General features: G+C 71.5%; 101 protein-coding genes (2 of these 101 only partly in view). 55 read left to right on the forward strand and 46 right to left on the reverse strand.

All coding sequences use genetic code 11. From position 1 onward, the window contains the following. The 6 genes from HOO61_RS24240 to HOO61_RS24970 form a co-directional block, all read left to right on the forward strand. Positions 1-2,261 carry the end of a ThuA domain-containing protein gene (locus tag HOO61_RS24240; protein ID WP_172260477.1) on the forward strand. The gene continues 4,348 nt to the left of window position 1, outside the view, so the window shows 2,261 of its 6,609 coding nt (coding positions 4,349-6,609); the start codon falls outside the window, past its left edge; the stop codon is at positions 2,259-2,261. 101 nt (positions 2,262-2,362) lie between these two features. Beyond that, positions 2,363-2,863, forward strand: coding sequence for a hypothetical protein (locus HOO61_RS16690; RefSeq protein WP_172260479.1), 501 nt, complete (start codon positions 2,363-2,365; stop codon positions 2,861-2,863). A gap of 73 nt (positions 2,864-2,936) precedes the next feature. After that, the gene (locus HOO61_RS16695) at positions 2,937-4,592 is read left to right on the forward strand and encodes an MFS transporter (protein WP_172260481.1); all 1,656 of its coding nucleotides are present in this window, start codon (positions 2,937-2,939) and stop codon (positions 4,590-4,592) included. 93 nt (positions 4,593-4,685) lie between these two features. Then, a complete protein-coding gene (locus tag HOO61_RS16700; protein ID WP_172260483.1) occupies positions 4,686-6,497 on the forward strand; it encodes a histidine kinase N-terminal 7TM domain-containing protein in 1,812 nt (603 codons plus the stop codon). A gap of 419 nt (positions 6,498-6,916) precedes the next feature. Beyond that, the gene (locus tag HOO61_RS16705) at positions 6,917-7,057 is read left to right on the forward strand and encodes a hypothetical protein (protein WP_172260485.1); all 141 of its coding nucleotides are present in this window, start codon (positions 6,917-6,919) and stop codon (positions 7,055-7,057) included. Next, positions 7,054-7,440, forward strand: a complete 387-nt coding sequence (locus tag HOO61_RS24970) for a universal stress protein (RefSeq protein WP_172260487.1) — start codon at positions 7,054-7,056, stop codon at positions 7,438-7,440. The genes HOO61_RS16705 and HOO61_RS24970 overlap by 4 nt, the downstream gene beginning before the upstream one ends. Here HOO61_RS24970 and HOO61_RS16715 read toward each other — a convergent pair. After that, positions 7,323-8,618, reverse strand: a complete 1,296-nt coding sequence (locus HOO61_RS16715) for a wax ester/triacylglycerol synthase family O-acyltransferase (protein ID WP_172260489.1) — start codon at positions 8,616-8,618, stop codon at positions 7,323-7,325. The genes HOO61_RS24970 and HOO61_RS16715 overlap by 118 nt on opposite strands. 121 nt (positions 8,619-8,739) lie before the next feature. Here HOO61_RS16715 and HOO61_RS16720 point away from each other — a divergent pair, with 121 nt between their 5' ends. Continuing rightward, positions 8,740-10,020 (forward strand): wax ester/triacylglycerol synthase family O-acyltransferase, encoded by a 1,281-nt coding sequence (locus HOO61_RS16720; RefSeq protein WP_172260491.1) that lies wholly within the window; start codon positions 8,740-8,742, stop codon positions 10,018-10,020. Here the strand turns inward: HOO61_RS16720 and HOO61_RS16725 are convergent. Then, positions 10,010-10,915, reverse strand: a complete 906-nt coding sequence (locus HOO61_RS16725; RefSeq protein WP_172260493.1) for a PAS domain-containing protein — start codon at positions 10,913-10,915, stop codon at positions 10,010-10,012. The genes HOO61_RS16720 and HOO61_RS16725 overlap by 11 nt on opposite strands. 204 nt (positions 10,916-11,119) lie before the next feature. Between HOO61_RS16725 and HOO61_RS16730 the strand changes: the two genes are divergently transcribed. After that, complete coding sequence (locus tag HOO61_RS16730; RefSeq protein ID WP_172260495.1) at positions 11,120-12,514, forward strand: DUF2252 domain-containing protein; 1,395 nt, start codon at positions 11,120-11,122, stop codon at positions 12,512-12,514. Positions 12,515-12,553: 39 nt separating this feature from the next. Here HOO61_RS16730 and HOO61_RS16735 read toward each other — a convergent pair whose 3' ends face one another. The 8 genes from HOO61_RS16735 to HOO61_RS16770 all read right to left on the reverse strand — a co-directional run bounded on the left by HOO61_RS16735 (position 12,554) and on the right by HOO61_RS16770 (position 21,997). Next, positions 12,554-12,817, reverse strand: a complete 264-nt coding sequence (locus HOO61_RS16735; RefSeq protein WP_172260497.1) for a GlsB/YeaQ/YmgE family stress response membrane protein — start codon at positions 12,815-12,817, stop codon at positions 12,554-12,556. Positions 12,818-12,855: 38 nt separating this feature from the next. Next, a complete protein-coding gene (locus HOO61_RS16740; protein WP_172260499.1) occupies positions 12,856-13,767 on the reverse strand; it encodes an HAD family hydrolase in 912 nt (303 codons plus the stop codon). Beyond that, positions 13,764-14,744, reverse strand: a complete 981-nt coding sequence (locus tag HOO61_RS16745; RefSeq protein WP_367650221.1) for a formylglycine-generating enzyme family protein — start codon at positions 14,742-14,744, stop codon at positions 13,764-13,766. The genes HOO61_RS16740 and HOO61_RS16745 overlap by 4 nt, the downstream gene beginning before the upstream one ends. Continuing rightward, positions 14,741-16,237 carry an arylsulfatase gene (locus tag HOO61_RS16750; protein WP_172260501.1) on the reverse strand — a complete coding sequence of 499 codons (1,497 nt, stop codon included), beginning with the start codon at positions 16,235-16,237 and terminating at the stop codon, positions 14,741-14,743. The genes HOO61_RS16745 and HOO61_RS16750 overlap by 4 nt, the downstream gene beginning before the upstream one ends. Positions 16,238-16,348: 111 nt before the next feature. Further along, positions 16,349-19,081 carry a LuxR family transcriptional regulator gene (locus HOO61_RS16755; protein ID WP_172260503.1) on the reverse strand — a complete coding sequence of 911 codons (2,733 nt, stop codon included), beginning with the start codon at positions 19,079-19,081 and terminating at the stop codon, positions 16,349-16,351. Between the two features lie 178 nt (positions 19,082-19,259). Continuing rightward, on the reverse strand, positions 19,260-19,463 hold the full coding sequence (locus HOO61_RS24595) for a DUF2892 domain-containing protein (RefSeq protein ID WP_172260505.1): 204 nt from the start codon (positions 19,461-19,463) through the stop codon (positions 19,260-19,262). 76 nt (positions 19,464-19,539) lie between these two features. After that, positions 19,540-19,740, reverse strand: coding sequence for a hypothetical protein (locus tag HOO61_RS16765; RefSeq protein ID WP_172260507.1), 201 nt, complete (start codon positions 19,738-19,740; stop codon positions 19,540-19,542). Positions 19,741-19,816: 76 nt separating this feature from the next. Beyond that, positions 19,817-21,997, reverse strand: a complete 2,181-nt coding sequence (locus tag HOO61_RS16770; RefSeq protein WP_172260509.1) for an MMPL family transporter — start codon at positions 21,995-21,997, stop codon at positions 19,817-19,819. A 337-nt stretch (positions 21,998-22,334) separates the two neighbouring features. Between HOO61_RS16770 and trxA the strand changes: the two genes are divergently transcribed. The 4 genes from trxA to HOO61_RS16790 are packed head-to-tail and all read left to right on the forward strand — an operon-like array spanning position 22,335 to position 24,713. Continuing rightward, complete coding sequence (trxA, locus tag HOO61_RS16775) at positions 22,335-22,694, forward strand: thioredoxin (protein ID WP_172260511.1); 360 nt, start codon at positions 22,335-22,337, stop codon at positions 22,692-22,694. Further along, on the forward strand, positions 22,694-23,095 hold the full coding sequence (locus tag HOO61_RS16780; protein ID WP_172260513.1) for a DUF302 domain-containing protein: 402 nt from the start codon (positions 22,694-22,696) through the stop codon (positions 23,093-23,095). The genes trxA and HOO61_RS16780 overlap by 1 nt, the downstream gene beginning before the upstream one ends. Beyond that, on the forward strand, positions 23,095-23,361 hold the full coding sequence (locus HOO61_RS16785; protein ID WP_172260515.1) for a metal-sensitive transcriptional regulator: 267 nt from the start codon (positions 23,095-23,097) through the stop codon (positions 23,359-23,361). Before HOO61_RS16780 ends, HOO61_RS16785 begins: the two co-directional genes overlap by 1 nt. Positions 23,362-23,408: 47 nt before the next feature. Continuing rightward, the gene (locus tag HOO61_RS16790; protein WP_172260517.1) at positions 23,409-24,713 is read left to right on the forward strand and encodes an MFS transporter; all 1,305 of its coding nucleotides are present in this window, start codon (positions 23,409-23,411) and stop codon (positions 24,711-24,713) included. Positions 24,714-24,884: 171 nt separating this feature from the next. Here the strand turns inward: HOO61_RS16790 and HOO61_RS16795 are convergent, their stop codons facing one another. The 3 genes from HOO61_RS16795 to HOO61_RS16805 form a co-directional block, all read right to left on the reverse strand. Then, positions 24,885-26,075, reverse strand: coding sequence for a LuxR C-terminal-related transcriptional regulator (locus HOO61_RS16795; RefSeq protein WP_172260519.1), 1,191 nt, complete (start codon positions 26,073-26,075; stop codon positions 24,885-24,887). Between the two features lie 79 nt (positions 26,076-26,154). Continuing rightward, positions 26,155-26,973 (reverse strand): hypothetical protein, encoded by an 819-nt coding sequence (locus HOO61_RS16800; protein ID WP_172260521.1) that lies wholly within the window; start codon positions 26,971-26,973, stop codon positions 26,155-26,157. A gap of 551 nt (positions 26,974-27,524) precedes the next feature. Beyond that, positions 27,525-28,127, reverse strand: coding sequence for a dihydrofolate reductase family protein (locus tag HOO61_RS16805; RefSeq protein ID WP_172260523.1), 603 nt, complete (start codon positions 28,125-28,127; stop codon positions 27,525-27,527). 143 nt (positions 28,128-28,270) lie between these two features. Here HOO61_RS16805 and HOO61_RS24975 point away from each other — a divergent pair, with 143 nt between their 5' ends. After that, the gene (locus HOO61_RS24975; RefSeq protein ID WP_172260525.1) at positions 28,271-29,089 is read left to right on the forward strand and encodes an AraC family transcriptional regulator; all 819 of its coding nucleotides are present in this window, start codon (positions 28,271-28,273) and stop codon (positions 29,087-29,089) included. A 372-nt stretch (positions 29,090-29,461) separates the two neighbouring features. Here HOO61_RS24975 and HOO61_RS16815 read toward each other — a convergent pair whose 3' ends face one another. Next, complete coding sequence (locus HOO61_RS16815) at positions 29,462-30,073, reverse strand: GNAT family N-acetyltransferase (RefSeq protein ID WP_216659040.1); 612 nt, start codon at positions 30,071-30,073, stop codon at positions 29,462-29,464. 171 nt (positions 30,074-30,244) lie between these two features. On the opposite strand from HOO61_RS16815, the gene HOO61_RS16820 reads away from it, so the two are divergent. The 4 genes from HOO61_RS16820 to HOO61_RS16835 are packed head-to-tail and all read left to right on the forward strand — an operon-like array spanning position 30,245 to position 33,723. Then, a complete protein-coding gene (locus HOO61_RS16820; RefSeq protein WP_172260529.1) occupies positions 30,245-31,111 on the forward strand; it encodes a hypothetical protein in 867 nt (288 codons plus the stop codon). Next, positions 31,108-31,869, forward strand: a complete 762-nt coding sequence (locus tag HOO61_RS16825; protein WP_172260531.1) for a 2-phosphosulfolactate phosphatase — start codon at positions 31,108-31,110, stop codon at positions 31,867-31,869. Before HOO61_RS16820 ends, HOO61_RS16825 begins: the two co-directional genes overlap by 4 nt. Positions 31,870-31,874: 5 nt before the next feature. Then, on the forward strand, positions 31,875-33,113 hold the full coding sequence (locus HOO61_RS16830; protein WP_172260533.1) for a sensor histidine kinase: 1,239 nt from the start codon (positions 31,875-31,877) through the stop codon (positions 33,111-33,113). Continuing rightward, positions 33,106-33,723 (forward strand): response regulator transcription factor, encoded by a 618-nt coding sequence (locus tag HOO61_RS16835; RefSeq protein ID WP_172260535.1) that lies wholly within the window; start codon positions 33,106-33,108, stop codon positions 33,721-33,723. Before HOO61_RS16830 ends, HOO61_RS16835 begins: the two co-directional genes overlap by 8 nt. A gap of 78 nt (positions 33,724-33,801) precedes the next feature. Here the strand turns inward: HOO61_RS16835 and HOO61_RS16840 are convergent, their stop codons facing one another. From HOO61_RS16840 to HOO61_RS16855, 4 genes are all read right to left on the reverse strand, one after another. Further along, complete coding sequence (locus tag HOO61_RS16840; protein ID WP_216659041.1) at positions 33,802-34,383, reverse strand: hypothetical protein; 582 nt, start codon at positions 34,381-34,383, stop codon at positions 33,802-33,804. Then, positions 34,380-34,838, reverse strand: coding sequence for a hypothetical protein (locus tag HOO61_RS16845; protein ID WP_216659042.1), 459 nt, complete (start codon positions 34,836-34,838; stop codon positions 34,380-34,382). Before HOO61_RS16845 ends, HOO61_RS16840 begins: the two co-directional genes overlap by 4 nt. A gap of 374 nt (positions 34,839-35,212) precedes the next feature. Next, complete coding sequence (locus HOO61_RS24980) at positions 35,213-35,611, reverse strand: NUDIX domain-containing protein (RefSeq protein WP_216659081.1); 399 nt, start codon at positions 35,609-35,611, stop codon at positions 35,213-35,215. Beyond that, complete coding sequence (locus HOO61_RS16855; protein ID WP_367650222.1) at positions 35,608-36,141, reverse strand: winged helix-turn-helix transcriptional regulator; 534 nt, start codon at positions 36,139-36,141, stop codon at positions 35,608-35,610. The genes HOO61_RS24980 and HOO61_RS16855 overlap by 4 nt, the downstream gene beginning before the upstream one ends. 59 nt (positions 36,142-36,200) lie before the next feature. Here HOO61_RS16855 and HOO61_RS16860 point away from each other — a divergent pair, with 59 nt between their 5' ends. Both HOO61_RS16860 and HOO61_RS16865 read left to right on the forward strand, forming a co-directional pair. Then, a complete protein-coding gene (locus tag HOO61_RS16860; protein WP_172260537.1) occupies positions 36,201-37,817 on the forward strand; it encodes an MFS transporter in 1,617 nt (538 codons plus the stop codon). 44 nt (positions 37,818-37,861) lie between these two features. After that, positions 37,862-38,560, forward strand: coding sequence for an alpha/beta fold hydrolase (locus HOO61_RS16865; protein WP_367650242.1), 699 nt, complete (start codon positions 37,862-37,864; stop codon positions 38,558-38,560). Here the strand turns inward: HOO61_RS16865 and HOO61_RS16870 are convergent. Genes HOO61_RS16870 through HOO61_RS16885 form a run of 4 tightly spaced genes read right to left on the reverse strand, consistent with a single transcriptional unit; the run spans position 38,546 to position 40,794 of the window. Next, a complete protein-coding gene (locus HOO61_RS16870; protein WP_172260541.1) occupies positions 38,546-39,220 on the reverse strand; it encodes a hypothetical protein in 675 nt (224 codons plus the stop codon). The genes HOO61_RS16865 and HOO61_RS16870 overlap by 15 nt on opposite strands. Beyond that, a complete protein-coding gene (locus HOO61_RS16875) occupies positions 39,213-39,659 on the reverse strand; it encodes a hypothetical protein (protein WP_172260543.1) in 447 nt (148 codons plus the stop codon). Before HOO61_RS16875 ends, HOO61_RS16870 begins: the two co-directional genes overlap by 8 nt. A gap of 32 nt (positions 39,660-39,691) precedes the next feature. Further along, on the reverse strand, positions 39,692-40,192 hold the full coding sequence (locus HOO61_RS16880; protein WP_172260545.1) for a hypothetical protein: 501 nt from the start codon (positions 40,190-40,192) through the stop codon (positions 39,692-39,694). Between the two features lie 2 nt (positions 40,193-40,194). Then, positions 40,195-40,794, reverse strand: coding sequence for a GNAT family N-acetyltransferase (locus HOO61_RS16885; RefSeq protein ID WP_172260547.1), 600 nt, complete (start codon positions 40,792-40,794; stop codon positions 40,195-40,197). Positions 40,795-40,921: 127 nt separating this feature from the next. Here HOO61_RS16885 and HOO61_RS16890 point away from each other — a divergent pair, with 127 nt between their 5' ends. Continuing rightward, positions 40,922-41,527 (forward strand): TetR/AcrR family transcriptional regulator, encoded by a 606-nt coding sequence (locus HOO61_RS16890; RefSeq protein ID WP_172260549.1) that lies wholly within the window; start codon positions 40,922-40,924, stop codon positions 41,525-41,527. Positions 41,528-41,585: 58 nt separating this feature from the next. Beyond that, the gene (locus tag HOO61_RS16895; RefSeq protein WP_172260551.1) at positions 41,586-42,482 is read left to right on the forward strand and encodes an RNA polymerase subunit sigma-70; all 897 of its coding nucleotides are present in this window, start codon (positions 41,586-41,588) and stop codon (positions 42,480-42,482) included. A gap of 97 nt (positions 42,483-42,579) precedes the next feature. Here HOO61_RS16895 and glnA read toward each other — a convergent pair whose 3' ends face one another. Next, complete coding sequence (gene glnA, locus HOO61_RS16900) at positions 42,580-44,010, reverse strand: type I glutamate--ammonia ligase (protein ID WP_172260553.1); 1,431 nt, start codon at positions 44,008-44,010, stop codon at positions 42,580-42,582. Between the two features lie 180 nt (positions 44,011-44,190). Here glnA and HOO61_RS16905 point away from each other — a divergent pair, with 180 nt between their 5' ends. Both HOO61_RS16905 and HOO61_RS16910 read left to right on the forward strand, forming a co-directional pair. Continuing rightward, entirely contained in the window at positions 44,191-44,574 is a 384-nt protein-coding gene (locus HOO61_RS16905) for an RDD family protein (protein WP_172260555.1), read from the forward strand. A 101-nt stretch (positions 44,575-44,675) separates the two neighbouring features. Beyond that, positions 44,676-46,073, forward strand: a complete 1,398-nt coding sequence (locus HOO61_RS16910) for a vanadium-dependent haloperoxidase (RefSeq protein WP_172260557.1) — start codon at positions 44,676-44,678, stop codon at positions 46,071-46,073. A gap of 22 nt (positions 46,074-46,095) precedes the next feature. Here HOO61_RS16910 and HOO61_RS16915 read toward each other — a convergent pair whose 3' ends face one another. The 3 genes from HOO61_RS16915 to HOO61_RS16925 are packed head-to-tail and all read right to left on the reverse strand — an operon-like array spanning position 46,096 to position 48,424. Further along, positions 46,096-46,803, reverse strand: coding sequence for a DUF4191 domain-containing protein (locus tag HOO61_RS16915; protein ID WP_172260559.1), 708 nt, complete (start codon positions 46,801-46,803; stop codon positions 46,096-46,098). Positions 46,804-46,862: 59 nt separating this feature from the next. Next, positions 46,863-47,804 (reverse strand): lipoyl synthase, encoded by a 942-nt coding sequence (lipA, locus tag HOO61_RS16920; RefSeq protein WP_172260561.1) that lies wholly within the window; start codon positions 47,802-47,804, stop codon positions 46,863-46,865. Between the two features lie 53 nt (positions 47,805-47,857). Beyond that, positions 47,858-48,424, reverse strand: a complete 567-nt coding sequence (locus tag HOO61_RS16925; RefSeq protein ID WP_172260563.1) for a DUF4188 domain-containing protein — start codon at positions 48,422-48,424, stop codon at positions 47,858-47,860. Positions 48,425-48,503: 79 nt separating this feature from the next. On the opposite strand from HOO61_RS16925, the gene HOO61_RS16930 reads away from it, so the two are divergent. Beyond that, positions 48,504-49,136 carry a MerR family transcriptional regulator gene (locus HOO61_RS16930; protein WP_172260565.1) on the forward strand — a complete coding sequence of 211 codons (633 nt, stop codon included), beginning with the start codon at positions 48,504-48,506 and terminating at the stop codon, positions 49,134-49,136. A 131-nt stretch (positions 49,137-49,267) separates the two neighbouring features. Here HOO61_RS16930 and lipB read toward each other — a convergent pair whose 3' ends face one another. Further along, complete coding sequence (gene lipB / locus HOO61_RS16935; RefSeq protein ID WP_172260567.1) at positions 49,268-50,026, reverse strand: lipoyl(octanoyl) transferase LipB; 759 nt, start codon at positions 50,024-50,026, stop codon at positions 49,268-49,270. A gap of 104 nt (positions 50,027-50,130) precedes the next feature. On the opposite strand from lipB, the gene HOO61_RS16940 reads away from it, so the two are divergent. Then, complete coding sequence (locus HOO61_RS16940; protein ID WP_172260569.1) at positions 50,131-50,721, forward strand: hypothetical protein; 591 nt, start codon at positions 50,131-50,133, stop codon at positions 50,719-50,721. On the opposite strand, the gene HOO61_RS16945 is transcribed toward HOO61_RS16940, so the two are convergent. The 4 genes from HOO61_RS16945 to lpdA form a co-directional block, all read right to left on the reverse strand. Continuing rightward, positions 50,667-51,557: a TIGR01777 family oxidoreductase gene (locus HOO61_RS16945; RefSeq protein WP_172260571.1), complete on the reverse strand. Its 891-nt coding sequence runs from the start codon at positions 51,555-51,557 to the stop codon at positions 50,667-50,669. The genes HOO61_RS16940 and HOO61_RS16945 overlap by 55 nt on opposite strands. 40 nt (positions 51,558-51,597) lie before the next feature. After that, entirely contained in the window at positions 51,598-55,107 is a 3,510-nt protein-coding gene (locus HOO61_RS16950) for an ATP-binding cassette domain-containing protein (RefSeq protein WP_367650223.1), read from the reverse strand. A gap of 381 nt (positions 55,108-55,488) precedes the next feature. Beyond that, on the reverse strand, positions 55,489-57,429 hold the full coding sequence (sucB, locus tag HOO61_RS16955) for a 2-oxoglutarate dehydrogenase, E2 component, dihydrolipoamide succinyltransferase (RefSeq protein WP_172260573.1): 1,941 nt from the start codon (positions 57,427-57,429) through the stop codon (positions 55,489-55,491). Positions 57,430-57,485: 56 nt separating this feature from the next. Beyond that, on the reverse strand, positions 57,486-58,862 hold the full coding sequence (lpdA, locus tag HOO61_RS16960; protein WP_367650224.1) for a dihydrolipoyl dehydrogenase: 1,377 nt from the start codon (positions 58,860-58,862) through the stop codon (positions 57,486-57,488). Positions 58,863-59,008: 146 nt separating this feature from the next. On the opposite strand from lpdA, the gene HOO61_RS16965 reads away from it, so the two are divergent. Next, positions 59,009-59,368, forward strand: a complete 360-nt coding sequence (locus HOO61_RS16965) for a hypothetical protein (protein ID WP_172260577.1) — start codon at positions 59,009-59,011, stop codon at positions 59,366-59,368. A gap of 30 nt (positions 59,369-59,398) precedes the next feature. On the opposite strand, the gene HOO61_RS16970 is transcribed toward HOO61_RS16965, so the two are convergent. Next, positions 59,399-60,925: a leucyl aminopeptidase gene (locus HOO61_RS16970; protein ID WP_172260579.1), complete on the reverse strand. Its 1,527-nt coding sequence runs from the start codon at positions 60,923-60,925 to the stop codon at positions 59,399-59,401. A 46-nt stretch (positions 60,926-60,971) separates the two neighbouring features. Between HOO61_RS16970 and gcvT the strand changes: the two genes are divergently transcribed. The 5 genes from gcvT (at position 60,972) to HOO61_RS16995 (ending at position 64,924) form a co-directional block, all read left to right on the forward strand. Then, positions 60,972-62,081 (forward strand): glycine cleavage system aminomethyltransferase GcvT, encoded by a 1,110-nt coding sequence (gene gcvT, locus HOO61_RS16975; RefSeq protein WP_172260581.1) that lies wholly within the window; start codon positions 60,972-60,974, stop codon positions 62,079-62,081. A 1-nt stretch (position 62,082) separates the two neighbouring features. Continuing rightward, positions 62,083-62,334 (forward strand): hypothetical protein, encoded by a 252-nt coding sequence (locus tag HOO61_RS16980; RefSeq protein WP_172260583.1) that lies wholly within the window; start codon positions 62,083-62,085, stop codon positions 62,332-62,334. Positions 62,335-62,400: 66 nt separating this feature from the next. Further along, positions 62,401-63,276, forward strand: a complete 876-nt coding sequence (locus HOO61_RS16985; RefSeq protein ID WP_172260585.1) for a hypothetical protein — start codon at positions 62,401-62,403, stop codon at positions 63,274-63,276. A gap of 32 nt (positions 63,277-63,308) precedes the next feature. Next, positions 63,309-64,100: a class I SAM-dependent methyltransferase gene (locus tag HOO61_RS16990; RefSeq protein WP_172260587.1), complete on the forward strand. Its 792-nt coding sequence runs from the start codon at positions 63,309-63,311 to the stop codon at positions 64,098-64,100. Positions 64,101-64,129: 29 nt separating this feature from the next. Then, entirely contained in the window at positions 64,130-64,924 is a 795-nt protein-coding gene (locus tag HOO61_RS16995) for a thymidylate synthase (RefSeq protein WP_172260589.1), read from the forward strand. A 12-nt stretch (positions 64,925-64,936) separates the two neighbouring features. On the opposite strand, the gene HOO61_RS24600 is transcribed toward HOO61_RS16995, so the two are convergent. Continuing rightward, positions 64,937-65,068 carry a hypothetical protein gene (locus tag HOO61_RS24600; protein ID WP_301539076.1) on the reverse strand — a complete coding sequence of 44 codons (132 nt, stop codon included), beginning with the start codon at positions 65,066-65,068 and terminating at the stop codon, positions 64,937-64,939. A 95-nt stretch (positions 65,069-65,163) separates the two neighbouring features. Here HOO61_RS24600 and HOO61_RS17000 point away from each other — a divergent pair, with 95 nt between their 5' ends. From HOO61_RS17000 to HOO61_RS17010, 3 genes are all read left to right on the forward strand, one after another. After that, positions 65,164-65,658, forward strand: a complete 495-nt coding sequence (locus HOO61_RS17000) for a dihydrofolate reductase (RefSeq protein WP_172260591.1) — start codon at positions 65,164-65,166, stop codon at positions 65,656-65,658. Further along, positions 65,655-66,002, forward strand: coding sequence for a GntR family transcriptional regulator (locus HOO61_RS17005; RefSeq protein WP_172260593.1), 348 nt, complete (start codon positions 65,655-65,657; stop codon positions 66,000-66,002). The genes HOO61_RS17000 and HOO61_RS17005 overlap by 4 nt, the downstream gene beginning before the upstream one ends. Before the next feature lie 382 nt (positions 66,003-66,384). Beyond that, on the forward strand, positions 66,385-66,795 hold the full coding sequence (locus tag HOO61_RS17010; protein WP_172260595.1) for an NUDIX domain-containing protein: 411 nt from the start codon (positions 66,385-66,387) through the stop codon (positions 66,793-66,795). A gap of 9 nt (positions 66,796-66,804) precedes the next feature. Here the strand turns inward: HOO61_RS17010 and HOO61_RS17015 are convergent, their stop codons facing one another. After that, positions 66,805-67,605 carry a nucleotidyltransferase domain-containing protein gene (locus tag HOO61_RS17015; RefSeq protein ID WP_172260597.1) on the reverse strand — a complete coding sequence of 267 codons (801 nt, stop codon included), beginning with the start codon at positions 67,603-67,605 and terminating at the stop codon, positions 66,805-66,807. Beyond that, on the reverse strand, positions 67,602-67,934 hold the full coding sequence (locus HOO61_RS17020; RefSeq protein WP_172260599.1) for a TfoX/Sxy family protein: 333 nt from the start codon (positions 67,932-67,934) through the stop codon (positions 67,602-67,604). Before HOO61_RS17020 ends, HOO61_RS17015 begins: the two co-directional genes overlap by 4 nt. Positions 67,935-68,018: 84 nt before the next feature. Here HOO61_RS17020 and dapA point away from each other — a divergent pair, with 84 nt between their 5' ends. The 3 genes from dapA (at position 68,019) to HOO61_RS17035 (ending at position 72,480) form a co-directional block, all read left to right on the forward strand. After that, positions 68,019-68,909: a 4-hydroxy-tetrahydrodipicolinate synthase gene (gene dapA, locus HOO61_RS17025; protein WP_172260600.1), complete on the forward strand. Its 891-nt coding sequence runs from the start codon at positions 68,019-68,021 to the stop codon at positions 68,907-68,909. Positions 68,910-68,939: 30 nt separating this feature from the next. After that, entirely contained in the window at positions 68,940-70,625 is a 1,686-nt protein-coding gene (locus tag HOO61_RS17030) for a ribonuclease J (RefSeq protein ID WP_172260602.1), read from the forward strand. Positions 70,626-70,698: 73 nt separating this feature from the next. Beyond that, positions 70,699-72,480, forward strand: coding sequence for a GAF domain-containing sensor histidine kinase (locus tag HOO61_RS17035; protein WP_172260604.1), 1,782 nt, complete (start codon positions 70,699-70,701; stop codon positions 72,478-72,480). On the opposite strand, the gene cydD is transcribed toward HOO61_RS17035, so the two are convergent. Genes cydD through HOO61_RS17050 form a run of 3 tightly spaced genes read right to left on the reverse strand, consistent with a single transcriptional unit; the run spans position 72,440 to position 78,289 of the window. Further along, positions 72,440-75,793: a thiol reductant ABC exporter subunit CydD gene (cydD, locus tag HOO61_RS17040; protein ID WP_172260606.1), complete on the reverse strand. Its 3,354-nt coding sequence runs from the start codon at positions 75,791-75,793 to the stop codon at positions 72,440-72,442. The two genes, HOO61_RS17035 and cydD, sit on opposite strands and share 41 nt — an antisense overlap. After that, on the reverse strand, positions 75,790-76,812 hold the full coding sequence (gene cydB, locus HOO61_RS17045; protein WP_172260608.1) for a cytochrome d ubiquinol oxidase subunit II: 1,023 nt from the start codon (positions 76,810-76,812) through the stop codon (positions 75,790-75,792). Before cydB ends, cydD begins: the two co-directional genes overlap by 4 nt. Positions 76,813-76,840: 28 nt before the next feature. Beyond that, a complete protein-coding gene (locus HOO61_RS17050; RefSeq protein WP_172260610.1) occupies positions 76,841-78,289 on the reverse strand; it encodes a cytochrome ubiquinol oxidase subunit I in 1,449 nt (482 codons plus the stop codon). Positions 78,290-78,380: 91 nt separating this feature from the next. On the opposite strand from HOO61_RS17050, the gene HOO61_RS17055 reads away from it, so the two are divergent. Beyond that, a complete protein-coding gene (locus tag HOO61_RS17055) occupies positions 78,381-78,773 on the forward strand; it encodes a BlaI/MecI/CopY family transcriptional regulator (RefSeq protein WP_172260612.1) in 393 nt (130 codons plus the stop codon). A gap of 11 nt (positions 78,774-78,784) precedes the next feature. After that, positions 78,785-79,648 carry a M56 family metallopeptidase gene (locus HOO61_RS17060; protein WP_172260614.1) on the forward strand — a complete coding sequence of 288 codons (864 nt, stop codon included), beginning with the start codon at positions 78,785-78,787 and terminating at the stop codon, positions 79,646-79,648. 87 nt (positions 79,649-79,735) lie between these two features. Here HOO61_RS17060 and HOO61_RS17065 read toward each other — a convergent pair whose 3' ends face one another. Further along, on the reverse strand, positions 79,736-82,987 hold the full coding sequence (locus tag HOO61_RS17065; RefSeq protein WP_172260616.1) for a M4 family metallopeptidase: 3,252 nt from the start codon (positions 82,985-82,987) through the stop codon (positions 79,736-79,738). 184 nt (positions 82,988-83,171) lie between these two features. On the opposite strand from HOO61_RS17065, the gene HOO61_RS17070 reads away from it, so the two are divergent. The 6 genes from HOO61_RS17070 (at position 83,172) to HOO61_RS17095 (ending at position 97,331) form a co-directional block, all read left to right on the forward strand. Continuing rightward, positions 83,172-85,817: a DNA translocase FtsK gene (locus HOO61_RS17070; RefSeq protein WP_172260618.1), complete on the forward strand. Its 2,646-nt coding sequence runs from the start codon at positions 83,172-83,174 to the stop codon at positions 85,815-85,817. Further along, on the forward strand, positions 85,817-87,505 hold the full coding sequence (locus HOO61_RS17075; RefSeq protein WP_172260620.1) for a helix-turn-helix domain-containing protein: 1,689 nt from the start codon (positions 85,817-85,819) through the stop codon (positions 87,503-87,505). Before HOO61_RS17070 ends, HOO61_RS17075 begins: the two co-directional genes overlap by 1 nt. A 213-nt stretch (positions 87,506-87,718) precedes the next feature. After that, the gene (rimO, locus tag HOO61_RS17080; protein ID WP_216659086.1) at positions 87,719-89,170 is read left to right on the forward strand and encodes a 30S ribosomal protein S12 methylthiotransferase RimO; all 1,452 of its coding nucleotides are present in this window, start codon (positions 87,719-87,721) and stop codon (positions 89,168-89,170) included. Further along, positions 89,167-89,790: a CDP-diacylglycerol--glycerol-3-phosphate 3-phosphatidyltransferase gene (pgsA, locus tag HOO61_RS17085; RefSeq protein ID WP_172260624.1), complete on the forward strand. Its 624-nt coding sequence runs from the start codon at positions 89,167-89,169 to the stop codon at positions 89,788-89,790. The genes rimO and pgsA overlap by 4 nt, the downstream gene beginning before the upstream one ends. A 140-nt stretch (positions 89,791-89,930) precedes the next feature. Beyond that, positions 89,931-94,841 carry an ExeM/NucH family extracellular endonuclease gene (locus HOO61_RS17090; RefSeq protein ID WP_172260626.1) on the forward strand — a complete coding sequence of 1,637 codons (4,911 nt, stop codon included), beginning with the start codon at positions 89,931-89,933 and terminating at the stop codon, positions 94,839-94,841. A gap of 153 nt (positions 94,842-94,994) precedes the next feature. After that, a complete protein-coding gene (locus HOO61_RS17095) occupies positions 94,995-97,331 on the forward strand; it encodes a bifunctional UDP-sugar hydrolase/5'-nucleotidase (RefSeq protein WP_172260628.1) in 2,337 nt (778 codons plus the stop codon). A 69-nt stretch (positions 97,332-97,400) separates the two neighbouring features. Here the strand turns inward: HOO61_RS17095 and HOO61_RS17100 are convergent, their stop codons facing one another. Continuing rightward, positions 97,401-99,167 carry a glycoside hydrolase family 15 protein gene (locus tag HOO61_RS17100; RefSeq protein ID WP_172260630.1) on the reverse strand — a complete coding sequence of 589 codons (1,767 nt, stop codon included), beginning with the start codon at positions 99,165-99,167 and terminating at the stop codon, positions 97,401-97,403. A gap of 18 nt (positions 99,168-99,185) precedes the next feature. Between HOO61_RS17100 and HOO61_RS17105 the strand changes: the two genes are divergently transcribed. Next, entirely contained in the window at positions 99,186-99,686 is a 501-nt protein-coding gene (locus HOO61_RS17105) for a CinA family protein (protein ID WP_172260632.1), read from the forward strand. Between the two features lie 83 nt (positions 99,687-99,769). Further along, positions 99,770-100,081 carry a helix-turn-helix domain-containing protein gene (locus HOO61_RS17110; protein ID WP_172260634.1) on the forward strand — a complete coding sequence of 104 codons (312 nt, stop codon included), beginning with the start codon at positions 99,770-99,772 and terminating at the stop codon, positions 100,079-100,081. A 33-nt stretch (positions 100,082-100,114) separates the two neighbouring features. On the opposite strand, the gene HOO61_RS17115 is transcribed toward HOO61_RS17110, so the two are convergent. After that, entirely contained in the window at positions 100,115-100,906 is a 792-nt protein-coding gene (locus HOO61_RS17115) for an Fpg/Nei family DNA glycosylase (RefSeq protein ID WP_172260636.1), read from the reverse strand. Beyond that, entirely contained in the window at positions 100,899-105,449 is a 4,551-nt protein-coding gene (locus HOO61_RS17120; protein ID WP_172260638.1) for an ATP-dependent helicase, read from the reverse strand. The genes HOO61_RS17115 and HOO61_RS17120 overlap by 8 nt, the downstream gene beginning before the upstream one ends. Before the next feature lie 150 nt (positions 105,450-105,599). Here HOO61_RS17120 and HOO61_RS17125 point away from each other — a divergent pair, with 150 nt between their 5' ends. From HOO61_RS17125 to HOO61_RS17135, 3 genes are all read left to right on the forward strand, one after another. Then, positions 105,600-105,836: a hypothetical protein gene (locus HOO61_RS17125; RefSeq protein WP_172260640.1), complete on the forward strand. Its 237-nt coding sequence runs from the start codon at positions 105,600-105,602 to the stop codon at positions 105,834-105,836. A gap of 129 nt (positions 105,837-105,965) precedes the next feature. Next, positions 105,966-107,489, forward strand: a complete 1,524-nt coding sequence (locus tag HOO61_RS17130; protein ID WP_172260642.1) for a M1 family metallopeptidase — start codon at positions 105,966-105,968, stop codon at positions 107,487-107,489. Positions 107,490-107,598: 109 nt separating this feature from the next. Beyond that, the gene (locus tag HOO61_RS17135) at positions 107,599-107,874 is read left to right on the forward strand and encodes a Fe-S cluster assembly protein HesB (RefSeq protein ID WP_172260644.1); all 276 of its coding nucleotides are present in this window, start codon (positions 107,599-107,601) and stop codon (positions 107,872-107,874) included. A gap of 87 nt (positions 107,875-107,961) precedes the next feature. On the opposite strand, the gene HOO61_RS17140 is transcribed toward HOO61_RS17135, so the two are convergent. Together HOO61_RS17140 and HOO61_RS17145 are read right to left on the reverse strand one after the other, a co-directional pair. After that, the gene (locus HOO61_RS17140) at positions 107,962-108,861 is read right to left on the reverse strand and encodes an NAD(P)-dependent oxidoreductase (RefSeq protein WP_172260646.1); all 900 of its coding nucleotides are present in this window, start codon (positions 108,859-108,861) and stop codon (positions 107,962-107,964) included. A 182-nt stretch (positions 108,862-109,043) separates the two neighbouring features. Next, on the reverse strand, positions 109,044-109,769 hold the full coding sequence (locus HOO61_RS17145) for an SDR family oxidoreductase (protein ID WP_172260648.1): 726 nt from the start codon (positions 109,767-109,769) through the stop codon (positions 109,044-109,046). Between the two features lie 103 nt (positions 109,770-109,872). Between HOO61_RS17145 and HOO61_RS17150 the strand changes: the two genes are divergently transcribed. Further along, positions 109,873-110,718: a LysR family transcriptional regulator gene (locus HOO61_RS17150; protein WP_172260650.1), complete on the forward strand. Its 846-nt coding sequence runs from the start codon at positions 109,873-109,875 to the stop codon at positions 110,716-110,718. A 9-nt stretch (positions 110,719-110,727) separates the two neighbouring features. Here the strand turns inward: HOO61_RS17150 and HOO61_RS17155 are convergent, their stop codons facing one another. Next, positions 110,728-112,032, reverse strand: coding sequence for an RNA polymerase sigma factor (locus HOO61_RS17155; protein WP_367650225.1), 1,305 nt, complete (start codon positions 112,030-112,032; stop codon positions 110,728-110,730). 23 nt (positions 112,033-112,055) lie between these two features. Next, positions 112,056-112,403, reverse strand: a complete 348-nt coding sequence (locus tag HOO61_RS17160; protein ID WP_253942524.1) for a YciI family protein — start codon at positions 112,401-112,403, stop codon at positions 112,056-112,058. Between the two features lie 197 nt (positions 112,404-112,600). On the opposite strand from HOO61_RS17160, the gene HOO61_RS17165 reads away from it, so the two are divergent. The 4 genes from HOO61_RS17165 to HOO61_RS24985 form a co-directional block, all read left to right on the forward strand. After that, positions 112,601-113,749, forward strand: coding sequence for a PQQ-dependent sugar dehydrogenase (locus HOO61_RS17165; RefSeq protein ID WP_172260654.1), 1,149 nt, complete (start codon positions 112,601-112,603; stop codon positions 113,747-113,749). A 102-nt stretch (positions 113,750-113,851) separates the two neighbouring features. After that, positions 113,852-114,301 carry a hypothetical protein gene (locus tag HOO61_RS17170; RefSeq protein WP_172260656.1) on the forward strand — a complete coding sequence of 150 codons (450 nt, stop codon included), beginning with the start codon at positions 113,852-113,854 and terminating at the stop codon, positions 114,299-114,301. Further along, positions 114,298-115,239, forward strand: a complete 942-nt coding sequence (locus HOO61_RS17175) for a hypothetical protein (protein ID WP_172260658.1) — start codon at positions 114,298-114,300, stop codon at positions 115,237-115,239. The genes HOO61_RS17170 and HOO61_RS17175 overlap by 4 nt, the downstream gene beginning before the upstream one ends. Further along, positions 115,236-115,343, forward strand: the start of a protein-coding gene (locus HOO61_RS24985; protein WP_172260660.1) for a hypothetical protein. It continues 1,338 nt past the right edge of the window; 108 of the gene's 1,446 nt are visible here — the first part of the coding sequence; its start codon is at positions 115,236-115,238; its stop codon lies off the right edge, out of view. The genes HOO61_RS17175 and HOO61_RS24985 overlap by 4 nt, the downstream gene beginning before the upstream one ends.

Consider the following 115,343-nt stretch of genomic DNA (forward strand, 5'->3'; position numbering starts at 1 on the left):
GTGACCTCTACCAGGACTCCGACCCGTCGGGCACGACGAACCTGATCCTGCAGTCGGCAGCCAACACGACCGACGACTACACCCTGGAGACGCGTGTGTCGACGACGTTCACCGACGGCTACGCCCAGGCGGGCCTGATCGTCTACGGCGACGACGACAACTACGTCAAGCTGGACCCGATCGCCGATACCGGCCAGGGCCGGATCAATCGGGTCGAGCTCCGCTCGGAACGCAACGGCGCGATCCTCGACCCGCAGCCCCAGATAGACGCCCCGGCCAACGTGTCGTCGTACCGGCTGCGGCTGACCAAGACCGGGGACTCGTACGTCGGCGAGGTCGCCTTCGACGGCGGTGACTGGCAATCGGTTGGCACCGTCACCCACCCGGACGCCGGGATGGACTTCGGCCTGTTCGCGATCGGCGTCCAGCAGCCCGACCGGACGGCGACGTTCGACTACTTCCGGGTCACCCCGGCGGCAGCCGCGAACAGGCCGCCGGTCGCCGACGACGACACCGCCATCGTCACCGCGGGCCGGGCGGTCGACATCGCGGTGCTGACCGGTGACACCGACCCCGACGGCGACGCCCTCACCGTCGAGTCCGTCACCCCACCCGGCGACGGCACGGCCGTGGTCAACGACGACAAGACGATCCGCTACACGCCCGACGCCGCGTTCGCCGGGACCGACACGTTCGGATACACGGTCACCGACGGCAACGGCGGCAGCGACACCGGCACCGTCACGGTGACGGTCACCGAGGACTGCGGCCTGGAGACGCCGGACGACACCTTCGAGGGCACCAGCCTCGACACCTGCCGGTGGAACGCGATCGTGGCGGACGACCCGACCAAGCGCCGGGTGGCCGACGGACGCCTCTTCCTCACCACCACGGCCGGCGAGATCTACCAGACCGGCACCGGCAAGTCGAACCTCGTCCTGCAGTCGGCCGACCACGCCGGTGAGGACTGGACGCTGGAGACCCACGCCGACGTGTCCACGCTCGACGGTGGCTACAGCCAGGCGGGCCTGATGGCCTACGCCGACGACGCGAACTACGTGAAGCTCGTGGTCATCTCCGACGACGGCAGGCAGGCGCCCAACCGGGTCGAGCTGCGCTCCGAGGTGGGCAACGTGATCGTCGGGGCCAACCCGCAACCCGAGCTCGCGATCCCCGACGGGACCGACCTCACCGACATGCGGTTCCGCCTCACCAGGACAGGCACGAGCTATGCCGGGGAGGCGTCCTTCGACGGCGGTGAGACGTGGGTCGACCTGCCTCGCGCGGTCGAGAACGAGATGGTCGCGCCCCGCTTCGGCGTCTTCGCCGCAGGGGTGATGCAGGAGGGTGACGAGGTCTCGTTCGACGCCTTCCTGGTCGACGGCGAGGACCCGGTCGACCCCGACCCGGTCAACGCCGCCCCCGTGGCGGTCGATGACACCGCGACCACCACGCGGGGCACGGCCGTCGACATCGCGGTGCTGGCGAACGACACGGACGCCGACGAGGGTGACGAGCTCGCGGTGTCGTCGGTGACCGAGCCGGCGCACGGCACTGCCGTCGCTCGGGCCGACGGCACCGTGACCTACACGCCGGACGCCGGTTACACGGGGACGGACACGTTCGACTACGTGGTGAGCGACGGCACCGACTCCGACACCGGCACGGTGACCGTCACGGTCACCAAGAAGGACGAAGAGCCGCCGGCACCGGGGACTCCCGACACCACCATCACGGGCGCGCCGCGTGACGGCACGCGGGCGAAGACGGCGACCATCAGGTTCGCCGCCAGCGGCCCGGGTGCCGGGGGAGCGACGTTCGAGTGCTCCCTCGACGGCTCGGCCTGGCAGGCGTGCACCTCGCCGACGACCTACCGCGACCTCGACCCCGGGCGCCACGAGGTGCGCGTCCGGGCGGTCGGTGCCGGCGGGGCCGACGCCACCCCGGCGACGGCGACCTGGACGATCGACCGCACCGGTCCCCGCGTGCGACAGCTCGGGCCGAAGGGCACGACCCGCGACCGCACGCCGACGCTCCGCGCGAAGATCCTCGACCGGTACTCGGAGGTGCGCGCCCGCGACCTGAAGCTGTTCGTCGGCGGGAAGCGGGTCCGGGGCGTGCGCTACGACGCCCGCAGCCAGCGGATGACCTGGACGCCGAAGCGCGCGCTCGCACCCGGCCGCTACGTCGTACGCCTCGTCACCGAGGACGCGCTCGGCAACCGGAACGTGGAGACGTGGAGGTTCACCATCCGTCGCTGAGGCACGCCGGGTCGCCGCACTTCACGAGCATCGGGTGAGGCGGCCCGGCTGGCAGGCGCCGTACGTTCGCCGCCTGCCAGCCATCCACCCAGGAGTTCGCCATGAACCAAGCCGTGCTCAGGACCCTGACCGAACCGGAGCTCGCGCTCGTGCGGGAGTCAGAACCGTCGGCGCTGCGTGACCTCTCCGAGGACGACCTCCTGGACCTGCACACTCGCGTGCGACGCGCGCGGTCCAAGCACCTGAAGGTCTACCGCAGGGGCGCCGCCGCCAGCGTCGGCCAGGCTGGCAGTCGCGGGAACGCCTCCGCGCGCAACCGGGCCGCCCGCGACAAGGCCGAGCTCTTCGAGTCGCTGCTGGCCAGGGTCAGCAGGCAGGTCGCGGTCGCGGCCCGGCGCTCGTCGGACGAGCTGCGTCGGGAGCGGCTCGCGGACGCGCGCGCGGACCGCTCCCCGGGTCCGGCTGCCGAGCCCGTGGCGCGGGTTCCCGCCGACCGACCGAGCACCAAGGCTCGGAAGGTGCGGACCACCGGGGGAGTGAAGAAGGACGCGTCCTCGCGCTCCATGGGCGCGCGCCGACAGGCCGCCCGCGACGCGCGCTGACACCCGCGGCGGGTGATGCGCAGCGGACCAGCGGAGGGGAGTCTCGCGACACCGGTCGTGAGGACGGAGGGCCATGGCAACGCAGACCGATGTCGCGACCAGGACGAGCTGGCTCCCGCTGGTCGCCCTGGCGCTGGCCCAGTTCGTGATGGTGCTCGACCAGTCGGCGATGAACGTGTCGATCAGCACCCTCGTGGACGACTTCGACACGACCGTGACCACGATCCAGGCCGTCATCACCCTGTACTGCCTGGTGATGGCGATGTTCATGCTCACCGGCGGCAAGATCGGCGACATCATCGGCAGGCGCCGCGCGTTCGTCGTCGGCCTGGTCGTCTACGCCTGCGGTTCGGCGCTGACCGCCCTCGCGCCCACGGTCCTCGTGCTGACGCTGGGGTGGTCGATCCTCGAGGGGCTCGGTGCCGCTCTCGTGCTGCCCGCCATGGTCGCCCTGATCGCCGGCAACTTCGAGGGACCGTGGCGCAAGGTGGCGTACGCCGTCATCGGCGGGGTCGCCGGAGCGGGAATCGCCGTGGGACCGATCCTGGGCGGGTGGGCGACGACGGAGTACTCGTGGCGGATCATCTTCGCCGGCGAGGTGGTCCTGGTCGCGTTGATCCTGGTGATGACCCCGAAGGTCGCGGACGCGGCACGGACCGGTCCGGCACCCAGGCTCGACACCGTCGGCACGGTCCTGTCCGCGACGGGATTGGGGCTGGTCGTCCTCGGAGTGCTGCAGTCCAGCGTGTGGGGGTGGATCAAGCCCAAGGAGGACTCGCCGGTGACGCCGTTCGGCTTCTCGCTCACGGTCTTCGTCGTCGGCGCCGGCCTGCTGCTGCTCTGGGGGTTCACGCAGTGGCTCGAGCGTCGGGAGCGCGGCGGACGTGACCCGCTGGTGCACCTGGCCCTGTTGAGGGTCGCTCCGCTGCGTGCCGGGCTGATCGGCCTGTTCAGCCAGAACCTCATCCTGATGGGAATCTTCTTCACGATCCCGCTCTACCTGCAGCTGGTCGTCGGCCTTGACGCCCTGGAGACCGGCATCCAGATGCTGCCGGTCTCCATCACGATGTTCATCGCCTCCGCGGCCGGCTCGCGACTCTCGGCCCGCTTGTCCATCCGGACGATCGTGCGGGCCGGCCTGGCGACCGCCGCGCTGGCGGCCGCCCTGCTGATGGCGACGATGGAGCCGGAGCTCGACAACCCGAGCTTCCTCTTCTCGATGGCGGTCCTCGGCGTCGGGATGGGTCTGATCGCCTCCCAGCTCGGCAACGTGGTCCAGTCGTCGGTGGACGCCTCGGGACGCGGAGAGGCCGGGGGGCTGCAGTTCACCGGCCAGCAGCTCGGCTCCTCGCTGGGCGTCGCCCTCCTCGGTGCGATCGTCCTGTCCGGCCTCACCACCAACTTCCTCGACAACGTCTCCGAGGACGATCGGATCAGCAGCGCGGTGTCCGACCAGGTCGGCGTCGCGGTGGGGTCCGGGATCGACTTCGTGTCCTCGGACCAGATCGGGGCCGCTGCCCAGCAGGCCGGGCTCGACGAGACGACCTCCGACGCCTTGGTCGACGACTACGAGTCCGCCCAGCTGCAGGCACTCAAGACCGGGCTGCTGGTGGCAGGCGCCCTGGCCCTGCTGTCCCTGGCCTTCACCCGGGACCTGCCACGCCGCCTGCCCGGAGAGGCGGACGACGACGCGGAGGATCCTGAGCCTCACCCAAGCGGGGCACGCTGAGCCGGAATGGCGGACACGGTCGGACCCGCCGGTTAGCGTGAGGGGTCGGCCACGCGGCGTCGCGTGGAGGAGCACGATCGCGGGAGGGGACCGGTGCTGACCCTTCTCGCCACGCTCATGGCAGGCGCCGGGCTCGTGCTCGCTGCGCTGGCGGCGTACGTCGCCTGGCGCCGGGGCACGGCGATGGGGTGGAGCCTGGCGGTGCTGCTCGTGGCCGTCGCCTGGTGGGGGACGGCCTACGCCGTGGAGCTCTCGGTCGACGAGGTGGCGCTCAAGAGCAGGTGGGGCGACCTCAAGTACGTCGGCATCGTCGCGCTCGCACCCGCCTGGCTCGTCTTCGTGCTGCAGTACACCGGCCGGGGCGAGCGGGTCACCCGCCGACTGGTGGCTCTGCTGGCCATCCCACCGCTCGTCGCGCTGACCATCCTGGCGGTCCCGGCCACGCACGACCTGGTGCGCTCCTACCCGTCCACGGCCCACACCGAGGAGCTGCCGATCGTCGAGTCGGGGCCGGCGTTCTGGGCGATCTTCGCCTACAACAACCTGCTGCTCGTCGGCGCGACCGTGCTGTTCGTCGCGAGCATGGTGAGGCTGGCCCGCACCTACAGCCGGATGGCGCTGGTGCTGCTGGCCTCGGCGCTGCTGCCGTGGGCGGCCAACATCCTGCACAACCTCGAGGTCGGCTGGTTTGCCCGGATCGACCTGACCCCCTTCGCCTTCATCATCACCGGCGGTCTGCTGGTGTGGGGCCTGTTCGAGGAGCGCCTGGTCGACCTCGCCCCGCTCGCCCGCAGCGCGGTGGTCGAGAGCATGGCCGACGCCGTGTTCGTCCTCGACGCGTTCGAGCGGATCGTCGACGTCAACCCCGCCGCGGTCGCCCTCTCGGACCGCTCGCGCGGCGAGCTGGTCGGCCGGCGGGTGCGCGACCTGCTCGACACCTCGGGGATCGCAGAGGTCGGTCCCGGCGGTCTCGTGCTGGCCGACCCCACCACCGGGGACCGGCGCACCTTCGACGTCAGCCAGCAGCCGCTCACCGACATCTCCGGGCGCACCGCGGGTGAGCTCGTCGTGCTGCGCGAGGTGACCGAGCGGGTGCGCGACCAGCAGCGTCTCCAGCAGGTCCTGGAGGACCGCTCGCGCGTCGCCGCCACCCTGCAGGCGAGCATGGTGCCGACGACGCTGCCCATGGTCCCGGGCTGCGACCTCGCCAGCCGCTACGTCCCTGCAGGAGACGGCGGCGAGATCGGCGGCGACTTCCTCGACGTCTTCCCCCTCGACGACGCGACGTGGGCCTTCGTGCTCGGCGACGTCAGCGGCAAGGGCGCCGAGGCGGCCGCGGTCAGCGCTGCGACGCGCTACACGTTGCGAGCCCTCGCCGTCCCCGGGCTCTCTCCCGCAGCGACGCTGCGCGAGGTCAACGCCGTGCTGCTGGCGCAGACGGCGTCCGAGCGCCACTGCACGCTCGTGCACGGGCACCTGCGACCGCCCCGCCCCTGCGACGCCCCCGACGCCCCGCTGCGCATCACCCTGTCCCTCGCCGGCCACCACTGTCCGCTCGTCCTGCGGGCGGACGGGGGAGTCGAGGAGGTCGGCACGCTCGGCACCGCGCTCGCGCTGTTCGACGACCCCGAGCTGCACGACGCAGAGGTCGAGCTCGCCCCCGGTGAGGTGCTCAGCGTCTTCACCGACGGTCTGGTCGAGGCGCGGCGCGACCGGGACCAGTTCGGCTCCGAGCGTGTCGCCGAGCTGCTGCACGCCCACCGCGACCTCCCCGCGGACGGGCTGGCGGGCACGGTGCTCGACGCCGTCCGCGCCTTCCACGGCGACGAGCTGGTCGACGACCTCGCGATGCTCGTGATCAGGTACGCCGGCCCGGACGAGGTCGTCGCGACCGGCACACCCTGACCCTGCCGCAGGTCCCGGGTCGAGCCGGGACGTTGTGCCCTCCCGCTGGGTCGCCCGTGCTCACTAGCGTCGAGTCGACCTTCCCCTCATCTCGGAGGAGCGCCCGTGACCCGTCCACCTGCACCGCCCCCGACCGCCGCCGCCCGCGCCTGGCGGTGGCCTCGTCGTACCACCGTCCGCGTCGCTCACGCGATCGCGGTCTCCGGTGCCCCGGGTCGCCCGACACGTCGCGCAGCCGCGACGGACAGGTCAGGTCGCCCGATGGGACGGACCTGACCCGATGGGCCAGCGCGAGGAGACGGTGCCTGGCGCGAGGGAGGCCGCGGTCGGCGCTCGCGTGGTGGTGGGCGTGGACGGGACCAGGGCGAGCGTGCACGCGGTGCGCTACGCCGCCGCGGTGCTCCTCGCCCCTCGTCTCGGTGCCCGGGACCTGGGGCTCGGAGCACACGACGGGTGTCGTGCTGGCGGCGGTCAAGCACCACAGGGACTCCGAGCGCCTGCTCGCGGAGGCCTTCGCACTCACCCGTGAGCGCGGCGCCCGGCTGGGTCCCTCCGCATGAGGGAGGAGCGTGCCCTCCACGACCTGGAGGCGCTGGTCGGGTCGTGGCGGGAGGAGTTCCCCGACGTCGATGTCGAGGTGCGCAGCCTGCAGGGGCAGGCGGCCCACTCCTTGGTGCGCGCCACCGAGCACGCTGACGAGATCGTGATCCTGCGGCGCACCCACGGCGTACCGAACGCCACGCACCTGGGCTCGACGGGGCGCATGGTGCTGCTCCACTCCCACTGCCCGGTCCGGGTCGTGACGGCCGACCGCGTCTCGCACCTTCACCGCCGGAGCGCGACGAGCTCCGTGAGCTCGGCCTGCAGTCCGTCGACCAGCGCGTGCGGGTCGGGGACGGCGGAGGTGTCGACCTTGAACCCGACGTGGATCCTCCCCGCGTAGCCCACGATGGAGGTCGACAGGCTCTGGTCCGCCGACATCGGCGCCCACGCCCACATCCGCGTGACGGGCAGGCCCGCCACGTGCAGCGGCTGGTCCGGGCCGCGCACGCTGGTGGTGACACCTGTGGCCTTCCGGGCGAAGAAGTCCGTGGCGTGGACCCGCAGGCGCGGGTGCAGCACGCCCATCACCTCCAGCAGGCCGTAGGTCAGCCACGCCTCCGGTGAGTTCTTGATGGCGCGCATCCGCGCCGCTGTCTCGTCCAGTCGGCCGAGGGCGCTGTCGACCCCGACGGGCAGGTCCAGCAGCACCAGGGCGAACTGGTTGCCCAGGTCGTCGGGCCGCAACGCGGCCGAGCCCCGCAGGTCCACCGGCACCATCGTCGGCAGGTCGTCGACCATGGGATCGGTGCCGTGGGCGAGCAGCCACCGGCGCAGCGAGCCCGCCAGTGCCGACATGACGACGTCGGTGACCGTCGTCCCGGTCGCGCGACGCAGCTCCCGCAGGTCGGCCGCGTCGATCGACGGGGCCCACACGGCGCGCTTGCCGTGGTGCGGCGGCACCGAGAGCGGTGAGGAGGGACGGCGCGCGAGGAGCAGGTGCTGGGCGACGACCGGGGCCGTGACGAGACGGGTGGTCCCGGGGAGGGCACGGACCGCCCGCGACGCGACGTCCAGGGGGCCGGGACGGTCGCCCGCCTCCGGGGTGAGCTCCTCGTCGGCCAGCGAGAGGACGACCCGCAACAAGGCGGTGCCGTCGGCCAGCGCGTGGTGGAGCCGGGTGTAGATCGCCGTGCCTCCGTCGTACCCCTGCACGAGGTGCACCTCCCACGGCGGGTGCTGCCGGTCGAGGGCGCGGGAGAGGCAGGACGCGACGTGATCCTCCAGTGCGGAGTCGTCACCCGGCGCCGGCAGCCGGACCTCCCGGACGTGGCGCTCGAGGTCGAAGCCCGGGTCGTCCTCCCACCACTGCCCCGGCCACGGCAACCAGGCGTGCCGCGCGCGTTGGCGGAACCGCGGGAACCGGTCGAGCATGCGCTCGCGCAGGAGCCTGACGTACGTGTCGCGGTCGAGCTCGCCGTCGACCACCATCAACCCCTCGACCACCATCAGGTTGTCCGGCTGGTCCATCGCCAGCCACACGTCGTCGACGGGTCGCACGGGGCGCCGTGCACCGGTCATGTCGTCATGCTCCCGGCCCCGGTTCAGGAGCAGCAGGGTCGGAGGTCATGCCCGATCGGGACCGTTGGCCGCGGTTCGACGCCGCGGCGTCGACCAGACTGGTCAGCAGGAGGAGGTTCCGATGGAGCGCCTGAGCCCGTTGTCCTACGCCTTCCTCGCCGCGGAGGACGTCGATCCGACCTCCTGCCTGGTCATCGGCTCCCTGGCCGTGCTCGACGGACCGGTCCCGCGCGTCGACGAGCTCCGCGCGGTGGTCGCGTCGCGGCTGCCGACGGTGCCGCGCTACGAGCAGCGGGTCGTGCCCAGCCGGTTCGGGCTCCGCGCTCCCTCGTGGCAGACCGCCCCGGACCTGGACCTCCGCCGGCACGTCACCGTGCGCCGGGTCCCGGCGCCCGGGGGGCGGGCGGAGGTCGCGGCGCTGATGGCGGAGGCGATGGCGGAGCGGATGGATCGCGATCGACCGCTCTGGGACGTCACCCTGTGCAAGGGGATCGCCGGCGGGCGCTGGGGGCTGCTCTCGCGGGTGCACCACGCCCTTGCCGACGGCGTGTCCGGCACCGGTCTCTACCGCGTCGTGTTCGACTCCGAGGCCCCTGTGGCCGAGCCGCCGCCGACCCCGCCCGGGACCGCACCCGGCGTCACCGGGCGCAGCCTCGTGGCCGCGGCCCGCGGCGCCCTCCAGCTCGGCGCGGCGATGCTGCCGGTGACCCGCGAGGGCTTGCTCGGCCCGCTCGACGGGACCCGACGCTACGCGTGGACGGAGGTCGGCATCGCCGAGACCGCCGGCGTACGACGCACACTCGGCGTGACGGTGAACGACCTCGTGCTCTCGGCGATCAGCGGCGGCCTGCGCGAGCTGTTGCTCGAGCGCGGACGCCAGCCCGACGCGCACGCCCTGCGTACCCTGCTGCCGGTGTCGTCACGGGCACCCGGCACCGCGGACGTCCCGGGCAACCAGGTGACGCTCATGCTGTCGATGCTGCCGGTCGAGCAGGACGACCCCGTCGAGCGTGTGCTGGAGGTGCACGAGCGGGTCGCCGCCCTGCGGAGGGCGCACGAGCCGGAGGCGGGAGTGGTGCTGCAGGCGCTGGCCGGCCTGCTGCCCTTCCCGGTCCTGGACCGCGGGGTGCGGTGGGGGCTGCGCCTTCCCCAGCAGCAGATCTCGACGGTCACGACCAACGTGCCCGGACCGCGGACGCCGCTGACCTGCCTCGGCCGCCCGGTCCGTCAGCTGCTCCCGGTGGTGCCGATCGCGGACCGGGTGCGGCTCGGGTTCGCGGTGCTCAGCTACTGCGACAGCCTGGTCTTCGGGATCACCGCGGACGGGAGCAGCACGCCAGACGTCGACGTCCTCGCCGCGGGCGTCGCTGACGCCTGGCGCTCGGTCCTCGCTACGGCTTGACCACCTCGCGGAGGGTTCCCATGGCCCGCCCCACCGCGTCTCGGGCGACGTCGATCCGGGCGGCGATCGGTGGTGCCGCGCGCGTCAGGGCGCGGTCGAGCTCGAGCACGGCCGCGAAGAGGTCTTGGAGCACCTCGGAGTGGACCGCCTCGAGGAGCCGCTCGCGCTCCTCGATGCGGGCCAGGCGCTCGCTGCGGCGGATGTTGCAGACCACGCTCTTCGACCCGGGTTGGGCATAGAGGTCGGTCACCGCGACCTCCACCCAGGACCAGGAGCCTTCGGTGCGGACCCGGAGCTCGCCGACCCGTTCGGTCCAGGTCGGGTCGGCGGCCAGCAGCTCCTCGAAGGCCTGGTGGTCCTCGGGATGGATGTGGTCCGTGAGTGGCGCGCCCACGACCGCCTCCACCGGCCAGCCGAAGAGGTTGGCGACGGCCGGGCTGGCGTAGCTGACGTCGTGGTGCTCGTCGACCAGGACCGCTGCATCGCTGGACCGCTCCATCAGGTGCCGGACGGCGTCGCCGAGGTTGAGCGAGGCGCCGACGATGGCGATCAGCTCCCCGTCGCGGTGCACGCCGCTGTCGGTGACCAGTGCGTGCACCACCTCGCCTCCGCGGCGCCGGACCGGAAACCCGCCAGACCAGGAGCGGCCCTCACGCAGCGCGCCCATGATCTCCGCCGCCGCCTGCTGCGAGATCTCGGACACGGTCACCTCCGTGATGTCGCGCCCCACGGCCTCCTCGGCGGTCCAGCCGTAGAGCTGCTCGGCGGCTGCGTTCCAGGAAATGATCGTCCCCTCCAGGTCTGTTGCGATCACCGCGTGTCCGAGCGCGCGCAGCAGCTCGTCGGCGGACGGATGCACGAGACGTACCTCGGTCTGCGTCGTTCCGGGCTCCATCGATCCAGCGTGCGCCCTCGAACCTCCGTGGTCACGGGGCGAAAGTCCCTGGACGGGGCGGGCCTACCGGGCGGAGCGGCGAGGGTCCGGTGGCCCCTTGCAGCAGGATGACGTCCACACGCGACGGGTGAGGCGTACGTGCCGAGGTTCGGCTGGAGTGGATCGCGGCTGTCGACCGGCGGCATCGGCAGGAAGGGGTTGTTGATGGCTGAGACACCCAGCCGTGTGAGGTCGTCACCGCCCGTGGACGTGGCGGGAAGCACCGAGGTGGGGCGGGCTGCCCGCCGCGCGCGACCGCGTGAGTCGCTGGCGCAGTGCCCGACGACACCCGTCGACGCCGTCGCCCTGCTGCGCCGCCAGGACGTGGATCGACTCCCCGAGCTGCTGCCGCTCCGCTACGAGCGGATGCTCGCGACGCCGTTCACCTTCTACCGCGGGTCGGCTGCGGTGATGGCAGCCGACCTGGGTGCTTCGCCGATCAGCGGGCTCACCGCGCAGCTGTGCGGCGACGCCCACCTCTCGAACTTCGGTGTCTTCGCGACTCCCGAGCGTCGTCTGGTCTTCGACCTCGCCGACTTCGACGAGACCCTTCCCGGGCCGTTCGAGTGGGACGTGCAGCGACTCGCGGCCAGCATCGTGCTCGCCGGTCGTGACACCGGGTGCTCGGACCGCCAGACCGGCCGGGCGGTCCTCGCGGCCATGCGGAGCTACCGCGCGGCGATGCGCGCCTTCGCGAAGCAGGGCAACCTGGCGGTCTGGTACGCCAGCCTCGACGTCGAGCGGGCGCTCGAGGACCTCGCGTCCGAGGCGTCGACGGCCACCACGCGTCGCAGCCAGAAGGCGGTCCAACGCGCCCGTGGGCGCGACAGCCGCCAGGCCGCCGCCAAGCTCACGCGCGTCATCGACGGTGAGCGCCGCTTCATCAGCGAACCGCCGCTGCTGGTGCCGCTGCGCGAGCTGGTTTCCCCGGACGATGCCGAGGTCGTGCGCGAGACGCTCGCCGGGGTCATGGCCCGCTACCGCGACTCGCTGCCCGAGGAGCGACGCCACCTGCTGGACCAGTTCCGCCTGGTCGACGTCGCTCGCAAGGTGGTCGGCGTGGGCAGCGTGGGAACGCGGGCCTGGGTGCTGCTGCTGCGTGGTCGCGACGAGGCGGACCTGTTGCTGCTGCAGGCGAAGGAAGCGAGCGCGAGCGTGCTGGAGCCCTACTGCGCTCCCAGCCGACACAGCAGCGCGGGACGTCGGGTGGTCGCCGGCCAGCGGCTCATGCAGGCCAGCAGCGACATCTTCCTCGGGCACCAGGAGACCCCGGGGCCGCAGGGCCAGGACCGTGAGTACTACGTGCGCCAGCTCCGCGACGGGAAGCTGTCCGCAGACCTGGCCACCTTGGACCACCGACAGCTGCGGATCTACGCCCAGCTGTGTGCCTGGACACTGGCGCGGGCCCATGCCCGGTCCGGCGACCGGATCGCGATCGCGGCCTACCTGGGCAAGGGAGAGGCGTTCGACCGGGCGCTGAGTGAGTTCGCCCCGGCGTACGCCGACCGGGTGGAGGAGCAGCACCGCCAGGTCCGGGAAGCGATCGCAGGGGCCCCGTGACGACGGGTCCTGGGGCCGCGCCCGGTGTGGGCGCGTTGCTCAGGCGGCGCTGCGGCGCTTGTCGTACCAACCCCACGCGAGGGTGAGCAGCAGGGCCCCGACGAAGGACCCGATCAGGCCGCTGGGGCGCAGCTCGAGGCCGTCTCCGGCGAGCAGGCTCGCCAGTAGGCCGCCCACGAATGAGCCGACGAGGCCGGTCACGATCGCGATCGTCCAGTTCACGTCGCGCATCGACCGGCCGAGCACCATCTGCGCCAGGCCACCGGCGATCATGCCGAACAGGATGATGGCGAGGATCAACATGGTGGGAGCGTAGTGGTTCGCGGGCCCTTCGGGCAGTGTCAGACGAAGACGCTCTCCCAGTCGGTCGCGATGCTCGCCACCGTCCAGCCGAGCCGGGCCGCGACGTCGGTGACCGGCTCGGGCTCGGCGAAGGTCTGCGCGGTCGAGACGTAGCTGAACTCGCGGTCGGCGTCGTCGTGGTCGACGAGCAGGGCGAGCGTGGGGCCGCGCCCGGCTGCAGCCCACTCGAGCATCTCCCGGTCGCCGCCGGAGTTGCCGGCCGCGAGCAGCGGACGGCGACCCAGCTGGCTCTGGATGTTGCTGACCTTCGTCGCCCCCTCGTTGGCCCCACCGGCGATGCGCGAGCTGCGCCGCAGCCGGGGTGCCCCGCGCTCGTCCCGGTCGTAGTCGTAGTCGATCAGGGTGCCGACCACGAGCTGGGGCGGTACGCCGTACAGCTGCAGGCTGATCGCGCGCACGAACTCGGTGCCACCGCCGGTCACGATGGCGACCGTGACGTCACGCTCCCTCAGCGCGGCGACCAGCTCGAGCATCGGCTGGTAGACCACGGTCCGAAGCGGCCGGCCGAGGGTGGGGTGCTCGGCCCGCGACATGAACTCCCGGACCCGGACCGCGAAGTCCTCCGGGGAGGTGCCCGCGAACAGGCTCGTGAGGGCCAGGGCCACCCGCTCGAGGCCCACCTCCGCCAGGGCCTGCTCGTCGTGCGCCAGCAGGGCGGCGAGCTCCGGGACGCGCGCGACCTCCGGCTCCTCCACGACACGGGCGCGCAGCGCGTCGACGAAGAAGTCGAGCTGCGGGTAGCTCGGTCGCTCGCACCAGAGGGTGCCGTCGTTGTCGAAGCACGCCACGCGCTCCTCGGGGTGCACCTCGAGCACCGCGTCCAGGAACGCCACCAGGTCGTCGCGCGCGGTGCCGGGCCGCCAGGAGGGGAGCAGGTCCGCGGTCGTCACGAGGGCACCTGGGCGTCGTCGTCGCGGCGTACGCACCTGAACCCGAGGTGGCTGGTGCCGGTGTCCACCATCTGGGGGCGTCGTGCCGCGGGCCGGTAGCGCAGGCAGTAGGTGTCGGCACAGAGGTGCGAGCCGCCCTTGACGACCCGCCTGCCGATCCGGAACTGCGGCTGCGCCGGGTCGTAGCTCCGCGCCTCGTCCGTCTCGTCCTCGCGCGACTGGCGGCGGTGGTCGGGGGCACAGCACGGCCGGGACTCCTGCTCGGGGTGCCGGTCGGTCCACCAGTCGGTGGTCCACTCCCACACGTTGCCGGCCATGTCGAAGAGCCCGTACCCGTTGGCGGGGAAGTGGCCGACCGGCGCGGTCCGCGTGAAGCCGCTCTCCCTGGTGCTGCGCCACGGGAAGTCCGGGCCGTCCCAGGTGTTCGCCATGATCCGCCCGCCCGGTCGTGCCGCGTCCCCCCACGTGTACGTCGCGCCGTCGAGGCCGCCGCGGGCGGCGTACTCCCACTCGGCCTCGGTGGGCAGGTCGGCGCCCGCCCAGGTCGCGTAGGCCAGCGCGTCTTCGAAGGCCACGTGCACGACCGGGTGGTCCGGGCGACGCTTCACCGAGCTCCCCGGACCCTCCGGGCTCGACCAGCACGCGCCGGGCGTCCAGGTCCACCACAGGCTGATGTGGCGCAGGTCGACCGGTCCGCTGGTCGGCGTGAACACGAGCGACCCCGGGACCAGGTTCTCCGGCGGGGCGTCGGGGAAGTCCTCGGCGCGGGGCTCGCGCTCGGCCACGGTCCGGTAGCCGGTGGCTCGGACGAAGTCGCGGAACTGTGCGTTGGTCACCTGGGTCGGGTCGATGGCGAACGCGCCCACCCGTTCTCGGTGTGCCGGCGCCTCCTCCGGGTAGTGGTGGTCCGAGCCCATGGTGAACACGCCGCCCGCCAGCGGGACCGGGCGGTCCGCGACCGACGACCGGCCCTTCACGCGCTCGGGACCGCAGCACGCATCTTGGCCAGCACGTGCTCCACGTTGAAGCTGGCCGGCTCCTGCCGCGGCGGGAACTCGAGGAGCGACGCCATCATCTCGGCGACGTACGTCTGGGCCGGGATGAACGTCCACACGTGGTCGAAGATCCAGTCGTAGTAGGTGTTGGAGGTGATGTCGGCCCGCTCGTAGGGGTCCGTCCGCAGGTTGAAGAGCTTGGGGAAGCGGAGCACCGTGTAGGGCTCGCTCCACACGCGGAGCGTGCCCGTCGCCCGCTGCTCCATGAAGACGAACTTCCAGTTGTCGTAGCGCATCGCCGTGAGGTCGCCGTCGTCGGAGACGTAGAAGAAGTGCTTGCGGGGGCTCTCCTGCGTGGCACCGGTGATGTAGTCGAGCTGGTCGTGGCCGTCGAGGTGGACCTTGTACGTCGTCCCCGCGAGGTCGGTGCCGCTCCTGAGGCGCTCGGCGACGTCGGTGTCGCCCGCCGCTGCGAGGAGGGTGACGAACCAGTCGTTGTGGCTGACGATCCCGTTGAGCACCTGCCCGGCAGGGATCCGACCCGGCCACCGCACCACAGCGGGGACCCGGTAGGCGCCCTCCCAGTTGGAGTTCTTCTCGTTGCGGAAGGGGGTCATGCCGGCGTCCGGCCACGAGTTCATGTGCGGGCCGTTGTCGGTGGAGTACATGACGATCGTGTTGTCGGCCAGGCCGTTGTCGTCGAGGTGGGCGAGGACCCGCCCGACCAGCTCGTCGTGGTCGACCATCGTGTCGTGGTAGTCCGACTGCCAGCGGCCCGCCCTGCCCCTGCTGCCGTCCTTGACGTGGGTGCGGAAGTGCATGTGCGTCGTGTTGAGCCACACGAAGAACGGGGTGTCGTCGCGGGCAGCGTCGCTCATGAAGCGCAGCGCGTCCGGGACGACCTCGTCGTCGATGGTCTTCATCCGCTCCTTGGTCAGCGGGCCCGTGTCCTCGACCCGCTGGCCGTCCGCGGTGGCCCACGAGTGGATCACGCCACGCGGTCCGAACCGCTCACGGAACCCGGGGAAGTCCGCCTCGCTCGGGTAGTCGGGCAGCTCGGGTTCCTCCTCGGCGTTGAGGTGGTAGAGGTTGCCGAAGAACTCGTCGAACCCGTGCATGGTCGGCAGGAACTCGTCGCGGTCACCGAAGTGGTTCTTGCCGAACTGGCCGGTGGCGTAGCCCAGGTTCTTCAGCGCGGTGGCGATGGTCGGGTCCTCGGCCCGCAGGCCGATGTCCGCACCCGGCATGCCGACCTTGGTGAGGCCGGTCCGGTAGGGGTTCTGCCCGGTGATGAAGGCGGCCCGCCCGGCGGTGCAGCTCTGCTCGCCGTAGTAGTCGGTGAACATCGCGCCCTCGGCCGCGATCCGGTCGATGTGGGGCGTCTGGTAGCCCATCAGGCCCCGGGAGTAGCAGCTGAGATTGGTGATCCCGATGTCGTCGCCCCAGATGATCAGGATGTTGGGTCGGTCGGCCACAGCGTCCTCCTCGGTCCGTGTCCTCCGCGAACCTAGGACCCTCCGGCGCCGGAGGGTTCACCCTTCTCGGGCGAGTTCGCCGCGCCGGGGGTGAGGTGGCGGGTCTGGAGGCTAGGGCAGTCGCATCGCCTTGAGCTGTCGTCGTGACGTGATGCCGAGCTTGCGGAAGATGCTGCGCAGGTGGGCCTCGATCGTCCGCGGGCTGAGGAACAGCTGTGCGGCGACTTCCCGGGAGGTTGCGCCAGTGGCCACCAGGCGCGCGATGTGCGCCTCCTGCGCGGTGAGCGCGTCGGTCGGTTGCGCGCCACGCTTCCGGGGGTGCTCGCCGGTGGCACGCAGCTCGCGTGCGGCACGTTCGGCGTAGCCCTCCGCCCCCATGTCCGACAGCAGCCCGTGGGCGGTGCGGAGCTCGTCGCGCGCATCCAGGCGGCGGCCCTCGCGGCGCAACCACTCGCCGTACACCAGGTGCGCGCGGGCCAGGTGCGGGGTCATTCGACAGTCGCCGAGCCGCTCGATCGCTTCACGATAGTGATCCTCGGCGACCGGGTCCGCGGTCACCAGGGCACGCGAACGGGCAGCCATCCCGAGACCCCACTGAGTGCCGCTGGCACCCGCCCGGGACTCGAGCGTTGCGAGTGCGGCTGCTGCGAGCTCGGGTCGGCCGGCCCGGACCGCCGCCTCGACCAGCTCGGGAAGCGCGACGCTGCTGTGGGCCAGCTCGTCGAGCTCGACCAGTCGGCTGGCTGCAACGCAGGCCATGTCGAAGTTGCCCAGCCCGTTGTGCAGGTAGGCGAGCGCTATGTCGGCGCTGCTGACGACCAGGCCCTCTCTGCGCGTGGTCGCCCCCTCGAGGGTGGCTGCGATGAGCTCGGGCGTACCCGGGTGCGTACCGCGCCAGGCCGCCAGCGAGAGTCGTGAGTTGGGGAGCGGCGGGGCAGCGGTGGCCCGTGTGATCTCATCCTCCTCCGCGAACAGCTCGTTGGCACGCCTGAGCTCGCCGGTGAGCACGAAGGTCAGGGCCAAGGCGTTGAGAGCGGAGGGGAGGGTTGCGAGCGTCCCGGCCTCGCGGCCGACCCGCACGGCGCGCGTGGCCAGCGTGTGCAGTGCTTCGTCGTCCCACAGCATCGCCGCGACGTGGCAGGCCAGCCAGAACCAGCGGCCGTTCGCGTTGTCGTTCTCGGAGTCGTGGGCGACGAGAGACTCAAGTGCCCGCTGGAGGCTGGGGACGCTGGCCTCGTACCCTCGCGTGAACCTGGTGGACAGCCCGTCCAGGAGCAGGTCGACGGGTCGTGGGGTCGTCGCCGGAGGGGCCACCCGCTGAGCGGCGGCGGCCACCTCGCGCAGGTAGCTCTCCGGCGCGAAGCGGCCGGCATGGAAAGTCGCCTCGATCGCCTCGACGTAGGCCTCGCGGGCCAGCGCCTCGTCGAGCGGGACGAGCGAGCGTGCAGCCTCGAGAAGCATCGTCGCCGCGTGGGTGCCACGCGTCAGGCGAAACGTGCTCCGGGCGCGCAACAGCTCGACCCGGGCCAGCCGCAGGTCATCAGGTGGCCCGGAGGCCGCAATCGTGAGCAACCTCAGGGCTGCTTCGGTCGACCCGGCGTCATGCGTGGCGTGGGCGGCTTCGAGGGCTCGTGCTGCCCGGTTGCCCGCGTCCGGGGTGAGCTCGGCCGCGCGTTGCAGGAACGCGGCCGCGGCGGCCACGCCTCCGCGAGCGCGCGCCCTGTCGGCCGAGCGTTCCAGGTCGGCGGCCGCGTCCTCGTCGGTTCCCACCGCGGCCTGCGCGCGGTGCCAGGCTCTCCGGTCGGGATCGACAGCTGGGTCGGTCGCAACGGCGAGCGCTCCATGCGCCCGACGCCGGTCCGGGATCGCCGCTGCCTGGTAGACCGCTGAGCGCACCAGCGGGTGGCGGAACCGGACGCAGGTGTCGATCTCCAGCAATCCGGCAACCTCGGCGGGTTCGGCCGCCTCGGCGGCGATGCCCACGTGTGAGGCGGCGCGCCACAGCAGCTCGGTCTCACCCGTCGGGTCGGCCCCGGCGATCAGCAGCAGGAGCTGGGTCTCGGCCGGCAGGTGGTCCAAGCGGCTCTTGAAGCGGTCCTCGACGCGGCGCGGAACGCTCAGCGTGTCCGGCAGGTCGAACCCGCCCGCCAACCGCGCGAGCGCTACTCCTCGGGGAAGCTCCAGCAGGGCCAGGGGGTTGCCACGGGCCTCGGCGAGTATCCGGTCGCGCACCACGTTGTCGAGTGGCGTGCGGACAGCGCTGGTCAGCAGCGACAGCGCGTCGGCGTCGGCGAGGGCGGCCAGGCGCACCTCTGGCAGACCGGCGAACGGGCCGCGGCCGCCTGCGTCGGAGTCGCGCAGGCCGAAGATCAGAGCCACCCGCTCGGCCGCCACCCGCCGCGCCACGAAGGCGAGGACCTGGGCGGACCCCTCGTCCAGCCACTGCGCGTCGTCGACGAGGCACAGCAATGGCGCCTCCTCGGCGACCTCGGCCATCAGGGTCAGGGTCGCCAACCCGACCAGGAAGCGGTCCGGTGCGGCTCCAGCCCGTAGTCCGAACGCCACACCCAGAGCCGCCTGCTGGGGGTCGGGCAGCGCCTCGAGCCGTCCCAGCATCGGTCCGCACAGCTGGTGCAGACCGGCGAACGCGAACTGTGCCTCGGCCTCGACCCCGACCGATGCCTCCACCCGGAACCCCGCTGACGTCGCGGCCTCGCGGGCCTGCTCCATCAGCGCCGTCTTCCCGATGCCCGCCTCGCCGCGTACCAGGAGCGTTGCGCTGCGCCCCGCCCCTGCCTGCGTCAGCAGCTGCTCGACCGTCCCACGCTCCGCGCGCCGGCCCACGAAATCCTTCAGCGTCCCTCCTCGGCGAGATCACCTCGGACCATGGAATTCTCACCGACGCCACGCACGGCCGTCCAGCCCTTGTCCAAGGTAGGGGGCCATCGCCGATGCCGACATCGGACGATCTCGAACCGTTCTCGGCCCGGTCGACAGCAGTCGGCACCTCGCGACTGGCGGCTCAGCGGAACGCGCAGCCGGAGGTGACGCCGAAGCGGCGGAGGATGGTGGCGGCGGGGCACACGCCGGTGATGGCGGACTGGAGGAGGTTGAGTCCGACGAAGCCGGTGAGCAGGAGCCACCACGGCGAGACGAGGGCGGCGAGCAGGGCGCCGACCAGGGTGATGGTGCCGGCGAGGGCGAACACGGCGCGGTCGAGGTTCACGGGGGGTCTGTCCGTTCGTGGGTGAGGGGGCGGGTGGGGAACGCCGGGGGTGTGCGTCCCCCACCCGGTCAGGGGGTCAGCGGCCGAAGAGCCGCGACAGGAGACCGCCGTTGCTGCTGCCGGCCTTGTCGGCCTTGGCTGCTGCCTTCTCGGTGGCGGTGTGTTGCCCGTTGCACCACTGGTTGCTGGGCACCATCGCCTTGACGTCGGCGACGTGCTGGCCGCAGCCGGCCCAGGTGGTCTTGCCGCAGGTCTTACAGGTGGTCGGTCGGCACATGATTGGACTCCGTTCGGTGTGTGTCTGGTTCGGTGTGTGTCTGGTTCGGGGAGGTGGTCGGCGTCGAGCTGGGTGCTCAGCCGTGGGAGAAGGTGATGTTGGGAAGGACTCGGGTGAGCCAGCGCGGCGTCCACCAAGCGGCCTTGCCGGTGAGGCGCAGCATCACGGGCAGCAGGACGAGGCGGACGAGGAACGCGTCGAGGAGCACGGCGACGCCGAGGACGATGCCCATCTCCTTCGGGGGCAGCGGTCCGGACAGCGCGAAGGTGAAGAACACCGCGACCATGACCGCGCCGGCAGCGAAGATGACGCGTCCGGAGTGGGCCAGCGAGCCGACCATGGCTTCACGGGGGTCACCGGACTTCTCGTAGTGCTCCTTCGCCGAGGCGAGGAGGAAGACGGTGTAGTCCATGGCGATGGCGAAGATCATCGCGAAGAAGAACACCGGCGCCCACGCGTCGAGGAAGCCCTGGGACTCGAAGCCGAGAAGGTCGGCGCCGATGCCGTCCTGGAACACCAGGCGGGCGACCCCGAACGCGGCGGCCGTGGACAGCAGGCTGGCGAGGGTGCCCAGCAGCGAGATCAGCGGCGCCTGCAACGCGATCAGGAGCAGCAGGAACCCGAGTCCGAGGACGACGCCGATGACGAGCGGAGTGGAGTCGTCGAGCTGGGTCTTGAGGTCGAGGTTCTCCACGGCGGCGCCGCCGACGATCGCGGAGTCCGGGAGGCCGGCGCGGAGTCGGTCGACGGTCTCGGAGAGCTCGGGGTCGGACGGGTCGACGGTCGGGACGGCCTGGATCAGCACCAGGTCGGTGTCGTCAGCCGAGGGCTGGGCGGGCATGGCGCCGGCGATGCCGGGGTCGTCGTTGAGGACCTTGGTGGTGGCCTTGGCGTCGGAGGCGTCGGTGATGACCTGGAGGGTGCCGGGGGCACCGTCGCCGAAGGCGTCCTTGACCTGGTTGTAGCCGACGCGGGCGCTGGCGTCGTCGGGCAGCACCTGGATGGACGGCATCGCGGTCTTCAGGCCGAGCACGGGGGCGGCAAGGGCGAGGAGCACGACGAGGGACGCGAGCCCGAACGCGATGGGTCGCTTCCACAGCCGCTCGCCCCAGGCGGCGAACTTGGGGGACCGGTGCTCGCCTGTGTGGACCCACTTGAGCGCGCCCTTGTTGATGCGGTGGTCGAGCTTGAACAGCACGAGGGGGAGCAGGGTGAGGGTCGCCAGAAGCACGAAGAGGACGGCGAGCATGATGCCGCCGGCCATGGAGCGGAACGCCGGTGAGGGCACGAGCATGACCGCGGACAATGAGACGAGCACGGTGGCGCCGGAGAGCAGGACGGCCTTGCCGGCGGTGTCCATGGTCTCGGCGATGGCCTGGCGTGGGGTCTCGTGGTGGCCCATGCGCGCGGCGCGGAACCGGACGACCAGGAAGAGTGCGTAGTCGATGCCGAGCGCGAGGGCGAACATCATCGCGAAGTTCATCGCCCAGATGGAGACGGGGATGAGCTCGTTGATGAGCACCAGCGAACCTGCGGAGGCGACCAGGCCGGCGAGGGTGAGGATGAGCGGCAGGCCGGCTGCGACGAGGGCGCCGAACGCGAGCACGAGGATGGCCAGGGTGACCGGCCACGACATCATCTCGGACTTGAGCATGGCGTCGAGGTTGGCCTCGTTGAAGTCTGACCAGAGCAGGGACGCACCGGTCGGGTTGACCTCGATGCCGTCACCGGAGAGGGACTCGAGCTCGCCCTTGAGATCGTCGGCGACGCGGACCATCTCGTTGGGGTCGGCGCCGGAGCCGGCCAGGATGACGGCGGTCTCACCGTCCTGGCTCAACGTCGCGCCGGGCTGGGGGGCGATGACGTCGGCGATGCGGGGCTCGTCCTCGAGGATCGTGGTGACCTCGTCGATGACGTCCGCACCGGCCCCCTTGGTGACGGCTCCGTCGGTGGAGTGGACGACGACCTGGATGGCGGAGCTGGCGTTGCCGCCGAAGCTCTCGGTGGCGAGCTCGCGGACGGCGACGGACTCGGATCCGTCGGCCTGCCAGCCGGCGCCGGAGAGGTTGGCCTCGACCTTGGGCGCGAACGCGCCGAGGCCGATGACGAGGAGCAGCCACACCAGGGCGGTGGCCTTGCGGTGACGGGTGACCCACAGGCCGAGGCGGCCGAGGGGGCCGGGGCGGTAGCCGATGCCGTACGGATCTGTGTTGTTCGGGGCGGGCTGGGCGTGGCGGCGGATGGCCGTCGACGTCATGAGCAGCACTCGTTTCGTGTGTCGGGGGAGGGGGGCAGATGAGGGCGGGGACGGCGATCGCAGCGGTGTACGCGGGGACCAGCAGGACCAGGCCGGTGAAGGCGGCCGACAGCCGGGCGGTGAGGGCGGCGACGAGCCACCAGTTGGGGGCGATGCCGGCGGGAAGGGCGGGAAGGATACCCAGTGGGGTATCGACCGGGCGCAACTGTATACACCCCCGAGGGTATTCCCCAAAACGGGACCGGGTCGCGTGTGGCGTGCGTCATGGAATACGGGAGGGGGTATCTTGGTTGCGGTGGGTACGACCACCTGAGACACAAGCAGAGGAGCCAACCCGATGGCCACCATCACCCTGGGTGCGGAGAACTTCGAGCGCACCGTCACCGAGAACGACATCGTCTTCGTCGACTTCTGGGCGTCCTGGTGCGGCCCGTGCCGCATGTTCGCCCCCGTGTACGAGAAGGCCTCGGCCGAGCACCCGGACATCGTGTTCGGCAAGGTCGACACCGAGGCCGAGCAGGCACTCGCTGCCGCCGCGAACATCACCTCCATCCCCACGCTGATGGCGTTCAAGTCCGGCACCCTGGTCTTCTCCCAGCCCGGCGCCCTGCCGGCCGCCGCTCTTGAGCAGGTCATCGCTGGCGTGCGTGACCTCGACGTCGAGGCCGCCCTCGCCGAGCAGAAGCAGAGCGCCTGATGGCCACCTTCACGCTCAGTGCCACGCTGCCCCGCTCGTACGACGACGCCGTCGAGGCCGTGCGAGCCGCACTCGGCGACCAGGGGTTCGGCATCCTGACCGAGATCGACCTCAAGGCCACGTTGAAGACCAAGCTCGACGTCGACGTCGCGCCCCAGGTCATCCTCGGCGCCTGCCGACCCGCGCTCGCCTATGAGGCGCTCAACGTGGACCCCTCCATCGCCGCGGTGCTGCCGTGCAACGTGGTGGTGCGGGCACTCGACGACGCGACCACCCTCGTCGAGGCTTTCGACCCCGACGCAATGATGGGGCTGGCCGACAACGACGCGTTGCACGCCGTCGCCGCCGACGCCAAGGAGCGTCTCACCGCCGCGCTCGCGGCACTGACCCAGGAGAAGTGATGGAGCTCGACCCCACCTCGATGAAGCCGGTCATCAACCGCATCAAGCGCGCCCAGGGCCAGCTTGCCGGCGTGCTGCGCCTGCTCGAGGAAGGCCGCGACTGTGAGGACGTCGTCACCCAGCTCGCCGCCGTGTCCAAGGCCCTCGACCGGGCCGGGTTCGCCATCGTCGCCAGCGGCCTGCAGCAGTGCCTCGTCGAGAACGACGGCGACGCTGACAGCCTCGACGTGAAGAAGATGGAGAAGCTCTTCCTCTCCCTCGCGTGAGCGGAAGTCCGGTTCGACGTCCGTCCTGCTCTGTCTGGAGGTGGCCCATGGGCGAGATCAGCGGCACCGGACGACACGTCGAGCTCGGCCTGCGGCAGAACGCTGCGCAGTTCACGCTGCTCGTGGTCGTGAACGCCCTGGTCGGAGGCATGCTCGGGCAGGAGCGGACCGTGCTGCCTCTGCTCGGCCAGGAAGAGTTCGGACTCACCGCCTACACCGCCGGGCTGAGCTTCATTCTCGCGTTCGGCGTCTCGAAGGCCGCCACCAACTACTTCGCCGGCACCTGGTCGGACCGTTTCGGCCGCAAGCCGGTCCTGGTCGCGGGCTGGCTCGTCGCCGTACCGGTGCCCTTCATGCTGATCTGGGCGCCGTCGTGGACCTGGATCATCGTCGCGAACGTGCTGCTCGGGATCAGCCAGGGCCTGACCTGGTCGACGACCGTGGTGATGAAGATCGACCTCGTCGGACCAGCCCGGCGTGGCCTGGCGATGGGCCTGAACGAGGCCGCCGGGTACGCCGCTGTCGCCGTCACCGCGCTGGCCACCGGGTACGTCGCGGAGTCGTACGGGCTTCGCCCGGAACCGTTCTTCCTCGGGATCGCCTTCGCGGCCCTCGGCCTCGGGCTGTCGACCCTGGCCGTGAAGGAGACGCGTGAGCATGCCCGGCTGGAGGCCACCGGGCACGTCGCCCGGGCCGACGGGAGGCACGACCACCTCCACGGCGAGCTCACCAACGGCCAGGTGTTCGTGCAGACCAGCTTCAGGGAGCCCGCCCTGTCCTCGGCTAGCCAGGCCGGCCTGGTCAACAACCTCAACGACGGCCTCGCCTGGGGCCTGTTCCCGATCCTGTTCGCCAGCGCCGGGCTCTCGGTCGGCAAGATCGGCGTCCTCGCCGCCCTCTACCCCGCCGTGTGGGGCGTCGGGCAGCTCGTCACCGGAGCGCTCTCCGACCGGTGGGGCCGGAAGTGGCTCATCGCGGGCGGCATGTGGCTCCAGGCCGTGGCCCTCGCACTGATCGCGCTGGCCGAGTCGTTCCCCGTCTGGGCCGTCGCGGCCATGCTGCTCGGTGCCGGCACGGCGATGGTCTACCCCACGCTCCTCGCCTCGATCGGCGACGTGGCCCACCCCGCCTGGCGCGCCCGCTCGGTCGGGGTCTACCGGCTGTGGCGCGACGGCGGCTTCGCGGTCGGGGCGCTGCTGGCCGGCATCGTCGCCGACGCCCTCGGCGTCGATGCCGCCGTCTGGACGGTCGCCGCGCTGACCGCTGGGTCCGGCGTCGTCGTGGCGCTGCGCATGTACGAGACCCGCCACCGACCGCATGCGTCCGACCAGGAGGTGGTCGGGAACGGGTGAGCGGGCCACGAGGGACGCTCTGTCCGCGGAGCTCGCAGCTGTCAGCAGGGTCCTCGTCGGTCCCGCTGACCTGCGTAAACGTCGCGCTGGGAGGACCGTGGGGTGCAGTTGGTACGCGCAAGGACGAAAGGCGTCGGAAGATGACCAAATGTTCAACTTCGAGTGAGCGGCTCATCCGTCAGGTCCGTGAAGAGCGTCTCCTGGGCAGGGCCGGGGTTGGTGTCGGTGTGTCAGGCGCAGTCGCGGAGGTGCTGACTGGCGAACGGCGTAGGCGGCCGCCTCCGCCCTCGACTTCAAGTCGAGCTTGTGCAGGATGCTGCTGACGTGATGTCCGACCGTGCGACGGCTGAGAAACAGTCGTTGAGCGATTTCTGGATTGCTCAGTCCTGCGGCCAGCAGTTCGAGGACGTCGCGTTCGCGCACTGAGAGTGTGTCGCCGCTTGGGCGTCCTGGACGTGGGGTGACGCCGAGCGATCTGAGCAGGGCAGCTGCCTCAGCCGCGCGCTGGCGGGCTCCGATCCCCTCGAGCCGTTGGTGGGCGGCTTGCGCTCGGCCGATCGCAGCGTCGACATCGTCGGCTCGCAGCATCAACGCGAGGTGAAGCTCGGTGCACGCGGCTTCGAAGGGCAGCTCGAGACGGGTGAACATCTCCAGCGCGAACCCGAGATGGTTCCGGGCTGAATTGACATCATGCTGCGCCACAGAAAGCAGTCCGCTTGCCTTCGCGAGGAGACCAGCGCTTCGGGGGTACGCCGGGGCGCGCCTCACCGGGTGGTCGTGTGCCAGCAGTTGCGCGGCCTCCTCGAGGCGACCGGCGGCCAGCGCAACCTCGGCCAGTGCCGCCACGAGAAGCGCATAGTCCGCACTGTCCAGCGACTGGACGGCGAGCTCACTGCGAAGCGCTGCCCGGGCTTCATCCGTCCTGCCGAGATCAAGGAGGCATGATGCCCTGATCGCCACACCGGTCGCGGTATCGTCCGCGGCATCCAACAGCTGAAGGCCCTCTTCCGATCGGCCCTGGCGTTGACGCAGGTCCGCGAGCGCGGTCAAAGCCTCGGCGCGCGGCCCCCGACCGGTGTCCGCGGCCATCGACAGTGCACGATCCAGCTCACGCTCGGCTTCGGTCCAGCGCCCGGCGGCCACCAGCACCCGGCCGTAGTGGGCGCGGCACCGAGCCTGAAGGAAAGGGCAGCCATAGGTGTCCATAAACCGGTCGGCGGCCCGGCACCACTGGCTCGCGCGCTGCACGTCGTCAACCAGGCTGCAGGCCGCGAGCATGTCGCAACTGGCCCACACGACGACCTCAAGCATGCCTCGAGGCTCGGCGAGGGTCGCCGCCATGGCCTCGTCGAGCATGCCCATGCCGCGCATTCGCTCAGCGCCCAGGCGGTCCTCGAACCCGACCAGCCTGAGTCTAGGAGCTGCTGTCGCTCCGGGACCGTCAATCGCGCGATTCGTTCGTCCATACGCCGCTCTCGTTGCCGTCATCGCCGACGAGCAGGACCCGGTCGCCGTTCGTTGCCGCGATCAGGGTGTGATCGCTCGCGGTGGCTGGGCGCATCGGGGCAGGGAGCCTGCGCCAGGCCGAGCTGCCGAGAGGTGTGCCCCACAGCTCGTAAGAGTCGCCGGTGCTCACGGTCGCGAGGAGTTCGTCCTTCGTGGCGGCCGTCGAGGCGACGTACGGCGTTCCTCGCCAGGTGTTGGCGACGCGACCGAACTCGGTCGCGGGCTGCCATCCTTCGTCCGTGCGTGTCCACGACGCAAAGTGATCTCCCGAGAGGCCGACGGCCTGAAGGTGGCCGTCGGCCAGCAGCACTGCCCGGTGCATGTCCTCGGGGGTTGAGCTCGACGGCACGTCCTCGGGCGCCCACGTCAGCCCGTCGGAGGAGGTCCAGGCGGCCGGGTCCCGATCTGCCATCGACCCGCGGTGTGCTCCGCCGCCGACCAGGGTCCACCCGCTGGCGTCCCAGACGCCCGACTGGGCGATTGCCTCGTAGCCGGCGGGACCCGTCAGCGCAGGCTCGCCCTCGACCTTGGTGAAAGCGCTGGGGTCGTCGGTGACCCACACGCCGGGTCCGGACAGCCGGTTCCCGGCGATCAGCCAGCCTTCCGGGCCACCCGTGACGGGTCCGACGCCTGTGGCTGTGACACCGCCGTACTGGGTGAACACCGCGGGAACGTCGACCAGCGACCGGTCACTGTTCTGCTTGAAGGTGGTGACACGTGGGTTGCCGTGGGCTCCGCCAGATCGTGCTCCCACGACCGCAATCCGGTCGCGGGAGCAGGCGATCGAGTTGAGGATCGCTCGGTGTCCCCAGTACGTCGTCGTACTGATGGTGACGGGCGCCCACCGGATGCCATCCGGTGAGGACCAGGCTGCTGGGCGCGTGTCTCGCGTCTGCGATGGCTCGTCCAGGTAGACCGCACCCACCAGCCACCAGGCGTCGTCACACCAGGTGGCGTCGCGGAAGACGCTTCGGCCCGGGAGCCCGGGGTGCTGCGGCACCGTGCCGCGAACCCACGCGCGGTCGTCCGTCGGGGCCGAGGGCCGTTCGGAGGTGCATCCGGCGAGGGACACGCTCAGCGACACCAGCACGGCCATCCATCCGCGGCGGCGACGTCGCGAGCCCACGCGCGGATGGTGATGGCCGGTCATGTGTTCTCCTGTACGGGCACGTCGGATCGGCTGGTGAGGCACGGGCTCGTTCCTCGGCCACCAGTTCGGAGATGACTGTCTGGCACTAGGGCGCACTTGCGCACCGGGTGTTTGTCACAGTTCAGCCGTGTGCCGCCCTCCGGCATGGCGGGCAGTCACGCGTCACCGTCGTGGTCGATGTCGTAGGTGAGGACGATGCTGCCAAGGGAGGTCGTGTCGCAGCCGGTCAGCTTCAGCGACAGGGGCGAGGGGAGCTCACCGAAGAGTCGCGTCCCGGATCCGAGCACCAGAGGATGGACGTAGAGGCGGAGGCCGTCGATCAGGTCCTGCCGGAGCAGGTGGCGGACCACGACGCCACTACCGAGGATGACGAGGTCTCCGGTGCCGGTGGACTTGAGGCGTCTGACGTTCGAGGCGAGGTCGCCCGTCATCACGGTGGTGTTGTCCCAGGTGACGTCGTTGTAGTCGAGCGTCGAGCTGGCCACGTGCTTGGGGGTGCCGTTGAGGTGCGCGGCCATGAGGTTGGTGTCGGGTTGGTGGGGCCAGAATGCGGCCATCTTCTCGTAGGTCCGGCGACCGAAGAGGTAGGCGCTCGTTCCTGCCAGACCGTTGCGTCCGCTCGTGGTGTGAATGGCGTCGGCGAAGCGGGCTCCCCACCCGCCGTGCTTGAACCCTCCAGAACGGTCCTCGTCGGGCGATCCCAGGCCCTGCATGACTCCGTCGACGGACAGGAACTCGATCGCGATCAGCTTTCGCATGGTGTGTACTCCTTTCGGGGCATACCCTCGCGCGCGACGACGGGGTTCGCCTTGTACGAAATTGACCGGGACGACGTGTCGACCGTTCCGAGCGGTGGGAAGGGGGCGGCGTGCGCGACGTGGTACGGCGAGAGCCTGGGCCGGTGCTCGTGCGACACCCGGCGCATCCCGCCCTGCGCGGCATCGTGGCCGGGATGGTGGGCTATCGCGAAGACACGACGGGACGAGTGGTGCGGCGTCAACCGGCGGGGAGCCTGATCCCGCTGGTCGTGTCCTTCGGTCCTCGGCTTGAGATCCTCGATCTGTCCCACGGCATCGGGGTGGGGCTCAAAGAATCCTTCGTCGTCGGCGTGATGCCCGGGCACGCCACCACCGCCTTCACCGGCGGCCAGCATTGCCTGCAGGTCTACCTGACTCCGCTTGGTGCGTCGCTGCTGTTCGACGCGCCCGCTGCTTCGATCGCCCGCGCTGTGGTGGACCTGACCGACGTCATCCCCGCCTTTGGTGAGGGGTTCCGCGAGCGCTTGTGGGCGGCCGGCAACTGGGCTCGTCGCTTCGAGATGATGGATCGTGCGCTGCTCCAACGCCTCGCGTGCTCGGAGGGCGCTGATCCGATGGTGGCCTGGATGTGGCACCAGATTCACCGCAGCCGTGGAATGGCGCGCATCTCGGCGCTGGTGGGGGAGACGGGGTCGAGTCATCGCCACGTGTCGTCACGGTTCAAGCAGACGATCGGCGTCACCCCAAAGGTCGCCGCAGCCGTGGTGCGTTTCGAGTGGGCGGCGGCCGCTCTGCACCGTGCTTCGATCGCCGACGTCGCCGCGGCCTACGGATACGTCGACCAGAGCCACCTGGTCCGCGAGTTCCGGCGTTTCAGCGGCGAGACGCCGACGCAGCTGCGGGAGGCGAGGCGGCCCACCGCTTACACCGCCCTCGGCGCTGTCGCCGACGACCTCTCCTGAGCACGCGCGCCACCGGACCTTGATCAGGACGACGGGTCAGATGACCCGGTGTGCTCGTCGACGAACCACAGGTACGGCAGCTCCTGACCTGTCATGGCGATGGGCCCCAGATCGCTCGCCGCCTCGAGCGCGGCGAGGGTCGACACCTCCGCGGGCAAACATCGGTACACCGCGTGGACCGACATGAGCTGGCGGGCTTCGTCGCGGCCGAGATCCGCGGGCCATCGGCCTGCGCTGTGGGCGTGGATCGCCTGTGCCCGGCGCGGTACGCCGCAAGGTCCAGGTCGAGGAGGTGACTCGACAGGGGGACGATGCGCAGATCACCCCCCACCGACTCCGGCTCGGGCCACCGTCTGGGCCGAGGCGCTCGTGTCATGCGATGGTGTTCCATTCGCCAAGGTCGCTCGGGTGGAGCCACTCTGCCGCCAGAGCTCCGAACACCACAGAGTCGACCCACTCGTCCTTGATGAACGCGTTCTCCCTGAGGTGGCCCTCGCGGCGCATCCCGACGCGCTCGCACAGGCGCAGGCTGGCCTCATTGCGGGGGTCGACGTGGGCCAGCACCCGGTGCATGCCATAGGTCTCGAACGCAATTCGCATGAGCGCGTGAACGGCTTCGGTGGCGTATCCGTGCCCGCCGGCCTCCGGGTCGAATGCCCAGCCCATCTCGCCGCGCGACATGGTCTCGTCGACCGGCCAAAGCACCACGTCGCCGATGAGGCGACCCTGGAGCTCCACTACGAGCGACAGCGCGGACCCTGGTCCGTCGAGCTGTGTCCGTTTGATGCGTTCAACGATCCGCCGCTGTGCTTCCGCACGGGTCCATGGCTCCCACGGGACGTAAGTGACCACGGTGGGGCTGGCGTAGTAGGCCAACGAGTCGTCGACGTCGTCGACCGTGTAGCTACGCAGGCTGAGCCTGGCTGTGTGATGGGGAAGGGCCAGGCTGGGGGAACGGACGGTGGCCGGTTGTCTCGGAAACACGCGTTCCTGCCTCTTGCTCCGTGCCCGTTGCGTCGCCCCACTCGGCGGCGCCCCGGGCAGTGCGCGTTGGTTCGCATACATGCCATCTGACCGCATTAAACTGTACAGTGCAGTTCGGTTTAATGGCCATGGCGTTGTTGCGGTAGGTCGCGTTCGGAGGTCGTTGTGCTCATGGACAAGAAGGTCGTTATGGCAGTGGTTGATGAAGACGGGATGGGCGTGGAACTGGTCGAGATCCCGGTCGATGCTGCAGTGAGCGCGGCTGGTCGCTTGGCGCGTGCGGGAGAGAGCGACGCGGCGTTGGCCTTGCTGCCAGCCGACAGTCGGGATGCGCGCGTGATCCTCGCGCGCGCCCAGGTCGAGACTGGACGCGGCTACTCGACGGGTGCCCCCGGGGCCCGTGCCGGGCTCCTGCGGGCTCACGCGGCCGTGGCGCGTGCCGAGGACCCCGTGCTGGCGTGGGACGTCGGGCTCCTGCAGGTGCGCGCTGACCTCCACAACGCCTTGTTCACGCCCGGCACACGGTTGGGTAGTGATGAGGGCCGGGACTCGGCGACGGTCAAGCAGCTGCGCGAGGCGATAGATCACCTGCGTAGCAACCCTCCTGACGAGGGACGACGCGCGTGGGCCGACTTCATCCTTGGCACAGTGTTCGACAACCTGTACGGCGTGCGGGACGTGGCGCCTGCGTTGTACCGGTCGGCGTTGGCGCCCGCTCTTGCCGCGGGTGATGACTATCTTGTCTACGAGGTGCTGCGGCACCTGGGCGACCACTCCCACGATCGTGGCGAGATGGACGCTGCGCGGGAGCAGTGGGAGGCCTCGGCCTTCCACGCGGCACGCTCGGGCAGCGCACTTGCGGTGCTCAACCAGCTGATCTTGCTGGCGCAACTGGCTCGTGAGCGCGGCGACGAAGCAGGCGCGAGACCACTCGGCTCCGAGGTTGGCCGGTGGGCCGAGGGTCTCGGAGCGACCCGGTTGCACAGTCAGGCCGCGGCCTTCACTGCCGGTGCAGATCCGACGCGTGATGACGGATGAACCCCGACGTGCGCATCATCGGGACCGGTGAGGCGATGACGTCCGCCGCGGACGCCGCGGTGGTCATCGATGTGCTTCGCGCCTTCACGGTCACCCCCATGCTCTACGTTCGCGGCGCGCGGACTGTCTGGCTTGCGACGGACGACGCGAACGCCCTCGCGACAACACAGCGGCTGCGCGCAACTCGTCCCGCCGTGGTCGCTTTGAAGGACGGTCCGCCTGCCCCCGGGTTCAGGCTGGTGAACTCCCCGGGGCGAGTGGCCCAGCTCGACCTCACAGATCACGACGTCGTGCAGACGACGGCAAACGGCACTCGCGGCGTCCTAGCACTTGCGGATGTTCCATTTGTGCTAGCAGGCAGCCTCGTCAACGCATCGGCCACCGCTGAGATGGTCCGCGAGGCCGGTCCGAGACGAGTGCACCTGGTCGTGACCGGCGCCTCAGGGACTGCCGACGAGGACGTTGCGTGCGCCGAGCTGATCAGAGCACGGCTGCTGGGGCAGCCGGTCGACCAGCGCGCGCTGATCGAACGCGTACGCGCTTCCCAGGCTGCCTGCGACCTCGCCACGGGCGTCGATGCAGCGTTCCCGGGAGTCCACGCTGACGACGTCCGGCTCGCCTGCCAGGTGGACAGCACCGACATCGCGCTCGTCCGGCAGCATCAGCGCGATCTCGTGCACATGCGTCCCTTCCTGGTTCCACGGGCAGGCCGCACGCGCGGTCGCCGAGTCGCGGCAACGTGGAAGACGTTTGGGTGATGATCATGAGTTGGGCCGAGCCCGTCCTGCCCAGCCGCACGCTGACGCGGGCGCGGCTACTGACGGTGGTCTGGTTGTTCTCATCCGTCCTGAGTGTCGTGCTGCTGCCGCTGGTCGGGGTGGGCCGGGAGGGTGCCACGATCCTGCGCGCCAGCGGTGTCGTGGGAGTGGTTGTCTTCTTCGTCGCGCAGGTGCTGGTGATGTGGTCGGCGGTGACCCCGTGGACGACCATCCGTACGCACCGGCGCCGGCAGCTGCTGTTCGTGGCTGCGGCGGCCCTGAGTGTCCCGTTGGTCGGCCCGGTGGCTGCGGACCAGTGGGCCACGTGGGCGTGGCTGGGGGCGAGCGTGATCGGGACGGCGCCGCTGATGTGGTCCTGGTCCTGGGCAGCGGTGGCTTCCCTGGCGGCACTGGTGACCAGTGGGGTAGTGGCCGTCATGTTCAACGGGGACGCGTTCCAGTACGCCGTCGTGACCTTGGGCGTCGGTGCGGGGCTCGCGCTGGTGAACCGTGCGCCGGTGTGGTTGTGGGAGCTGCTGGTGCGTGCCGAGGCGGCCCAGAGGGTCGAAGCGCGGGCAGCGGCCGCCGATGAGCGGAACCGGTTCGGACGCGACGTGCACGACATCCTCGGACACGACCTCACCGTCATTGCGCTGAAGGCCGAGCTGGCAGCGCGGACCGCCGAGGCTGACCCCGCGTCCTCTGCCCGTGAGGCCGAGGAGGTGCGCGCCATCGCCGAGTCGGCGCTCGGTCGCCTCCGGAGGGCGCTCGCGCCGCGGCAGCAAGACCTCGACGTGCGGTCCGAGGTGGACCAGATGGCGCGCATCCTCGCCGCCGCTGGACTGCACACCGACGTCGAGGCCAGCTACGTGGATGCCTCGGCCCCAGCGCTGCGGGCACTCACGATGGCGGTGAAGGAGGCGACGACCAACGTCCTGCGGCACAGCGACGCTCAGCGGTGTCGCATCGTCCTGCGGTCGGAGGGCGATCGTGTGCGGCTCGAGGTGACCAACGATCGGCCCCGCCCGGGACGCTCGCCGCAAGGACCTACCCGGTCGGGCTCGGAGTCGTCGGGTTCGGCGTCGTCGCGCCCGGGCCATTCGAGCTCCGGTCTGGCTGGCCTGCGCGAGCGGGTTGCCGGCGTCGGGGGCACTGTTGCTGTACATCGCGGCGCGGACTCGTTCACCATCGACGTCTCGGTGCCTGCCGGGGTGCCCGACGAGGAGCTGGCCGCCCATGGGTGAATCGCTGAAGGTCGTCGTCGCTGACGACGAGACGACCGTCCGTGCAGCGCTCGCGGCGTTGCTGTCGCTCGAGGCCGACGTCGAGGTGGTTGCGCAGGCCGCGGATGGCCGGGAGGCAGTCAACCAGGCTCGTCGCCATCGTCCCCACGTCGTCGTCCTAGATCTCGAGATGCCCGGACCGGACGGGATCGCCACGACGGTGGAGCTGTGTCGCTCGGTGCCTGACTGCGCGGTGGTGCTGTTGACCGGCCGCGGGCGCCCTGCCCACCTCCGCGACGCCCTCGAGGCGGGTGCCTCTGCGTTCGTGGCCAAGGGTGCGCCGGCGGGCACCTTGGCCGAGGTCATCCGGGGTGTGCGGCGCGGCGAGCGTTACGTCGACCCCGCGCTGGCCGCCGACGCGATCACCGCACCGCCCAACCCCCTGTCCGAGCGGGAGCTCGAGGTGTTGCGCCTCGCTGCGCTTGACCTCCCGACCGCCGTCATCGCTCGCCGTACCAACCTTGCTGGAGGGACCGTCCGCAACTACGTCGCGGCCGCGACCGCGAAGCTGGGCGCCCAGTCGAAGGGACAGGCCATCGCGATCGCCCGAGCTCAAGGCTGGATCAGATAGCACCTGGTGCAGCATCCCGTGGCCGACCGCACCACCAGACCGCGTGGAGCCGCAGGGGTGGTGCGGTCGATCCCGTTGTCACCCGGCGACCGCGAGGAGGAGGGCCGCAGCGCCGAGGGGCACGTCGAGGAGGATGCAGAACTCGGCCATCGACCGGGGGACGACGTCGTTGCGGCGCCAGTGCCGGTAGTCCCACAGTGCGTGGCTGACCAGCACCAGTCCTGCCAGGGCGAGCCCGACCCGCGGTGCGATCAACAACGCGACAAGGGCCAGACCGCCGAAGCAGAGCATCGCCAGGGTCTGCTCGGACAGCATCCGACCGGGTGAGCCGAGGGCCAGTCCGACGACGACCAGGACGCCCACATAGGCGGTCAGACCCCACCACCACGGGACGCCGGCGAGCTCGGTCACGGTGACGGCTGATGCGCTCCCGATGATCCCCGCCCAGGCCACCCACCGCCGGTGGAGGGCGGCGGCAGCCAGATAGCAGGACGCGGCGGCTGCGACCGTGATCGCGGTGCCCTCGGTGTCCACGCCGACCACGATCTGCCACGCAGCGACGAGGAGACCCACGATGCTGGGCCAGTGGCCCCAGGCGGGGCGTCGCACGGGCGTCTGGATCGGCCCAATGTCGGCCGTGGTGCGTTCGTGCGTCGTCACGACGACGACCTGGTCGAGACGGAAGCGGTGAACGTGTCGTTCCCCACCCGCTGGTGGTCGAGATGCGCGGCGGTGTACTCGTGGCGACGCCAGAGCATGGCCAGCAGCATGAAGCCGAGCATCAGCACGTGGCCGTACGACATCACCGCGGCCTCGCTCAGTAGGCCTGCCCAGTGCAACGGGTAGAGCACGACGAACCCGGCGTACATGGCCAGGCTCATCTCCCACGCAGGCGCCCACGCGTGTCCCCGATGCCGCATCCAGGCCACCATCGGGACGGACATCGCCGTGGCCATGACGATGGTGTCGACCTCGACCGATCGAAGGACACTTGTCGGAGACGTGCCAGTGATGGCGACCGTCCAGACCGGGTACAGGACGAGCATGCCCGCCGCCATCGCGACGACCATCTCGACGTAGTGCGTCACGAACCTGGCGGCCGTGGCGGCCTTCATGAGCGACCCTCGCCCGCGGGTCCGAGCTCGTGGGCCCTGGGGTACGGAGTGCACGATGCCGGGGGAGTGCCGCCGTCGATGCGGGCGTCGACGGCGCGTGGGCTGGTGGGGCGGGGCAGCGGTGCGGGTCTGGTCGGAAGAGGTCGCGACGGCCGGGGATTGTTGTGGACGTTCTCGTGAGTGAGCATGGCACTGACCTTGCGTCCTGTCAGCGCATCTTCGACCCGTGCGGTTGGCACGAACCACGCGTGCATCGCGCCTTCGCCCGGAGAGTGCCGCTCGATTGCGCAGTGGCGGACCTTGCTGCCCTCGTCACGGCGTGGCTCTCGGGTAGGGGAGCTGCGTGCGTGACCGCGACACGCGAGTTGGAGTGGCTACACCTCGCCGAGCAGGGCACCTTGACCACCAGCAAGGGCGTGCCCCTTGGTCAAGGGAATCCAATAGCACTCGAACCGTTTTGGATCGCTCCCGTCGTCAGGATCATCCTCGCTGCTCACCCACCGCTCCGGAACCGGACCGGCCACCTCGAGCAGGAAGACATGTCGATGATGCGTCTCCCACCGATACGGAGCCATGTCGTACGTGGTCTCGCCGACCTTGCACTTCACGCGCAGTCCGCCCAGCCCGGTCTCCTCCGACGCTTCGCGTAGAGCCGCGGCAGCGGGTGACTCACCCGGCCGGATGCTGCCCGCCGGAACCTGCAGCCCTGACTCCTCCCAGGTTCGTGGAGGTGACGGAACACCAGAGCACCGCGTTGGTGCCGTCCGGTTCAGGCGCGTCTTTCAACGCCGTGCGTTGAGGAGCGGGGTAAGGGCTCAGCTCCCGGGCCGGACTCGACCTCGACGTCGCCCGCATGCATGACTTCGCCGCAGGCCGCGCAGTGCGGTTCGACGTGGGTCACCTGACCGCAGGCATGGTGCCGGTACAGCGTCGGGGGACCTGCTTCGCCAGCGGTCCACCGATCACCCCACGCCGCGATCGCAAGAAGCACGTCGATGAAGTCATTGCCTTTGGCCGTGAGGACGTACTCGTGACGCGGCGGCCGTTCGGAGTAGGACTCGGCTTCGAGCAGTCCCAGCTCGACCAGGTGTCGCAGTCGCTCGGCCAACACCTTTCGCGAGACCCCGAGATCCTGCCGAAGCTCCTCGAAGCGCCTGATCCCGACGTGCACGTCGCGCAGCACGAGCACCGACCAGGGCTCGGCCACCACCGGCAGGCTCCGAGCGATCGAGCAATCCATCCGCGAGAAGTCGGTCCGATGCATCAGTCCTCCGGGACGAGTTAGTTCCTTGACGGAACTCACAGTGTACGCCTACGGTCACTTCGTCTCTTGAAGAAACTGACAGATGCGGGGGATCTCCCATGACGACAGAAGGGCGTGAACGCCCCACGACCGCACGTGATCAACCCGGAAACGCGGCGGGCTGGCGTGAGTGGGTCGGTCTGGCGGTCGTGTCACTGCCAGCTCTGGTGGTGACGATGGACGTCTCCATCCTGTTCCTGGCGGTACCGTCCTTGACCGCCTCGCTGACACCCACGGCCAGCCAACTGCTCTGGATCAGCGACATCTACGGCTTCGTCATCGCGGGTTCGTTGCTCACCATGGGCGCGGTCAGCGACCGTGTCGGCCCGCGTCGATTGTTGATGGTCGGTGCAGCGGCTTTCGCCGCCGCATCGCTCCTCGCCGCGTTCGCCTCAACCCCCGAGCAATTGATCGCCGCGCGAGCGATCCTCGGCCTGGCCGGCGCGACTCTGGCCCCGTCCTCCATGGCCATCCTGCGCTCGATGTTCCGCGAGGAGCGGCAGCGCAGACAGGCCATCGGAGTGTGGATGAGCTGCTTCGCAGCCGGCGCCGCGGTGGGACCCCTGGTCGGCGGCGCACTGCTGGAGCACTTCTGGTGGGGCTCCGCCTTCCTGCTGAACGTGCCAGTGATGGTGGTGCTCCTTGTCGGGGGAGCCGCCGTGCTGCCAGCCCCACGGGTCCGGCGACGGTCGCGGCTCGATCTCCGCGGCGCCGTGTTGTCACTCGTCGCCGTCCTGCTCGTGACATACGCCCTGAAGACGGTGGTCAGCGAAGGTCTCGGCCTCGTCGCGGTCGTCAGCCTGGCCGCGGGGGCCGCAGTCGGTGGTGCCTTCATGCGGCAGCAGAAGACCGCCTCGCATCCCCTCGTGGACCCTTCGCTGTTGCGAACTCCTGGCTTCGCGGTGTGCCTGGTGGCGATCGTGCTCAGCGCCTTCGTCGTGGCGGGGCTGCTGTTCTACATGGCCCAGCTGCTGCAACTGGTGGCCCAACGAGGACCACTCGAGGCGGGAATGTGGACGCTCCCGGTCATGGTCGCCACCATCACCGGATCGATGTCGGCGCCCGCGCTCCTTGAACGACTGGCCGCGCTGCCACTAGTGGCGGGCGCCCTAGGACTCGCGGGCATCGGGCTGACCATGGCTGCGATGCTGAGTGCGGATGACCACACGTGGCTCATTGCCGGGTCGATCCTGGTGGGGCTCGGAGCCGGCGCGGCCGGCACCATCGCGACCGACAGCATCATCGGTGCCGCGCCGATAGAGCGCGCCGGCGCCGCGTCGGCGGTCACCGAGACTGGAAGCGAGCTCGGGGGCGCCCTGGGCGTCGCGCTGCTCGGCAGCCTGGGGTCGGCGGTCTACCGCGATCGGATGTCCGACGTGCTGCACGCGAGCCTCTCGGCATCATCGACTGCACCGGTCATCGACTCCCGCGCTGGCGCCGCTGGCATCGCCGAGTCTGTGCCCGAAGACGTGCTCCGCGCGGCCGACGCCGCGTTCATCGATGCGCTGCAAGCATCAGCCCTGTCCGCGTCCGCGCTGTGTGCCGTCGCCGCGACTGTCGCTGTCGTGGTTACCCGGCGGGCACGCAACCGATCAGGCGTCCGGCCGACGTCAATGCTGCACGCCAGTAGTTCCCCGCGCGACAAGACGGAACTCGACCAGAGGAGCCAATCGTGACCAGCACCAACCACCGCGCGACCCACGCCGGGCGCAGCACCTTCGTGCTCCTGCCCGGCGCCTGGTCAGGCCCATGGGCGTGGGAACCCATCCACACCCGTCTCACCCGACGTGGCCACCGCGTGCTCACCGTGTCGTTCTCCGGGCTACAACCACGTGGTGACGTGGACGTGGACGCTGTCACCCTGCAGACCCACGTCGACGACACACTGAGCACCATCGCCCGACACGGCCTCACCGACATCGTCCTCGTCGGACACTCGTACTCAGGGCTGGTCGCCGGAATGGTCACCGATCAGGCGCCACGCCACATCGTCCGCACCGTGTACGTCGAAGGCTTCCTGGCCCGTGACGGTGAGTCACTTCTGGACGCCTTCGGCGCCGAGCAGAAGGCCCTGGAGCTGAGGGACATACGGGCGAACGACGGCTGGTGGCCACCCCCGTCCGCCGCGGCCATCGCTCAGGAGCCTGACCTCACCAGCGCCCACGTCCAGTGGCTGGCCACCAAGCTGTTGCCGCACCCGGCGCGGACGATCTCCGAGCCAGTCGAGCTATCCAGCCCCATCGCCGACCAACCCTCGACCGTCATCGCCCGAGCGCACACCGAGCCCCATCTCGAGAAGCTCCAAGTCGCGCACGGCTGGGACGTTAGACACCTTGAAGCGGGCCACTGGCCGATGCTGAGCGTCCCAGATCGGCTCGCCGACCTGCTCGTCGAGGCCGCCGTCTCACGCCGGGCCTGATCGATCCTGGGATCGCAGACGTCGGCTCCCCAGCCATGTCGCGTACACCACGACGAGCATGCCGAGTCCCAGCAGGAAGGCGACCGGGTCGAGCGGCTCGGGGATCCAGCCCGCGAACGATGCCACTCCGATGCCGGCGATGACGCAGGCGAGACCAGCTGAGGCCTCGAGCGCCGCGCACGACGATCGGGTCCGCAACCAGCGCATGAGCGGTACGCCCATCAGCGCCAGGACCACGCCGGCCGCGGACCCGAACGCCAACGAGCGGACGCCGGCGCCATGGTTCGTCAGGCCTGCCAGCACCAGCATCACGCCCGCCGCCATGGCAGCGGGCCGGATGATTGCCTCGACGAGGGCGTACGGCGCTGGAGTGTCGGGGGTGCGGTCTTGTCGCTTGCGCGGGATGTGCGCCCACGCCTCGCCCATCAGGTGGCGTCGTGCCATCTCGGCGACGACGCCCGTGGTCAGCACGGCCAGCGTCGGAGCCACCCACGAGCCGGAGAGGACCCAGGCCAGCGACCCCACCAGCGTGAGCACCTCGGGAGCGGCAAGGACGGACATGGCCCAGCCGCGGACGTAGGCGGGGTGGGCCTGCGCGACGTCCGCTGGATGGAGAAGCCGCTGGGCTCTCGGGTCGGGCAACGAGACTCGCTCAGACATGGTGCTCATGGCTCCTCCAAGGAACGCGGGGGATGTAGGCGGCGGTGCGGTGCGACGCCCGCGCGATGTCGTAGACCTTCTGCCTGGAGACGCCTAGCTCCTCGGCGACCGAGACGGCACTGAAGTCGTCCAGGAGGAGCTCGACGGCGGCAGATCTCACCGCCGCCGCGCGAGAGTTGAGATGGGCCGCGAGCGCCGACACCTCGGCGGCGAGCAGGGCAACCGCCACGCTGCCGCCGAACTCGTGTGCCCAATCCGCCTCATCTGATCGACCAGCGGAGAACAACGCGTCACCGCAGTCCCGCAAGGTCGCGCTGACGACGTCCGGGGGGACTCGCGCGAGCTCGAACCGCGCGACCGCCAGCTCGAGCTCGTCGGGATCGCGATGGGCGAGTATCTCGCTCCAAACGCTCGTGTCATCCCCGGGTTGACGCTTCATCCCGCAGAGCCTGGTGGGCGGCACTGCGCGTGTCAACCCCGGGGTGACTCTGCCACGCACGACCATCGCTTCCGCGCTAGCCCTCCACCGGTCCAGGCTTCGTCGTTGCTGACGTCGCGCACCACCTCGAGCCAGGCCGGAACCACGTCGGACGGCTGGTCGCCGCCGTCGATCTCAGCGAGCAGCGAGCCGTCCGGGAACTCGTCGATGGCGATCAGCCACCCGTCGGCCTCGACGAGGTGCCGCTTCTTGCGCAGGGTTCGGGCCGGTAGCTCCGAGAGGAGGGGCCACTCGTGGTCGTCGAGGTAGAGGGTGGTGCAGGCAACCTCCTCTGGGCCGGGGGTGAGACGCACCTTCTGGCCGAGCTTCCGCGTCACGGTTCCATCGCTCTCCCGGACTTCGCGAAGACGAAGGCGGGTGCCCGTGATGTAGCGGTCCGTGATCTCTTTGGTGCTCGATATTCCAAGAGGCAGCCGCGCGACAAGGTACCGGCGCTCGCGCTCGACGATCGCGTACTTCAGCGATGCAGGCACGTTCAACCTCCAGCGACTCGGTATCGAAGCAGTTGCATCGAGGTGTCGCCTGGGACCGTCCCTTCGTCGGCAAACCCGACTCGTCGGGCCGTGCGGCGTGCCGCAATGTTCGCCGGCCTCGTGCGGACGACCACGTCGAGGTGCGGCTCCACGGCGGCGGCACAGGCGAGCGCGGCCCGGAGGACGAGGGTTCCGAGCCCGCGGCCTTGGACCTCCGGAGCCAACCGGAAGTAGGCGTTGAGGACGCGGGTGCCTTGTAGGTCGAAGGTCTGGATCCCACCGAGTCCGACGATGCGGCGACCATCGTCGTGTGTGCGGGCACCCTCGGCACCGGAAGGCCACCACGGCTCGGGCGCCAGGGCCGTCCAGTAGCCGAACCCGAACGTGTCCCAGTGCGCTCTGAACGGGGCGAGGAACGCTCGCGTGTGCTCGAGGTGGGGGTGAGTCTCGCTGGGGTCGTGCGCGTACGCCAAGGGGTTCCCGTGGATGAGGTACAGACCCGGTGCGTCGTCATTCTCGATGTCGCGTAGCAGGACTCCCTGCGGCAGGTGCACCGCGCACCAGGGGTTCGACGCGCTTTCCTGGTCTCCTGCGACATCCATCTGCAAGCCTTCTTTCGACGAAGAGGAGAGCCTCCGGGTCACGCGGGTCGTATTCACGACAGACTCTAACTCGTACGGTGTGGTCCGACTTACAGTACAACGCAGACGATTGCGTACACTTTCTGGGATGAGCGCGTCCTCGGCAGATGCCGGCCGAACGGCGAAGCGCGCGGACGCCCGCAAGAACATCGCGGCGATCCTTGATGCGGCCACGGCCTGTTTGGCGATGAACCCCGAGGCGAGCATCAACGACATCGCGGCCGCGGCCGGTGTCGGTCGGGTCACTCTCTACGGCCACTTCTCCAACCGCGCGACGCTGGTCAGCCAGGTCGTCGATCGCGCGATGGCAGCCTCTGACGCCGACCTCGAGGCGGTGAACCTCGACGGCGACGCCCGCGAGGCCCTCGGCCGGCTACTGGTCGCGAGCTGGCACGTGACCCACCGAGTCGGCGGGCTGGTGCTCGCAGCACAAGCCGCCATGCCGGAACGCGACTTCCGCCAGGCGCACGACAAGCCGACGCAACGAATGCTGCGCGTGCTGCGCCGCGCGCGCCGTGAAGGCAGCGTGCGCACCGACATGCCACTGAGCTGGCAGGTCACCACCATCCAGGGGGTCATCCACGCCGCCTCCAGCGCCGTCCATCGCGGTGAGCTCGACGCCGACAGGGCGCCCGCGCTCATCCGTGCAACCGTCCTCGCTGCGCTGACCCCACCCGGACAGCTCGTGGCCTGACCGGCTTGGGCGTCGAGATCGGCGTCGAGGTGAAGCAGGTGGGCTAACATGAACAGTCATGTACATGTTCAGTGCAGCTGGCAGTCAGCTCGAAGCGAGTGCGGGTTTCGCGCCGGACGAGCTTCTGGCGCAGGACGACGTCTTCGCGCAGCTGGTCGACCGGCATCGAGGCGAACTACACGTTCATTGTTATCGGATGCTCGGACGGCTCGATGAGGCGGAAGACGTCGTTCAGGAGACGTTCTTGCGCGCGTGGCGCAAGCGCGAGTCGCTACGCGACGCAGCAACGGCGCGACCGTGGCTGTACCGGATCGCCACGAACGCATGCCTGGACGTGATCCGACGCAACATACGGACTGAGAGGAACTCAATCGGCGCCCCCCGCGGACACGTCCCTGAGTCCGACGTGGCCGCCCGGTCGCGGCCTCGGTCACTTGACCCCTACCCGGACGAGCGCCTGACGGGGATGCCGGACGAACGGTTGGTCCGACGCGAGACGCTGCGGATCGCCTTCGTCGCAGCGGTCCAGCACCTGCCGGCCCGCCAGCGGGCCGTGCTGCTACTGCGGGACGTGGTGGGTGTCCGTGCTGCCGAGTGTGCAGAGATGCTGGACATGACGGTACCCGCGGCCAACAGTGCGCTGCAACGGGCCCGCACGACGATGCGACAACGGCTGCCTGCCGATCGCAATGAATGGGACGCGCGCGACGACCTGACGTCCGAGGAGCGCCGCGTTGTGGAGGACTACGTGAGGGCCACCGAGGACGGAGACCTGCGAGAGCTTGCACGACTGGTCGCCGACGACGCGACCTTCACCATGCCCGTTCACGGAGTGGTACGTCATGGCCGGCCCGAGGTGGTGCGTGGCTGGGAGCTCGCGATGGCAGGGTCGGGAGCTGGGCAGTGGACGCACATCGTGACAGCGGCGAACAGGCAGCCAGCCGTGGCGGCGTAATGGCGAAGCGGCGACGAAGAACGGTGCGGACCAACGAAAACGGCCCCCGATCCTGCGTTTCCGCAGGTCAAGGGCCGTTTCCAGGCTACGCCGTCGATCAGATGTCGTAGTAGAGCTCGAACTCGTGCGGGTGCGGGCGCAGCTGGACGGGGAGGATCTCGTTGCTCCGCTTGTAGTCGATCCACGTCTCGATCAGGTCGGGCGTGAACACGTTGCCCGCGGTGAGGAACTCGTGGTCCTTCTCGAGGTTGTCCATCACCGCTCCGAGCGAGGTGGGGACCTGGTCGATGTCGGCCATCTCGTCCGGCGGCAGCTCGTAGATGTCCTTGTCGATCGGGTCCGGCGGCTCGATCTTGTTCTGGATGCCGTCGATGCCGGCGAGCAGGAGGGCCGAGAAGGCGAGGTAGGGGTTGGCCGACGGGTCGGGGCAGCGGAACTCCACGCGCTTGGCCTTCGGGTTCGCACCCGTGATCGGGATGCGCACGCACGCCGAACGGTTGCGCTGGGAGTAGACCAGCGAGACCGGGGCCTCGAAGCCGGGCACCAGGCGGTGGTAGGAGTTGACCGTCGGGTTGGTGAAGGCCAGCAGCGACGGAGCGTGCTTCAGGATGCCGCCGATGTAGTGACGTGCAGTGTCGGACAGGCCGGCGTAACCGGTCTCGTCGTAGAAGAGCGGGGAGCCGTCCTTCCAGATCGACTGGTGGCAGTGCATGCCGGAGCCGTTGTCGCCGAAGATCGGCTTTGGCATGAACGTGGCGGACTTGCCGTTGCGCCAGGCGACGTTCTTGATGATGTACTTGAACTTCATCACGTCGTCGGCGGCCTTGAGCAGCTCGTCGAACTTGTAGTTGATCTCGGCCTGACCGGCCGTGCCCACCTCGTGGTGGGCGCGCTCGACGAGCAGGCCGGACCGCTCGAGCTCGATGACCATCTCGTCGCGCAGCTCGCCGAAGTGGTCGTAGGGCGCCACCGGGAAGTAGCCGCCCTTGTACTTGACCTTGTAGCCGCGGTTCGGGTTGTCCTCGGTGCCGACAGCACCCGAGTTCCAGGCACCCGCCTCGGAGTCGATGTGGTAGAAGCCCTCGTTCTCCGAGGTCGCGAACCGGACCTTGTCGAACACGTAGAACTCGGCCTCGGGGGCGAAGTAGGCGGTGTCGCCGATCCCGGTGGAGCCGAGGTAGGCCATGGCCTTCTTGGCGATGTTGCGCGGGTCGCGGCTGTAGGCCTCACCGGTGATCGGGTCGTGGATGAAGAAGTTGACGACCAGCGTCTTGGCGACGCGGAAGGGGTCGAGGTAGGCGGTCGTCACGTCTGGGAAGAGCGACATGTCCGACTCGTGGATGGCCTGGAAGCCACGGATCGAGGAGCCGTCGAAGGCGAGACCGTCCTCGAAGACCGACTGGTCGAAGGAGGAGACCGGCACCGTGAAGTGCTGCATCACGCCCGGCAGGTCGCAGAAGCGGACGTCGACCATCTCGACGCGCTCGTCCTTGATGAACTTGAGGAGCTCATCAGAGTTGTTGAACATTCGGTTCCTCCTTGACGGCGATGCGCGCACGTCCAGTTTGCAGCGTTCGGGAGCGGAGCCTCGTTGCACCGTGCCGCCACGCTAGGCGGGAGCAGTTTCCAGACCGTATCCCGTTTGTTTCGCCCGTGTTACGGGTGACCGGTCGATGGGCCCCTCCCGAACCCCTCCTAGGCTGGCTGCGTGACCAGCGTTGTAACACCGGAGCTCGGGTCGGCCACCTGGGGGCGGCGCATCCTCGCCCTCTTCGTCGACTGGGTGACCTGCCTGGCCGTCGTCGAGGGCCTCGTGGCGGTCGGCGTGCTTAGCGGCAACCCCAACGGCCTCGGCACCCTGGCCCTGTTCGTCCTCGAGTCGGCGCTGTTCACCGCCCTCGCGGGCGGCTCGTTCGGCAAGCTCGCCACCCGGCTGCGGGTGGTCCGCAACGACGGCTCCGGCCGGCCGGTCTCGCTGCTGCGGGCGCTCGCCCGCTCGGTGTTGGTCGGGCTGCTGGTCCCGCCGCTGCTGACCTTCGACGGTCGCGGCCTGCACGACGTCGCGGCCGGCACCCGCACCGTCGTGGTCTAGTCAGGCCTAGTCAGATTCGACGCGTGAGCGGCGTCCCGGCGTAGCGTTGAAGGCTGGCCACGGGGGACCTTCTGGCTGTCGGAACTCTCTGAGGAGGACCGATGACGACAACCCCCATCTCGCACGTCCATGTCGCGTCAGCAGCGCGCGCCGGCCGGCGTACGGCATCGACCGTCGCCACCGTGCTCGTCGCACTGCTCACGCTCCTCGCGCTCGGCGGCGTCGCCGGGGCGACGGACGACGAGGGCAAGCAGGACGCCCTCGCCCCCACCCTGACCACCACCGGCTCGACCCACGGCACGACCACGAGCAGTGACGTGGTCGTCGACTGGAGCCGCATCGTCTTCGACGCGGCGATGACCGACGACGGCTACATCTCCTTCCTCGGCTCGCGGCACCAGGCGATGGTGCACATCGCGATGCACGACGCCCTCAACGCCATCAGGCCGAAGTACGAGCAGTACGCCTACACCGGCCGGTCGTACGGCGCCGACCCGGTCGCGGCCGCGGCCGCGGCGGCCCACGACGTGCTCGTCGCGGTGTACCCCGCCCAGCAGGCGACGCTGGACGCCGAGCTCGCGACCTGGCTCGCCACCGTGCCGGACGGCACGGCCAAGACGAAGGCACTCGCCCTGGGCGCCGACGCGGCGGCGGCCGTCGTCGCGCTGCGGGAGGACGACGGCACGGTCGTCGACCTCGTCAGCCCGACGTTCGTGCCGGGCACCGAGCCGGGCGACTACCAGTACGTCCCGCCGTACGACTTCACCTTCGCCGAGGACTTCCGCTACGCGACGCCCTTCGGCCTGACGTCACCCGACCAGTTCCGGGTGCCACCGCCCCCGTCGCTGCGGAGCCGCGGGTACGCCAGGGCGTACGACGAGGTGAAGTCGGTGGGCGCCCTCGGCAGCACGACCCGCACGGAGGACCAGGGCTACTACGCCAGCTGGTGGTACGAGTCGTCGGAGATCGGCTGGCCCCGCATCGCCCGCGTCACCACGACGAGCGAGGAGCTGGAGCTGTGGCGTGCGGCGCGCATGTTCGCGCTGGTCAACATGGCGCTGTACGACAGCTACGTCGCGGGCTGGGACTCCAAGTTCCACTGGGACTTCTGGCGGCCCTACACCGCGATCCGGGCGGGCGACACCGACGGCAACCGTCGCACGGTGGCTGATCCGGCGTGGCTGAGCCACCTCGAGACCCCGCCCGTGCAGGACTACCCCTCGACCCACAGCGTCCTCGGCGCCGGCGCGGCCGAGGTGCTCGAGCGCTCCTTCGGGACCGACCACGTGCCGTTCTCGATGGACTCGACGACCTCGGTGCCGGCCAACCCGGTCCGGTCGTTCGAGACCTTCACCCAGGCGGCCGACGAGAACGCGGACTCGCGCGTGATGGCCGGCATCCACTTCCGCTTCTCCACCGAGATGGGCAAGTCGCTGGGTCGCAAGGTGGGCGCCTACATCGTCAAGAACCATCTCCGACCGCTGCGCCACCGGCACTGACGGTCGGAGACGTCCGGCGCGGTCAGCGGCCGCGCTGCTGGGACCGCATGCCCTTCATCGAGGTCGGGATCGGTCCCTTGGGCAGCGGCAGCTTGCCGCGCTGGGCGTCCAGCGCCTTGAGGCGCTGGAGGATGTCGGTCATCTCGGCAGGCTTGACGTTGCGCCCGAGCTTCTGGACGTGCTTCACCAGCTTGGGCAGCGGAACCTCGCCCTCGCCGCGGCCGCAGACGACCTCGTGGATCGGGACGCCGTAGGCGACACGCTCGTGCTTCTTGCGCTCGGTCGCGAGCAGGGCCTTGACGCGGCTGGGGCTCGAGCCCTCGCCGACCAGGACGATGCCGGGAGGGCCGACGACGCGGTGCACGACGTCCTGCTGCTTGGTGAAGCCGACGACCGGGTCGACCTTCCAGCCGCGGCGCAGCATCTGCAGCGCACCCGCCCCGGCGGCCGGCTGGCCCTCCATCTGGGTGTACGCCGCCTTCTGGGCGCGGCGGCCGAAGACGAGCAGCGCGCAGAGCGCGCCGATCAGGATTGCGCCGACGACCGAGATGATCCACCCGAGCAGGCCGTCGCCGGGCAGCACCCACATGAGCGCGAAGCCCAGGGCGGCGCCGAGCACGAAGACGCCCATCACGATCAGGCCGAGGCGCGGGTCGCTCCGCTTGGCCATCTGGTAGGTCTGCATGATCTGCCCGCGGCGCGAGCTGGGCGTGGTGGCGGGGGTCGACATGAGGTGGCCTTGTCCGGTCAGGTGTTCAACAGGTGCGGAGTGGTGCGGGTGAAGCAGGATCAGACGGCGGCTGCGGCGCGCGCGTCCATCGCCTGACCGTACAGCCGTCCAGCGCGGTAGGACGAGCGGACCAGCGGACCCGAGAGGGCGCCGGCGAACCCGATCTCGTCGGCCTCGGCCTTGAGCTCGACGAACTCCTCCGGCTTGACCCAGCGCTCGACGGGGTGGTGCCGGGCGGAGGGGCGGAGGTACTGCGTGATGGTGATCAGCTCGCACCCGGCCTCGTGGAGGTCGCGCAGCGCCTGGCTGACCTCCTCGCGGGTCTCGCCCATGCCCAGGATCAGGTTGGACTTGGTCACCAGGCCGAAGTCGCGGGCCTGGGTGATCACGTCGAGCGAGCGGTCGTATCGGAAGGCCGGGCGGATCCGCTTGAAGATCCGGGGCACCGTCTCGACGTTGTGGGCGAGCACCTCGGGACGCGACTCGAAGACCTCCTGGAGGAGGTCGGGCTTGCCGTTGAAGTCGGGGATGAGGTTCTCGACACCGGTGTCGGGGTTGAGCTCGTGGATGGCGCGCACCGTCTCGGCGTACAGCCAGGACCCGCCGTCGGGCAGGTCGTCGCGGGCGACGCCGGTGATGGTGGCGTAGCGCAGCTGCATCTTCTGCACCGACTCGGCCACGCGGCGCGGCTCGTCGCGGTCGAGCGGCTGCGGCTTGCCGGTGTCGATCTGACAGAAGTCGCAGCGGCGGGTGCACTGGTCACCACCGATGAGGAAGGTCGCCTCCCGGTCCTCCCAGCACTCGAAGATGTTGGGGCAGCCGGCCTCCTGGCAGACCGTGTGGAGCCCCTCGGACTTCACCAGGTTCTGCAGCGAGGTGTACTCCGGGCCCATCTTCGCCCGGGTCTTGATCCACTCCGGCTTGCGTTCGATCGGGGTCTCCGCGTTGCGGATCTCCAGTCGGAGGAGCTTGCGTCCTTCAGGTGCGGGAGCAGTCGTCACATCCGCCACTCTACGACGGGGCCCCGAGCGTCCCCAATCAGCATCAGGACCCCTCAGGCAGGGGCGTCGACGTAGTCGGGCTCGGTGGCCTCGAGCCGCTGGTGCGCGGTCGTCCGGCCACGCCTGCCTCGCTCGGCGGAGCCGAACGCGGCGGCCAGGCCGAACTGGGTCATGTTGCCGTAGACCGACTCGACGCGGTCGGCGGGGACGACGTACGTCTCGTGGAAGATGCCGACGTCACCGGTGGCGGCCGCGTGCTTGTTGAACGCCCCCCACGCGGGGGCGTGCGACAGGGAGGCGTCTCGGGCGTAGGCCCCGAGCTCCTCGGCGCTGCGCCAGTACTGGATGGTGACGAGGGTGCGTCCACCGAAGAACGAGTGGGCGCCGAGCAGGCCGCGGTCCGCCTCGGCCAGCTCCCGGAGCATCCGCGGCATGCCGACGAACGCCGGCCACCAGCTGCGCACCTTGCGCAGGCGGTTGATGCGCATGCCGATGACGAAGACGACGACGTCGTCGGTCTGGGGGTCGGCGACGTACTGGCCGCCGCGCACGCCCGAGGGGGCGCGGCCCACGGCCGAGGCGTAGGCGCGGGGGACACGCCGGGTGGGGGAGTCGGCCATGGCGGCCTCCTTGGATAGTGATAGTGTCTTGTACGACAGTGACACTATCCACGACGTAGGTCAAGGGGGCGCCGTGCGGATGTCCGAGCTGTCGGACCGGACCGGGGTGCCGGTGCCGACGATCAAGTACTACCTGCGCGAGGGACTGCTGCCCGAGGGCGACAAGCGGACCCCGCGGCTCACGGACTACGACGAGCAGCACGTACGACGACTCGAGCTGCTGCGGATCCTCCGCGACGTGGGCGACGTCCCCGTCGAGGGGCTCAAGCGGCTGGTCGCGGCGACCGAGACGCGGGGGACCGTGCACGACCTCTTCGCCGTGGCCGCCGACGCGCTGGCGCCGTCCCCGCCTCCCTCGGGACCGGACCGGGCGCAGGCTCGCGAGGTCGCCGACGCGATCATCGACCAGGCCGGCTGGGACCGGGTGCGTGAGGACTCGGTCGACCGCGACAACCTGGCCGCGACGCTGGAGCTGGTGGGGCGCTTCGACACCCATCCGCGCGACCCGGGCGAGATCGCGCCCTACGTCGCGATGGCCGACCAGCTGGCGCGCCACGAGATCGCCAACCTCGACGACCGCAAGGACCGCATCGGGCTGCTGGAGGAGATGGTCGTCGGACAGGTCGTCTTCGCGACCGTGCTCACCACCTTGCGACGGCTCGCGGAGGAGCACCACTCGCACGAGCGGTTCGGCGAGGACCGGCGCGACTGAGCCGAGCTTGCGACTCCGGCGGCTCGTCTCGTTGACCGTGCGCCGGGTCTGGCGCGACGTGGTCCCGGCCCACGCGCCGGGAGTGGTGCGCTACGAGAGGAAGGCGGGCCGCACGATCCCGGTGGCCGTCCTCAGACCGGTGCGCCCGGCCTGACCAGCTCGACGCGGGGTCCGCGGCCCGGCTCGGGTCGCGCGTCATAGTCGGGGGTGGCGTCGTAGGGCTGCCAGGAGAGGTACGTCGCCAGGTGGCGCCGCACGCTCGGCAGCACGTCGTCGACGGTGACGTCGCGGCCGAGCTCCTGCGTGAGCGAGGTGACGCCGGCGTCGGCGATGCCGCACGGGACGAAGCGGTCGTACCAGCCCAGGTCGACGTCGCAGTTGAGCGCGAAGCCGTGCATCGTCACGCCGCGGCTCACCCGGATGCCGATGGCGGCGATCTTGCGCTCCGGTCCACGCTCGTCCTCGCGCAGCCACACGCCGCTGCGGCCCGGGATGCGGGCGGTGGTGACCCCCAGGTCGGCGCACACCGCGATCAGTGCCTCCTCGACCCGGCGGACGTAGTCGACGACCTTGACGTGATCGGGCAGGCCCACGATCGGGTAGCCGACGAGCTGGCCCGGGCCGTGGAAGGTGATCTTGCCGCCGCGGTCGACGTCGATCACGGCCGCGCCGCCCGGGTCGAGCGGGCGCTCGTGCGGGTCGGTGCGCTTGCCGGCGGTGAAGACGGGCGGGTGCTCGAGGAGCAGCACGGTGCCGGGCCGCGTGCCCGCGACGACCTCCTCGTGGACCCGCCGCTGGAGCTCCCAGGCCGCCAGGTAGTCGACGGCCTCGTCGCCGAGACCGGCGACCTCGAAGTCGAGCGCGGGCGTGACGACCTGGTCCGACGACATGCCCCGAGCGTACGCCGCGCTCCCGCCCGCCCCGCCCGGAGGTCGAGCACGTGGGCCTGTGGATGACGCCTGCAGCGGGGCAGGGGATCGGCGAGGGTGGGGTGGTGGACCCGCGACGCCTGCTCCCCGTGCTCACCGCCGTCGCCTGCGCGCTGGTGGTGGCGACGCTGGTGGTCGACGTGGCACGACCCGATCCACCGCCCCGACCGCGGATCGACGTGGCGGGCACGGCCCCCACGGTGTCCACGGCCCGGCCCGTCCGGTCCGGAGCGGCGGCGGTCCTGGCGGCCTGGGACGAGCGCCGCTCCGCCGCCTGGGCCGAGGGCGACGTGACGGCGCTCGAGGAGCTGTACGCCGACGGGGCCGCGGCGGGCGCGGACGACGTCCGCCTGCTGCGCGACTACCTCCGGCGCGGGCTCCGGGTCGAGGGCCTGACGACGCAGGTGCTGGCCCTGCGCGTGGCGGCGCGGTCACCGAAGCGGCTGGAGCTGGTGGTCACCGACCGCGTGGTCGGGGCCGAGGCCGTCGGGGCCGGGGCGCCGGTCGCGCTGCCGGTGGCCCGCCCGTCGACACGGCGGGTGGTGCTGGTGCGCGACGGTAGCGGTGACGACGGGAGGTGGGTGGTGGCGGCGGTACGCGATCAGGACAGCGCGGCGGCCAGCACCTCGCGGACGTCCTCGTCCTCGAAGTCGTAGCCGGCGCGCTCGAGAGCGGCCGGTCGTGCGTTGACCGAGCCGAGGAGCTCGGGCGCCAGGTCGCCGGCGGCCAACTTCATCAGGCGCGCCGGCACGGCGAGGAAGGCCTTGCGGTGCAGGGCGGCGGCCAGGGCGCGGGTGAACTCGGCGTTGGTCGGCGTGTGGGGACAGCAGAGGTTGAAGGCACCCGAGACGTCGCGCGACTCGATGAGGTAGCTCACCGCGCCGATCCAGTCGCGCAGCGAGATCATCGGCATGAACTGCTCGCCCGACCCCAGCCGTGCGCCGCCGCCGGCCTGGAACAGCAGCCGCAGCTGCTTCAGCGGCGGCGAGGTCCGGTCCATGACGGGGGACGTGCGCAGCTCGCACACCCGGGCGCCGGCCTCGCGCGCCGGGTCGGCCGCCGCCGACCACTCGTGGGAGACCGTGGTGAGGAAGGCGACGCCCGTGCTGGGGGTGTCCTCGGTGACCGGCGCCGCCCCGTGGTCGCCGTACCAGGCGATGCCGTTGCCGGCGAGGAACGCCGCCGGGCGCTCGGTCGCGGCGATGGTCTCGGCGATCAGGCGGGTGGTGGACACCCGCGACTCCAGCACCTCCCGGGACCACTTCCTCGAGTGCGGGTTGCCGGCGATGCTGGCGCCGGCGAGGTTGACGACCGCGTCGGCGCCCTCGATCACCGCGGTGTCGATGCGGCCGGCCGCGGGGTCCCAGCGGGACTCGTGGGGCGAGCAGGTCTCGCGCCGGACGAGGGCGGTCACCTCGTGCCCGTGCACCCGGAGGTGGTCGGACAGGTGGGTCCCGAGGAAGCCCGAGGCCCCGGCGATGACGACGCGCATGACCCCACCCAACCACGCGGCCAAAGCGTGCGTGGCTGGTTCAGCCGGCCAGGTGCGCCCACCGCGGGGACAGCTCGTGCCACGGCCCGTCGTCGACCACGCGGCCGGAGTCGAGCACCACGACGCGGTCGGCCTGCGCCAGCGCTGCTGCCTTGCTGGTGGCGCCGATGACGGCCGTGCCGCGCGCCCGCAGCGCCTGCCACAGCTCGATCTCGGTCGCGGCATCGAGGGCCGACGACACGTCGTCGGCGAGCAGCACGTCGGCGTCGGTGGCCAGCGCACGAGCCAGCGCGAGGCGCTGCACCTGCCCGCCGGAGAGGCGTACGCCGCGGTGGCCGACGAGGGCGTCGGGGCCACCGGCCTCGGTGACGTCGCGCTCCATGCGCGCCGCCTCGAGCGACGGCATGACCGTCCGGTCGACGTGGTCGAGGGCGACGTTGCCGGTGAACGTGCCGGACAGCACCCGCGGCACCTGCGCGACGTGGGCGACGCGTCCGGGGCGGAGGGTGGTCTGGGGGTCGTCGACGAGACGGTCGTTCCAGCGGATCTCGCCGGTGCTCCCGACCAGGCCCGCGAGGGCGCTCAGCAGGCTGGACTTGCCCGAGCCCACCTGGCCGAGCAGGAGGACGAGCTCGCCTGCCCGCACGTCGAGGTCGACGTCGTGGACGCCGACGGTGCCGTCGTCGTGCACCGCGGCGAGGTCGCGGACCGTGAGGGTGCGCAAGGGGTCGCGGTGGGGTGTGGGGGGCTCGGGGCCCGTGCCGTGCACCAGGTCGACGCCGGGCGGCAGGTCCATCAGGTCGCCGCCGCCGGCGAGCTCGCTGGTGGCGTTCATCCAGGCCCGGGTGCCGGGCGCCTCGGTCACGACGGTGCCCGCGACCCGGCCGAACCAGTCGAACCCGCTGACGGCGTTGGCGACCAGCAGCGCGGTCGCGAGCTCCCACTGGCCGGTCAGCAGACCGCCCCAGGCGGCGACGACGCCACACTGGACCATCACGACGGGAACGCCCTCGAGCAGGGCCTGCACGCGGTGCTCGCGCACGGCGGCGTCGACCCGGCCGCCGTCGACGTCACGCAGGTGCTGGTGGACCTGCGGCGTGGCCGCGGCGAGCTTGACCGTGCGGACCGACTCGAGTGCCGACACGAGCGACTGACCGAACCGCGCGCGGGCGGTGGAGGCGGCCGCGGCCGAGCGCCCGGCGACGCGGCGGCCGAGGGTGGAGGCGAGGGCGGAGGCGACCATGACGGCCAGCAGGACCGCGCCCGCCACCCACGTGCGGGCGATGAGCGCGGTCACGATGGCGATGATCAGGCCGTTGACGAAGTCGACCCAGCGGTCCGTGTAGCGCGCGAGGCGGTCGGCGTCCATCGTGCGGGCGACGACCTCACCGGGCGGGGTGCGCAGGAGCCGACGCTGGGAGGTCTGCCCGTGGAGCACCGCGGCGCGCACCCGGAGGCGTACCTCCACCCACCAGTGGGGGTAGATGCGGAACGCCTGGGCGAGCAGGAGCGGGCCGACCAGCAGGGAGGCGACGAGGGCGACGAGCAGGAGCCCGGGACGCTGGCCGGCCTGGAGCTCGGTGACGATGTGTCCCCAGACCCAGCCGGTCACCGCGCCGAACGCGCCGGTCAGCGACGAGACGAGGAACATGACGGCGCCGAGCAGGCCCCACTGCGGCTGCATGCTGATGGTGTGGAGCACCTGCCGGGCCAGGCTCGGCGTCGGAGCGAGCTCCGGTGGCGCCGGGGGCGTGGTGCTGCGGCGGACGGAGCCGATGGTGGAGTCATCGTGGTGGTGCTCCTCGACGACCGCCTCGTGGGCGGCGGCGTCGAGGAGGTCGCGGAACGGGCCGTCCTCGACGGCGAGCCGGCCGCGCGGGCCCTGCTGGACCACCCGGCCGGACTCGAGGACCGCGACCTGCTCGGCACGCTCGGTGGTGGACAGGCGGTGGGCGACGAGGATGCCGGTGCGGCCCGAGATCAGGCGATCGGCGGCGCGCACCACCCGGGCCTCGGTGACCGGGTCCATGCGCGCGGTGGCCTCGTCGAGGACCACGACGCTGACGTCGCGCACCAGCAGCCGGGCGAACGCGACGAGCTGCTCCTCGCCGGCGGACAGGCTCGTTCCGCCCGGGCCGAGGACGGTGTCGAGCCCGTCGGGCAGGCCGGCGACCCACTCGGTCAGGCCCAGCTCGGCCACTGCCGCCTCGACGACCACGCGGGGCACGTCGCCGAAGAGGGTGATGTTGTCGGCCAGCGACCCGGCGAGGACCTCGGTGCGCTGGGTCACGACGCCGACGGCGGAGCGCAGCTGCTGGAGGTCGAGGTCGAGCACGTCGACGCCACCGAGGAACACCATGCCGCGCGGCGGCTCGACCGCGCGCGACAGCAACGAGGCGAGGGTGGACTTGCCCGACCCCGTGCGACCGACGAGGGCGCACGTGTGGCCGGCACTCAGCAGCAGGTCGACGTCGCGGAGGGCGAACGTCCCGGTGCCGTAGCTGAACTCGAGGTGCCGGAACTCGACGTCGAGCGGTCCGTCGGGGACGGGGAGCCCGCCCGTCGGCTCGGCGGGGGAGGCGAGCATGCCGCGCAGCCGGAGCACCGCGCCGAAGCCCTCCTGGAGGTCGGGCAGGTGGCGGGCGAGCATGTCGACGCCGCCGACGAACATCGTCGTGACCAGGAACAGGGTGACCAGGCGGGCGGTCGAGAGGTCGCCGGAGACGACCAGCGCCACACCGACGACGCCGACGGCGGCGAGCGCGCCGTGGAGCAGGCCGCCGCTGCGCCGGGTGACGCGCACCTCGACGGCCAGCACCGCGTCGAGCGTGCGGTGGACGACCGAGGCGAGCTGGGCGTTGCGGCGCAGCACGTGGGCCTGGCCGAGCGAGGTGCGCAGGTCGTCACGCGCGGCGACGCCCTCCTCGGTGGACGCGGCGTGGTCGGTCCAGGCCGCCTCCTCGACCACCTTGCGCTCGGCGATCTGGGGGAGCAGGCGGCGGATCGAGAGGAAGGTGACGACTGCGGTCAGGGGGAAGAGGAAGACCGCCGGCCACCAGGTCAGCGTCGCGACGACCCACAGCGGGCCGGACGCCAGGAACGTGCGCGCGGCCTGCCACACGCCCCAGCGCATCAGCTGGCCGACCTCCCAGGTGTCGTCGTCGATGCGGTCGAGCACCTCGCCGACGGCCTGCTCGGAGAGCTCGGACAGCGGCTGCGCCATCGCCGCGTCGAGCAGGTCGGAGCGGAGCTGGCCCTCGGCGCGGTCGCAGATGGTGGCCCAGACGGTCTTGGCGACCGTGTCGATCACCGCGCCGCCCACGACGCACAGCGCCAGCAGGGTCAGGAGCGACTGGGTGGGGTCGTCGGCGAGGCGTCCGGCCACCATCGAGCCGAGGGACGCCGCGACGGCGCCGAGGAGCGACATCGAGAAGCAGAGATAGGTCAGCGGACGGCGGACGCGACGCCAGTCGACCGGCACCCGCCCCGGCACCAGCCCCTCGGTCGCGGACGTGGTCGCCGGTGCCGTCTGGGTCTGCGTCTCGGTCACCGTCACAAACACAGGACGTTACGTGTCAGCACCGACATCCCGCGCCCGATTTTCCGGTGACCTGCGCCTCGTCCGGATCGTGGCGCGGGCGATGAGCCAGCCACGTTCGATCGCCCGCGGATGTGGCTGACGCACCGCTCAGCAGGCGGCGTACGCCCCGTGGCGGCACCGACATCCCTCGCCTGAGTTGCGGCCAGCCGCGGCGGCTGCTCGTCCGTCTGCGCCGGCATCTGGGCGGACGATCGTGGAACATCTGAGTCACTGGGTGACTCGGAACATCCACGTTGTCGGCGGAGTCACCGGATATCCGGTGACCGCCCCGCGCGAGGTACGACGACGCCCCGCCCGCGGTGCGCGGGCGGGGCGTCGTGCGGTCGGTCGTCAGACCTCGAACTGACCGGCCTCGAGGCGCTTCTTGACCTCCTGGAGGAACCGGCCGGCGTCGGCGCCGTCGACCAGGCGGTGGTCGTAGGTCAGCGACATGTGGACCATGTGGCGCACCGCGATCGTCTCGCCCAGGTTGGGGTCGTCGATCACGACGGGACGCTTCACCACGGCACCGGGGCCGAGGATCGCAACCTGCGGCTTGTTGATGATCGGGGTGTCGAAGAGCGCCCCGAAGCTGCCAAGGTTGGTGATGGTGAACGTGCCGCCGGACAGCTCGTCGGGGGTGATCTTGTTGGTGCGGGTGCGCTCGGCGACGTCGGCGATCTTCTTCGCCAGCCCGGCGATGGAGAGGTCGCCCGCCTCCTTCACGACCGGCGTGAGCAGGCCCTTCTCGGTGTCGACCGCGAACGCGATGTTCTCGCGGTCGAAGTAGGTCACCTCGCCCTTGTCGCTGTCGATCGCTGCGTTGAGCTTGGGGTGCAGCTTGAGCGCGTCGATCGCCGCCTTGGCGAAGAACGGCAGGTAGGTCAGCTTCACGCCCTCACGCGCCAGGAAGTCCGCCTTGGACGCCTCGCGCAGGCGGGCGATCGCGGTGACGTCGACCTCCATGACCTGCGTCAGCTGGGCCGACTCGTGCAGCGACTCGACCATGCGCGAGGCGATCACCTTGCGCAGGCGCGAGAGCGGCTCGGTGGTGCCCCGCAGCGGCGACGGGGACGCCGTCGACGGAGCGGCAGCGGCCGGGGGAGCGCCGGCAGCCGCGGGCGCGGCGGCCGGTGCGGCGGGAGCAGCCGCGGCCTGCTGGGCGGCGGCAGCGGCGTCGAGGACGTCCTGCTTGCGGATCCGGCCACCGACGCCGGTGCCCTGCACCGAGCCGAGGTCCACCCCGTGCTGGTCGGCCATCTTCCGCACCAGCGGCGTGACGTACGCCGACTGGTCGCGGCCGCCGTCGGCTGCCGGCTTCTCGGCGGCAGGCGCCTGCGGCGAGGGGGCAGGTGCCTCCTGCTTCGGCTCCTCCTGCTTGGGGGCCTCCTGCTTCGGCTCCTCCTTGGCCTCCGTCTTGGGCTCCGGCTCGGGCTCGGGCTCCGGCTCGGGCTCGGGCTCCGGCTCGGGCTCGGGCTCCGGCTCGGGCTCGGGCTCCGGCTCGGGCTCGGGCTCCTCCTTGGCCTCCGGCTCGGACTTCTCCTCGGCCTGCGCCGGGGCGGCGTCGCCGGACCCGATGATCGCGAGCTCGGCGCCGACCTCGACGGTCTCGTCCTCCTCGGCCTTGATCTCCAGCAGCGTGCCGGCGACGGGGGAGGGGATCTCGGTGTCGACCTTGTCGGTGGAGACCTCCAGCAGCGGCTCGTCGACGGCGACCTCGTCGCCGACCTGCTTGAGCCAGCGGGTGACCGTTCCCTCGGTGACCGACTCACCCAGCGCGGGCAGCGTCACCGGCGTACCGCCACCACCGCCGCCACCGCCACCGCCACCGCCGGACGACCCACCGGACGAGCCGGACGAGGCCTCCTCGGCGGCGGGCTCGGACTGGGCCGGGGCGTCGTCCTTCTCCGACTCGGGGGTCTCGTCACCCGCGGGGAGCTCGCCGGTCTCCTCGGCGACCTGCTCCTCCTGCTCGGCCTTCTTCTCCGACTCCTCCTCGTCCTTCGGCTGGGCCTCGGGCTCGGCGGTCTCGGAGGCGTCGCCCGCGGACTCGCCCTCCTCGCCGACGACGGCCAGGACCGCGCCCACCTCGACGGTGTCGTCCTCGTTGGCCTTGATCTCGAGCAGCGTGCCGGCGACGGGGGAGGGGATCTCGGTGTCGACCTTGTCGGTGGAGACCTCCAGCAGCGGCTCGTCGACGGCAACCGTGTCACCGACCTGCTTCAGCCAGCGGGTGACGGTGCCCTCGGTGACGGACTCGCCGAGTGCGGGGAGGGTGACTTCGGAGGCCATGTGGTTCCTTCGCTCGCGTGTGGTTGGGGAATTCTCGGGTGGTTCGAGGAGGTGCTTCAGGAGTGCGCGTGGAGCGGCTTGCCGGCCAGCGCGAGGTGCGCCTCGCCGAGGGCCTCGTTCTGGGTGGGGTGGGCGTGCACGAGCGGCGCGACGTCGTCGGCGTGCGCCTCCCAGTTGTAGATGAGCTGCGCCTCCCCGATGAGCTCGCCGACGCGATCGCCCACCATGTGGACGCCGAGGACCGGACCGTCCACCAGGCCGACCAGCTTGACGAAGCCCTGGGTCTGCAGGATCTGGCTCTTGCCGTTGCCGCCGAGGTCGTAGGTGAGGGTGGTGACGGCGTCGCCGTGCAGCTCGCGGGCCTTCGCCTCGTCGAGGCCGACCGATGCGATCTCGGGGTGGGAGTACGTCACGCGCGGGATGCCGGTCTCGTCGATCGGACGCGGATCGAGCCCGGCGATGTCCTCGGCCACGAAGATCCCCTGCTGGAAGCCTCGGTGCGCCAGCTGCAGCCCGGGCACGATGTCGCCGACGGCGTACACGCCGTCGACGTTGGTGCGGCACCGCTCGTCGGCGAGCACGAAGCCGCGGTCCATCTCGATGCCCTGCTCGGCGTAGCCGAGGCCGTCGGTCGACGGGCCGCGCCCGACGGCGACGAGCAGCACCTCGGCCTCGATCACGTCACCGCCCTCGACGGTGACGGCGACGCCGGTGTCGGTGGCCTTCACGCTCTGGAACGGCGTGCCGGTGAGGAAGTTGATCTTGCGCTTGCGGAAGGCGCGCTCGAGCGCCTTGGAGGAGGCCTCGTCCTCGGCGGCGACCAGGTGCGGCAGGGCCTCGATGATCGTGACGTCGGAGCCGAAGGACTTCCACACGCTCGCGAACTCGCAGCCGATCACGCCGCCGCCGAGCACGATGGCGGACGCCGGGACCCGGTCGAGGCGCAGCGCGTGCTCGGAGGTGAGCACCTTGACGCCGTCGACCTCGAGGCCGGGCAGCGACTTGCTGTAGGAGCCCGAGGCCAGCACGACGGTCTTGCCGGTGTAGGCGGTGCCGTCGACGGTCACCTCGCGAGGACCGGTCAGCGTGCCGGTGCCCTCGATGACCGTGATGCCGCGCGACTTGATCAGCCCGGTGAGGCCCTTGAAGAGGCGGTCGACGACCTTGTCCTTGTACGCGTTGACGCCGGGCATGTCGATGCCGTCGAGGGTGGCGCTCACGCCGAACTGCGCGGCCTCGCGCGCCGAGTCGGCGACCTCGGCGGCGTGCAGGAGGGCCTTGGTCGGGATGCAGCCCACGTGGAGGCAGGTGCCACCGAGGTTGCCCTTCTCGACCAGCCCGACGCTGAGGCCCAGCTGGGCCGCTCGCAGGGCACAGGCGTATCCACCCGAACCAGCCCCGAGGACGAGGACGTCGAACTCACCGTCCGCCACTGATTTGCCTCCACACGCTCGACTCGCACCGACCACCTCGGGCGCGTCCATCTTTGCACTCTTCGCGAGGCTGTCCACACCGGGTCGGGTGGGCTGAACGGGCGATCGGCGAGCACGATGCGGAACGTCCCGGCAGAATGTGCGCCATGGGCATGTTCGACCGATTCCGCCGCAAGGGCCGCACGAGTGCCCCGGCGCGGGACGCCACCCGCACCGGTTCCACGCGCGTGCGTGCCTCCGACGGCGAGGACGCGCGACACCTCGAGGCGTTCGTCGCCACCCGCCAGGGGGTCGAGGGATTCGTCGAGCCGCGCACCGCCGTCAGCGACGTGACGCTGCTGCTGGTCGCGCACGACGGTGAGTGGACGCGACGGCGGGTGCCCAGCGTGAAGTGGGCGCACGACTTCGCCAACCGCCACCGCGTGCCGTCGTACGACGCCGCGGTGGTCGGGGTGCCCCAGCGCATGCGCGACTACAACCGGCGGAAGAAGGCCGGGGGCATCTAGGGTTTCGACACCCCTCGCTGCACTCGCTGCTCAACCAGCGGGGGTGTCCTCGGCGAGCGAGCGCGCGACTTCGACGAGCGTCGTGACCCCGAAGCCGGTGGCGCCACCGGGCACGTGGCCGTAGGCGCCGCCGGTGTTCATCTCCTTGCCGGCGATGTCGAGGTGGGCCCACGGCAGCCCGCCGGTGAACTCCCGCAGGAACGCCGAGGCGTAGAGGCCGCCGCCCCAGCGCACCCAGTCGTGCTGGAGGAGGTCGGCGACCTTGGAGGAGGTGATCCGCTCCTTCATCTCCTCGGGGATCGGCATCGGCCAGTGCTGCTCACCGGCAGCCCGGCCGGCGGCCAGGACGACCTCGACCTCCGCGTCGGTGCCCATCACGGCGCCGACCTTGTCGCCCAGCGCGAGCTGCATGTGCCCGGTCAGGGTGGCGATGTCGACGACGAGGTCGGGCTGCTCCTGCACCGCGAGCGAGAGCGCGTCGCCCAGCAGCATCCGGCCTTCGGCGTCGGTGTTGGCGATCTCGACCGTCGACCCGTTGTGCATGGTGATGACGTCACCGGGGCGGGTGGCGGTGCCGGACACCATGTTCTCGGCCATCGGCGCGAAGGCGGTCACCTTCACGGGCAGGCCGAGGCGGGCGATCGCGAGGGTGGCGGCGACGACGCTGGCCGCCCCGGCCATGTCGCCCTTCATGTTGACCATGCTCGACGACGGCTTGATGGTGAGGCCGCCGGAGTCGAAGGTGACGCCCTTGCCGACCAGGGCGAGGTGCGCGACCGCGTCCTGCGGCGCCCAGGTCAGCTTGACCAGGCGGGACGGCGCCTCGGAGGAGTCGCCGACGCTGAGGATGCCGCCGCAGCCCATCTCCGCGAGCTGCTCGTGGTCGAAGACCGCCAGCTTCACCTTGGGCGCGCCCCGGCCCCTGGTGACGTCCTTGTGGGCGGCCGTGACGAGGTCGGCCAGCAGCGGGGGCGTGCAGTCGCGGGGCGGCATGTTCACCCAGTCGCGGGTCAGCGTGACGGCGTCGGCGAGGACCTCCGCGCGCTCGAGCGCGGCGACGGCGTCGGCGCGCCGGGCGATGCCGGTGAGCACGACGACGTCGTTCGGCTCGGTGGTCTCGGACTTCGCCGACTTGTAGGCGGTGAACGTGTAGCCGCCGAGGCGGTGGCCCTCGACAACGGCGGCGACCAGCTCGGGGGTCTCGCTCGGCAGGGCGAGGGCGACCGATGCGGCGTTGGGGACGTTGCGGGCAGCGACGCCAGCGGCACGTCGTACGGCGATGGGGTCGGTCGGGTCCTCGCCCAGGCCGACGAAGACGAGCAGCGGTGCGTTGACCTCGTCGCGCGTCGGCGTCCGGACCGCCTCACCGGCCTTGCCGGTCACGCCCATCGTGGAGAGGAAGGGGCGCAGCCGGCGACCGTACGCCGTGTTGACGTCCGCGGCGGCGTCGCACAGCTGCGGCCCCTTGGGGCCGGCGACGACCCCCACGACGACGGCGTCGGCTCGGGTCTTGGCGGGACTGGCGCTGCGGAGGGCGTAGGTGGTCACCCGCGGCATGTTAGGGGAGACCTGACGCTCGAGCTGCTGCGGTAGGTTTCGCGCCATGGCCGGATCGCTCAAGCAGTCGCCCCTCCACGACCGTCACGAGGCCCTCGGTGCGAAGTTCGCCGAGTTCGGTGGGTGGTCGATGCCGCTGGAGTACCCGACCGGCGTCGTCAAGGAGCACACGGCCGTCCGGGAGGCGGTCGGCATCTTCGACGTCAGCCACCTCGGCAAGGCGATGGTGTCCGGCCCGGGCGCCGCCGACTTCGTCAACGCGACCCTGTCCAACGACCTCGCCAAGATCGAGCCGGGCAAGGCGCAGTACACCCTCTGCCTCGACGAGTCCGGCGGCATCGTCGACGACCTCATCGCCTACTGGCACGACCTCGAGCACGTGCTGCTGATCCCCAACGCCGCCAACACCGCCGAGGTGGTGGCCCGCCTCTCAGCCGCGGCGCCCGACGAGGTGAAGGTCAGGAGCCACCACGACGACTACGCCGTCCTGGCCGTGCAGGGCACCCGCTCCGACGAGGTGCTCGACAAGGTCGGCCTCCCGACCGGCCACGGCTACATGTCCTTCGTCGAGGCCGAGCTCGGCGACACAGGTGTGGGCGTCGTCGTGTGCCGCACCGGCTACACCGGCGAGCGCGGCTACGAGCTGGTCGTGGCCAACTCCGTGGCGGGCCAGCTGTGGGACGACCTGATGGCCGCCGGCGCGGAGTGGGGCATCACGGCGTGCGGCCTCGGCGCCCGCGACACGCTGCGCACCGAGATGGGCTACCCGCTGCACGGCCAGGACATCAGCCTCGACACCAACCCCGTGGAGGCCGGGCTGTCGTGGGCGGTGGGCTGGAAGAAGAACGTGTTCTGGGGCCGCGACGCGGTGCTGAAGGTCAAGGAGGACGGCCCGAAGCGGCGGCTGCGTGGTCTCGTCGCCGTCGGGCGTGGCATCCCGCGCCCCGGCATGGGGGTCACCCTCACCCACGACGTCCCGCTGGCCGACATCACCTCCGGCACGTTCTCCCCGACCTTGAAGAAGGGCATCGGCCTCGCGCTGATCCCGACCATGGTCGCCGAGGACGCGCAGGTCGGCGTCGACATCCGCGGTCGCCGCGAGATCTTCCAGCTGGTCAAGCCGCCCTTCGTCGACCCCTCGGTCAAGGAGTCCTGACGTGCTTCCCGGCCAGCCCCCGACGTTCCGCCAGCCCTCGGCCTCCGACCGGCCGTGGTGGTGGCGGCTCGAGGATGCGTCCGGCGAGGCCCTCGAGGTGGCCGGTCACTCCGACCAGCGCTTCTCCACCCAGGGTGACGCGGAGTCGTGGGTCGGCGAGATCTGGGCCGACCTGGCCGAGCACGGCGTCGCCGCGGTGACCCTGTTCGAGCACGACCGGCAGGTGTACGGCCCGATGTCGCTGAGCGCCTGACCCCATCCGCTCCGGCCACCGGGTCCGAACGGCTCACAAGGTCGTGGCGACGGAAGGTGGGCGGGGATGACGGACCGGTCGGACTTCGCGACGTACGTCGACGCGCGGTGGCCCGACCTCGTCGGCGGCCTCGAGGACGAGGGCGTCCCGGGTGACGACGCGCGGCTCGCGGTCGCCGGGGTCCTGCTGGCCGCGCGGCGGTCGTGGGGACGCCGGGTGCGCGACGAGCAGGTCGACGTCACGCTGTGGGCGGAAGTGCGCCAGCGGGTGGGCCTGCCCGTGCGGCCGGGGGAGCCGGTGCCGCACGCCGTACGACCGCGTGACCCGCGCGACGGGCCCGAGGAGTGGCTCGACCGCGCGGGTCGGCTGCGCGCCGCGCACCGGCGTCGGGACGCCCGCCGGGCCCTCGTCGTGCTCGCGGTCGTGGCCGTGCTCGGTGCGGGGTGGGCCTGGTGGGCGGGCCAGCCGCCCGCTCCGGCGGTGCGCGAGGAGGCGAACCCGCTGCCCGTCGCGTGGTACGCCGAGGGCGAGCTGCACCTCGAGGAGGTGGTGGTCGAGCTGCCGGAGGTCGAGGCGTTCGTCGCCGACTTCGCCGACACCACCGACGGTGCCGGCGTGGTGGTGCGGCTCCGCTCCGGCGAGGTGGTGCGCGTGAACGCGGACGGCGGGGTCGAGCCGGTCGACGAGGCTCCCCGCGCCCTCGACGCAGTGCCCGTCCCGCCGACCGTGCGCGGGATCGGCCCCGACGACGTGCTGGTGGAGAGCGCGCCCCTGGCCGGCGGCGGATGGGCGCACCTCGTCGACTCGGCTCGCCGCGCCGGTGCGGAGGACGAGCTGCGGCAGTCGGAGACCGGGCGCCGCGCGGTCGTGCTGTGCCCGACCGAGTGGACGTGCGAGGCCCCGATCACGGTCCTCGCCGACGGGCCGGTGCGGTTGCGCTGAGCCGTCCGGCCCGGGCGCTAGGGTCGCGCCTCGTGGCCGAGGCACTGTGGACGGGCGTGGCGCAGGCCTACGCGCGCAGCTTCGCCGGCCTGTGCGCCGGCGCGATCCCGTGGATGCTGGTCGATCTGCCGCGGGGCGGACGACTCCTCGACGTCGGGTGCGGCACGGGCGCACTGGTGCAGGCGGCCCGCGAGGCCGGGCACGACGCGCTCGGGGTCGATCCCGACCCGGAGATGGCGGCGCTCGCGTCGGCCGCGCTCGGGGCACGAGTGGCGGCCGCGGGCCTGCCCGACCTCCCCCTGGCCGACAACGGGTTCGAGGCCGTGACGGCCTCGTTCGTGCTCAACCACGTCGACGACCCCCGCGCCGGCGCGCGCGAGCTCGCGCGGGTGGCCGCACCGGGCGGCACCGTGCGCGCGACCATCTGGGGTGCGACCCCGCCGCCGCAGGCGGTGATGTGGAACGGGCTGCTCGACGCGGCCGGCGCGACACGCAGCCCGTCGCCGCGACTGCCGGTGGAGCGCGACTTCGAGCGCTCGCCCCACGGGCTCGCCGGCATCCTCGGCGAGGCGGGGCTCGCCGTGACGCACTCCGGCACGCGCGCCTGGCGGTGGCGCGTGGCTCCCGACGACCTGTGGGCGGGGCTCACCTCGGTCGGAAACTTCGGCGTCCTGTGGCGCGAGCAGTCCGACGACGTGCGGGTCCGCCTGCGGACGGCGTACGACGCCCTCGGCGAGCCGTGGCGCGACGGCCCCGACCCGCGTGCCGACTTCGTCTTCGACGTCGAGTGCGTCGTCGTCGAGGCGCGCGTGCCTCGGTCGTAGGCCGCGTCGGACGACGTAGAGTCGTCCCCGTGCGCGCCTACCTCGACCTGCTCCAGCGGATCCTCGACGAGGGGGTGGAGAAGACCGATCGCACCGGCACCGGGACGCTGAGCGTCTTCGGACACCAGATGCGGTTCGACCTCGCCGAGGGGTTCCCGCTCGTGACCACCAAGAAGGTGCACACGCGCTCGGTCTTCGGCGAGCTGCTGTGGTTCCTGCGCGGCGACACCAACGTGAAGTGGCTCCAGGACCGCGGCATCTCGATCTGGGACGAGTGGGCCGACGAGAACGGCGACCTCGGCCCGGTCTACGGCTACCAGTGGCGCTCCTGGCCGACGCCCGACGGCCGGCACGTCGACCAGATCGCGCGCCTCGTCGAGGGGATCCGCCACAACCCCGACTCGCGGCGCCACATCGTCTCGGCATGGAACGTGGCCGACGTCGACGACATGGCCCTCCCGCCGTGCCACACGCTCTTCCAGTTCTACGTCGCCGACGGTCGGCTCAGCTGCCAGCTCTACCAGCGCTCGGCCGACACCTTCCTCGGCGTGCCGTTCAACATCGCGTCGTACGCCCTGCTGACGCACATGGTCGCGCAGGTGACCGGCCTCGAGGTGGGCGACTTCGTGCACACGATGGGCGACGCCCACCTCTACCTCAACCACGTCGAGCAGGCGAGGCTGCAGCTCTCGCGCGAGCCGCGCCCGCTGCCGCGCCTCGTGCTCGACACCAGCATCAGCGAGATCGACGGGTTCGACCTCGAGCACGTCGCGGTCGAGGGCTACGACCCCCACCCGGGCATCAAGGCGCCGATCGCCGTCTGAACGGCGCTCGGGTCAACGGCGCTCGAGCGCCTGGCTGACCGCCTTCGCGACGTCGGCCACCAGGCGCGTGTGCCACCGCTCGTGGGCGGCGAGGTCGGCCACGAGGGCGTGGCAGTCGGGGCAGGTCAGGTGCTCGGTGCTCATCGGAGCCTCCCAGGGGTCGGGTTCTGCCCTTCACCGTGGCACGGCTCGGGCGAGGGGAACAGGGACCATGGACCGTGATCAGTAGGGTCGGTCCCGTGCTCCGTCCCGACCAGCGCGTCGTCCTCGTCGCCGCCCACGCCCGCAACCGGGTGATCGGCAACGGCCCCGACATCCCGTGGCGGCTGCCCGGTGAGCAGGCACAGTTCAAGGAGCTCACCTGGGGCCACACCCTGCTCATGGGACGCGCCACCTTCGAGTCGATCGGTCGGCCCCTCCCCGGGCGCACGACCATCGTGCTGACCCGCCACGCCGGCTGGAGCCACGACGGCGTGCTGGTCGCCCACACGGTCGAGGAGGCGCTCGACCTCGCCCGGTCGCAGCCCGGCGACGTCATGGTCGCCGGAGGTGGCGAGGTCTACGCGGCGCTCCTGCCCCATGCCACCCACCAGGTGCTGACCGAGGTCGACCTCGAGCCCGAGGGCGATGTGCACTACCCGCAGTTCCCCGCCGAGGAGTGGATGGAGACCCGGCGGGAGGCCTTCGACGGCTACGAGCGGGTGTGGCTCGAGCGGATGGACACCGCGGCGTGAGGCTCGTGGTCGACCCCTCGTCCGGCGTCCCGCCCTACGAGCAGGTGCGGGAGGCCATCCGTGGCCAGGTCGACGCCGGCGACCTGGAGCCCGGCTTCCGGCTGCCGCCCGTGCGCTCCCTCGCGGCCGAGCTCGACCTTGCCGCCAACACCGTGGCCCGGGCCTACAAGGAGCTCGAGGCGCTCGGCGTGGTCGAGACCCGCGGGCGCGCCGGCACCTTCGTGGCCGGGGCCGGCGTCGAGCGGTCGCTGCGCGAGGCCGCGTCGTCGTACGTCACCGCTGCGCGCACCCTCGGCGTGGGCGACGCCGAGGCCCTCGAGGCCGTACGCCGCGCGCTGGGCTGAGCGGTCCCGCGACCGCGGGGAACCGTCGGGTCGATGGATCGTCCCGCGGACGGCCCGACGGTTCCTCACGCCACCCCGGCCGACGGCGCGCGCGTGCGGCGGATGTTGCCCTCGCAGGGCGCTGACGAGGGCCAGACCCGCAGCACGTGCGCCGACCGAGGCCGTCCGGCGCGGACGCGGGAATGAACCCGGCCTCGGTGCCGTTGGACCGGACAGCTGGCTCCGCATTCATGCCCCCGGGCCTCAACCTTCGCCGCTACGAGCGGCCCTTCGCCGAGAGGCGGCTGACGGACCAGCGAGCAGCATCACGCAGCCACCCGCCGGGTAAGCCCCGGTCAGGGTGGCTGCGTGCTGTCCGGGGTCGACCTGCGATGCTCGGCCCATGGACGTCGATCGCGACCGGCACATCGTCGTCGCGGCCGTCGCGCTCGTGCGGGACGGGCACGTGCTGACCGTCCGCAAGCAGGGGACCGAGCGGTTCATGCTGGTCGGCGGCAAGCTCGAGCCCGGTGAGTCGGCGCGGGATGCGGCACTGCGGGAGACCTACGAGGAGGTCGGGCTCGAGATCGAGCAGGCGACCCTGCTGGGGGAGTTCCACTCGGAGGCCGCCAACGAGCCCGGCCACACCCTGCACTCGACGGTGTTCTGGGTGGAGTCCGACGCCGACCCGGTCGCGTCCGCCGAGATCGCGGAGGTCAGGTGGACCCCGCTGGACGACCACCCCGACGACCTGGCGCCGATGCTCGAGCACCACGTGCTGCCCGTGCTCCGGGCCACGGCCCGCAACGCCTGAGGGCCCGGCTCAGCCGGGACCCACGAACAGTCGCAGCTCGTCGCCCCAGCCCGCGACGGTGTCTGTCGTGCGCGTGTGGCCACGCGAGGCGTCGTACGACGAACAGGCCGAGCGCACCCGCGTGAACGTCTCGCGGACAGCGTCGACGTCGCCCTCGAGCGTGCGCTCCACCAGCCCGAGCAGCTCGCCGGCGGGCCACCCGTCGACGGGGTGGGTGCGAAGCTCCCAGGGGAGGTACTTGTTGTAGGGCCGCACGCGCCCGGTCATCGCGAACACCACGTCGAGGAGCCACGGCACCGACTCCGCGGCGTCGAGGCGGGTCTCGAGCACGCGACCGTCGCGGTGGCTCTTGAGCGCGCGGTAGGCGAAGTTGAGCCAGCCGTCGAGCCGGTCGTGGTCGATGAGGACCGCATCGGCCTCCTCGGGCGTCAGGGTCGCCTGACGACGCACGGCCTCGGTGAGGCCACCGTCCGTGCGGTCGAGCAGCACTGGCGCCCACGCGTAGGACCAGCGGTACCACCAGCCCTCGGTGCCGAAGGGCGGGAGGGTCTGCAGCTCGGACCACGAGTCGACCGCCTCGTCGACGTCGGGGGAGTGCGTGCTCGAGCGGCCGGCCGCGGCGACGTCGGTCAGCACGACGATCACGTCGAGGTCGGACTGTTCGGTCGCGAGGTCGCGCGCCGCCGACCCGCTCAGCACGAGGCCGAGGAGGTCGTCGCCGTGCGCGGCGTGATTGCGCCCGGCGAGCGCGGTGATCCTGGAGCGTTGGGTAGGGGACAGCCACTCCGGGAGGGCGAGGTCGATGCTCACTTCGGCGGCAGCGTCCGAACGAAGGCGACCCCGCGGTCGACCCAGAGCCGAAGGAGGTCGTCGTCGTCGAGCCCTTCGGCGGAGACGAGCAACCACCCGGTCATCGGGCGCCCGCGCATCTCCATCGGGGCCACCGACGTGCCGTCGACCCACGCCTCGGCGTCGGTCGGGTCGGCGCGCACCATGAGGGAGCCGTCGCTGGCGGCCGCGACCGCCATGTGGTCGTCGACCATGAAGCCGAGCCCGCCGAACATCTTCCTCGACGTCACCCCGGGCTCCCCGGCGAGCAGGTCGGCGACGCGCTGCGCCAGCTCCTCGTCGTACGCCATGCGGTGACCGTAGACCACCCCTCCGACACCGGCTCGCGGCTCGGCGACCACGGCGCGACGGTGGAGGAGCGATAACCTTCGGCCATGAGCTCCAACGTCCCGTTCGGCCGCCTCCTCACGGCGATGGCCACCGCGTTCCACGAGGACGGCAGCGTCGACCTCGACGGCACGGCGCGGATCGCCGCGCACCTCGTCGACCACGGCAACGACGGCGTCGTCGTCAGCGGCACGACGGGGGAGAGCCCCACCACCTCGGTGGCCGAGGACGGCGAGATCCTGCGCGCGGTCCAGGACGCGGTCGGTGACCGCGCGACGGTCATCGCCGGCGTCGGCACCAACGCGACCGCACACTCGGTCGAGCTCGCCCGCCAGGCGGAGAAGATCGGCGTCGACGCGGTGCTGCTCGTCAGCCCCTACTACAACAAGCCCGGCCAGGTCGGCCTGCGTCACCACTTCAGCTCCGTCGCGGAGGCGACCGACCTGCCGGTGATGCTCTACGACGTGCCCGGGCGCACGGCGAGCCTGATCGAGCTCGACACCTACGAGGCGATGCGTCGCTACGACCACGTCAGGTCGGTCAAGGAGGCCTCGGGCCTGCTCGCCCGCACCGCAGAGCTGGTCGACATGGGCTACGCCGTCTACTCCGGTGACGACGCGAACACCCTGGGCTACCTCGCCTACGGCGGCGTCGGCCTGGTCTCGGTCGTCGCGCACGCCGCGGGCGACCAGCTCGCATCCATGATCGATGCCTGGGTCCGCGGCGACCACGCCGAGGCCCTGCGCATCCACACGGCGCTCCTCCCGGCCTTCGAGGCCGTGATGGGCGTCCCCAACTACGGAGCCACCACCGCCAAGGCAGCCCTCGAGCTGCTCGATGTGCTCGACAACCGCCGCGTCCGCGGCCCGCTCGTCGCGCTCGACGACCACGAGGTCGCGGCGCTCCGCACAGGCCTGGCTGCCGCCGGCCTCCTCTGAACACCTGACACCCCGAACCCGAGGACTACCTTGAGCCATCCCCATCCTGACCTGAGCGCGCCCGCCCCCCTCCCGGCCGGAGGCCTCCGGGTCATCCCGCTCGGCGGGCTGGGCGAGGTGGGTCGCAACATGACCGCGTTCGAGTACGACGGCCGCCTGCTGCTCGTCGACTGCGGCGTGCTCTTCCCCGAGGACCACCACCCCGGCGTGGACCTGATCCTCCCCGACTTCGAGCCCATCCGCGACCGGCTCGACGCCGTCGAGGCGCTCGTGCTGACCCACGGCCACGAGGACCACATCGGCGCGACGCCGTACCTCCTGCGCGAGCGAAGCGACATCCCGCTCGTCGGCTCCAAGCTCACCCTGGCCCTGCTCGGCTCCAAGCTCCGCGAGCACCGGCTCAAGGAGACCGCGCAGTACGAGGTCGCGGAGGGGCAGACGATCACCTTCGGCCCGTTCGTGCTGGAGTTCGTCGCGGTCAACCACTCGATCCCCGACGCGCTGGCGGTCGTGATCCGCACCGGTGCCGGCGTCGTGCTGCACACCGGCGACTTCAAGATGGACCAGCTGCCGCTCGACGGGCGCATCACCGACCTCAACGAGTTCGCCCGCCTCGGCGACGAGGGCGTCGACCTGTTCCTCACCGACTCCACCAACGCCGAGGTGCCGGGCTTCACGACGTCCGAGAAGGACATCTCCCCGGTGCTGGAGGGCGTGTTCGCCAAGAGCACCCAGCGCATCATCGTGGCCTGCTTCGCCTCCCACGTGCACCGCGTCCAGCAGGTCCTCGACGCGGCCGTCGCCCACGGCCGCAAGGTCGCCTACGTCGGTCGCTCGATGGTGCGCAACATGGCCATCGCCCAGGAGCTCGGCTACCTCACCGTGCCGCCCGGTGTGATGGTCGAGGCCAAGGAGCTCGCCGACCTGCCGCCGCACAAGCAGGTGCTCATCTCGACCGGCTCGCAGGGCGAGCCGATGTCCGCGCTGAGCCGGATCGCCCAGCGCAGCCACAACTTCGTGCACCTCGAGGAGGGCGACACCGTCGTCCTGGCCAGCTCGCTGATCCCCGGCAACGAGAACGCCGTCTACCGCGTGATCAACGGCCTCGCCCGCCTGGGTGCCAACGTCGTGCACAAGGGCAACGCGCTCGTGCACGTCTCCGGTCACGCCAGCGCCGGTGAGCTGCTCTACTGCTACAACATCGTCAAGCCGCGCAACGTGATGCCGGTGCACGGCGAGGTCCGCCACATGCGGGCCAACGCCGACCTGGCCCGGGCCACCGGCGTGAAGAACGTCGTCCTGGCCGAGGACGGCGTCGTCGTCGACCTCGTCGACGGCGTGGCCAAGGTGACCGGCAAGGTCGAGGTCGGCTACGTCTTCGTCGACGGCACGACCATCGGCGACGTGTCGGAGGCCTCGATGAAGGACCGCCGGATCCTCGGCGAGGAGGGGTTCCTCTCGGTCATCGTCGTGGTCGACTCGGTGACCGGCAAGGTGGTCTCCGGGCCGGAGATCCACGCCCGGGGCTTCGCGGAGGACGAGTCCACCTTCGACGACATCCGGCAGCCGATCATCGACGCGATCGACGCGGCCGTCGCCGAGGGGACCAACGACAGCTACCAGCTCCAGCAGACGGTGCGCCGCGTGGTCGGGCGCTGGGTCAACCGTGCCCACCGTCGTCGCCCGATGATCATTCCTGTGGTGATCGAGGCCTGACGGCCCTAGCATCGACGCGGGACCGGCTCGACCCGCAGCGGCGGGGCCGGCAGTCCTGGGTGGGGAGGTGGACATGCCGCGCAGCCAGGGCGCGTTGAGCCGACTGGCGGAGCTGATGCGTCGCGTCAACTCCTCCACCGACACCGAGGTCATCCTCGAGGAGATCGCGCACGGCGTCGTCGACGTCCTGGGCTACGGAGTCGCGGCGATCGCCCGGCTCGAGGGCGACACGCTCGTGATGACCCACGTCGCCGGCCCGCCCGACGTGGTCGCCCAGATACTCCACCGCCGCACCCCGGCCGAGCAGATCCTCGACGAGTTCCGCGAGGCCGACAAGTGGGGCATCCTCCGCTTCGTGCCGGCCGGGCGGATGTCCGCGGCGCGGTTGCAGGCGGCGTGGATCCCGGAGTTCCAGCCCACCGGCGACCCGGACGCGTGGCACCCCGAGCACGCGCTCTACGCGCCGCTCTACTCGGCGGGCGGCGAGCTCCTCGGCAACATGGCGGTCGACCTGCCGGCCGACGGCCGGGTCCCCGACGAGGCCGACCGGGAGCTGCTCGAGATGTTCGCGGTGCAGGCCGGCGTGGCCCTGTCCAACGCCCGCGAGCGCGAGCGGCTCACCGACCGCGTGCGTCTCGACCGCATGCTCACCACGGTCGCCGGTGCCGCGACCGCGCAGAACCTCTCCCAGGCGCTCGGGGCTGCCGTGGTCGCCGTCGCGGAGTCGCTGGGCACCGTGCAGACGGTCGTGCGCACCTTCCCCAGCGACGCCCAGGGCAGCCAGCTCGGCGTCGGGACGCCGTACGCCTTCACCTCCGAGCACGACGTCCCCGAGATCCGCGAGGACCTCACCCGGCTCGAGGACCTCCCGGTGCTCATCGAGCTCGGCGTCGACGACGCGTCGTCACCGCAGCTGCCCCGCAGCGCCGCCCGCATGCAGGAGCTGATGCGCGGCATGCGGGTGGACCGCGCGCTCGTCTCGCCGCTCGTCTCGCAGGACGACCTGGTCGGCTACCTGGTGCTCGGCTTCGCCCGCCACGCCCGCACCGTGACGGCCAACGAGGCCGACGCGGTGCTCGAGGTGTGCCGGCTGCTGGCCCAGACCGTCCGCGCCTCGCGCGTGCTGGAGACCGAACAGCGCCTCGTGCAGGAGCTGCGCGAGCTCGCCCGCTACCGCAGCGAGCTCATCGCGACCATCTCCCACGAGCTCAAGACGCCGCTCACCGCGATCCTCGGCCACGCCGAGCTGATCGCCGACCGGCACCCCGACCTCGCCTCGATCGACGCGATCATCCGCAACGCCGGCCGGCTCAACAACCTCGTCGCCAACCTGCTGCACTACTCGCGCATCCAGGGCCGGCGCGAGACCGTGCGGCGCGCGGTCGATCTCTCCGAGCTGTGCGAGGCCAGCGTCGACCTGCTCAGCATCCGCGCCAAGCAGGCGGGGGTGCGGCTCCACTTCGACCGGCCGGGACCGGCGCCGGTGATCGTCTTCGGCGACCCCGAGGAGCTCGCCCGGGTGATCGACAACATGGTCGACAACGCCGTGAAGTACACCCCCGAGGACGGGTCGGTGTCCGTGGCGATGACGATCGGCGGCGACGAGGTGAGCGTGCACGTCACCGACACCGGCCTCGGCATCTCGGTGACCGACCAGCAGAACGTGTTCTCCGCCTTCCACCGCTCCACCAACCCCAACGCGCTGTCCGTGCCCGGCACCGGCCTCGGCCTGCCGATCGCGCAGCGGATCGCGGAGTCGCACGGCGGGACGCTGTCGGTGTCCTCCGAGCTGGGTCAGGGAAGCACGTTCACCTTCACGCTCCCGCTGCGCTCGCCGCGAGAGCAGGCCGACTGAGCGAGGCCGTCCCCGCCTCGAGGTGCACCACCCGGTCCATCTGGTCGAGCCCGACCGTGCCGTGGGTGATCCACAGGATCGAGCGGCCGGCGCGTCCCGCCGAGCCCAGCATCTCCCGCGCGACGGCGCGCGCAGTGGGTCCGTCGAGGTGGGCGGTCGGCTCGTCGAGGACGAGCACCGGCGGGTCCGCGAGCAACGAGCGCGCCAGAGCGAGCCGGGCACGCTCGCCTCCCGACACCTCGCGCCGTCCGGCGCCGACGTGGGTGTGGATGCCTGCGGGAAGCGCGTCCACCCACTCCCCGAGCCGGGCACGCCGCAACGCGTCGAGCACCTCGTCGTCGTCGGCGTCCGGCCGCGCCAGCCGGACGTTCTCCGCGACGGTCGAGGCGAAGACGTGCGGGTCGTCGTCCACGAGGCCGACGCGGCGGCGTACGTCGTCGAGCGCGAGCCGGCGCAGGTCCGTGCCTCCGAGGAGCACCTCGCCGCGGACCGGGTCGATGAAGCGCACGAGGCTCGCGGCGAGGGTCGACTTCCCGGAGCCGGACGGCCCGGTGATGCCGAGGTGCTCCCCGGGGCGCAGGACGAGGTGGTCCAGCGCGAGGACCGGCCGATCGGTCCAGCCGAGCTCGGCCCCGCGCACCCCCACGTCGTGACCGGCCGGGACCGGCTCGGGCGCGGCGGGGTCGGCCACCGCCGGGGGAGTGGCGGCGAGCTCGTCCAGGCGCTCGCGGGCCGCGCGGGCCCGCACCGACAGGGCTCCGGCGTCGGCGAGCCCGCCGACGGCGTCGGCGAGAGCGAGCGGCACGAGCAGCAGCAGGGCGAGACGTGCGGGCGTGGTGGCCGACGGGTCGACGAGGGCCGCGACGGCGACCACCCCCAGGCCGGCTGCGGCGCTGGTCAGCGCGGCGCCTGCTGCGACCGCGCGGGAGGAGCGTCGTACGGCACGGGCGAGCGCGGTCGACTCCGCGCGCACGGCGGCGAGGGCCCGGTCCGTGGCCCCCCACTGCTCGAGCTCGTGCAGGCCGTTCGCGAGCTCCTCCACCCGGGTCCCGAGCCGTGCCCGGTGGGTCACCACCAGCGGCTCGGCCGCAGCGGCGCCCCGACGGGCGAGCACGAACGCGAGCCCGCCGGCGGCGGTGACCAGCAGCACGACCACACCCGCGGCCGGCGCGACGAGGCCGGTGAGGGCCGCGGCGCCTGCGCCGACCAGGACGGCGGTGACGAGGGGCTGGCGGACACGGAGCCGGTCGTCGAGCAGGGCGTCCACGTCGTCGACGACACCGGTGAGCAGGTCGCCGCGGCGCGGGCCGAGACGCCCCGGCACCAGGGGGACGAGGTCTGCGAACACCTTCGCCCGGCGCTCGGCCAGCTCGCGCAGCACGACGTCGTGGCTCAGCACCCGCTCGGCGTGCCGGAGGACCGGGCGGGCGAGGCCGAAGAGGCGCACCCCGACGATGGCGACCATCAGGTAGAGCACCGGGGGTTGCTCGCTGGCGCGGGTGATCAGCCAGCCCGCGGTCGCGGTGAGGGCGACGCCCGACGCGGTCGACAGCGCGCCGAGCGAGGTGGCGGTCCGCATGCCCCAGCGGGGCCGGCCCTCGTCCTCCACGGCCGCGACGGCGACCGGGGCCGCCGCAGGGTGGCGGCGTACGACATCGGGGACGGCCTCATCGGTGTCGGCCGCCGCCACGGTGGAGGGCATCGGCGTCGGAGACAGCTCGACCACCCGGTCGGCGGCCGCGAGCACGGCCGGGCGGTGGGCCACCACGACCACCAGGCTGCGCCGGGCCAGCAGCGCCAGGGTGTCGAGGAGGACCTGCTCGGTCTCCTCGTCGAGGTGGGCGCTGGGCTCGTCGAGCAGCACGACGGGGCGACCGGCGAGGACGATCCTCGCCAGCGCGACGCGCGCTCGCTGGCCGGCGGACAGCCCGGCGCCGTCCTCGCCGAGCGGGGAGTCGAGCCCCCGAGGGAGGGCGCGTACGACGTCGTCGAGGCCGACGCTGCGCAGCGCGTCCCACACCTCGCCGTCGCCGGCCGAGGGGCGACCGAGCCGGACGTTGGAGCCGATCGTGTCGGCCAGCAGCCACGGACGCTGCGGTGCCCACCCGACCAGGCTGCGCCACCACTCGGGGTCGAGGTCGTCGAGTGGCGTGCCGCCGACGCGGACCTCGCCGGCCAGCGGCGGCAGCTCGCCGCGGAGCGTGGCGAGAAGGGTGGACTTGCCGCACCCGGACGGCCCGGCGACCGCGACGAGGCCGCGGTCGGGAATCTCGAGGTCGAGCGGGCGGACCAGGCTGGCATCGGGGGAGTGGCCGATCTCCAGCCCTCGCAGCACCAGGCCGGTGGCGGTGGGCAGCACCGTTCCGGACTCCCGGGCATCGGCCCGAGCCAGCAGGGCGTCGGCGTCGGCGAGCGCGGCGGTGCCCTCGGCCGCAGCGTGGAACTCGGCGCCCACGCGGCGCAGCGGCCAGTAGGCCTCGGGGGCGAGCAGGAGGACGGTGAGGGCGACCTCGAAGCCGATGGTCCCCGAGGCCAGCCGCAGGCCGACCGTCACCGCCACCAGCGCGACCGACAACGTCGCGACGAGCTCCAGCACCGAGGAGGACGCGAACGCGACCTTGAGGGTGTCGACGGTCGCGCGACGGTAGCGGTGCGTCACCGACCGGATCGTCTCGACCTGCGCGCGGGCACGCCGGTGGGCGACGAGCGTCGGCAGCCCGCGGACCACGTCGAGGAAGTGGCCCGAGAGCGCCTCGAGCTCTCGCCACTGCGTACGGGCGCGGTCGCGGGTGGTGAGCCCGACGAGCACGGCGAACACCGGCACGAGCGGCAGCGTCAGCGCGACCACGATGCCCGAGAGCGGGTCGAGCCAGGCGATCGCTGCCAGCGTGACGACCGGGAGGACCACCGCGGGGACCAGGGCGGGGAGGTAGCGGGTGACGTAGGGCTCGACCCCGGCGACGCCGCGGGTGGCCAGCACGACCAGGCGGGCGGGCGACAGCTCGTCGCTGCGGCGGGCGGCGTCCAGCAGCCGCTGCCGCAGCGCTCCGGAGACCTCGCCCGCAGCGCGCGCCGCCGCGCGCTGACCGACGTACGTCGACGCCGTCCGCAGCAGCACCAGGCCGGCGAGGGCCCACGCGGAGCCGTGCCAGCCGCCGGCCGGTGGGGTGACCGCGGCGACCACGAGCGCGCCCAGGGCGAACGCCTGCGCCACGGTGGCCAGGCCGCCGACGACCCCGCTCGCCACCACCAGCGACAGGGCGCCTCGGGCCGGACGGAGGTGCGAGAGGGCTGCCGGGTCGAGAGGCCTCACGGCGCCGGGGTCTCGGCCAGCTCGGCGGCGGGGATGTGGTGCACCGCGATCCGCCTGCGGAACACCCAGTAGGTCCACGCCTGGTAGCCCAGCACGATCGGGGTGAAGACGACCGCCACCCACGTCATCACCTTCAGCGTGTACGCCGTCGCAGCCGCGTTGGTCGTCGTCAACGAGTAGGCCGGGTCGGTCGTCGAGGGCATCACGTCGGGGAACAGGGAGAGGAACAGGCCGATGACAGCGAGGGCGATGGTCACGAAGGTGCCGACGAAGGCCCAGCCCTCGCGACCGCGCACCGCCGCGAGCAGCCCGCCGACCAGGGACAGCGCAGCGAGCACGAAGACGATCGCCGAGACGGCGGTGCCCGTCTTCGCCTGGGTCCAGGCCAGGAACACCACGGCCAGCACCGCGGCGACGGCACCGATCCGGACCGCCAGGTCCCGCGCGCGGTGGCGGATGTCGCCGTCGGTCTTGAGCGCGACGAACATCGCGCCGTGCGCGGCGAACAACGTCAGCGTGACGAGCCCGCCGAGCAGGCCGTAGGGGTTGAGCAACGTGAAGAGGGTGCCGGTGAACTCCTTGTCGGCGTCGATCGGCACACCGGCGACGATGTTGGCGAAGGCGACGCCCCAGAGCAGCGCCGGCACGAACGAGCCCCAGATGATGGCGAGGTCCCACCGCCCCTTCCAGGCGTCGTCGCCGCGCTTGTGGCGGTACTCGAAGGCGAGCCCGCGCACGATGAGGGCAACGAGGATCAGCAACAGGGGGAGGTAGAACCCGCTGAACAGAGTGGCATACCACTCCGGGAAGGCGGCGAAGGTCGCACCGCCCGCCACCAGCACCCAGACCTCGTTGCCGTCCCAGACCGGGCCGATGGTGTTGATCATGACGCGTCGCTCGGTCTCGTTGCGGGCCAGCACCGGCAGCAGCATCCCGACGCCGAAGTCGAAGCCCTCCAGGCAGAAGTAGCCGACCCAGAGCACGGCGATCAGGGCGAACCAGACGGTGGTCAGTTCCATGGTGTCTCTCTCGTCACTCAGCAGGAGGTCAGTAGGCGAAGGTGAGCGGGGCGTCCTCGTCGTCGGAGCCGCCGACCTTGACGCGGGGCGGCTCCTCGTAGGGGTCGGCGCCCTTCCTGATGTAGGTGACGAGCAGCTTGACCTCGATCACCGCGAGAACGGCGTACAGCGAGGTGAGCACGACGAGGGACGTGGCGGCCTCGAAGGTCGAGACGCCGGGCGACACGCCGGACTCGGTGGTCATCAGGCCGAACACGACCCACGGCTGCCGGCCCATCTCGGTGAAGATCCAGCCCCACGACGACGCCAGCGTCGTGGCGATCGGCAGGCTCAGCCCGAGGACGCCGAGCCAGCGGACCCCGGGCGTGCGCCCCTTGCGGGTCAGCCACAGGATCAGCGCAGCGCCGCCCGCGGCGAAGAAGCCGAGGCCCATCATGAAGCGGAACGACCAGTAGGTCACCGGGATCACGGGGGTGTAGTCGCCCTCGGTGAAGGCCTTGGACGCCGGGTCGGAGCCGTAGGTCTCGGCGTACTCCTCGCGCAGCGGGTTGATCCCCTCGACGGTGCCGTCAAAGGACCCGGTGCCGAGGAAGGACAGCAGGCAGGGGACGGTGACGGCGAACTTCTCCTCCTTCCCGTCGGGGGTGCCGATGGTGAAGACCGAGAACGGTGCGCAGCTGTCGCTGGTCTCGTAGAGGCCCTCGGCGGCTGCCATCTTCATCGGCTGGACCTCGGTCATGACCTTGCCCTGCAGGTCGCCGGTGACGGCGACGCCGATCCCCGCCAGCAGCGTGACGACCGCGCCGATGCGGATGGCGCTGTGGTACATCGGGCGGTCGGCCTCGTGCTTCTTCTTCATGTAGAGGTAGGCCGAGACGCCGAGCAGGAAGGTGCCCGCGGTCATGTACGCAGCGAAGATCACGTGGGGGAACGTCACCACCTGGACCTTGTTGAACATCACCGCCCAGAAGTCCGTCAGCTCCGCGCGACCCGACTCGGGGTTGAAGCGGTAGCCCACCGGGTGCTGCATCCAGGAGTTGGCGGCCAGGATGAACCACGACGAGGCGAGCGTGCCGAGGTGCACCAGCCACATGCAGCCCGCGTGCAGGCCTCGGGGGAGCTTGTCCCAGCCGAAGATCCAGAGCCCGAGGAAGGTCGACTCGAGGAAGAAGGCCAGGAGTCCCTCGACGGCCAGCGGGGCCCCGAACACGTCGCCGACGAAGCGCGAGTAGTCCGACCAGTTCATCCCGAACTGGAACTCCTGCACGATGCCGGTCACCACGCCGATGGCGAAGTTGATGAGGAACAGCTTGCCGAAGAACTTCGTCAGCCGGAGGTAGTCCTCCTTGCCGGTGCGCACCCACGCGGTCTCCAGCCCGGCGATGACAGCCGTGAGCCCGATCGTCAGCGGCACGAACAGGAAGTGGTAGACGGTGATGATCCCGAACTGCCAGCGGGCGATGTCGAGGACGTCCATGGGACCCTTTCGGCGAAGGAGTTACTACACAGCGTAGTAGATACTACGCCGTGTCGTAGTTCCGGGGTCAGGGCCTCTAGACTCCTGTTCCATGAGTCCTAGGTCCCGGACGGGGGAGCTCGAGCAGGCCGTCCTCGAGGTGCTGTGGGACCTCGACGCGGCCGGCCGCACCGCGAGCCCGGACGGGCCCGGGGTCAGTGGCCGGGAGGTGCACGAGCGGCTCGCCGGCCGCAACCTGGCCTACACGACCGTGATGACGGTCCTCGACCGGCTGGCCCGCAAGGACCTCGTCGTACGACAGCGCGAGGGCCGCGCGTTCCGCTACGCACCGCGACTCACCCGGGCCGCGATGACGGCCGAGCTCATGCACGAGGCGCTCGAGGGCACCAGCGGCGACCGCGAGCAGGCACTGGTCTCGTTCGTGGGGGAGGCCAGCGCCGAGGACCTGGCCGCGCTGCGGCGCGCCCTCGACCACCTGGGCTGACCCGACCGGCGATGCCGACACCTGTCGTCCTCGGCACGCTCGCCGTGCTCCTGGCCGGGCCGCTGCCGTGGGTGCTGTCACGGTGGACCGGGCTCCGTCGCACGCCCGCCGCGGCCATGCTGCTGTGGCAGAGCACCGCGCTGGCCGCGGTCCTCGCGGCGCTCGGCGCCGGGCTGTCGCTGGTGACCGAACGGCTCTGGGAGGACCCGGCAGGCCCCGGCGACGTCGTGGTGGCCGCCGTCGCGGGGGCGATCACCCTGGTCGTGCTGGCTCGCCTGCTGCTGAGCGGGCACCGCACCGGTACGTCGCTGCGGCGGATGCGCCGACGGCACCGCGAGCGCGTCGACCTGGTGGCGCGGACCGACGGGGGAGTGTCGGTCCTCGACCACGACGTGCCGGTGGCCTACTGCGTGCCGGGCATGAGCGGGTCGCGCATCGTCGTGTCGCGCTCGACCCTCACCAACCTCTCCCCGGCTGAGCTCGGTGCGGTCCTCGAGCACGAGCGCTCGCACCTGCGCGCGCGTCACGACCTCGTGCTGGAGGCGTTCACGGCCCTCCACCTGGCGTTCCCTCGCTGGGTCGCGAGCGCCGCGGCCCGCCGTGAGGTGGAGGTGCTGGTGGAGGTGCTCGCCGACCGGGCGGCCTGCCGCAGCGGCGACCGCCGCGCGCTCGTGTCGGCGCTCGTCACGCTTGCCGGGTCGACCGCGCCGGCCGGTTCGCTCGGGTCGTCCGGCTCGCTCGCTGCCCGGGTCGAGGTGCTGCGCGACGCCCGCTCCCACCCCTGGCAGGCGGCCGCCGTCTCCGGTCTCGCCGTCGCCATCCTGGCCCTCCCCACCGTGCTGGTGGTGCTGCCCTGGCTCACCGGGTTGGCCTGATCCGCGCACCGTCGGGGGCGCAGACGTACGAAGGCCCCGGCGGATCGCTCCGTCGGGGCCTTCGCTCGTGCTAGCCGGGCGTCAGGGTCAGCGTCGGATCCTGAACGTCAGCTTGTCCTTGCTCCTCGCCACCTGGGCGGTGCCGCGGTAGACGACGACCAGCGTGTGCTTGCCGACCCCGTAGTTCTTCCGGACCGTCATCACCACGCGGCCCTCGCGGACCTTGCGCGAGCCGATGCGCTTGCCGTCGATGCGGAAGATGACCCGTCCACGCAGTGCCCGGTTCTCCGTCTGGACCTTTCCGATCACGGTGAAGTCGTGGCCGAAGCGGGGCCGCTTCGGGGAGACCTTGCCCGTGGTCGTCGAGTCCGCGATCGGCTCCGGGGTGGGCGTCGGGGTCGGCGTCGGCGTCGGCGTCGGCGTCGGGGTGGGCGTGGGCTCCGTGGTGGGCGGGGTGGTGGCCGCGTCGGCGCACACCTCGACCTTCACGTTGTCGACGTACCAGCCGTCGATGCCGTTGCAGCCGTCGCGACCCATGTCGAAGCGGAACTCCACCGAGTCGCCCTCCGCTGCGAGTGCGCCGAGGTCGACGACCGAGGTGCCCCACGAGCCGTTGAGCTGGCCACCGTCGGTGCCGGTCCAGGCGGGCTCGCCGCCCATCGGGCCCTGACGCGAGTCCAGCTCGCCACCGGGCGCGTTGAACAGGTAGGCGTCGGCGGGGACGATCTCGAAGTCGCCGTCGTTGACGCTCACCTTCAGGTTGCCGCCGTCCCACGTCGCCTCGGTCGCCACGTAGTGGTCGAACGACAGACGCGGCGAGTCACCGGACGGCACCGCGATGGCCGGGCTGATCAGCCCGTTGCGGCTCGTGATGTCGTCGCTCGCCGGGTCGCAGTCGCCCTCGACCGGGTCGGGGCCGAACGCGACACCGCCGGAGTGGTCGGGAGCGTCGGTCGAGGCCACCCACGGGCGACCGGTGGAGGTCGGGTAGCCGAGCTCCTCGTCCTGGGTCCAGCCGGCGAGGCCGTCCTCGAAGTCCTCCGAGAACGAGGTGGTGACCGTGGTGCCCTCACCGCAGTCCAGGACGGGCATGCCCTCCTTGGCGAGCAGCGGCTCCCAGGCGCACTGCTCGGACGGGTCCGTGCGCAGCTCGGTCTCGGCGATCACGCTCGTGAGGTAGGCGCAGTCCGCCTTCTTCATGCCCCCTTGGACGACCGCTGGCTGGGTGACGCCGCCGTCGGCGCCGTCGGCCCGCTTCGGGTCGCCGAGCGTGACCTTCTCGATCGTCACGCCGGTGAGCGCCACGCACGAGGCCTCGAGGCCGTCGGCCAGGTCGGGGAAGTAGGACGCCGGGGTCAGGTAGTTGCTCTGGGTGTGCCAGAACAGCCACGCCGCCTTGTCCAAGCCGATCCCGGTGCCCTGTCCGTCCATGCCGTCCACCAGCAGGGCGAACGTGCGGTTGACCACGCCGGAGTTGGAGTGGACGCCGCCGCCGTCGTCGCTGGTGCAGTGGTACTCCTCGTCCGAGACCTTGCCCGGGTCGCCGTAGCAGTTGGGGTTCCACATGTCCCGGATCGCACCGCCGAAGGCGGGGTCGGACTCGCCCGAGAGCCAGCGGTAGGTCTCGTCGGTGTCGGCGGGGACGGCCTGGGTGGTGAAGCTGACCGGACCGCCGGCGTTCTTGAACTTCGTGCCGTCCTCACGGGTGACCATCACGCCGTAGATGTTGGCGGAGCCGGACATCGAGATCGGCGCGCGGCCGGCGACGCTGTCGCCCACGACGATGCCCTTCGCGCCCGCGGCCTGCGCGTTGGCGGCCTTGGTGCCGAAGGTGCACTCGCCGCGATCGACGTAGACCCAGTTGCCAGAGATGGCGCCGGCGTTGGTGAACGCCAGGCAGCCGTTGCCGGTCGAGCTGTCGACGGTGCCGTCGGACAGGGTGCCCGTGCCGTCGATGCCGACGACCGCGGTGCCGGTCACCGGGGTCTGCCCGATGGTCGGTCCGAAGGAGGCCGGGGCAGCGGTGCACGGCCCTGCAACGCTCGCAGGAGCGGTGATCTCCATGGTGATGTCGGAGCGCGTGTAGTCCGAGCACAGCCCGGGCGTGCGGTAGACGGGGGCGGCCGGCGTCTCGCCGCCCTCGTTCTGGCGCTTGTTGAGCATGTCGACGGTCTCGCCCCAGATGTCGGAGTAGGCCTCGTTCATCGCGCCGGACTGCCACTGGTAGATCAGGCCCGAGGTCGACTCGGTGTAGGCGTGGCCCCACTCGTGGGCGACGGTGTCGTCACCGGTGACGCCCGTGCAGTAGTTGGTGGAGAAGCCGTTCCAGTTGGCGTTGGGGCAGCTGATCCGCGGGTCGTTGTTGATGGTGTACATCGGACCGCTGTTGCCGTCCCAGCTGTTGTAGCCGAACGTGTTGCGGAAGAGCCAGTAGGACTCCGACGCGCCGAGCGCCTCGTTCTTCTGGTCCTCGGTCATGGTGCTCGGGAAGGCCTGGCCCTCGCTCCACACGTGGTCGTAGCCGTAGGGCGCCTTCTGCTGGGCCTCGTAGACGTGGCGCTCGAGCGCGTGGGCCATCATCGACCAGCGGTTGAGGGGCTTGCCGGTGGCGGCGTCGAGGATCAGCGACTCGCGGATGGTGGCCTTGTTCCAGACCTCCACGGCCCAGGCCAGACGGGCTTCACCGTCGATGCCGCGCGTGCTGCCCGTGCGGTAGATGGTGAGCTCGGCCTTGCGGACGGTCAGGCCGTCGCGGTAGCCGGCGGGCCCGCCGTCCTCGTAGCCGGACGGCTTGGCCTTGACGGCGGCCAGGGCCGTCTCCGACGCCTCGGCCTTGGACAGGCGCGGCGTCACGTCGAGCGAGAGGGCGGGTGCGGCGAAGCCGTTGACCGACGTGAGGTCGCCCTCGCGGTCCACGTGGGCCTTGACCTCGCCGGCGAAGACCGGCACGCCCCGGTAGGACTGCTGGAAGGTGACCGACCAGCCGGCCTTGTCGGCGTAGACCTCGGTCTGCGCCAGCTCGCCGGCTCGGGCGCCGAAGGCGCCGGCGAACTCGTCGAGGTAGGCCTCTGCCTTGTCGACCGCACCCTGACGGCCGTCGGCGGCCACGCTCGGGAGAAGGTCGCCCGAGGCGCCCTCGGCCCGGACGAAGCCGACCTTGTCGGTCGCGGGGTGTCGCCGAATCGCCACGGCGCCCGATGCGGCGCCGCGGATCTTGGTGACGGCAACGCCGTCGGGGTCGGCCTGTGCGGCCGGCGCTGCTTGCACGCCGATCGTCGGGAGCGCGGCGAGGCCGGCCCCTACGACGGCGAGTGCAAGTCCTCTGTTGAGGAGCTTCACTCTCTTTCCTCCGATTTCGAGACGCACTCGGAACCAAAGGTCGCCCGAGTGACGCGGCTCACCTTAAGTAGGACGTCCGACAATGTGAAGGGAGGGTGGAAGATTGCCCCCCCAGGGGTGGCTGTGCACGACACGCACTCGTGTGGTCCCTGTGACTGGTGTGGCGTGGCCGTAGGGTCAAACCATGGCGACCCGTACGTCTTCCCCGCCGGGGTCGCGGAGCTCGAGCACGTCTGGATCCAAGCGCACCACCAAGGGTTCGAGCACCCGATCACGGAGTACCAGCAAGCGCCCCGCCCCTCGCGCCTCAGCGAAGGGCCGGAGCCGCTCGACCGCGCGCCCGGCACCCCGTGCCGTCAGGAGCGGACCGGGTCCGGTCTCGCGCCTGTTCGGCGTGCTCGGCCGCGGCGTCGCCGCCGCCTGGCTCGGCATCGCCCACGCCGTGGGCGCGGTCGCCCGGTCGATCGGGCAGTCGGCCCGCGACCTCGACCCCGAGCACCGCCGCGACGGCGTCGGGCTGTTCCTCCTCGGCTTCGCCATGGTCGTGGCGGCCGCGGTGTGGTGGCAGCTGCCCGGTGGGGTGATGGACTTCGCCCGTTCGCTCACCTCGGGGGCGGTGGGCAAGGTCGGCTGGTTCGTCCCGCTGTTCCTCGTCTACGCCGGCTGGCGCACCCTTCGCGACCCCGAGCGCAACGGCCCCGCAGGCCGCCAGGTGATCGGCTGGGCGGCCTTCACGCTCGGGCTCCTCGGCATCGTGCACATCGCCAACGGCAACCCGCAGCCCGTCCTCGGCGACGCCACCAACCTCCAGGAGGCCGGCGGTGCCGTCGGCTACGTCACCTCGAGCCTGCTGCTCGACCTCATGCAGACGACGTACGTCGTCGTGCCGCTGCTGGCGCTCCTCGCGATCTTCGGCATCCTCATCATCACCGCGACGCCGGTCTACCAGGTCCCGGCCCGGCTGGCCGAGCTGCGCGACAAGGCCCTGGGTCGCACGGCGGCCACCGAGGCCGAGACCGACGAGCCGACCAAGCCGGCGCGCACGCGCCGTCGGTCGATGCTCGACGACGAGATCGACCCCGAGATGGGCGACCCCGCCTACGACAGTCCGGTGCTCGCCGACCGCGAGCTGAGGAAGCGTCGGAAGAAGAAGGCCCCGTCCGACGAGGGCGGCGAGCCCCAGGAGGACTACGGGATCGACCTGTTCGCCGACCCGATCGACAGCTCCGCGGACGCTCCGACCGAGGTCACCCCGGCCGTCGGAGCGATCACGGGCGGTGGCAAGGACGACACCGGACCCGTCGAGCCGCCGCCGCACACGCCGCTCCCCGCCCGGGTGGAGCAGCTGGCGCTGTCGGGCGACATCACCTACTCCCTGCCCGACAACTCCTCGCTCAAGCCGGGCTCGCCGCACAAGGCGCGCTCCAAGGCCAGCGACGCGGTCGTCGAGCGGCTGATGCAGGTGATGGACGAGTTCGGCATCGACGCCACCGTCACCGGCTACACCCGCGGCCCGACGGTGACCCGCTACGAGGTCGAGCTCGGACCGGCGGTGAAGGTGGAGAAGGTCACCGCGCTGTCGAAGAACATCGCCTACGCCGTCGCCTCGGCCGACGTCCGCATCCTCAGCCCGATCCCCGGCAAGTCGGCGATCGGCATCGAGATCCCCAACACCGACAAGGAGATCGTCTCCCTCGGCGACGTGCTCCGGTCCAACACTGCCCGCTCGGACCACCACCCGATGGTCGCCGGGCTCGGCAAGGACGTCGAGGGCGGGTTCGTCGTGGCCAACATGGCGAAGATGCCGCACCTGCTGGTCGCAGGTGCGACCGGCTCCGGCAAGTCCAGCTTCATCAACTCCCTGATCACCTCGATCCTGATGCGGGCCACGCCCGACGAGGTGCGGATGATCATGGTCGACCCGAAGCGGGTGGAGCTCAACGCCTACGAGGGCGTGCCGCACCTGATCACCCCGATCATCACCAACCCGAAGAAGGCCGCCGAGGCCTTGGCGTGGGTGGTGCGCGAGATGGACATGCGCTACGACGACCTGGCCAACTTCGGCTTCCGCCACATCGACGACTTCAACAAGGCGGTGCGGGCCGGCAAGGTCGAGGTGCCGGCGGGCAGCGAGCGCACCCTGACGCCGTACCCCTATCTCCTGGTGATCGTCGACGAGCTGGCCGACCTGATGATGGTCTCGCCCCGCGACGTCGAGGACTCGGTCGTCCGCATCACCCAGCTCGCCCGCGCGGCCGGCATCCACCTGGTGCTCGCCACGCAGCGACCGTCGGTCGACGTGGTGACCGGACTGATCAAGGCCAACGTGCCCTCCCGGCTCGCCTTCGCGACGAGCTCGCTGGGCGACAGTCGGGTCATCCTCGACCAGCCGGGTGCCGAGAAGCTGGTCGGCCAGGGTGACGGGCTCTTCCTGCCGATGGGCGCCTCGAAGCCGGTGCGTGTCCAGGGCTCGTGGGTCACCGAGGCGGAGATCCACCAGGTCGTCAAGCACTGCAAGGACCAGCTCGAGCCGACCTACGTCGAGGACGTGACGGCGCCGAAGGAGTCCAAGCGCGAGCTCGACGACGACATCGGCGACGACATGGAGCTCGTGGTGCAGGCCATCGAGCTGATCGTCTCCACGCAGTTCGGCTCGACCTCGATGCTCCAGCGCAAGCTGCGCGTCGGCTTCGCCAAGGCGGGCCGGTTGATGGACATCCTCGAGAGCCGCGGGGTCGTCGGCCCCAGCGAGGGCTCCAAGGCCCGCGACGTCCTGGTCAAGCCGGACGAGCTCGATTCCGTGATCGCCACGTTGGAGGGGGGAGCCTGATGGGCGCCAGATCGTTCGAAGAGGCAGTGCACGAGGACGACACCTACGACCAGACCGGTGAGCACGAGTCGCTCGCGGTCGCTCCCGACGCGGTGGAGGTACGTCGCAGCGCGGCCGTCGCCGCCGGCGTCGGGCTGACCGCCTCCGCGGTCGCCATCGCCTACCTCGGTCGGGCGACCCAGACCGGGTCCGCGCTCGACTGGGCCTTCGTGGTCGCGATGGGCCTGCTGGGTGCCTACTGGCTCGTCGGCCTCGTCGACGCCCGTACGCCGTTGCTCGTCGCCGACGCGCAGGGGATCCGGATCCGTCTGGGCCGCACGTGGCGCGGACTGCCGTGGACGGCGGTGCACCACGTCGAGCACACGCCCAGGCGGGGCCTGCTCCGCGACGGCCGCCTGGTCGTCGTACCCCACAACCTCGAGCTGATCGAGGCCGAGCTCACCGGCACCGGCAAGCGCCACACCAGCATCTCCCGGCTGCTGCACGGCGCACCGTTCGCGGTGCCGCTCGGGCTCTCGACGCGCGTCAGCGGCGCCGACGGCGACCTCACCGAGGCTCTCGGTCGGGTCGCGCGTGACGCCAGCCAGATCGTGGTGCTCGAGCCTGCGGCCGACGAGGTCGAGGAGACGCCGGAGGACGGGACGGGAGAGGCTGCCGAGCCGGTCGAACCGGAGGCCGTCGAGCCCGAGCCCGTCGAGCCCGAGCCCGTCGAGTCCGAGGTGGCCGTCGAGCCGGTCGTGGCGAGCCCGACGCCGGCAGCACTGCGCGAGACGGGTGCCGCGCGGCGCTCGGAGGTGCGACGCGACGTCGTCGTCGACGAGAACGAGCCGGAAGGTCGCGAGCTGCGCCGTCCCGGGCGGGTCAGCCTGGTGGAGGAGACCCAGTCATGGGGCGACCGCGTCCGCGCGATCGCCCGGCCCGGAGAGCCCGTCGAGCCGCTGGTGCTCGACGACTTCGAGGTCGAGCCCGCGGAGGACCCGGTCATCGGACCGGAGCTCGCCGCGGCCCGCACCCGGCTGGGCCTGAGCGTCGACCAGCTCGCCGAGCGCACCCGGATCCGCCCGCACGTCATCGAGGCCGTCGAGGTCGACGACTTCGAGCCCTGCGGTGGCGACTTCTACGCCCGCGGCCACCTGCGCACGCTCGCACGCGTGCTCGGCATCGACGTCGCGCCGCTGCTGGCGGCGTACGACGAGCGCTACGCGCACGCGCCGATCAACCCGCGTCGGGTCTTCGAGGCCGAGCTGGCCACCGGCGCGCACGGCTCCATCCGTGGCACCCGCCGCGGCCCGAACTGGTCCGTCCTGGTCGCCGTGGTGATGGCGCTCGTGCTCGCCTGGTCGATCGCCCGGCTCGTGATGGACACCCCGCCCGAGCTCCGGAACGCCACGCCGGTGCTCAACGGCTCCGGTGGACCGCAGGGCGCGGGCACGGCTCCGCTCGCCGAGCCGGTGGCGGTCGTGGTCAGCGCCGCATCGGGCGGTGCGCAGGTCGTCGTGCGGGACGGTGCGGGGGAGCAGGTCTTCAAGGGGGCCCTCGCCGTGGGCCAGACCCGGGAGCTGCAGGCGTCGCCGCCGGTGCGCGTGATGTCGTCCGACGGTGCCGTGACCGTCTCGCTGGCCGGCGGTGAGTCCCGCCCGGTGGGCGAGCCGGGTGTCGCTGGTCAGGGCACGTTCGTCGCCGACTGAGCTCCCGGAACTCCGTGCCGTCACCGCCCTTGGACGGATATCTGAGGACGTCGCGGACGGGAAGCACCTCTGATTCCGTTCACAGCGTCCTCAGATATCGGGCGAGCGCCGCGGGTGAGCGTGCTCACCGTGTCGACGTTGCGGGGTGAGGGGGGCCGACCCGGCATACTCACGGGTGCGATGACCACTGACACAGAGCTCCCCCCGACCCCACTGAACGTCGCTGTGGTGACCCTCGGCTGCGCCCGCAACGAGGTCGACTCCGAGGAGCTGGCCGGGCGCCTCGAGGCCGGCGGGTTCGTGCTCGTCGACGACGCCGAGGACGCCGACACCGTCGTGGTCAACACGTGCGGCTTCGTCGAGGCCGCGAAGAAGGACTCCGTCGACACGCTGCTGGAGGCCGCCGACCTCAAGGCGTCGGCCGGCCACGGCGGTCGAGCGCAGGCCGTCGTGGCGGTGGGCTGCCTGGCCGAGAGGTACGGCAAGGACCTCGCCGAGTCGCTCCCGGAGGCGGATGCGGTGCTCGGCTTCGACGACTACCCCGACATCGCCTCCCGGCTGCGCGCGATCGTGGCGGGGGAGACCCACCACGCGCACACCCCGTCCGACCGCCGACGGCTGCTGCCGATCTCGCCGGTCGAGCGCGACGCGTCCGGTGTCTCGGTCCCGGGCCACGACGTCGTGGCCGACCCCGGCGACATCGGCGAGGGTGCGCCCGCGACGGGTCCCCGAGCCGTACGCCGCCGCCTCGACGCCGGGCCGATGGCTCCGCTCAAGCTGGCCAGCGGGTGCGACCGTCGCTGCTCCTTCTGCGCGATCCCGAGCTTCCGCGGCTCCTTCGTCAGCCGCCGCCCCAGCGACGTGCTGCAGGAGGGGCAGTGGCTCGCCACCCAGGGCGTCAAGGAGCTCTTCCTCGTCAGCGAGAACTCCACCTCCTACGGCAAGGACCTCGGTGACCTCCGCCTGCTGGAGACGCTGCTGCCCGAGCTGAGCGGCATCGACGGCATCGAGCGGGTGCGGGTCTCCTACCTGCAGCCGGCCGAGACACGACCGGGCCTGATCGAGGCAATCGCCTCGACGCCCGGCGTGGTGCCCTACTTCGACCTGTCGTTCCAGCACGCGAGCGCCGCGGTGCTCCGGCGGATGCGACGCTTCGGCGACCCCGACAGCTTCCTCGGGCTGCTCGAGCAGATCCGCTCGCTCGCCCCGCTGGCCGGCGTACGGTCCAACGTCATCGTCGGGTTCCCCGGCGAGACCGAGGACGACCTGCAGACCCTGTGCGACTTCCTCGTCGCGGCCCGCATGGACGTCACCGGCGTCTTCGGCTACTCCGACGAGGACGGCACCGAGGCCGCGGGCTTCGCCGACGACCTCAAGCTCGACGACGACGAGATCCGCGCCCGCACCGAGCACGTCACGACGCTCGTCGAGGAGCTCAACGCCCAGCGGGCCGAGGAGCGCGTCGGCGAGGAGGTCGTCGTGCTCGTCGAGTCGGTCGAGGGCGGCGTCGTCGAGGGCCGGGCGGCCCACCAGGGTCCGGAGGTCGACGGTACGACGACGCTCACCGGTGCTGCCCACGCCCGCGTCGGCGACCTGCTCAGCGGGACCGTGACGGGCACCGACGGGGTCGACCTGATCGCACGCGTGGACGGAGCCGGAGCATGACGACCGAGCAGCAGGTCTCCAACTTCAACATCGCCAACGTGCTGACGGTGCTGCGCATCGCGATGGTGCCGCTGTTCGGCTGGGCGCTGCTCCACGACGGTGGCAACGACCCGCTGTGGCGCTGGGTCGCGTTCGGGCTGTTCGCCGTCGCGATGATCACCGACAAGATCGACGGCGACCTCGCACGCAAGCACAACCTGATCACCGACTTCGGCAAGATCGCCGACCCCATTGCCGACAAGGCGATCACGGGCATGGCCTTCATCGGCCTCTCGATCGTGGGGGACATCTGGTGGTGGGTGACCATCGTCGTCCTGCTACGCGAGTGGAGCGTGACGCTGCTGCGGCTGTCCGTCCTCAAGGACGTCGTGATCCCTGCTGCCCAGAGCGGCAAGATCAAGACCGTCCTGCAGGCGTTTGCCCTGGCCCTCCTGCTCTGGCCGCTGCCCCACGGTGACGCCCACGGCGGAGCGTTCGACTTCTGGCCCTGGCTGGTCGGCGAGGCGCTGTTCTACCTCGCACAGGTCATGCTCGCTGCGGCCGTCGCCATGACGATGTGGTCCGGCTATGAGTTCTTCCGCGACGTTCGGCGGGAACGCGGCGTCCGCACTCAGGGGTGAGACCTGTCAGGTCTCGACGATCGGTAAACGGCGATTTTGTCACTTATTGGTCGATATCCGTTCGTCTTCGTCGGGATCAAATGTCGGTGCGATGGGTCAAGATGCCTCGGTCACATCAACCCTGAAGACTCGGAGCACCCATGCGCGCACCGCTCCCCTCGCCGCGTCGTATCGCGGCAGGAGCTGGTCTGGCTGTCCTGGCAGCCGGACTCACCCCGATAGCAGCAGCACCTGCGAACGCTGCCAGCACAGATCTCATCATCAACGAGGTCTATGGCGGTGGAGGTTCGACCTCGACGTCGGCTTCCTACAAGGTCGACTTCGTCGAGCTCTACAACCCCACGGCGTCCGCCGTGCCCCTCAAGGGCCTGAGCCTGCAGTACCGAAGCGGCGGCTTCACCAACACCGGGTCGGCGGCCGTCCTCGCGCTCCCGAACGAGGTGGTCCCTCCGCAGAGCACGTATCTCGTCCAGACCTCGCCCCGGGTCAACTGCTCGGGTGCGGTCTGCGGCGGCGGGGAGCTTCCGACGCCCGACTTCGAGGCGTCCACGACGGTCCTGAACATGTCCGGCTCCAACGGGCAGGTGATCCTCGCTACGGGCACGACCGCGGTGACGGCCACCGGGACCAGCATGCACACCGTTGCGAACGTGATCGACTTCGTCGGTTACGGAACGGCGACCTCCTCCGAGACGGACAACACCGGTGCATCTCTCTCGACGACCACGTCGGCATCACGTGCCACGGCCGTAGATCGAGACAACAACCGAACTGACTTCGCCGCACCGGGAGCACCGAGCCCAACCGCAGCCACCGGTGACACCACCGGCCCCGTCGAGGAGCCCAGCGACGGCGAGGCCACCATCGCCGAGATCCAAGGGACGGGCGCGGCCTCGCCGCTCGACGGCGAGGAGGTGACCACCCAGGGCGTCATCACCGCGATGTACCCCGGCACCTACAACGGCTTCTTCATCCAGACCGGTGGCACCGGAGGTGCGACCGACGCCACCCCGGGCGCCTCCGACGCGGTCTTCGTCTACGGCGGCTCCGGATTCAGCAACGCCCAAGGCCTGAAGATCGACGACTCGGTCGAGGTGACCGGCACGGTCTCGGAGTTCAACAACGCCACCCAGATCACCGCCAGCGCCCCGGGCGCCGTCACGGTGCTCGACACTCCGCTCGCCGACGTCACCGCGCTCGAGACGGCGTACCCGACCACCGCTGCGGACCGTGAGGCGCACGAGGGCGAGCTTCTGGCCCCGACCGACACCTTCACGGTGACCAACGTCTTCAGCACCAACCGCTACGCCGAGATCGGTCTGGCCACGGGCGACAAGCCGCTCATCCAGCCCACCGAGGTGGGCGCGGTCGGCACCGACGCCTACAACGCGCAGGTCGCCGACAACGCCGCACGTGCGGTCACCCTGGACGACGGGGCGAGCATCGACTTCCTGCCGTTCGGCGGAGGCGACAACCAGGACATCGCGCTGCCGTGGCTGACCCGCGAGCGCTCCATCCGCGTCGACGCCAAGGCGACCCTCGTCGCGCCGGTGATCCTCGACTACCGCAACAACACGTGGAAGTTCCAGCCCACCGAGCAGGTGACCGGCGACGGTTCCGCGGTGGCGACCTTCGAGGACACCCGCGCCCAGGAGGTGGAGCCGCGCGACGTGGGCGGCGACATCCAGATCGGCACGTTCAACGTCCTGAACTACTTCCCGGTGACCGGGCACGCGTTCGAGAAGCGGGGTCTCGGCACCTGCACCTACTACCGGGACCGCGACGACGACCCGGTCGGGGTGAACTCGTGCACCAACAACGGTCCTCGTGGTGCTGCGGAGCTCGGTGACCTCGAGCGCCAGCAGGCCAAGATCGTCGAGGCCATCAACACGATGGACGCCGACGTGGTGAGCCTCGAGGAGATCGAGAACTCCATCAAGGTCGGGGAGACCGACCGGGACTCGGCCGTGCGCCAGCTCGTCGCGGCGCTCAACGCCGACGCGGGCACGCGACGCTGGGCCTTCGTGCCCTCGCCGTCGGCCTCGGCGCTGCCGCCCCTGGCCTCGCAGGACGTCATCCGCACCGCGTTCATCTACGACCCCAAGGTCGTGAACACGGTCGGCGCCTCGAAGGTGCTGGTCGGTTCCACCGCCTTCAACAACGCCCGCCAGCCGCTCGCCCAGGCCTTCAAGCCGGTCGGCGCCGGATCGGACGCCGCCTTCGCGGTCGTGGTCAACCACTTCAAGTCCAAGGGCGACAGCGACCCCAAGGCCACCGGCGACAACGCCAACGGTCCGCAGGGCGCGTTCAACGGCGACCGCACGCGGCAGGCCCAGGCGCTCGCCGACTTCGCCGACGCCTTCGCCGCCGAGCGCGGGCTGGAGGAGGTCTTCCTCACCGGTGACTTCAACGCCTACTCCGAGGAGGACCCGATGCGGGTCCTCGCCGACAACGGCTACTCGATCATCGAGTCGTCGCAGGAGGGTGACTACTCCTACAGCTTCAGCGGCCTCTCGGGCTCGCTCGACCACGTCCTGGGCAACGACGCCGCTACGGCACTCGTGACCGACGCCGACGTGTGGGAGATCAACGCCGACGAGTCCGTCGCCTACCAGTACAGCCGCTACAACTACAACGCGACGAACTTCTTCAAGCGCGACGTCTTCGCCTCGTCCGACCACAACCCCGAGATCGTCGGGATCGAGGCTCCGGGCGGAACGCAGACGGAGATCAACCTGCTCAACATCAACGACTTCCACGGTCGTATCGACAACAACACCACGAAGTTCGCGACCACGGTCGAGCAGCTCCGCCAGGAGGGCGGCGACGCCAAGACGCTCTTCCTCTCGGCCGGCGACAACATCGGTGCGTCGCTCTTCGCGTCCGCGATCCAGGACGACGACCCGACCCTCGACGTGCTCGACGCGCTCGACCTGGACAGCTCCGCGGTCGGCAACCACGAGTTCGACCAGGGCTTCGCGGACCTGACCGACGACGTCATCCCGGACGTCGACTTCTCCTACCTCGGTGCCAACGTCTACGAGGAGGGCACCACGACCCCGGTGCTCGACGAGTACGACACCTTCGAGGTCGGCGGGGTCACCGTCGGCGTCATCGGCGCGGTGACCGAGGAGACCCCGGCGCTGGTGAGCCCCGGCGGCATCGAGGACCTGTCCTTCGGTGACCCGGTGGAGGCCGTCAACCGCGTGGCAGCGCAGCTGTCCGACGGCGACGACACCAACGGCGAGGCGGACGTCATCGTCGCCGAGTACCACGAGGGTGCCGGCGCCGGCATCCCCGACGGCGCGACGCTCGAGGAGGAGGTCGCCGAGGGTGGGGCCTTTGCCGCCATCGTCAACGACACCACCGCCGAGGTCGACGCCATCTTCACCGGTCACACCCACAAGCAGTACGCGTGGGACGGCCCGGTGCCCGGCGAGGCCGGCCGCACCCGTCCGATCCTGCAGACGGGGTCCTACGGCGAGAACGTCGGCCAGATCAAGCTGACCGTCGACCCCGCGACCGGTGACGTCGTGTCCTACACCCAGCGCAACGTCGCCCGCGCGGCGGCAGCCGATCTGAGCCTGACGCGCGTCAAGGAGGTCGACACGATCACCACGGCCGCGCTGGACTACGCAAAGGAGATCGGCAACCGGCCGGTCGGTCGCATCGCCGCCGACATCACGACGGCGTACAGCGGTGGCAACCGTGACGACCGGGCGGCGGAGTCGACGCTCGGCGACCTGGTCGCCAACGCGCTGCGCGACGGAGTGGCGGACTTCGCCGAGCCCGACCTGGGGCTGACGAACCCGGGCGGACTCCGTGCCGACCTGATCTACGCCGGCAACACCAGCAGCAACCCGGCCAACACCAATGGTGTCGTCACCTTCGCCGAGGCCAATGCGGTGCTGCCGTTCAACAACACGGTCGCGCTCGTCGACCTCACCGGTGCGCAGCTCAAGCAGGTCATGGAGCAGCAGTGGCAGACCAACGCGGACGGCACGGTGTCCTCGCGTCCCTACCTGCAGCTCGGGTTCTCCGACAACGTGCAGGTGGTGGCCGACGAGTCGCAGCCCGCGGGCTCGCGGATCGTCTCGGTGCGCATCGACGGCCAGCCGCTCGACCCGGCGGCGACGTACACGGTCTCCACGCTGTCGTTCCTGGCACAGGGCGGTGACAACTTCCGGGCCTTCACCGACGGGAGCTACGTCGACACCGGCCTGCTCGACGCCCAGCTGTGGCGCGACTACCTTGCCACCGGCACGGAGGCGGAGCCGCTGGCGCCGGACTTCGCGCGGCAGCAGGTGTTCGCGGACGGCCTGGGGGCCACGCTCACGGCCGGGGAGACCAGCACCTTCACGCTGGGACGCCCGACCGGAGACACCGTTGCGCCGATCACCGGGACGACGCTCGACCTGACGTCACTGGGCAGCCCGGCCAACACCACGGTGGTGGCGACCCTCGTCGACGGCACCTCGGAGACCGAGCTCGGCACCTTCCCCGTCACCAACGGCATCGCCTCGGTGACGCTGGACGTGCCGGCCGGCGCCGATGGCGCGATCGTGCGCCTGGTGGCCGAGCCGAGCAGGACGACGGTCGACGTCGCGGTAGTCGCACCGGGCACGACGACCCCGCCGACGACCCCGCCGACGACCCCGCCGACGACCCCGCCGACGACCCCGCCGACGACCCCGCCGACGACGCCGCCGTTCACCCCGCCCGGCCCTCCGCCGGTGACCCCGCCGGTCACCCCGCCTGCGGTCGAGAAGGTGGAGCCGACCCTGAAGTCCGTCCAGGCCAACGGCGAGGTGGGCGAGAAGGTCCGCTTCAAGGTGAAGGTCAAGGCGGGCGACGAGAGCGCGTCCGGCTGGATCAAGGTGCGCCGCAAGGGCAGCGACAAGGTCTACCGGTTCAAGGTCAAGGACGGCGTGGCGATCGTGAAGCTGCCCGCCTTCAACCGGGCCGGGACCAAGAAGCTGGTCGTGCGCTACCTCGGCGACGACGCGGTCAAGCGCGACAAGATGGTGGTGAAGCTCAAGATCAGGTCGTGACCTGACCACCGGCTGCACCATCGCCACGGCCCCCGTCCTGCTCGTCAGGACGGGGGCCGTTCGGTCAAATTCATGACGATTTCGTCGGGTAAGGGTCGTACGACCCGGGCTTAGGGTGATGTATTCCCCCCACCCTGTCGAAAGGTCAGACTCGTGCCAGCATCACGGACCGGTCGCAGACTCGCTCTCGCGACCTCATTGACGGGGCTGCTCGCCGCGCCCCTCGCCGTCATCGCCACGACAGCCCCGGCCCACGCTGTCCCCGTCGACATCCAGATCCTCGCCACCAACGACTTCCACGGCCGTCTCCTGCCCAACGGCGGGGAGGCGGGCGCCGCCCAGTTCGCGGGCGCCGTCGCCCAGCTCGAGGCCGACCACGACGCCACAGGCCCGACGATCTTCGCGGCCGCCGGCGACCTGATCGGTGCCTCGACGTTCGAGTCGTTCATCCAGAAGGACAAGCCAACCCTCGACGCGCTCAACCGGGCCGGGCTCGACGTGTCCGCTGCGGGCAACCACGAGTTCGACCAGGGCTGGGGCGACCTGGTCAACCGCGTGATGGCGCCCTTCGACGCCACTGCCAACCCCTACGGCGGAGCCCTGTGGCAGTACATCGCCGCCAACGTGCGCAAGCGGTCCGACAACTCCTACGCGCTCCCCGACATCACCGCCCGCACGCCGGACCCGGTCGACTCGTCCAACGGCGGCACGTGGACCACGACCGTCGACGGCGTGGAGGTCGGCTTCATCGGGGGCGTCACCGAGGAGCTCCCGAGCCTCGTCAGCCCGGCCGGCATTGCCGACGTCAGGGTGAGCAGCATCATCAACGAGACCAACGCCGCTGCCGACGCCCTCAAGGCGGCCGGTGCCGACCTCGTGATCCTGCTGGTGCACGAGGGTGCGCCCACCACCGCGCTCGCCGACGCCCAGAGCACCAGCAACGCGTTCGGCCGCATCGTCAACGGCGTCGACGGTGACGTCAGCGCGATCATCTCGGGCCACACTCACCTGGCCTACAACCACACCATCGGCGGGCGCCCCGTCGTCTCTGCCGGGCAGTACGGCACCAACCTCAACAAGCTCGTCTTCCGGGTCGATCCGGACACCGACCAGGTGAGCGTCGTGAGCCAGGAGATCGTGGCCGCCAACAGCGTGGACGTGACCGACCCGACCGCCGTCGAGACGAGCGAGGACGTCCAGGAGATCGTCGACGAGGCCGTCGCTCGCGCCGAGGTGCTCGGTGCGGCGCAGCTCGGCTCGATCGCGGGTCCGTTCGACCGGGCACGTCTCTCGACAGGCTCGGAGAACCGCGGTGGCGAGTCCACCCTGGGCAATCTCGTGGCCGAGGTCCAGCGCTGGGCCACCTCGACGCCCGAGGCCGGAGCCGCGCAGATCGCCTTCATGAACCCCGGAGGCCTGCGCGACGACATGCGTGGTCTGCCGGGCGGCTATCCCGCGCGGGTGACGTACAAGCAGGCGGCCGTCGTCCAGCCGTTCGCCAACACGCTGGTCAACATGAAGATGACGGGCGCGCAGATCAAGACGCTGCTCGAGCAGCAGTGGCAGCGCGACGACAAGGGCGCGGTCCCGACCCGGCCGTTCCTCCGCCTCGGCGTCTCGAAGGGGTTCTTCGCGACCTACGACCCGACCCGCGCCGAAGGCAACCGGGTGACCGGGATGTGGCTCAACGGCGTGGCGCTGCAGCCGACCACCCAGTACTCGGTCACGGCGAACTCCTTCCTCGCGGCCGGTGGCGACAACTTCCGCGCCTTCAACCTCGCCACCGGCAGGCGCGACACCGGAAAGATCGACCTGCAGGCGATGGTCGACTACATGGCCGCGTTCGCCTCGAGGACGCCGCTGCCGGTCAACACCTACCAGCAGCACGTCCACGCCACCTGGCCCGCCGGCGCGCGGCACTTCTATCGGCTCGGCGAGAGGGTCGAGCTCAAGCTGGCATCGCTCGCCATGACCGGACCCAACGACCCGAAGGACGGCAAGCTCGACGTCAAGATCGGGGAGAAGGCGCTCGACCCGCAGCCCGTCGTCAACGCCCTCGGCACCGCCGTTTTCGACGACTACGGAACCAGCGCCGTGTCGGCGAAGATCAAGGGCAAGGTGCGGACCGGCAAGCAGCTGATCACCTTCACCGGACCCACGACGGGCACGACGTTCTCGCTCCCGATCGACGTCCGCAAGGGCAAGCCGGAGCTCAAGGTCCGCACCAAGCCCGGGCGGATCATCGCCGACGAGACCCGCACGAGGGTGAAGATCAAGCTCACAGCCCTCGGCATCACGAAGGTCCACGGCAAGATCGTCGTCAAGGCCGGCGGCGAGAAGTACAAGGTCAAGCTGAAGAAGGGCAAGGCCTTCGTGAGACTCGACCGGTTCGCCAACACGGGCAAGAAGGTCATCAAGGTGAAGTACAAGGGGAGCCGCAAGGTCCGCGGCACCACGGAGTTCACCAAGATCAAGGTCCGTCGCGGCTGAGTCGTCCCGGGCCCGGGCCCGGACCCCGCGGCCCTCGTCCTGCTCGGCAGGACGGGGGCCGCGCGCGTGTCAGCGCAGGGCGAGGGCCGCCTGCACGAGTGCGAGGTGGCTGAACGCCTGCGGGAAGTTGCCGGCCATCCGGCCGTGGGTGACGTCGTACTCCTCGGAGAGCAGCCCCACGTCGTTGGCCAGCCCGCACAGGCGGTCCATCAGCTCGAGGGCCTCTTCGCGACGGCCGGCCATCGCCAAAGCCGAGACCAGCCAGAAGGAGCACGCGAGGAACGGGTGCTCGTCGCCCGCGATCCCGTCGACGCCCGTCTCGGTGCGGTAGCGCAGCAGCAGGCCGCCCACGTCGAGGTCGGCCACGACGGCGTCGATCGTGCCGAGCACGCGGGGGTCGTCGCCCGGCAGGAACCCGACCAGGGGGATGGTGAGGAGCGAGGCGTCGACTGCGGTCGTGTCGTAGTGCTGGGTGAAGGTGCCCCGCTCGTCGTCGAACCCCTTGTCGAGGATCTCCTCGCGCACGCGGTCGCGCAGGTCGCGCCACCGGTCGACCGGACCGTCCAGCCCGTGCTTCTCGACCGCCTTCACCGCACGGTCGAAGGCCACCCACACCATCACGCGGGAGTGGGTGAAGTGCCGCTGCGGGCCGCGGATCTCCCAGAGCCCGTTGTCGGGCCGGTCCCAGTGGTCGGCGAGCTCGTCGACGAGGGCGCGCTGCAGCGCCCACGAGTTGTGGGTCTCCTCGAGACCGGCGTCGCGGGCCAGCTCGAGCGCGATCATCACCTCGCCCAGGACGTCGTTCTGCCGCTGGCACACCGCGCCGTTGCCGATCCGCACCGGCCTGCTGTTGGCGTAGCCCGGCAGGTGCGGAACCTCGCGCTCGGGCAGCTGGCGGCCGCCGTCGATCGTGTACATGATCTGCAGGTCCGCGGGGTCGCCCGCGACGGCGCGCAGCAACCAGTTGCGCCACTCGAACGCCTCGCCGTCGTAGCCGGAGCCGAGCAGCGACTCCAGGGTGAGTGCCGCGTCGCGGAGCCAGCAGAAGCGGTAGTCCCAGTTGCGCTCGCCGCCGAAGTCCTCGGGCAGGGACGTCGTCGGTGCAGCGACGATCCCGCCGGTCTCGGCGTGGGTCATGAGCAGCAGGGTCAGCAGGCTGCGCTGGACGAGGTCCGCATGCGGGACGTCCCTGGGTGCACGGGCCGACCAGGCACGCTGGCGGTCCGTGGTGGCGTCGATGCGCTCGTCGATCGCCAGCGGTTCGGGCACGTCGCGCCACGAGCGCACCCACGTGGTCGAGAAGCTCACCTCGTCGCCCGCCGACAGGTCGAGCTCGTGACTGTGGTGGCCGTGGTGGCCGTGCGGGAGGTGCGGACCGCGGAGCACGAACTTGTCGGGCCCTGCCACGGCCACCACGACCTCCTGGCCGTGCGCCTGCTCCCGGCTCACCCAGGGGCGCACCAGGCCGTAGTCGGCGCGCACCACCCAGTCGTGGCGGATACGCACCGTCCCGCGGGTGCAGGTGAGACGGCGTACGACGTCCGCGCGGCCGTCGCCGACCGGCATCACGTCGAGCAGCACCACCTCGCCGTCGGCCGTGGTGAAGGTGGTCTCCAGGCATGCTGTGCCGTCGACGTAGCGCCGGCTCGTCGCGAGGACCTCGTCGGCCGGGGCGAGGAGCCAGCGGCCGTTCTCCTCGGTGCCCAGCAGCGCGGCGAAGCAGGCGGGGGAGTCGAAGCGCGGCAGGCACAGCCAGTCGATCGACCCGTCCTTGCCGACGAGTGCCGCCGTGCCCCGGTCGCCGATGAGTGCGTAGTCCTCGATGGGGAGCGCCATGCGGCTAGTGTCGCCGACATGTGGTCAGGCCAGCCGGAGGGGAGCGTGGCCGCGCGCGTCCTCGACGCCCTGGCCGCACGCGGGGAGACGCTCGCGACGGCGGAGTCCCTGACCGGCGGCCTGCTGGCGGCGCGGATCACCGACGTGCCGGGGGCCTCAGGAAGCTTCGTCGGGGGCGTGGTGTCGTACGCCACCCGGGTCAAGGTCGCGGTGCTCGGCGTGCCGGACGAGCTGGTCGCGCAGCACGGCGTGGTCTCGGAGCAGTGCGCGATCGCGATGGCCCACGGCGTCCGGGACCGGCTCCAAGCCACCTGGGGTCTGGCGACCACCGGTGTGGCCGGCCCCGACCCGCAGGAGGGCCGGGCGGTCGGGACCGTGTGGGTGGCACTCGCCGATCGGGCAGGAGCGACGGCGCGCCTCCTCGACCTCCCGGGCGATCGGGCGGCGATCCGGCAGTCGACGTGTGACGCAGTTCTCGGGCTGCTCGAGGAGCACCTGCAGGCCCCGAAGTCGAGGTAAGTCGGCGGGAAGAAGGAGCCCTCGGGTAGCGTTGGGGCTGAGACTTCTCCTCAACCGGACATTCCGAGAGTAAGGACTCGCGCATGGTGCTCTTCCGACGACTGCTCGGTGACGTGCTGCGCAGTGCGCGGATGCAGCGCGGGATGACCCTCCGGGAGCTCTCGGCCGAGGCCCGGGTCAGCCTGGGCTACATCTCCGAGATCGAGCGGGGCCAGAAGGAGGCGTCCTCCGAGCTGCTGGCGTCGCTGTGCCAGGCGATGGACCTCCCGCTGTCCGACGTCCTGCGCGACGTCGCCGACGCGGTGTCGATCGAGGAGGCCGCCGTCGGCCTGGTCGCGAGCACGCCGATCCGCACGGCACGTCCGGCCGGCGACGTGGTCGCCTCCGCGGCCTGACCCGCTCAGCGCTCCCAGCGCGCCCTCAGCGGGTCAGCGTTCGGGCTGGCAGCTGGGACACCAGTAGGCCGCGCGCTCGCGGCCCGGCTCGCCGAGCATCGTGACCTCGATGGGCGTGCGGCACCGCCGGCACGGTGACCGGTCGCGGCGGTAGACCCACATGCGCTCGCGCTCGCGCAGGTCGCCGGTGGTGGTCTGGATCGCCCTCTCCTTGTTGACCTCGAGCATCTGCCTGCCCCGCCGCACGAGCCGGGGCAGCTGGTCGACGGTCGAGACGGCACTGGCCGGGTGGACGCCCATCGTGAAGCAGAGCTCGGCCATGTACATGTTGCCGATGCCGGCGAGGTTGCGCTGGTCGAGGAGCGCCTGGCCGATCGGTCGGTCGGGCTCGTCGCGGAGGTTGGTCACTGCGCGCTCCTCGTCCCAGTCGGGGCCGAGCAGGTCGGGCCCGAGGTGGGCGACGAGGCCGGCCTCCTGCTCGCGCGGCACGAGCTCGACGATGCCGAGCTGGAAGCCGACGGCCTTGCGGCCCTCGATGCCGAGCACGAGCCGGACCTGGGTGTCGGGGCGACGCCACCGCTCGCCGTCGGGGTAGACGTGCCACGAACCCTCCATCTTGAGGTGGGTGTGGACCGTCCAGGCCCGCTCGTGGTCGATGCGCGTGAGGAGGTGCTTGCCGCGCGACAGGGTGCGGATGACGGTGCCGCCGCGGAGGTCGACGGTGGCGAAGGCCGGCACGCGGAAGTCGGTGACGGTGAGCCGGTGACCGGTCAGAGCGCGGTCGAGCTTGGCTGCGGCGCGGTAGACGGTGTCTCCCTCAGGCACGCAGCCTCAGTCCCTTCGGCGTGGCCAGGAAGCCCGCGGCGGTGAGCGCGAGCCGGATGGGTGTCTCGCCACCGCTGCCGATCAGCGCCTGGCCGTCGGCCTTCTCGACCGTCAGCCGGCCGAGCGCACCCCGCCGGGCGGCGTCAGCCAGCGCGGACATCGCCGGCGTGAGCACGTCGAGGTCGTCGCTCCAGGTGAGCAGCGTTCGGCCGCCGCGCTCGACGTAGACGGTGAGCGCTCCGTCGACGAGGACGACCAGCGCCCCCGCCTTGCGGCCCGGTCGGTGCCCGGCGCGCTCGGGGTCGCCGGCGTCGGGCCACGGCAGTGCGGCGCCGTAGACGTTGGCCGGGTCGGTCGCGGCGAGGGCGACGACGGACGGCTTGGTGCCGGACGTGGCGCTGTCGGGCTCGGAGAAGGTGCGCAGCCGGTCGATCGCGCCCGCGCTGCCGAACTGGGCGGCACCGAGGCCCTCGATGAAGTAGCCCCGCCGGCAGCGCCCGGTGTCCTCGAACGCGCTGAGCACCTTGTAGACCCCGGCGAAGCCGCCCGCCACCCGCTCGCTGACGACGGCGCCGCGCGTGACGACGCCGTGGCGCTCGAGCAGGTGCTCGGCGCGGGCGTGGGCGCGCCGCGTCGGGTCGCCGTCGCGCTCGGGCAGGAGCGCCCAGCGACCGGCCGTCTCCGGCGGGCCGCTGCGCACGGGCATCCGGCCCCCGGTGGTCCTGCCCAGCCGCGGCGGCGTACGACGGGTGCGGTGGGACGGCGTGCCACTGCGGACGAGGGCGCGCAGCGGGGCGAGAGTGTCGTTGGTGACCAGGCCCTTCCACGCCAGCTCCCACAGAGCCGTGCTCAGCTCGGCGTCGGACGTCGACCCGACGCGGTCGGCGAGCTGCCGGAAGAACCAGGCGCCACCGGGGTCGAGGGCGTCGAGGACCGCTCGCTGCAGGCCGTCGGGCTCCTCGCCCTCGACCTCGGGCAGCGTCAGGTGGGCCTGGTCGGCGAGGTGGAGGCTGACCCAGCCGTCGCTGCCCGGGAGCGGGGCGTGGCCGGTCCAGATGACCTCGCCGGAGGCGGTGAGCTCGTCGAGCATCGACGGCTCGTAGTCGCGGACCCGGGCGGCGAGGACCAGTGGCTCCAGGGCGCTGGCCGGCACGGGGCAGCCGGCGAGCTGGTCGATGGCGGCGACCACGCCGTCGACGCCGCGCAACGAGCCGCCCACGCGCTGCCAGGCGGGCAGGAAGCGCGCTACTGCGTCGTGCGTGACGGGCTCGATCTCCTGGCGCAGGCGGGCCAGCGAGCGGCGACGCAGCTTGCGCAGCACCTCGGCGTCGCACCACTCGGTGCCCGAGCCCGACGGCCGGAACTCGCCGTCGAGCACCCGACCGCGGTGGGCGAGGCGCTGGAGGGTCTGGCGGGCGACCGCCTCTCCCAGCCCGAGCCGGGCAGCGACCTCGGCGGTGGTGAACGGGCCGTGGCTGCGGGCGTAGCGGGAGACGAGGTCGCCGAGGGGGTCCTCGGGCAGCTGGAGGAAGGCGTCGGGCGTGCCGACCGGGACGGGTACGCCGAGCCCGTCGCGCAGCCGGCCGACGTCCTCGATCGCGGTCCACCGGTCGTCGCCGGCCATCCGCACCAGGGCGACACGGCGGTCGAGCGAGGCGAGCCACCCCTCGACGTCGGCGCCCTCGACCGACCTCACCCGGATCTCCTCGGCCGAGAGCGGGCCCACCAGGCGCAGCAGGTCGGCGACGCCCTCGGCGTTGCGGGCGCGACGGTCGGGCGCGAGCCACTGCAGCTCGGACTCGACCTCGGTCAGCACCTCGGGGTCGAGAAGCTCGCGCAGCTCGGCGCGACCGAGCAGCTCGGCGAGCAGGCCCTGGTCGAGGGACAGCGCGGCCGCACGCCGCTCGGCGATGGGGGAGTCGCCCTCGTAGACGAACTGGGCGACGTAGCCGAAGAGGAGGCTCCGGGCGAAGGGGCTGGGCTGGGTGGTGGCGACGTCGACGACGGTGACCTCGCGGCGCTGCACGCGCCCGAGCAGGGTGACGAGGGCCGGGAGGTCGTAGACGTCCTGCAGGCACTCGCGCACGGCCTCGAGCACGATCGGGAACGCAGGGTATTGGGACGCGACCTCGAGGAGCTGGGCACTGCGCTGGCGCTGCTGCCACAGGGGGCTCCGACGGCCGGGGTCACGGCGGGGGAGCAGCAGCGCGCGGGCGGCGCACTCGCGGAACCGGCTGGCGAACAGTGCGGACCCGCCGACCTCCTGGGTCACGAGCTGCTCGATCTCCTCGGGCTCGAACACGATGACCTCGCCGGTGGGCGGCTCGGCGTCGGTGTCGGGGATGCGGATCACGATGCCGTCGTCGGAGGCGACCGCCTGCCCGTCGACGTCGAACCGCTCGCGCAGGCGGGCGTTGATAGCCAGCGCCCACGGCGCGTGGACGGGCGTGCCGTAGGGGGAGTGGACGACCAGACGCCAGTCGCCCAGCTCGTCGCGAAAGCGCTCGACGACGACCTGGGTGTCGCTGGGGACGACCTGGGTGGCCTCGCGCTGCTCACCGAGGTAGGTGACGAGGTTGGTGGCGGCGTTGGTGTCGAGGCCGCGCTCGCGGACGCTCTCGATGGCCTTGGCCGGGGGCTTGGAGGCGAGCTCACGGGTGAACGCCCCGACCGCCGCGCCGAGCTCGGCGGGCCTGCCGAGCGCGTCGCCCTTCCAGAACGGCAGCCGGCCGGGGATGCCCGGGGCCGGGGTGACGAGCACGCGGTCGTGGGTGATGTCCTCGATGCGCCAGCTGGTCGCGCCGAGGGCGAAGACGTCACCCACCCGGGACTCGTAGACCATCTCCTCGTCGAGCTCGCCGACCCGGCTGGCCTTCTCGCCGACGAGGAAGACGCCGAACAGGCCGCGGTCGGGGATCGTGCCGCCGCTGGTGACGGCCAGTCGCTGGGCGCCCGGGCGTCCGCTGAGCTGGCCGGTGACGCGGTCCCACACGATGCGGGGGCGCAGCTCGGCGAACTCGTCGCTGGGGTAGCGCCCGCTCAGCAGGTCGAGGGTGGCGTCGAAGGCGGAGCGGGGGAGCTGGGTGTAGGACGCCGCCCGGGTGACCAGTGAGAAGAGCTCGTCGACCTGCCACTCCTCCATCGCGAGCGCGGCCACGACCTGCTGGGCCAGCACGTCGAGCGGGTTGGCCGGCACCGCCATCTTCTCGATGGCCCCCGACCGCATGCGCTCGACCGAGACGGCGGTCTGGGCGAGGTCGCCGCGGTGCTTCGGGAACAGCACCCCGCGGCTCACCTCGCCCACCTGGTGGCCGGCGCGACCGACGCGCTGGAGCGCGCTGGCGACGCTGGGCGGCGACTCGATCTGGATGACCAGGTCGACCGAGCCCATGTCGATGCCGAGCTCGAGGCTGCTCGTGGCGACGACGCAGGGGAGCCGGCCGCGCTTGAGGTCGTCCTCGATGATCGCGCGCTGCTCCTTGGACACCGAGCCGTGGTGGGCCTTGGCGATGATCGCCTCGGTGCCGCTGCTCTGCCCGGACTGCGCCATGACCTGCGCGGGCACCGCTGGTTGAGCAGCCGAGGAACGAGGCGTGTCGAGACCAAGGTCGTCGGCCGCCCGAGCCTCGGCCCGTTCGGCCGCGATCTCGTTGAGCCGGGCGGTGAGCCGCTCGGCCAGTCGTCGGGAGTTGGCGAAGACGATCGTCGAGCGGTGCTCCTCCACCAGGTCGACGACGTGCTCCTCCACGTGGGGCCAGATGCTCGTCGCACGGCCGGGGTCGCCGGACTCCTCGTCGTACTCCTCGGGCATCGTCATGTCCTCGACTGGCACGACGACGCGCAGGTCCCACTCCTTGGTGCTGGGTGGGGCCACGATCTCGACGGGCTGGGTGCCGCCGAGGAAGCGGGCGACCTCCTCGAGGGGCCGGACGGTCGCGCTCAGGCCGATGCGCTGGGCGGGCTGCTCGAGCAGGTGGTCGAGGCGCTCGAGGCTGATCCCGAGGTGGGCGCCGCGCTTGGTGCCGGCGACGGCGTGGACCTCGTCGATGATCACCGTGTCGACGCCGCGCAGCGTCTCCCGCGCCTGGCTGGTCAGCATCAGGAACAGCGACTCGGGCGTGGTGATGAGGATGTCGGGTGGCGTGGTGCCGAGCTTGCGTCGGTCGGTCGGGCTGGTGTCGCCCGACCGCAGGCCGACGGTGACGTCGGGGACGGTCGCCTCGAGTCGCTCGGCGGTGTTGCGGATGCCGGTCAGCGGGGCGCGGAGGTTGCGCTCGACGTCGACGCCCAGCGCCTTGAGGGGCGAGATGTAGAGCACGCGCGTGCGCCGGGTCTTGTCGTCGGGGCGCTCGGTGCTCAGGAGCCGGTCGATGGCGTGGAGGAAGGCGCTCAGGGTCTTGCCGCTGCCGGTCGGGGCGACGACCAGCGCGTGCTTGCCGGCGCCGATGGCGTCCCAGGCGCCCTCCTGGGCCGGGGTCGGGCTCGCGAAGGACGCCTCGAACCACGCGCGCGTGGGCGCACTGAAGCGGTCGAGGGCAGTCATGCCGTGCAGTCTTGCACCGGGGTCCGACAACGACCCCGCCCTGAGGGCGGGGAGCCGGAGTTCTTCCGGCGAGAAGGCGGCGGGCCACCAAATCGGGCATGTTCGGGCGCGATCGGCGTGGACGCCCTGCCGTTCGTGCACCCTGTCGGCATGACAGCGGTGATGCTCGACGAGACGGCCACGGTGGTCCGTGAGCTCGGTCGTGCCGCCGCGGCGTTCGCTCAGCGCGCCCTGGAGCAGGAGGCCTGTCGCGACCGCGCCCGCCCGGGCACGGCCGTCCAGCACCGCCACGCGCACTCCGCCACGCTGTGGCGACAGGCGGAGTCGAGCCTGCGCGCACGCATCACCGAGCTGGAGGCCGAGCTCGAGGCCCCGTCGGTCCTGTGACCGCCGGCCGCACGCGAGCCCCGGCACGGGGCCCGCGCGCACTTCCTCAACTTGGGAGACGACCGCACGTCGTCGCGGGACGTACGGTCGCCAGATGGGCGCACCGCCCTACGACACGGAGGTCGCGCCATGGGGTCACTCGTCCGGACATCGCGGATCCTCGTGGCGGCGGGCCTCGCGGCCGCCGTCCTCGCCTCGGCCGGAGCCGTGGCCGCCCCGGGCGGGCCCGGTCCGCGGTTCACCGCAGGCGCCGACGGGGTCGGTGACCCGTACTTCCCGCTGGCGGGCAACGGCGGCTACGACGTCACGCACTACGACCTCGACATCGACTACGAGCCCCCGGTGGCGACGGACCCGCCGACACCGCTGGAGCAGCTCCGAGGTCGACTCGACGGTGTGGCGACGATCGACCTCGTCGCGCGCCAGGACCTCGACCGCTTCAACCTCGACCTGCGCGGCATGACCGTGTCGGCGCTGACCGTCAACGGCAAGCCGGCCACCGAGGTCGAGGAGCCTGCACCCGGCGAGGAGGTCGACGGCGCGGCGTACTGGCACGTGCAGGACGACGAGGCGCGCCGCTGGGAGCTGACGGTCCAGCCGCGCCCCAAGCTCAAGGCGGGGCAGCGGGCCCGGGTGGTCGTCACCTACGGCGGCGAGACCACGCGCCCGACCGACGTCGAGGGCGCGCTCTACGGCTGGGTCACCACGCCGGACGGCGCGATGGTGGTCAGCGAGCCGGAGGGGTCGATGACCTGGTACCCGGTGAACGACCACCAGCGCGACAAGGCGTCGTACAGCTTCGAGATCACGGTGCCCGTCGGCAAGACCGCGGTGGCCAACGGTGTGCCGGACGGGGAGCCGGTGACAGCGAACGGCAAGACCACCTGGTCCTGGGACGCCCCGGACCAGCAGGCCAGCTACCTGACCACGGCCTCCGTGGGCGACTTCGAGCAGCGACCGGTCAGGACGTCGGCGAGCGGGGTGCCCATCCTCGACTTCGTCGACGTCAAGCTCACCGACGGCCAGCTCGCGACCACCAACGCGAGCCTGGCGCTGCAGGCGCGGATGATCGACTTCTTCGAGTCCAGGTTCGGCCCCTACCCCTTCAACTCCTTCGGCTCGATCGTCGACAACGACACCGTGTTCTACGCCCTGGAGACCCAGACCCGACCGGTCTACTCGAGATCAGCGTCGCAGGGCACGGTCGCGCACGAGCTCGCGCACCAGTGGCTCGGCAACGCCGTCAGCCCCGACACGTGGCAGTACATCTGGCTCAACGAGGGCTGGGCGACCTACGCGAGCTGGCTCTGGGCCGAGGAGAACGGCGGCCTCACCGCGCAGCAGGCGTTCGCCAACTGGTACGCCCCCGCCCGCACGGCGGCCTACTGGGCACTGCCGATCGGCGACCCCGGTCCGCTCGGGCTCTTCGCGGGTCAGGTCTACAACCGCGGCGCCGGCACGCTCCACGCGCTGCGCGTCAAGGTCGGCGACGAGGCGTTCTTCGCGGCGACGCGCGAGTGGGTCGCGAGGTACGACGACGGGACCGGCACCACCGACGACTTCATGGCCGTCTTCGAGGAGGAGTCCGGGCAGGACCTCTCCGCGTTCTTCCACACCTGGCTGTTCGCCCCGGAGAAGCCCGCGACTTGGTGAGCCGACCACCCGAGCCCAGTCCCGGCGCTCAGGCTCGGCGCCGGTTTGCATGACTGCTGCGTCCGCGCAATGGTGAAGGGGACACATTCTCCCTACGGAAGGAGAGCCCATGCTTGCTCTCACCGAGAACGTGACCGACATCGTCAAGAAGCTGGCCGAGGAGGTGCCGGAGATCTCGGCGCTCCGGATCGCCACCGAGTCGGACGGCGAGTCCCTGTCGGTGAGTCCTGCCGACCACGCCGAGAACGATGACCAGGTCATCGAGCAGGACGGCGCCACGATCTACGTCGACGGCCCCGCCTCGGAGTTCCTCTCCGACAAGGTGCTCGACGGCGGCGTCGACGACGACGGCAACATCCAGTTCGCGCTGGGCCAGCAGGCCTGAGCGCACGCGACTGACGCGACGGCGGAGTCCTGGGCCCATGGGGGTCCAGGACTCCGCTCATGTCCGGACCGTCACATCACGGGGACGTCAGCCCTCGCCCGGGTCGCCCAGCACGTCGCGCCACGAGTGCTGCGGATCGAACCCGACCATGCGGCGGGCCTTGTCGATGGCGTAGAACGTCTCGTCGCGACCCATCTCACGACGCACCTCGACCCCGTCGTAGAAGCGGCCGATGACCTCGTCGCTCGTCGCGGCGACGGACATGTCGGCGTTGGCGACGTTGAAGACCTCGTAGCCGAGTCCGTCCGTCTCCAGGCAGCGCTGCACCATCTGGCCGAGGTCGCGCACGTCGATGTAGGCGAAGATGTTGCGCCGCCGCAGCGCCGGGTCGTCGAGGAAGTCCGGGAACAGCTCGGCGTACTCGTGCGGCTCGATGACGTTGTTGATCCGCAAGCCGTAGACGTCGGCTCCGGTGCGTGCCTGGAACGAGCGCGCGGTCACCTCGTTGGCCACCTTGGACATGGCGTAGGAGTCCTCGGGGACGGTCGGGTGCTCCTCGTCGACCGGCACGTAGAGCGGCTTCCGCTCGCCCTGCGCGAAGCAGACGCCGTACGTCGTCTCCGACGAGGCGAACACGACCTTGCCGATGCCGAGCCGGGTCGCGGCCTCGAGCACGTGGTAGGTGCTGAGCACGTTGGTGGCGTACGTCGCCGAGTCGGCCGTGCGCAGGATGGCCGGCACGGCGGCGAAGTGCACCACGGCGTCGTACGACGGCTTCGAAGGCAGGTCGAGCTCATCGAACGTCGCCAGCCCGGCGAGCGCCGAGTAGACCTGGCCGGCGTCGGTGAGGTCGACCTGCAGGTCGTGCACGTCGGGGTGGTCGAGCGGCACGAGGTCGGCGTTGGTGACCTGGTGGCCCTGCTCGGCGAGGTGGGGAGCCACGTGCCGACCGGCTTTGCCGCTGCCGCCGGTGAAGAAGATGCGCATGGGGACCTTCCTACCGCAGGGCCGCAAGCAGTACCGGCCCCGTCTGCGGACCGTCGTACGGACCCAACCCGCCGGGCCGGCCGGGCGGCACGCTCGCGCGCGTCACGACATCGCCCGTTCGGTCCGTACGACGGTCGCGCGGCCGTGGTCGACGCGCGGCAAGCCACCCGCCCGCCCCCGCCTCACCAGGGCTGGATGCCCGCCTCGTCACGGAAGGTGCCGCTGGGTCCGTCGTCGGGGAGGGTCGCGAGCTCGAGGAACACCGCGGCGCCCTGCTCGGGGGTGCGCGTGCCGCGGTGGCCGTTGAGGTCCGTGGCGACGTGGCCCGGGCACCCGGCGTTCACCAGGATCCCGGTGCCGGCGAGCTCCTTGGCGTAGTGGACGGTGAGGGCGTTGAGGTAGGTCTTGGTGGGGGAGTAGGCGCCGGAGACGGGGCCGAGGGGCTCCGCCTGGGCGGTCTGCAGCGCCAGCGAGCCGACGACGCTCGAGACGTTGACGATCCGTGGCGACACCGACTCGCGCAGCATCGGCAGCATGGCGTTGGTGACGCGGATGACGCCGAGGACGTTGACGTCCACCACGGCGAGCACCTGCTCGGCGGTGACGCGCGACGGCTCCTGCGGCATCCCGCCGGTGATGCCGGCGTTGTTGACGAGGACGTCGAGCCCGCCCGTGCCGGCCAGCTGGGCCGCCGCTGCCGAGACGCTCGCGCCGTCGGTGACGTCGAGCGCGACGGCGAAGACGTCGTACCCGTCGGCCTGCAGCTTGGCTACGGCCTCCTCGCGCCGTGCGGCGTCGCGGGCGCCGACGCCGACGCGGTACCCGAGCCGGGCCAGGCCGGCGGCGATCCCGTAGCCGATCCCCTTGTTGGCGCCGGTGACCAGCGCTGTCTTCTTGGTCTCTGTCATGCCTCGATGGTGTGCCGACCCTGGGCCGGCGATCCAAGACCGATCCGGTGGCGGCCGATACCGCGCCGGTATGGGCGCAGGTCAGCGGCGTACGCTCGATGCCGTGGAGACCCGCGAGCTGCGCTACTTCGTCGCCGTCGCCGAGGAGGCCCACGTCGGACGGGCGGCCGAGCGGCTCGGCATGGCGCAACCGCCCCTGTCACGGGCCATCGCGCAGCTCGAGCGCCGGCTCGGCGCCGACCTCTTCGTGCGTACGCCGCGGGGCATGGCGCTGACGAGCGTCGGCGAGACCCTCCTGCACGAGGGCCGCGCCGCGCTGGCCGCGGTCGACGCCGCCGAGCGGCGCACCCGCCGGGCCGCCGAGGCCCCCGGTCGCGCGCCCGTGGTGCTGACCGCCAAGGCGGGCGCCTCGAGCGAGCTGATGGCCAAGCTGCTCGATGCCTACGCGGCCGAGCCCGACGCCGTGACGGTCGACGTCGTGCTGAGTCCTCCGGGCCACCAGGCGCTGATGCTCCGCGACGGGCGCGCGGACGTCGCGATCCTGCACCGCCCCTTCGACGACACGAGCGGCTTCGACGTCGACGAGCTGGCGACGGAGGGACAGGTGCTGATCCTGCCGAGCGGCCACCCGGCCAGCACGCGCCGCTCGATGACCGTCGCCGAGGCCGGAACGATCAGCGACCTGCCGCTGCCTCGGTGGCCCCGCCTCGACGGGTCCTACCCCGACGGTCCCGGTCCGGAGCTGCGTGACCTGACGCAGGTGCTGCAGCTCGTCCGGCTCGGACGTGCGGCGGTCGTCCTGCCCGAGTCGGTCCGCGCCAACCTGCGCGACGGGCTCGCCGTCGTGCCCCTCTCGGACGCGCCGCGGGTCACGACGCTCATCGCCTGGCCCGCGCACAGCACCTCGACCGGCGTCGCCGGTCTGGTGCGCGCTGCCGCGGCGCTCTGAGCCGCCCCGTCACCCGTGCGTGAGCCACCGGTTGTGCTCGGCCCGGCGCAGGAGGACCCGGCGCTCGCCCTCGTTGCGGGTGCGGGTCGCCGCCTCGGCGAAGCAGGCCGAGGCGCCGGCGTGGCGCCCGGCCCGTTCGAGCAGGTCGCCGCGCACGCTGGGCAGGAGCGGGGAGTCGGCGAGCGAGTCGGGATCGATCGCATCAAGCACGGCGAGACCCGCTGCCGCGCCGTACGCCCGTCCGTGGGCGACGGCGCGGTTGACCTCGACGACCGGGCCGGGTGCGGCCCCGGCCAGGACGTTGTACAACGCCGCGATGCGCACCCAGTCGGTGTCCTCGATCCGCGTCGCGGTGGCGTGCTCGGCGGCGATGGAGGCCTGGAGGAAGTAGCGGCCGACGGGCCGGCCGCGGGAGGCGAGGACGGAGGCCGCCCGTAGCGCCGCCAGACCGCGCCGGATCATCAGCTGGTCCCACGACGTGCGGTCCTGCGCCTCGAGCAGCACCGGGGTGCCGTCCGGGGAGAGACGGGCCGCGGTCCGGGAGCCCTGCAGCTCCAGCAGCGCCTGCAGCCCCAGCACCTCGGGTTCGTCCGGCGCGAGTCCGGCGAGCATGCGGGCCAGCCGGGTCGCCTCGGCGGTGAGGTCGGGACGCATCCAGTCCTCGCCCGCCGTGACGGCGTAGCCCTCGTTGAAGACCAGGTAGACCACCGCCATCACGTCGTCGAGACGGGCGGTCCGCTCCTCTCCCGTGGGCATCTCGAGCTCCGCCCCGGCGGACGTCAGCGTCCGCTTCGCCCGTGAGATGCGCTGACCCATCGTGGACTCCGAGGTGAGGAACGCACGCGCGATCTCGGCGGTCGTGAGGCCGCCGACCAGCCGCAGGGTGAGCGCCGCCCGCGACTCGGGGCTCAGCGAGGGGTGACAGGTCAGGAAGACCAGCCGCAGGACGTCGTCCTCGATGTGCTCCACCTGGTCGTCGAGGTCGGGCATGCCTGCCTCCTCCGGGCCTCCTCGGCCGAGGCCGTGCTCGAGCTCGGCGACCTTGCGGCGCAGCGTGTCGGCGCGGCGGAAGTGGTCGACGCCGCGGCGCTTCGCCGTCGTCATCAGCCACGCCGAGGGGTTCTCCGGGATCCCGGAGACCGGCCACTGCTCCAGGGCCGCCACGAGGGCGTCCTGGGCGAGGTCCTCGGCGAGGTCGACGTCGCGGGTCATCCGGGCGAGCGCGCCGACGAGGCGGGCCGACTCGGCCCGCCACGTCGCGATCACGGCCTCCGTCGGTTCCGAGGGGCCGTCGTACGTCGTCCCTGCCGGCACGTGGCCAGCGTAGTGAGCCGACGTCAGTCGCCGGGCGCCTCAGGTCCCTCGGACACCTGGCGCAGCGTCGAGACGACGGTGGCCTCGGGCCAGTGCTTGGCGTGCAGCTCCGCGAAGAGCCGCTGGTCGGCCACGGCCTCCTCGAGGTCGGCGTACTCCATCAGCGACCAGCCGCCCACGACCTCCTTGCCCTCGGCGTAGGGACCGTCCACTCGGGTCACCTCGCCCTGGCGCACGACGAAGTTGACGGCGTCCTCGATGCCGAAGAGCCCGCCGCCGTCGAGGAACGAGCCGTTGGCGGCCCGTTCTCCGATGAAGACGTCCATCGCGTCGAACAGCGACTGCGGCGGCATGCCGATGTTCTCTTCCATCCTGACGAATCCCATGAAGCGCGGCATCGTGATCGTTCCTCCTGTGTGCGGTGGGTGGGTTCTCGCACGTACGTCGAACGGGCGTGACGCGCTTCGACATCGACCTGCTGCCCTTTTCGGACATCCTTCAGCGACCGGCGCCCACTTGCCACCCCTTCTTGTCACCCCTTCTTGCCACCCCCGCGCACCATGGAGGCATGAAATCCCTCGCCCCCGCGCTCGCCGGGCTGCTCGCCGTGCTGGCCACGGCCTGCTCGGGTGACACCGCGGCGTCCGGCTCGCTCGGTCCCGCGACGGGGGCGGACGACGACGACTGGCCCTTCGCCGTCGAGGAGGTCGACCGGTTCGGCGAGCCGTGGGCGATGGCGTTCCTGCCCGACACCGGTGACCTGCTGGTCACCGAGCGCAGCGGCACGCTCCACCTCCGTGACGCGGACAGCGGCGAGCTCGCCGAGGTCGCCGGCGTGCCCCCGGTGGTCGACGCCGGGCAGGGCGGGCTGGGCGACGTCGTGCCCGCGCCGTCGTACGAGCAGGACGGGCTCGTCTACCTCAGCTGGGTCGAGGCGGGCGACGGGGGCACGGGAGCCGTCGTGGGACGCGCCCGGCTCGACGCGGACGCACCGCGGCTCGAGGACCTCGAGGTCGTGTGGCGGCAGACGCCCAAGGTCGCCGGTGACGGCCACTTCAGCCACCGCATCGCCTTCTCGCCCGACGGCCAGCGCCTCTTCGTCTCCTCCGGCGACCGGCAGCTCGGCGCGCCGGCCCAGGACACGTCCAACACCCTCGGCACGATCGTGCGGGTCACGTCCGACGGCGAGCCGGCCCCCGGGAACCCGCTCGCCGACGACGGCGGGGCGAGCGCGGAGATCTGGAGCTGGGGCCACCGCAACCCGCTCGGGCTCGAGTTCGCGGCCGACGGCACGCTCTGGTCCTCGGAGATGGGGCCCGAGGGCGGCGACGAGCTCAACGTGATCGAGCCCGGGTCGAACTACGGCTGGCCGGAGGTGTCCGACGGGAGCGACTACGGCGGCGGGGAGATCCCCGACCACGCCGACGGCGACGGGTACGCCGCTCCCGCCCGGTCGTGGAACCCGAGCATCTCGCCGGGCAGCCTGATGCTCTACGACGGCGAGATGTTCGAGGACTGGCGGGGCGACGCCTTCCTGGGCGCACTGTCAGGCGAGGCGCTGGTCCGCGTCGAACTCGACGGCTCGACCGCCGGTGAGACGGAGGTCTTCGACATGGGTGCCCGCATCCGGGCGGTCGAGGAGGGCCCCGACGGGGCGATCTGGGTCCTCGAGGACGAGGGTGCGGGCCGGCTGCTGCGGCTGACCCCGGCCGGGTAGGGCGGCTCTCCACAGATCGTCCGGCGGCGGTTTCCGGCCGACGCCGCCCGGGCACCTGACCGACCAGGCGCACCACGGCGCCGACGGGGGCAGGAGAGCCACATGTACGGAGACACCGCGGCCATCCGCAGGCTCGCCGACCGGATGGGCGAGCAGGGCGACGAGCTGCGCCGCGACGCCGACCGGCTGGTCAGCGCTGCCCAGCAGGTGCTGTGGGAGGGCCGGGCCGCCCAGGCGATGCGCGAGCGGACGGCGGCACGCGCCGTCGCCCTGCGTCGTACGGCCGATCAGCACGATGACGCCGCCCAGGCGCTGCGCCGCCATGCCGACGAGGTCGACCGTCTGAAGGACCTCATCCGCCACATCGCCCGCCGGGTCCGCGGCCTCGTCGAGGACGCCCGGTCCCGCTTGGGCGACGTCGCCGACCGGGCCGTCGACCTCGCGCGGCGCATCGCGCCCGACCCCGTCGACGAGGTGTTGGCGGCGTTCCGACCACCGCCGGAGGGTCACCGGGACTGGCTCGAGGTGCGGGTCCCCGGTGGTGCCCGGTGAGCGCCGTCGTCCTCGACCGCGACGGGCGCGAGGTCCAGCGGCCCTCCACGCCGCCGCGCCGGGTACGACTCCCGCGTGCGGCGGTCGACCGGCTCGCCGAGCTGGTCGGCGCACCGTCGCCCGCGACGCAGCTGTCCTCCCGCCGTGCGACCCCGGGGAAGAGCGATCGGCTCGCGACGCCCGGGCGGGGCAGCGGGTCGTCACCGACCCCGGACGAGGGCGTCGACGGCGTCCTGGCCGCCGCCGGACTGGCCGAGTCGGGCGTGCCCACCGACCAGGGACGGGCCGTGCTCGCCGTGTGGCGCGCACCCACCCTGGCGATCGAGCTCGAGGTGCTCGTCGAGCTCCGCAGCGGCGCGGTGCGGGTGCGCAGCCGGCAGTGCGCCCTTGCCGGCTGGGTGGTCTGCCTGTCGACCGCCGACGGTCACCACTTCGAGCTCAGCCGGCTCGCGGCCGACGCCTGGTGGCTCGAGGTCGCCCGCGCCGCCCACGTCGACATCCGCACGCTCCGACCCGTGCCCGCCGCGGAGGCGGTCCCGGACGTCGTCGAGACCCCCTGGGAGCTCCTGCTCGCCACCGGGGAGGCCGTCCGGAGCCGACGCCACGACCTCCTCGACCAGCTGGTGGAGGACCACTCCGGGACGACGCTGGCCGGCGGCTCGACCGACGGACTCCGCACGGCCGACGACATCGACGTACGGCGCTGGCACGAGCGTCTCGAGAGCGCGTCGTGCGGCCGCCTGCACGCTGCCGTCATGGGCCGCAGCGGACCGGGACGACCCGGCGCGGGCGTCGTGGAGTGGGTGCTGCTGCACGACGGGTGGCGGTCGCTGACGCCGTTCAGCCGCGACGGGCGGGCCATGGTCCGTGTCCAGCGCAGGGAGCCGGCCGACCTGCCCGGGGAGCTGGCCGTGCGCGCGGCAGGAGTGACGTCGTGAGCGGCGGAACCCTGCCCCCCATCGAGTCGGTGTCGGGCGGCTCCCACGGCGTCCGGGCGGGCTACGCGCAGATGCGCGCCCTCGCCTCCCGCATCGAACGACAG

Origin of the sequence: Nocardioides sp. zg-1230 (assembly GCF_013155335.1) — a bacterium.
GTDB lineage: Bacteria > Actinomycetota > Actinomycetes > Propionibacteriales > Nocardioidaceae > Nocardioides.

Coding starts and splice junctions, on each gene's coding strand:
- HOO61_RS16690 (WP_172260479.1), top strand. CDS start 2,363: ATGAACCAAGCCGTGCTCAGGACCCTGACCGAACCGGAGCTCGCGCTC.
- HOO61_RS16695 (WP_172260481.1), top strand. CDS start 2,937: ATGGCAACGCAGACCGATGTCGCGACCAGGACGAGCTGGCTCCCGCTG.
- HOO61_RS24970 (WP_172260487.1), top strand. CDS start 7,054: ATGAGGGAGGAGCGTGCCCTCCACGACCTGGAGGCGCTGGTCGGGTCG.
- HOO61_RS16715 (WP_172260489.1), bottom strand. CDS start 8,618: ATGACCGGTGCACGGCGCCCCGTGCGACCCGTCGACGACGTGTGGCTG.
- HOO61_RS16720 (WP_172260491.1), top strand. CDS start 8,740: ATGGAGCGCCTGAGCCCGTTGTCCTACGCCTTCCTCGCCGCGGAGGAC.
- HOO61_RS16725 (WP_172260493.1), bottom strand. CDS start 10,915: ATGGAGCCCGGAACGACGCAGACCGAGGTACGTCTCGTGCATCCGTCC.
- HOO61_RS16730 (WP_172260495.1), top strand. CDS start 11,120: ATGGCTGAGACACCCAGCCGTGTGAGGTCGTCACCGCCCGTGGACGTG.
- HOO61_RS16735 (WP_172260497.1), bottom strand. CDS start 12,817: ATGTTGATCCTCGCCATCATCCTGTTCGGCATGATCGCCGGTGGCCTG.
- HOO61_RS16765 (WP_172260507.1), bottom strand. CDS start 19,740: ATGTGCCGACCGACCACCTGTAAGACCTGCGGCAAGACCACCTGGGCC.
- HOO61_RS16770 (WP_172260509.1), bottom strand. CDS start 21,997: ATGACGTCGACGGCCATCCGCCGCCACGCCCAGCCCGCCCCGAACAAC.
- trxA (WP_172260511.1), top strand. CDS start 22,335: ATGGCCACCATCACCCTGGGTGCGGAGAACTTCGAGCGCACCGTCACC.
- HOO61_RS16780 (WP_172260513.1), top strand. CDS start 22,694: ATGGCCACCTTCACGCTCAGTGCCACGCTGCCCCGCTCGTACGACGAC.
- HOO61_RS16785 (WP_172260515.1), top strand. CDS start 23,095: ATGGAGCTCGACCCCACCTCGATGAAGCCGGTCATCAACCGCATCAAG.
- HOO61_RS16790 (WP_172260517.1), top strand. CDS start 23,409: ATGGGCGAGATCAGCGGCACCGGACGACACGTCGAGCTCGGCCTGCGG.
- HOO61_RS16795 (WP_172260519.1), bottom strand. CDS start 26,075: ATGGGCATGCTCGACGAGGCCATGGCGGCGACCCTCGCCGAGCCTCGA.
- HOO61_RS16805 (WP_172260523.1), bottom strand. CDS start 28,127: ATGCGAAAGCTGATCGCGATCGAGTTCCTGTCCGTCGACGGAGTCATG.
- HOO61_RS16820 (WP_172260529.1), top strand. CDS start 30,245: ATGGACAAGAAGGTCGTTATGGCAGTGGTTGATGAAGACGGGATGGGC.
- HOO61_RS16825 (WP_172260531.1), top strand. CDS start 31,108: ATGAACCCCGACGTGCGCATCATCGGGACCGGTGAGGCGATGACGTCC.
- HOO61_RS16830 (WP_172260533.1), top strand. CDS start 31,875: ATGAGTTGGGCCGAGCCCGTCCTGCCCAGCCGCACGCTGACGCGGGCG.
- HOO61_RS16835 (WP_172260535.1), top strand. CDS start 33,106: ATGGGTGAATCGCTGAAGGTCGTCGTCGCTGACGACGAGACGACCGTC.
- HOO61_RS16845 (WP_216659042.1), bottom strand. CDS start 34,838: ATGAAGGCCGCCACGGCCGCCAGGTTCGTGACGCACTACGTCGAGATG.
- HOO61_RS16860 (WP_172260537.1), top strand. CDS start 36,201: ATGACGACAGAAGGGCGTGAACGCCCCACGACCGCACGTGATCAACCC.
- HOO61_RS16870 (WP_172260541.1), bottom strand. CDS start 39,220: ATGTCTGAGCGAGTCTCGTTGCCCGACCCGAGAGCCCAGCGGCTTCTC.
- HOO61_RS16875 (WP_172260543.1), bottom strand. CDS start 39,659: ATGAAGCGTCAACCCGGGGATGACACGAGCGTTTGGAGCGAGATACTC.
- HOO61_RS16885 (WP_172260547.1), bottom strand. CDS start 40,794: ATGGATGTCGCAGGAGACCAGGAAAGCGCGTCGAACCCCTGGTGCGCG.
- HOO61_RS16890 (WP_172260549.1), top strand. CDS start 40,922: ATGAGCGCGTCCTCGGCAGATGCCGGCCGAACGGCGAAGCGCGCGGAC.
- HOO61_RS16895 (WP_172260551.1), top strand. CDS start 41,586: ATGTACATGTTCAGTGCAGCTGGCAGTCAGCTCGAAGCGAGTGCGGGT.
- glnA (WP_172260553.1), bottom strand. CDS start 44,010: ATGTTCAACAACTCTGATGAGCTCCTCAAGTTCATCAAGGACGAGCGC.
- HOO61_RS16910 (WP_172260557.1), top strand. CDS start 44,676: ATGACGACAACCCCCATCTCGCACGTCCATGTCGCGTCAGCAGCGCGC.
- HOO61_RS16915 (WP_172260559.1), bottom strand. CDS start 46,803: ATGTCGACCCCCGCCACCACGCCCAGCTCGCGCCGCGGGCAGATCATG.
- HOO61_RS16925 (WP_172260563.1), bottom strand. CDS start 48,424: ATGGCCGACTCCCCCACCCGGCGTGTCCCCCGCGCCTACGCCTCGGCC.
- HOO61_RS16930 (WP_172260565.1), top strand. CDS start 48,504: ATGTCCGAGCTGTCGGACCGGACCGGGGTGCCGGTGCCGACGATCAAG.
- lipB (WP_172260567.1), bottom strand. CDS start 50,026: ATGTCGTCGGACCAGGTCGTCACGCCCGCGCTCGACTTCGAGGTCGCC.
- HOO61_RS16945 (WP_172260571.1), bottom strand. CDS start 51,557: ATGCGCGTCGTCATCGCCGGGGCCTCGGGCTTCCTCGGGACCCACCTG.
- sucB (WP_172260573.1), bottom strand. CDS start 57,429: ATGGCCTCCGAAGTCACCCTCCCCGCACTCGGCGAGTCCGTCACCGAG.
- HOO61_RS16965 (WP_172260577.1), top strand. CDS start 59,009: ATGGGCATGTTCGACCGATTCCGCCGCAAGGGCCGCACGAGTGCCCCG.
- HOO61_RS16970 (WP_172260579.1), bottom strand. CDS start 60,925: ATGCCGCGGGTGACCACCTACGCCCTCCGCAGCGCCAGTCCCGCCAAG.
- gcvT (WP_172260581.1), top strand. CDS start 60,972: ATGGCCGGATCGCTCAAGCAGTCGCCCCTCCACGACCGTCACGAGGCC.
- HOO61_RS16985 (WP_172260585.1), top strand. CDS start 62,401: ATGACGGACCGGTCGGACTTCGCGACGTACGTCGACGCGCGGTGGCCC.
- HOO61_RS24600 (WP_301539076.1), bottom strand. CDS start 65,068: ATGAGCACCGAGCACCTGACCTGCCCCGACTGCCACGCCCTCGTGGCC.
- HOO61_RS17010 (WP_172260595.1), top strand. CDS start 66,385: ATGGACGTCGATCGCGACCGGCACATCGTCGTCGCGGCCGTCGCGCTC.
- HOO61_RS17020 (WP_172260599.1), bottom strand. CDS start 67,934: ATGGCGTACGACGAGGAGCTGGCGCAGCGCGTCGCCGACCTGCTCGCC.
- dapA (WP_172260600.1), top strand. CDS start 68,019: ATGAGCTCCAACGTCCCGTTCGGCCGCCTCCTCACGGCGATGGCCACC.
- HOO61_RS17035 (WP_172260604.1), top strand. CDS start 70,699: ATGCCGCGCAGCCAGGGCGCGTTGAGCCGACTGGCGGAGCTGATGCGT.
- cydB (WP_172260608.1), bottom strand. CDS start 76,812: ATGGAACTGACCACCGTCTGGTTCGCCCTGATCGCCGTGCTCTGGGTC.
- HOO61_RS17050 (WP_172260610.1), bottom strand. CDS start 78,289: ATGGACGTCCTCGACATCGCCCGCTGGCAGTTCGGGATCATCACCGTC.
- HOO61_RS17055 (WP_172260612.1), top strand. CDS start 78,381: ATGAGTCCTAGGTCCCGGACGGGGGAGCTCGAGCAGGCCGTCCTCGAG.
- HOO61_RS17060 (WP_172260614.1), top strand. CDS start 78,785: ATGCCGACACCTGTCGTCCTCGGCACGCTCGCCGTGCTCCTGGCCGGG.
- HOO61_RS17070 (WP_172260618.1), top strand. CDS start 83,172: ATGGCGACCCGTACGTCTTCCCCGCCGGGGTCGCGGAGCTCGAGCACG.
- HOO61_RS17075 (WP_172260620.1), top strand. CDS start 85,817: ATGGGCGCCAGATCGTTCGAAGAGGCAGTGCACGAGGACGACACCTAC.
- pgsA (WP_172260624.1), top strand. CDS start 89,167: ATGACGACCGAGCAGCAGGTCTCCAACTTCAACATCGCCAACGTGCTG.
- HOO61_RS17090 (WP_172260626.1), top strand. CDS start 89,931: ATGCGCGCACCGCTCCCCTCGCCGCGTCGTATCGCGGCAGGAGCTGGT.
- HOO61_RS17100 (WP_172260630.1), bottom strand. CDS start 99,167: ATGGCGCTCCCCATCGAGGACTACGCACTCATCGGCGACCGGGGCACG.
- HOO61_RS17105 (WP_172260632.1), top strand. CDS start 99,186: ATGTGGTCAGGCCAGCCGGAGGGGAGCGTGGCCGCGCGCGTCCTCGAC.
- HOO61_RS17110 (WP_172260634.1), top strand. CDS start 99,770: ATGGTGCTCTTCCGACGACTGCTCGGTGACGTGCTGCGCAGTGCGCGG.
- HOO61_RS17120 (WP_172260638.1), bottom strand. CDS start 105,449: ATGACTGCCCTCGACCGCTTCAGTGCGCCCACGCGCGCGTGGTTCGAG.
- HOO61_RS17125 (WP_172260640.1), top strand. CDS start 105,600: ATGACAGCGGTGATGCTCGACGAGACGGCCACGGTGGTCCGTGAGCTC.
- HOO61_RS17130 (WP_172260642.1), top strand. CDS start 105,966: ATGGGGTCACTCGTCCGGACATCGCGGATCCTCGTGGCGGCGGGCCTC.
- HOO61_RS17135 (WP_172260644.1), top strand. CDS start 107,599: ATGCTTGCTCTCACCGAGAACGTGACCGACATCGTCAAGAAGCTGGCC.
- HOO61_RS17140 (WP_172260646.1), bottom strand. CDS start 108,861: ATGCGCATCTTCTTCACCGGCGGCAGCGGCAAAGCCGGTCGGCACGTG.
- HOO61_RS17145 (WP_172260648.1), bottom strand. CDS start 109,769: ATGACAGAGACCAAGAAGACAGCGCTGGTCACCGGCGCCAACAAGGGG.
- HOO61_RS17160 (WP_253942524.1), bottom strand. CDS start 112,403: ATGGAAGAGAACATCGGCATGCCGCCGCAGTCGCTGTTCGACGCGATG.
- HOO61_RS17165 (WP_172260654.1), top strand. CDS start 112,601: ATGAAATCCCTCGCCCCCGCGCTCGCCGGGCTGCTCGCCGTGCTGGCC.
- HOO61_RS17170 (WP_172260656.1), top strand. CDS start 113,852: ATGTACGGAGACACCGCGGCCATCCGCAGGCTCGCCGACCGGATGGGC.